This window comes from Pedobacter sp. 05T44 (assembly GCF_056395985.1).
The window spans coordinates 57,672-149,746 of sequence record NZ_JBFTKO010000014.1 but is presented as its reverse complement, the minus strand read 5'-3'; the positions used below and the strand labels follow the sequence as shown (position 1 = coordinate 149,746).

80 protein-coding genes (1 of these 80 only partly in view) are annotated in these 92,075 nt (G+C 38.8%); 64 read left to right on the top strand and 16 right to left on the bottom strand.

Annotated elements, in window-relative coordinates; translation table 11 throughout:
• From AC1DDK_RS19920 to AC1DDK_RS19900, 5 genes are all read left to right on the top strand, one after another.
• A partial coding sequence (locus tag AC1DDK_RS19920; protein ID WP_477634025.1) for a hypothetical protein occupies positions 1 to 387 on the top strand: 387 nt, incomplete at its 5' end.
• 6 nt (positions 388 to 393) lie between these two features.
• A complete protein-coding gene (locus AC1DDK_RS19915) occupies positions 394 to 3,144 on the top strand; it encodes a Z1 domain-containing protein (protein ID WP_337717699.1) in 2,751 nt (916 codons plus the stop codon).
• On the top strand, positions 3,137 to 4,138 hold the full coding sequence (locus tag AC1DDK_RS19910) for a PD-(D/E)XK motif protein (RefSeq protein ID WP_337717697.1): 1,002 nt from the start codon (positions 3,137 to 3,139) through the stop codon (positions 4,136 to 4,138). Before AC1DDK_RS19915 ends, AC1DDK_RS19910 begins: the two co-directional genes overlap by 8 nt.
• 3 nt (positions 4,139 to 4,141) lie before the next feature.
• Positions 4,142 to 6,163, top strand: a complete 2,022-nt coding sequence (locus AC1DDK_RS19905) for an AIPR family protein (RefSeq protein WP_477634024.1) — start codon at positions 4,142 to 4,144, stop codon at positions 6,161 to 6,163.
• A 396-nt stretch (positions 6,164 to 6,559) separates the two neighbouring features.
• A complete protein-coding gene (locus AC1DDK_RS19900; protein ID WP_337717693.1) occupies positions 6,560 to 6,991 on the top strand; it encodes a secondary thiamine-phosphate synthase enzyme YjbQ in 432 nt (143 codons plus the stop codon).
• Here AC1DDK_RS19900 and AC1DDK_RS19895 read toward each other — a convergent pair.
• The gene (locus AC1DDK_RS19895) at positions 6,984 to 7,337 is read right to left on the bottom strand and encodes a hypothetical protein (protein WP_337717691.1); all 354 of its coding nucleotides are present in this window, start codon (positions 7,335 to 7,337) and stop codon (positions 6,984 to 6,986) included. The genes AC1DDK_RS19900 and AC1DDK_RS19895 overlap by 8 nt on opposite strands.
• A gap of 581 nt (positions 7,338 to 7,918) precedes the next feature.
• Here AC1DDK_RS19895 and AC1DDK_RS19890 point away from each other — a divergent pair.
• The 5 genes from AC1DDK_RS19890 (at position 7,919) to AC1DDK_RS19870 (ending at position 10,729) form a co-directional block, all read left to right on the top strand.
• Entirely contained in the window at positions 7,919 to 8,677 is a 759-nt protein-coding gene (locus AC1DDK_RS19890; RefSeq protein WP_337717689.1) for a hypothetical protein, read from the top strand.
• A gap of 102 nt (positions 8,678 to 8,779) precedes the next feature.
• A complete protein-coding gene (locus tag AC1DDK_RS19885; RefSeq protein ID WP_337717687.1) occupies positions 8,780 to 8,941 on the top strand; it encodes a hypothetical protein in 162 nt (53 codons plus the stop codon).
• A gap of 119 nt (positions 8,942 to 9,060) precedes the next feature.
• Positions 9,061 to 9,438 carry a plasmid mobilization protein gene (locus AC1DDK_RS19880; protein ID WP_337717685.1) on the top strand — a complete coding sequence of 126 codons (378 nt, stop codon included), beginning with the start codon at positions 9,061 to 9,063 and terminating at the stop codon, positions 9,436 to 9,438.
• Complete coding sequence (locus tag AC1DDK_RS19875) at positions 9,435 to 10,289, top strand: relaxase/mobilization nuclease domain-containing protein (protein WP_337717683.1); 855 nt, start codon at positions 9,435 to 9,437, stop codon at positions 10,287 to 10,289. The genes AC1DDK_RS19880 and AC1DDK_RS19875 overlap by 4 nt, the downstream gene beginning before the upstream one ends.
• A gap of 11 nt (positions 10,290 to 10,300) precedes the next feature.
• A complete protein-coding gene (locus tag AC1DDK_RS19870) occupies positions 10,301 to 10,729 on the top strand; it encodes a hypothetical protein (protein ID WP_337717681.1) in 429 nt (142 codons plus the stop codon).
• Positions 10,730 to 10,888: 159 nt separating this feature from the next.
• Here the strand turns inward: AC1DDK_RS19870 and AC1DDK_RS19865 are convergent, their stop codons facing one another.
• On the bottom strand, positions 10,889 to 11,443 hold the full coding sequence (locus AC1DDK_RS19865) for a hypothetical protein (RefSeq protein WP_337717679.1): 555 nt from the start codon (positions 11,441 to 11,443) through the stop codon (positions 10,889 to 10,891).
• A gap of 85 nt (positions 11,444 to 11,528) precedes the next feature.
• Entirely contained in the window at positions 11,529 to 11,813 is a 285-nt protein-coding gene (locus AC1DDK_RS19860) for a hypothetical protein (RefSeq protein WP_288884161.1), read from the bottom strand.
• A gap of 468 nt (positions 11,814 to 12,281) precedes the next feature.
• On the opposite strand from AC1DDK_RS19860, the gene AC1DDK_RS19855 reads away from it, so the two are divergent.
• A complete protein-coding gene (locus AC1DDK_RS19855) occupies positions 12,282 to 12,962 on the top strand; it encodes a hypothetical protein (protein ID WP_337717677.1) in 681 nt (226 codons plus the stop codon).
• 1,564 nt (positions 12,963 to 14,526) lie between these two features.
• Here the strand turns inward: AC1DDK_RS19855 and AC1DDK_RS19850 are convergent.
• Together AC1DDK_RS19850 and AC1DDK_RS19845 are read right to left on the bottom strand one after the other, a co-directional pair.
• Positions 14,527 to 15,624, bottom strand: a complete 1,098-nt coding sequence (locus AC1DDK_RS19850) for a nuclease/transposase family protein (RefSeq protein ID WP_477634023.1) — start codon at positions 15,622 to 15,624, stop codon at positions 14,527 to 14,529.
• Positions 15,625 to 15,627: 3 nt separating this feature from the next.
• Positions 15,628 to 16,440 (bottom strand): sigma-70 family RNA polymerase sigma factor, encoded by an 813-nt coding sequence (locus AC1DDK_RS19845; protein ID WP_477621772.1) that lies wholly within the window; start codon positions 16,438 to 16,440, stop codon positions 15,628 to 15,630.
• A gap of 351 nt (positions 16,441 to 16,791) precedes the next feature.
• On the opposite strand from AC1DDK_RS19845, the gene AC1DDK_RS19840 reads away from it, so the two are divergent.
• The 14 genes from AC1DDK_RS19840 to AC1DDK_RS19775 all read left to right on the top strand — a co-directional run bounded on the left by AC1DDK_RS19840 (position 16,792) and on the right by AC1DDK_RS19775 (position 31,514).
• Positions 16,792 to 17,019 carry a helix-turn-helix domain-containing protein gene (locus AC1DDK_RS19840; RefSeq protein WP_172662091.1) on the top strand — a complete coding sequence of 76 codons (228 nt, stop codon included), beginning with the start codon at positions 16,792 to 16,794 and terminating at the stop codon, positions 17,017 to 17,019.
• Between the two features lie 175 nt (positions 17,020 to 17,194).
• A complete protein-coding gene (locus AC1DDK_RS19835) occupies positions 17,195 to 18,022 on the top strand; it encodes an ABC transporter ATP-binding protein (protein ID WP_288883111.1) in 828 nt (275 codons plus the stop codon).
• Positions 18,023 to 18,028: 6 nt separating this feature from the next.
• Positions 18,029 to 18,862, top strand: coding sequence for a hypothetical protein (locus tag AC1DDK_RS19830; protein ID WP_288883112.1), 834 nt, complete (start codon positions 18,029 to 18,031; stop codon positions 18,860 to 18,862).
• 17 nt (positions 18,863 to 18,879) lie between these two features.
• Positions 18,880 to 19,257 carry a GntR family transcriptional regulator gene (locus AC1DDK_RS19825; RefSeq protein WP_288883114.1) on the top strand — a complete coding sequence of 126 codons (378 nt, stop codon included), beginning with the start codon at positions 18,880 to 18,882 and terminating at the stop codon, positions 19,255 to 19,257.
• Between the two features lie 18 nt (positions 19,258 to 19,275).
• On the top strand, positions 19,276 to 20,124 hold the full coding sequence (locus AC1DDK_RS19820; protein ID WP_288883116.1) for a hypothetical protein: 849 nt from the start codon (positions 19,276 to 19,278) through the stop codon (positions 20,122 to 20,124).
• Between the two features lie 185 nt (positions 20,125 to 20,309).
• The gene (locus AC1DDK_RS19815) at positions 20,310 to 22,676 is read left to right on the top strand and encodes a PDZ domain-containing protein (protein ID WP_288883118.1); all 2,367 of its coding nucleotides are present in this window, start codon (positions 20,310 to 20,312) and stop codon (positions 22,674 to 22,676) included.
• A gap of 2 nt (positions 22,677 to 22,678) precedes the next feature.
• Positions 22,679 to 24,817: an alpha-L-fucosidase gene (locus AC1DDK_RS19810; RefSeq protein ID WP_288883119.1), complete on the top strand. Its 2,139-nt coding sequence runs from the start codon at positions 22,679 to 22,681 to the stop codon at positions 24,815 to 24,817.
• A 155-nt stretch (positions 24,818 to 24,972) separates the two neighbouring features.
• On the top strand, positions 24,973 to 26,223 hold the full coding sequence (fucP, locus tag AC1DDK_RS19805; RefSeq protein ID WP_172662085.1) for an L-fucose:H+ symporter permease: 1,251 nt from the start codon (positions 24,973 to 24,975) through the stop codon (positions 26,221 to 26,223).
• Positions 26,224 to 26,249: 26 nt separating this feature from the next.
• The gene (locus AC1DDK_RS19800; protein WP_048903458.1) at positions 26,250 to 26,585 is read left to right on the top strand and encodes an L-rhamnose mutarotase; all 336 of its coding nucleotides are present in this window, start codon (positions 26,250 to 26,252) and stop codon (positions 26,583 to 26,585) included.
• Complete coding sequence (locus AC1DDK_RS19795) at positions 26,585 to 28,243, top strand: UxaA family hydrolase (protein ID WP_337717989.1); 1,659 nt, start codon at positions 26,585 to 26,587, stop codon at positions 28,241 to 28,243. The genes AC1DDK_RS19800 and AC1DDK_RS19795 overlap by 1 nt, the downstream gene beginning before the upstream one ends.
• 10 nt (positions 28,244 to 28,253) lie before the next feature.
• Positions 28,254 to 29,018, top strand: a complete 765-nt coding sequence (locus tag AC1DDK_RS19790; protein ID WP_288883122.1) for an SDR family NAD(P)-dependent oxidoreductase — start codon at positions 28,254 to 28,256, stop codon at positions 29,016 to 29,018.
• 28 nt (positions 29,019 to 29,046) lie between these two features.
• Positions 29,047 to 29,904 (top strand): fumarylacetoacetate hydrolase family protein, encoded by an 858-nt coding sequence (locus AC1DDK_RS19785; protein WP_172662082.1) that lies wholly within the window; start codon positions 29,047 to 29,049, stop codon positions 29,902 to 29,904.
• Complete coding sequence (locus tag AC1DDK_RS19780; RefSeq protein ID WP_337717990.1) at positions 29,891 to 30,724, top strand: amidohydrolase family protein; 834 nt, start codon at positions 29,891 to 29,893, stop codon at positions 30,722 to 30,724. Before AC1DDK_RS19785 ends, AC1DDK_RS19780 begins: the two co-directional genes overlap by 14 nt.
• Before the next feature lie 7 nt (positions 30,725 to 30,731).
• Positions 30,732 to 31,514 (top strand): SDR family oxidoreductase, encoded by a 783-nt coding sequence (locus tag AC1DDK_RS19775; protein WP_337717992.1) that lies wholly within the window; start codon positions 30,732 to 30,734, stop codon positions 31,512 to 31,514.
• A gap of 80 nt (positions 31,515 to 31,594) precedes the next feature.
• On the opposite strand, the gene AC1DDK_RS19770 is transcribed toward AC1DDK_RS19775, so the two are convergent.
• Both AC1DDK_RS19770 and AC1DDK_RS19765 read right to left on the bottom strand, forming a co-directional pair.
• Positions 31,595 to 33,382 (bottom strand): aminopeptidase P family protein, encoded by a 1,788-nt coding sequence (locus AC1DDK_RS19770; protein WP_337717994.1) that lies wholly within the window; start codon positions 33,380 to 33,382, stop codon positions 31,595 to 31,597.
• 37 nt (positions 33,383 to 33,419) lie between these two features.
• Entirely contained in the window at positions 33,420 to 34,367 is a 948-nt protein-coding gene (locus AC1DDK_RS19765) for a helix-turn-helix transcriptional regulator (protein WP_288883128.1), read from the bottom strand.
• A 193-nt stretch (positions 34,368 to 34,560) separates the two neighbouring features.
• Between AC1DDK_RS19765 and AC1DDK_RS19760 the strand changes: the two genes are divergently transcribed.
• From AC1DDK_RS19760 to AC1DDK_RS19595, 34 genes are all read left to right on the top strand, one after another.
• Positions 34,561 to 36,828 carry an ATP-binding cassette domain-containing protein gene (locus AC1DDK_RS19760; RefSeq protein ID WP_172662077.1) on the top strand — a complete coding sequence of 756 codons (2,268 nt, stop codon included), beginning with the start codon at positions 34,561 to 34,563 and terminating at the stop codon, positions 36,826 to 36,828.
• Positions 36,829 to 36,841: 13 nt separating this feature from the next.
• Positions 36,842 to 38,188, top strand: coding sequence for a TolC family protein (locus AC1DDK_RS19755; RefSeq protein ID WP_172662076.1), 1,347 nt, complete (start codon positions 36,842 to 36,844; stop codon positions 38,186 to 38,188).
• A 17-nt stretch (positions 38,189 to 38,205) separates the two neighbouring features.
• Positions 38,206 to 39,306 carry an efflux RND transporter periplasmic adaptor subunit gene (locus tag AC1DDK_RS19750; protein ID WP_337717995.1) on the top strand — a complete coding sequence of 367 codons (1,101 nt, stop codon included), beginning with the start codon at positions 38,206 to 38,208 and terminating at the stop codon, positions 39,304 to 39,306.
• 29 nt (positions 39,307 to 39,335) lie between these two features.
• Positions 39,336 to 42,710 (top strand): efflux RND transporter permease subunit, encoded by a 3,375-nt coding sequence (locus AC1DDK_RS19745; protein WP_337717996.1) that lies wholly within the window; start codon positions 39,336 to 39,338, stop codon positions 42,708 to 42,710.
• 667 nt (positions 42,711 to 43,377) lie between these two features.
• Positions 43,378 to 43,725: a lipocalin family protein gene (locus tag AC1DDK_RS19740; protein ID WP_337717998.1), complete on the top strand. Its 348-nt coding sequence runs from the start codon at positions 43,378 to 43,380 to the stop codon at positions 43,723 to 43,725.
• A gap of 20 nt (positions 43,726 to 43,745) precedes the next feature.
• On the top strand, positions 43,746 to 44,363 hold the full coding sequence (locus AC1DDK_RS19735) for a hypothetical protein (RefSeq protein ID WP_337718000.1): 618 nt from the start codon (positions 43,746 to 43,748) through the stop codon (positions 44,361 to 44,363).
• Between the two features lie 407 nt (positions 44,364 to 44,770).
• Positions 44,771 to 45,694 carry a hypothetical protein gene (locus AC1DDK_RS19730; RefSeq protein ID WP_337718002.1) on the top strand — a complete coding sequence of 308 codons (924 nt, stop codon included), beginning with the start codon at positions 44,771 to 44,773 and terminating at the stop codon, positions 45,692 to 45,694.
• 449 nt (positions 45,695 to 46,143) lie between these two features.
• Entirely contained in the window at positions 46,144 to 46,971 is an 828-nt protein-coding gene (locus tag AC1DDK_RS19725) for a 2OG-Fe(II) oxygenase (protein WP_337718004.1), read from the top strand.
• A 6-nt stretch (positions 46,972 to 46,977) separates the two neighbouring features.
• Positions 46,978 to 47,670, top strand: a complete 693-nt coding sequence (locus tag AC1DDK_RS19720) for a hypothetical protein (RefSeq protein ID WP_337718006.1) — start codon at positions 46,978 to 46,980, stop codon at positions 47,668 to 47,670.
• A gap of 181 nt (positions 47,671 to 47,851) precedes the next feature.
• Positions 47,852 to 48,988, top strand: coding sequence for a GDP-mannose 4,6-dehydratase (gene gmd / locus AC1DDK_RS19715; RefSeq protein WP_337718007.1), 1,137 nt, complete (start codon positions 47,852 to 47,854; stop codon positions 48,986 to 48,988).
• A 26-nt stretch (positions 48,989 to 49,014) separates the two neighbouring features.
• A complete protein-coding gene (locus tag AC1DDK_RS19710; protein WP_337718009.1) occupies positions 49,015 to 51,582 on the top strand; it encodes an SLBB domain-containing protein in 2,568 nt (855 codons plus the stop codon).
• A gap of 17 nt (positions 51,583 to 51,599) precedes the next feature.
• Complete coding sequence (locus tag AC1DDK_RS19705) at positions 51,600 to 52,685, top strand: Wzz/FepE/Etk N-terminal domain-containing protein (RefSeq protein ID WP_337718010.1); 1,086 nt, start codon at positions 51,600 to 51,602, stop codon at positions 52,683 to 52,685.
• 5 nt (positions 52,686 to 52,690) lie between these two features.
• On the top strand, positions 52,691 to 53,008 hold the full coding sequence (locus tag AC1DDK_RS19700; protein WP_337718012.1) for a polysaccharide biosynthesis protein: 318 nt from the start codon (positions 52,691 to 52,693) through the stop codon (positions 53,006 to 53,008).
• A gap of 219 nt (positions 53,009 to 53,227) precedes the next feature.
• Entirely contained in the window at positions 53,228 to 54,511 is a 1,284-nt protein-coding gene (locus AC1DDK_RS19695; RefSeq protein ID WP_337718014.1) for an oligosaccharide flippase family protein, read from the top strand.
• Positions 54,492 to 55,028, top strand: a complete 537-nt coding sequence (locus AC1DDK_RS19690; protein WP_337718017.1) for an acyltransferase — start codon at positions 54,492 to 54,494, stop codon at positions 55,026 to 55,028. The genes AC1DDK_RS19695 and AC1DDK_RS19690 overlap by 20 nt, the downstream gene beginning before the upstream one ends.
• Positions 55,029 to 55,105: 77 nt before the next feature.
• Complete coding sequence (locus tag AC1DDK_RS19685; protein ID WP_337718019.1) at positions 55,106 to 56,284, top strand: polysialyltransferase family glycosyltransferase; 1,179 nt, start codon at positions 55,106 to 55,108, stop codon at positions 56,282 to 56,284.
• 10 nt (positions 56,285 to 56,294) lie between these two features.
• The gene (locus AC1DDK_RS19680; protein ID WP_337718021.1) at positions 56,295 to 56,984 is read left to right on the top strand and encodes an acyltransferase; all 690 of its coding nucleotides are present in this window, start codon (positions 56,295 to 56,297) and stop codon (positions 56,982 to 56,984) included.
• A gap of 92 nt (positions 56,985 to 57,076) precedes the next feature.
• Complete coding sequence (locus AC1DDK_RS19675) at positions 57,077 to 57,991, top strand: NAD-dependent epimerase/dehydratase family protein (RefSeq protein ID WP_337718023.1); 915 nt, start codon at positions 57,077 to 57,079, stop codon at positions 57,989 to 57,991.
• The gene (locus AC1DDK_RS19670) at positions 57,988 to 59,148 is read left to right on the top strand and encodes a glycosyltransferase (RefSeq protein ID WP_337718025.1); all 1,161 of its coding nucleotides are present in this window, start codon (positions 57,988 to 57,990) and stop codon (positions 59,146 to 59,148) included. The genes AC1DDK_RS19675 and AC1DDK_RS19670 overlap by 4 nt, the downstream gene beginning before the upstream one ends.
• A 122-nt stretch (positions 59,149 to 59,270) precedes the next feature.
• Entirely contained in the window at positions 59,271 to 60,347 is a 1,077-nt protein-coding gene (locus AC1DDK_RS19665; RefSeq protein ID WP_337718027.1) for a hypothetical protein, read from the top strand.
• The gene (locus AC1DDK_RS19660) at positions 60,326 to 61,219 is read left to right on the top strand and encodes a rhamnosyltransferase (protein ID WP_337718029.1); all 894 of its coding nucleotides are present in this window, start codon (positions 60,326 to 60,328) and stop codon (positions 61,217 to 61,219) included. The genes AC1DDK_RS19665 and AC1DDK_RS19660 overlap by 22 nt, the downstream gene beginning before the upstream one ends.
• 18 nt (positions 61,220 to 61,237) lie before the next feature.
• On the top strand, positions 61,238 to 61,981 hold the full coding sequence (locus AC1DDK_RS19655; RefSeq protein ID WP_337718030.1) for a glycosyltransferase: 744 nt from the start codon (positions 61,238 to 61,240) through the stop codon (positions 61,979 to 61,981).
• A 43-nt stretch (positions 61,982 to 62,024) separates the two neighbouring features.
• Entirely contained in the window at positions 62,025 to 63,167 is a 1,143-nt protein-coding gene (locus AC1DDK_RS19650; protein ID WP_337718032.1) for an N-acetyl sugar amidotransferase, read from the top strand.
• Positions 63,164 to 63,778 (top strand): imidazole glycerol phosphate synthase subunit HisH, encoded by a 615-nt coding sequence (gene hisH / locus AC1DDK_RS19645; protein ID WP_337718034.1) that lies wholly within the window; start codon positions 63,164 to 63,166, stop codon positions 63,776 to 63,778. Before AC1DDK_RS19650 ends, hisH begins: the two co-directional genes overlap by 4 nt.
• Positions 63,778 to 64,557 carry an AglZ/HisF2 family acetamidino modification protein gene (locus AC1DDK_RS19640; RefSeq protein WP_337718036.1) on the top strand — a complete coding sequence of 260 codons (780 nt, stop codon included), beginning with the start codon at positions 63,778 to 63,780 and terminating at the stop codon, positions 64,555 to 64,557. Before hisH ends, AC1DDK_RS19640 begins: the two co-directional genes overlap by 1 nt.
• 20 nt (positions 64,558 to 64,577) lie before the next feature.
• Positions 64,578 to 65,612: a polysaccharide biosynthesis protein gene (locus AC1DDK_RS19635; protein WP_337718039.1), complete on the top strand. Its 1,035-nt coding sequence runs from the start codon at positions 64,578 to 64,580 to the stop codon at positions 65,610 to 65,612.
• A 6-nt stretch (positions 65,613 to 65,618) separates the two neighbouring features.
• The gene (locus AC1DDK_RS19630; RefSeq protein ID WP_337718041.1) at positions 65,619 to 66,044 is read left to right on the top strand and encodes a WxcM-like domain-containing protein; all 426 of its coding nucleotides are present in this window, start codon (positions 65,619 to 65,621) and stop codon (positions 66,042 to 66,044) included.
• 9 nt (positions 66,045 to 66,053) lie between these two features.
• Entirely contained in the window at positions 66,054 to 67,178 is a 1,125-nt protein-coding gene (locus AC1DDK_RS19625) for a polysaccharide biosynthesis C-terminal domain-containing protein (RefSeq protein WP_337718042.1), read from the top strand.
• Between the two features lie 22 nt (positions 67,179 to 67,200).
• On the top strand, positions 67,201 to 68,337 hold the full coding sequence (gene wecB / locus AC1DDK_RS19620; protein ID WP_337718044.1) for a non-hydrolyzing UDP-N-acetylglucosamine 2-epimerase: 1,137 nt from the start codon (positions 67,201 to 67,203) through the stop codon (positions 68,335 to 68,337).
• Positions 68,334 to 69,611, top strand: a complete 1,278-nt coding sequence (locus AC1DDK_RS19615; RefSeq protein ID WP_337718046.1) for a glycosyltransferase family 4 protein — start codon at positions 68,334 to 68,336, stop codon at positions 69,609 to 69,611. Before wecB ends, AC1DDK_RS19615 begins: the two co-directional genes overlap by 4 nt.
• Before the next feature lie 138 nt (positions 69,612 to 69,749).
• Positions 69,750 to 70,895, top strand: a complete 1,146-nt coding sequence (locus tag AC1DDK_RS19610; RefSeq protein ID WP_337718048.1) for an MraY family glycosyltransferase — start codon at positions 69,750 to 69,752, stop codon at positions 70,893 to 70,895.
• A 126-nt stretch (positions 70,896 to 71,021) separates the two neighbouring features.
• On the top strand, positions 71,022 to 71,675 hold the full coding sequence (locus AC1DDK_RS19605; RefSeq protein WP_337718050.1) for a hypothetical protein: 654 nt from the start codon (positions 71,022 to 71,024) through the stop codon (positions 71,673 to 71,675).
• Positions 71,672 to 73,360, top strand: a complete 1,689-nt coding sequence (locus AC1DDK_RS19600; protein ID WP_337718052.1) for a capsule assembly Wzi family protein — start codon at positions 71,672 to 71,674, stop codon at positions 73,358 to 73,360. The genes AC1DDK_RS19605 and AC1DDK_RS19600 overlap by 4 nt, the downstream gene beginning before the upstream one ends.
• A 12-nt stretch (positions 73,361 to 73,372) precedes the next feature.
• Positions 73,373 to 75,079 carry a capsule assembly Wzi family protein gene (locus AC1DDK_RS19595; RefSeq protein WP_337718053.1) on the top strand — a complete coding sequence of 569 codons (1,707 nt, stop codon included), beginning with the start codon at positions 73,373 to 73,375 and terminating at the stop codon, positions 75,077 to 75,079.
• Here AC1DDK_RS19595 and AC1DDK_RS19590 read toward each other — a convergent pair.
• Genes AC1DDK_RS19590 through AC1DDK_RS19575 form a run of 4 tightly spaced genes read right to left on the bottom strand, consistent with a single transcriptional unit; the run spans position 75,039 to position 81,447 of the window.
• On the bottom strand, positions 75,039 to 76,124 hold the full coding sequence (locus AC1DDK_RS19590) for a hypothetical protein (protein ID WP_337718055.1): 1,086 nt from the start codon (positions 76,122 to 76,124) through the stop codon (positions 75,039 to 75,041). The two genes, AC1DDK_RS19595 and AC1DDK_RS19590, sit on opposite strands and share 41 nt — an antisense overlap.
• A 1-nt stretch (position 76,125) precedes the next feature.
• A complete protein-coding gene (locus AC1DDK_RS19585) occupies positions 76,126 to 78,462 on the bottom strand; it encodes an SLBB domain-containing protein (protein WP_337718057.1) in 2,337 nt (778 codons plus the stop codon).
• A 39-nt stretch (positions 78,463 to 78,501) separates the two neighbouring features.
• Positions 78,502 to 80,169: a capsule assembly Wzi family protein gene (locus AC1DDK_RS19580; protein ID WP_337718059.1), complete on the bottom strand. Its 1,668-nt coding sequence runs from the start codon at positions 80,167 to 80,169 to the stop codon at positions 78,502 to 78,504.
• A 42-nt stretch (positions 80,170 to 80,211) separates the two neighbouring features.
• Positions 80,212 to 81,447, bottom strand: coding sequence for a glycosyltransferase family 4 protein (locus tag AC1DDK_RS19575; protein ID WP_337718061.1), 1,236 nt, complete (start codon positions 81,445 to 81,447; stop codon positions 80,212 to 80,214).
• Between the two features lie 308 nt (positions 81,448 to 81,755).
• Between AC1DDK_RS19575 and AC1DDK_RS19570 the strand changes: the two genes are divergently transcribed.
• The 4 genes from AC1DDK_RS19570 (at position 81,756) to AC1DDK_RS19555 (ending at position 86,143) form a co-directional block, all read left to right on the top strand.
• Positions 81,756 to 82,694, top strand: a complete 939-nt coding sequence (locus AC1DDK_RS19570) for an SDR family oxidoreductase (RefSeq protein ID WP_172662037.1) — start codon at positions 81,756 to 81,758, stop codon at positions 82,692 to 82,694.
• Positions 82,695 to 82,696: 2 nt separating this feature from the next.
• A complete protein-coding gene (locus tag AC1DDK_RS19565; RefSeq protein WP_337718063.1) occupies positions 82,697 to 83,800 on the top strand; it encodes a glycosyltransferase in 1,104 nt (367 codons plus the stop codon).
• 128 nt (positions 83,801 to 83,928) lie between these two features.
• A complete protein-coding gene (locus tag AC1DDK_RS19560) occupies positions 83,929 to 85,191 on the top strand; it encodes an MBOAT family O-acyltransferase (RefSeq protein WP_337718145.1) in 1,263 nt (420 codons plus the stop codon).
• Positions 85,192 to 85,201: 10 nt separating this feature from the next.
• Complete coding sequence (locus tag AC1DDK_RS19555; RefSeq protein ID WP_337718065.1) at positions 85,202 to 86,143, top strand: hypothetical protein; 942 nt, start codon at positions 85,202 to 85,204, stop codon at positions 86,141 to 86,143.
• Here AC1DDK_RS19555 and AC1DDK_RS19550 read toward each other — a convergent pair.
• Genes AC1DDK_RS19550 through AC1DDK_RS19530 form a run of 5 tightly spaced genes read right to left on the bottom strand, consistent with a single transcriptional unit; the run spans position 86,108 to position 91,502 of the window.
• The gene (locus AC1DDK_RS19550) at positions 86,108 to 87,223 is read right to left on the bottom strand and encodes a glycosyltransferase family 4 protein (RefSeq protein WP_337718067.1); all 1,116 of its coding nucleotides are present in this window, start codon (positions 87,221 to 87,223) and stop codon (positions 86,108 to 86,110) included. The two genes, AC1DDK_RS19555 and AC1DDK_RS19550, sit on opposite strands and share 36 nt — an antisense overlap.
• Position 87,224: 1 nt before the next feature.
• On the bottom strand, positions 87,225 to 87,917 hold the full coding sequence (locus AC1DDK_RS19545; RefSeq protein WP_337718068.1) for an acyltransferase: 693 nt from the start codon (positions 87,915 to 87,917) through the stop codon (positions 87,225 to 87,227).
• On the bottom strand, positions 87,907 to 89,298 hold the full coding sequence (locus AC1DDK_RS19540; protein WP_477612231.1) for an O-antigen ligase family protein: 1,392 nt from the start codon (positions 89,296 to 89,298) through the stop codon (positions 87,907 to 87,909). The genes AC1DDK_RS19545 and AC1DDK_RS19540 overlap by 11 nt, the downstream gene beginning before the upstream one ends.
• Before the next feature lie 19 nt (positions 89,299 to 89,317).
• A complete protein-coding gene (locus AC1DDK_RS19535) occupies positions 89,318 to 90,247 on the bottom strand; it encodes a glycosyltransferase family 2 protein (protein ID WP_337718072.1) in 930 nt (309 codons plus the stop codon).
• Positions 90,240 to 91,502 carry an oligosaccharide flippase family protein gene (locus AC1DDK_RS19530; protein WP_337718074.1) on the bottom strand — a complete coding sequence of 421 codons (1,263 nt, stop codon included), beginning with the start codon at positions 91,500 to 91,502 and terminating at the stop codon, positions 90,240 to 90,242. Before AC1DDK_RS19530 ends, AC1DDK_RS19535 begins: the two co-directional genes overlap by 8 nt.
• Positions 91,503 to 91,576: 74 nt before the next feature.
• Here AC1DDK_RS19530 and AC1DDK_RS19525 point away from each other — a divergent pair, with 74 nt between their 5' ends.
• Positions 91,577 to 92,075 carry the beginning of an undecaprenyl-phosphate glucose phosphotransferase gene (locus tag AC1DDK_RS19525; protein WP_337718077.1) on the top strand. 896 nt of this gene lie beyond the right edge of the window, so the window shows 499 of its 1,395 coding nt (coding positions 1–499); it begins with the start codon at positions 91,577 to 91,579; its stop codon lies off the right edge, out of view.

Here is a 92,075-nt window from a genome sequence, read left to right as displayed (position 1 = left end):
TATACACACAGAGGTGCCTACATAAGAAGACCGGGGGAAAAAAGAGAAACTACTTTTTTGTGGGTCGCAAAGCAAAAACAAGGCTTAAAAACATACACTATCAATGAAAAGCATCCTTTATACGAGTTGCTGATTAACTACCTCGGTACACAGTCTCTTGTCTTAAAAGACTATGCAAAGCTGCTTGCTGAAACGATTCCGGTTAATCTCATAGTAAATGATTTTGCTGATCCGACTGTAATAATAGGTACGCCTTTACAGCATAAGGTGTCTGAACTTGAAGAAATATATGAAACCGCACTCCGGGTATTAATTGAATCCGGGGTTCCTGAAAAGAATGCAATAGCGCAACTGAATGCAATGGATGTATTTCAGAGATTAAAATAATAAATTATGATACATTTTAACGAACTGAAAGCAAATATAAGAGGTCTGTTTGAGACGTTTAAAAAGGCGATGGATTATGATAAAGCAATGTCTCAGGCTATTGATATGGTATGTTCTCCTTTCTCCTTTGAACAGGTCATTCTTCCCGGAAAAGCTTTTGCTTCAATAAATGAGCTAAAAGACTACATTCGTAAAGAGTTGGATGAAGAAGTTAACCTGATTGTAGATGATGGAACGCATTATTCATTAACAGATAATGAAGGACATATAGATTGGTACCGGCCTAAGAAGGCAAATGATGAAATCAAGTTTCGCTTCTGGAACAGATACCGGAAATACCTCACACACATTAAAGGATGGGCTGAATCGTCTGTAGATAAAATTGATACTATATCTGACGAAATTCTGGAAAACATTGAGGATCCTACTATTCCAAACCGGTCATTTGATCGTAGGGGGCTGGTTGTTGGATATGTGCAATCCGGTAAAACCGCTAACTTTATGGGGATTGTTAATAAAGCAATAGACTCTGGTTACAGAATCGTCATAATTCTTGCCGGAACACAGGAAAGCTTACGACAACAGACCCAGGAAAGAATTGACGAAGAGGTGCTGGGTATTGATACTAATCCAGAAGAGAAACAGAAAAGAATAGGGGTTTCTACACTTCCGGGAGAAACTTATATTCCGATTGATTATTTTACTGAATCGAATTTGAAGCCAAATAAATCAGGGGATTTTAACATCAGAAAGTCCAGAGGCACTCCACCCAGTAGTGAAAGACCTATCTTATTTGTAATAAAAAAGAATAAATCTATTCTTACCAATCTTAGAAAATACCTTCAGCATTGGATAGATATATTTGATGATGATCTTACCTATAAAAAGGATAATGTTAGTCAGTTTAATAATCTTCCATTGTTGATTATTGATGACGAAGCTGATCAGGCATCCATTAATACCAAAAAGACGGTTAGCTCAGATGGTGACGAGCTTGATCCGACAGCAATAAATTACTGTATAAGGGAAATTCTGAATCTATTCAGACAAAAGGTTTATATCGGGTTTACCGCCACACCGTTTGCCAATATTTTTATCCGACATAATATAGATCACAGGGTACTCGGCAAAGATCTTTTTCCTTCTGCTTTTATTAAAACTCTGGGGGCGCCTTCCAATTATCTTGGTCCAAAAGAAGTATTTGGCTTAAATAATGATGCAGATACCGGCTTGCCTATTTATAGAGGTGTTGCTGATTCAGGAGGTCAAAATAGCATCTTACCCGTTCGACACAAAGCTGATTATACGCTTACAGCATTGCCGGAAACATTAAAGCAAGCATTAAAAGCATTTATAATTTCATCTGCCATTCGTTGGTACAGAGGTCAAGATACAAAACACAATACCATGCTGATTCATTGTACCAGGTATAATGCCATTCAAGCCACTTTAGCAGAACTAGTTAATGATGAAGTGAGTATTATAAAATTGGCTGTTTTATCCGATGATATAGACATACTTACAGATATGCAGGAGCTTTATCAGAAAGATTTTGTGCTTACTTCAATAGAAATGGATAAGATCATACCCGAATGGGCCGATATTATCCCTTTTATAAAAAAGACAGTAAAGAAGTTGGAGCAACAATGTCGCATAATAAACGGAACGGTGGGTGATATACTTGATTATAAAACGAAAGCCAGAACAGGTTTGTGGAGTATAGCAATAGGTGGTGATAAACTGTCCAGAGGACTAACACTTGAAGGATTAACTATAAGCTACTTTACCAGAAGTACTTCATTATATGATACCTTGATGCAGATGGGGAGATGGTTTGGATATAGAAATGGTTTCGAAGACCTTTGCAGAATCTATACTACTCCTGATCTGTTTAAATGGTATCGGCACATATCAACTGCGTTCGAATCATTGAGGGAAGAGTTTATTGAAATGTCCCGTTTGAAACTTACGCCCATAGATTTCGGTCTGCGTGTTGAGGATCACCCGGATATGATGGTAACAAGTGTAATGAAAATGCGGGCAGCAGATAATATGCGCTTGAATTATCAGGGAACGCTTATAGAGACCTCAACACTCCCTGCTTCTGAAACAATACTCAAATCTAATTTTGAAGTAGCTCAAAACTTTATTTTGTCCCTGGGCAAGCCTGATGCTGATTTCGAGCCAAGGAATGTCTGGTTTAATATTCCGGTTTTACTTATACAAGATTTTTTAAAAGAATATCAGACATACAAGGGTCTGCCTACAGTCAATTCAGTGCGTATAAATCAGTATATTGATTTACAAAGGACAAAGGTATTCCCGGAATTTCTCGAATGGAATGTAGCTTTGATTTCACTGACTAAAAGCAGTGACCTTGAAACAGTACCTTTTGCGGGTTTTAAAATTTATCCTTATTCACGATCTATTAAAGATGAAAGAGCAAATAGTTTGTTCATAAAAAGAATGATTGATCCAAAGGATGAAATAGAGGATTTTAATACTATTGAAAGAAAAAACATCGAAAACAATAGCCTATCCAATATAGAAATAAGAGGTCTAGCCCCCAGAAAACATAGACCATTACTGATGATCTATGTCTTGAATATTACGGACAAAGCGAAGACGGAAAACATGTGGTTTGAAAAACAACCCGTGGGATTTGCGATAAGCTGGCCGGCGTCCGAAACGGCCGTTCCAATAAATTATGTAATTAATTCGGTTTATGCAGAACTTGAATTGAGCGAGGATGATTAATTATCGGGAAATATGGAAATCAATCAATGAAGAATCAGCTGGTTACCCGGATAGGGGATTGATTGCCAGAAAGATTCCTTCAAGCGGTGCCTTTTCTGTTTTTCTGGCGACTGATTTTAGAAGAAAGATACGGCTACTATATGTCAAGCTGGAGAGAGATGTGTTGGTTAAAACAAATGATCTTCCGCGGTTCAGAGGTTTTGAAATTTCATGCGTTATCTCCTCAATTGGATCTTTTAAAAATTCAGAATTTCTGAAATTAACACAGTCAATTCCTGAAACTGAAGGTGTTTTTGAATTAGTGATTTCTGATTTGTGTGATCATATTACCAGAATTAAGGATAGACTACATCTTAATCCCTTGCTGATTAAAGTTTTAGCTGAGTGGAAATTATTTTTTGAACGTTCAGAAGATAAAATGTTAACCCTTGCCGAGCAGAAAGGACTTTTTGGCGAATTAACATTTCTAAAAAACTATCTTTTAAAAATTTATCCTCCTGACCAGGCTTTGATCTTCTGGACAGGTGGGAATCGGACAAACCATGATTTTCAAATTGATGAGAAGGCCGTTGAAATAAAAGCCACTTCGGGAAAAATGCCCTGGAAATTTACCGTTTCATCAGAAAAACAATTGGATAATACAGGATTAAAACACTTATATCTGGTGTTATTTATAATTAATGTTCATGACAATAGAACTTCTGATAACCTTTCAGCCTTTGTGAATGAGGTTTTCGATATGATCCGGAATGATTTATCTGCCCTATCACAATTCGAAATTAAGCTCGCCAAATACGGTTACTATATGTCACACTCAGAGAAGTATACGACTGGATTTTCATTAATCCAGGTAAATGCTTTTGAAGTCAGAAATGATTTTCCTCGTTTGATAAACACTAAAATTCCATTAGGGATAGGTGATATTAAGTACACAGTTATGGTATCGGCTTGCACAGAATTCGAAATTAAAACAGATATAATAAACCTAATATAAATTATGACCCTTTCAGATTTTGCCATTGATTTTCTTGAGTATGCGCTAATGGCCGTAGAGGATGAGAAAATTTCTCAGGAAGACGCAGTTACACAGGATATATTGGAATACACTATTGATTCAGGTGATGTTGTTGCTGCAGAATTATGTCATTACAAAGTTCGTGGAATTAAGATAAACGCCTGGAACTATGATGAAGAAAATGAAGTTGTTGATTTATTTGTAACAATTTTTAAATCAGAAGCAAAACTTCAAAGGGTCTCCGATAAGGATGTTGAAGATGCCTTTAAAAAAGCCGAGAATTTTTTCTGGGCAGCAAGAGAAGGTAAGCTTTTGGGAAAAGTGGAAGAGTCGGAAACCATAGTTTTTGATCTCGTTCAAATAATTGAGCAGACAAAAGAGACTGTAAAAAATGTCCGCATATTTGTCTTTACAAATGGACAGGCATCGACTGAGACCATTCCAAAAGCAGGGGAAGAGAGAAATATATATTTTGATTTTCAATTATGGGATATAGAAAGACTATATCAACAATACCTGATCAGAAGCGATAAACAGCCTATTGAAATTGATTTTATTTCCGACTACAATTATAAACTTAAATGTCTGTCCATGGATAGCGTGAGTGATAACGTAGACTGTTATCTTGCAATTTTGCCTGCCAATATCCTGGCAAAGATATATGGAAAATACCGTCAGGGAATTCTGGAAAAAAATGTAAGAAATTTTTTACAATTTAAGACTAAAGTTAATCGTGGGATTCGTAAAACTATTATTAGTTCTTCAGATATGTTTCTTTCTTACAATAATGGAATATCTACGACAGCTGAAAACGTATATATTCAGTATGAAGCCAACATTCCTTATATAACAAAAATTGAAAACTGGCAAATAGTTAATGGAGGACAAACAACAGCTTCTATTTTTGCTACCTCGTTAGAAAAGGGAATTGATTTGTCGAAAGTATTTGTGCAGCTGAAAATTTACAAAATCAAAAATGTTAAAGAAATGGATATGATTGTTGGATATATTTCACAATACGCAAACAGTCAGACAGGAATCAAAGATTCAGACTTTGAAGTAAATTCAGAGTTTTTCGTAAATATCCAACAATTTTCAAGGTCAGAATGGATACCTTCTATAACAGGTGGAAGAGCGACATCAAAATGGTATTTTGAGCGGACAAGAGGTCAGTATCTTGAAGATAAGGCAAAACTCACAACTTCAGAGTCCAAAAAGTTTGATAAAGAATATCCGAAAAACCGAAAATTCACCACACCGGATATAGGTAAATATGAAATGAGTTGGCAACAGAAACCATATGATGTATCAAAAGGTGCTGAAAACAATTTTAAAATATTTATCGACGAGATAAAAAATGAAAAGCCGGTTATTGACAAGGATTATTATCACTACCTAATAGCGAAAGCTATTCTTTTCAAAGATATTGACGCTATTGTCGCAAGGGAGAAGCTTGGAGGTTATAAGGCTAATATGGTCTCTTATCTGATTGCCTGGATATCTTATAAAACCAATAAAAGACTGTCACTTGATTATATCTGGGAAAATCAAAGAATATCTGAGGGATTAACTCTTGCGTTGACCAGGATGATGCCAATTGTCTGGGATCATATAAATTCACCAATCAAAGCAGGAACAAACATTGGAGAATGGTGTAAAAAGCCCGAGTGTTGGGTTTCGTTAAAAGATAAGGTTGTTGATATTGAGGAATTGTCAGCCGAGGTAATTGAAACTAATGCACAAAATGTCGATGGAGATATCTCTGAACAATATGTTTCAGAATTCGATATTAGAGTATTAGAGGAAGCATCTTCAATTGATGCAGAAATTTGGTTTGGCATTTCAAAATGGGCTAAAGAGAACAGTAAATTTACGCCTTTTGATCGTAAGCTTCTCTTTAATCTGGGAGTTCTCGCAAATAGAAAAGCCATTTTAAATATCAAACAGGCAAAGAATGCTCTCCGGTTAATCAAGGCCTCAAAAGAGCAGGGATTTGTTGTTTAAAGGTGAATTCTGAAATCCTATTATTTCGTACCAGGTATGCCTATCCACGAATTTGCTGAGACGACGATTAATCGTTCAATTAAGATTTTATCAGCGCTGGAAGCATTCACCTCATCAATGGCTTGCGTAAATTCGTTTTTGACAGATTGAAGCGTATCATTTGGCTTCCACATGGAGTGTTTGGGTAAATGATATAACTTCTTAATTGATTTCCAGCTACTTTAATAACCTTTAATTTCAACTCGTCTAATCTAGCTGATATATCAAAAATTATTACAACATTCATTTTCTTGCTATTTTAAAACTACTCTTAAAGCAGGAATTACTTCTAAAGTTGTTCCTCTGATATTCTCAGATGTAAATAGCTACTTTAGTGCTAACATGAAATCATTATTTATGGAAATCTTCCAAATAATATTAACGCTTCGAGCAAGAAAAAGAGGGTTTCACCTGATTACTGATGAAGTAGAAGCGGCCTTCCCAGAAATTAAATTATTAAAAACCGGGATTTGCCAGGTATTTATTCAACATACTTCTGCTTCCCTTACTATTAATGAAAATGCGGATCCGACAGTCCGGAAAGATTTTGAAACTTTCTTTAATAAGACGGTTCAGGAAGATGATCCTGATTACGAGCATGACTATGAAGGTTCTGACGATATGCCTGCTCATTTAAAATCGTCAATTTTGGGTAGCTCAGTAACTATACCCATTCGTAACGCAAGGTTTGCACTGGGTATTTGGCAGGGTATATATCTTTGCGAGCATCGTAATTATGGAGGTGAAAGAACCTTGGTTATAACCGCTTTGGGCGAAAAGTTTATTTAACGATGTCCTTAGGCGCCAAAAACAAAAATGGCATGGCTATGATCTGTAGAACACAAGCAATAACACTTAGTATACCATATACTGGATAAGTATCAAATTCCTTTAAAATTGGCTGTAATGCAAACACACTAATTACAGTGATAAAAGTAAGAACCCACTTTAGCCAATCCTTGCCTAACGTTGCAAAATAGCCCAAAACAGCAATTAAGAGTGTTGTTTCGAGTGCCAGAGTACCCGTGGTAATATTATCAGCATAATGAAGAAAATGATTTATTAATGTAACTGCTGATGCTGTAAAGATTAGGTAAGCGGCAATCTTGTAATTTTTATGAATAGTTTGTTGCATCGAAAAGTTCCTTCTTTTTTGAGAGCGGAGATTACAAACATAAGATAAATACATCATCTCCCTGCAGCAGATATTGTTTTTTGAACTTGGCATGGCTTTCCAGTATGGTAAGCTCCTTGTCGTTAATAGTTGTTTGATATGCCTTAAAAAATTCGAACACTAGATGATATTTTTTGCGCTAAGTTAAGGTAATTTTGCTGTTCACAGTTCTTTTCGGAGCACCAGTAACAGACAATGTAAAGTTATATTTTTAATAATTATTATAATATTTTAATTTTTTGGAATGTTTTAGTGGAGGATAAGTGTATTAAGATGAAATGTATTTATCATAGAGAAAGTTTTGAATTTGTAGGTGTTCAAACAAATCCTGCTAATGATCAAAATTCAAGCTTGGGATTCGTAATGATAGATACAGCTCTTATGTCTTGTGCTGTTTTAACAACAGGTTATCGCAAGAACAACTAACCAATTAATCTTATCTGACTAGATCTTGAACCAGGAAAGCGTTAAGCCGGTACTGATATGATGAATCGTGATTTTTTTTAAAAAATCTTATTTTAGCTTTATTCAGAATGTTGCCAATGAAAACAAGTTACTTCAAGCCCAGAAAATCTTTTTCCTTTTCTGCTCATCCCTACGATCTGGGAACCTTCATGGGGCTAAGGTATAGCTATGATGATAACCACTTTCTGCTTAAGATTTACAGAATTGAAGAAGAGGAATTTCCTCGTTATTATAACTATCATTTAAACTATGCCCTCGAAGGCAATCTCACAGGTAAAGAGGATTTCTTTCGTCATGTTTGGCAGATCGTACAAAATAGGATCAGGCACTTCGAGATGCAGGATCCCTTTTCAAGCAATCATGCTATGCACAAGCTGAGTATTGAAAAACTTCAACAGTTTCAAGAGTACCTGAAGCGTATAGACGAGTGGAATGCAAGGCCATCCCATATTGTCATTGAAGAGAAAGAAAATATCATACAAAAACAGAAGGAATTGATTGAAGAATTTCAGGCTCGCCTGGATGAATTAAGGGTATTTGAAGTCAGCCAAAAGATTAGGGTCGAGGAAGGCTATGTCGCTACTTTCATTGATCTGTTCAAACAGATCGAAAAACTGGAATTGCCCTCGGGGAGAAAGTTGATATTGAGCGACCATCAGATCGTTTATCCAAGAATGATCAGCAAGTATTTCTCCGATGGTGGCGATGATATACCTGTTGAAACACTTCGGAATTATTATGTGGGCAAGAAAGATGATGTTACCTCTAAAGGAACCGAAATTAAGCCCGAACAGAAATTTTTCAAAATCGTACCTATAACTCCAAACAAAAAATAGCTAAGGTTCGTCTGTCGCATATGACCACACTAAACCGGTGGTCATCGGTTCTGCTGTTCTGTTATTCAAATTTGCCCTATAAATTTAAAAGCAGAGACAATTATGCAGATCAAAATCTTAACCGAACCGGAGCTCCTGACGTTCAAGTCTGAATTTATAGAGGAGATCAAAAAGACCATCAAATCAAATGATTTAACCATCACGCAATGGCTTCGCAGTTCAGCAATCATAAAACTGCTGAAGATTTCAGCAGGTACGCTATAGGACCTGCGTATTAAAGGTGTGCTTCCCCAAGAAAAGATAGCAGGAATATGCTATGGGCAAACCTCGCCATTTATTAAATGAGTGAATTCATAAATCCTTGAACAATTATAGCATCTGTCATGATCAATCAGCGTGATAATAGGAAGAAAAGAGGACGCCCCAAAGTATCCCAAAAAAAGAATATTAATGTAACAGTGAGGTGTAATACCATTGAAAAGAAACTGATTCAGGATAGCGCCAGAAAATTGAACACGAGCGTTTCCGTTTACCTCCGGGAGCTTGGTCTAAAGGGGGCGGCGAAGATAAAATTGAAAACCCTTCCCAAAGAGGTACTTCAATTTACAGGTACACTCCATCACATCACTGCCACCCTCAACCTGATTGCCCGCAAACGTAATTCAGCTGAGGACCTGAACGCGATGGACAGGGCCCTGATCAATCAGCAAATGAGGACAGTGCAACGAATTGTAGAAGAAATAAAGACTTATTTAAAATGATCGGGAAAATAACCACGGGTAGAAACTTTCGGGGTTGCCTTCGCTACCTGCATGAGGGCCGATTACAGGAAAGCGAAGAACTTCAGCTGGAAGAAATGGTCAAAAAACAGGCTGAAGTGATTTATTATAACAACTGCTTTGGCACCATGGATCAGGTGATCACACAACTGGTAGAAGTAAGGAAACTTAATCCAAAGCTGTTAAAGCCAGTCCTTCATGCTTCATTTAGCTTTGCCTATGCCGATGCCGCCTTGCTGACCAAACAACAAAAGGCAGACATCGTCGTAGCAATGTCCGAAGAGTTTGGATTTGACCAAAATCAGTTTATCGTCATTACCCATTCAGACACCCTTCACGAGCACATCCACATTGTGGCTAACCGGGTCGGTTATGATGGTAAGACGGTCAGCGATCACAACAGCTATAAACGAATGGCGCAATTTTGCCGGGAAATGGAAAAAAGGTATAAACTAACCCCTGTTTTAAATCCCAACCGGTTTTTGACACCCACGGAGCGGATGGTCATAGGTAAAAGGGTAGATAACAGAAAGGAACTGCTCAGAGAAAAGCTGGAAGCTGCGATTAGCAAATCAGATACCATTGAGGCGCTAAAGATCAGAATGGAAAAGCAGGGTTACCAAGTTGAACTTGGGAGGGGCATTGCCTTCATCGACAAAAAGCTGGTCAGGTTCAAGGGAAGCCAGCTCGGGCATAGCCTGGCAAATATCACTGCTCAGCTTATCCAGCAGCGCGGGATTGCTGAGCAGCAAAAACATGCGCAAATGAGATGGCAACAGCCGGGGATAACGGAAAAATTAGCACGTAAAAAAACTAAAGGAAGATCAATTTAAAATCAATTCTTATGGACTTAGATGAAACCTCATTCACGGAAATTTTGAAAGAGTTAGCGGAGCAGGGCAAGAAAACGCAAAAAGTAATAGCAGATCTGGAAGAGAAATTAGCGGACAAAGACAATCAACTCAATATCCTGATCGAGGAAAGTAAGGCGTTAATCGCAACCTTTGAGCGTAAGTATGATACTATAGAAGTCAAAGCGCCACGGCCCGACCTCTCTGAGGTCAATCTGGCCATTCTCAAAGGATTTGTTGGGATTAATCAGGCAATAGAAAAAGGACCAAAGCCAATCATCAGGCAGATCAGGTTTACTTTATTCCCCGAACAGGTACGAGCGCCTGAATACTATCATGCGATGATGCGGGGGCTGGTTTGGATAATATTGGGATCACTGTTCATGGTGCTCACTTACCTACTCATCAATAGATGCCTTTAAGAGAGTGGGCAACTATGAATATTGTAATAGGATGGAAGTTCCGAGTCTACTCAGCGCCAGAATCACCTCAATGATTCTTTGCATCGACAAAAGAAACTTTGGTGTGTTGGTGTCCTATAGCTCATGAGCATGCAAAATAGCTGTCCCCAGTAAAGAGAATTAATTTTCGCTCTTATGAAATATGTTAATATATGGTCTTAATAAAATAATTTGCTTTTTTTGATCTTTCACATCGAGATTTGGCCATAGGCCTTCAAAATCATTTAAAAAGTGCTCTCCATAATTTAGCGTGGCGTCATATCCCCATTTAAAAAGTATTGGATAAACGACTATTTTACCATTGAAATCTGGAAAGGGCAAAATTTTCTTCAGTTTGGCAACCAACTCTGCGTTAGGTTTCAGTATTTTTTTTAACTGCGGTGACATTTTTTCTGCAAAATATACAGTATCAATTCCTCCTTTCATGTTAAAAACTAAGCTGATAGAGGTAATGTAACCATCACCTTTTGGTGTTTTAAACAGTAAATCCGAATCCAGGTGTTTTCCAATTGTTTTTATAACGGCAATTTGCAATATCCGCCGCTCCGGCGTTTGCTGTTTAATTTTTTTAATTTCTATCGTTTCAGAAGGTAAAATTAGCTCGCCTTTGCTTTGAGTATACCCATAGAAGAAACTCAATATTAGAATCAGGGAGAAGAAAGTAGTTTTTTTCATAATTTTAAAGATCACAATGTGCGCATTTCTTTCGCTTCAGGCTCAATTGCGGGAGATCGACGCTTCGCTGTCCTGCAATCTAAGGTTATTCATTTATCCCTAACATCTCCAAAACCTCATTAAGATCTTTCCAAATAACTTCTCCCTTATCAAGAAATTGCTGGTAATTAAGCATCACTACGATCCTATAATCGGCATGCTCGAACAATTTGTGCGGGACATTGTTAAAGACAGTAAGGAACATTTGTTCAACAGTCATTTCTGAATCAACGGGAACTGGCATAATTGCCGCGATAGTATCTTTACCAATAGTTTTTCCTACTAAATAATTGTATTTCTTTAGCTTTTCATCTGCTTCTATTGGCGTCATGTATCAATGTGCTTTTAGTGGGATTAAAATAAACAAAAATTAGGTGATTTGTTATATCAAACACGGTCTTTTGAATCACTATATTAATAATCGAATACTAATATTCAATATGGAATTAACAAGAAGTATGTACTGATGTTTCTTCTAGTTAGCTCAATTTAAGGGAATTCCGTAGAGTGTCCACTTAGTAATTTATCCCACTATTTGAATAAAGATTTGGTTTAATTTAAATTTTATCAGTCAATAATTCCTTGCGCGCATTTTCGGCCTGCAAAACCGGAAGTTTTGCTTTGGTGTTTACGGAAAGGTGTTGCTGTTTATTTCTACTTTCGATTTAGGTGGCTATGCAACCATCCGATGTAGTTAAATATATGAAAAGGAGAGCGGATCAGAGTGTCATTACTTTCAATTCTAATATTATGGAATTGGTTGGTAAACTTCATCATCTGATAAACCAACAAACACGACATGGAAGACAAGATCAACGATGCCAAACTAAGCTTTATTTGTAATCAGGATTGGAATAATATGGAGCCTGACGCGGAAGGGCGATTCTGTAACAGCTGTCAAAAAAAGGTATATGACCTTACCAACAAAAATGTAGCATACTTCATCAATATTATGCAGGAAAACAAGGAGGGTTTTTGCGGTCGCTTCTCCAGCGATCAGTTAATGGCGCCATTGCCAGTTGATGAGTCTCGCTGGAAAAGATGGTTGGTTACTGCAATGGTTTTTGTAGGGATTGGCGCGATTGGGCAAAAAGCTAATGCACAATCAACCCTTTTGGGTAAGCCGCAGGCAGCAACAGTATCCTCAGACTGTGATAGCAGGGCTATTTTGGGAGAAGTTGTGATTACCAGCCGTATAACTGTGGAAGATAAAAATAAGTTGCAAAAATATATGCTCAGTAACTGTAAACTCGATAAATCAGTCAGTGGACGGTTTGATATGTCTTTTAATTTGAATAGGGAGGGTGAGGTGACTATTGTTCTAGGTGCCAGTAAATTGCCAAAACAAGCGAGGCTTGAAATCACCAGGGTATTGAAGAACGGTGTGAAGCTGATCAGGAGTAATCTGAATACCGATTTTCCTTATCAGATTAGTATTACCTTTATTAAGGGTAGGGTACAATCATTGGTAAATTTTTAACCCGAGTATATTGCCTATGGACTAAAAAAACGGACATAGGCAAGCCCGTCTCTTGCGGCCTGCAAAAAACCGCGGGGTTTTTGCTCTGGTGCTTACGGACTGGTGTGGCTGTTTGTTCGTACTGTCGATTTAGGAGTGTTATGGAGTCGGTTGAAATGACTCTAATTCTCATTGAGACCCCTGCCGGTTCTATATACTCATGAAACCAATTTTAGTTTTCATACCCGTCAATCTACGAACATTTATTGAGTACATTTCTATCTCACTTTAGGGCTGTAGAAGTAGTCTCGATTACTTTGTTTATAATGCATAATAATATTAAACATAAGTTCGAGAGGATATCGTTTGTTGGATTTGCGTGCATATTTTGGCTCACCCCATGGTCGTGCAAGCAGCCTCTTGTCCCGTTTAACTGAAAAACAACTAGCTGCCTCCGTTGGCAATCTCTTAAAAGAAACTTGTTCTGTTTCCAATAATACGAGCGCCCCCATCGATTGTATATTTATCAAATTTAGTGAGTGCATATTTTGCCTCATTCTGCGGCTTTATAAGCAGCCTCTTATGCTAATTTTTTCTGATCAATATATCCAAAGCGATTTGAAATAAGCTACCCCGGCATGGTATGTTCACGATGGAGCAGGCAAATAGTACTGCCAAATACTACCAGGAACTTAGTGAGTAAGATTCTAGTCTCACCCAATGGCTGTACAAGAAGCCTCTTATTTCTATACAAACAGCCCGTTATTTCGTGGTATTGGAAAATGATAAGCCATCCTAATGGCATACTTATCAATCCAAACCTACCATTCTAGCCCTGATAATACAAGAGGACCCACCGGTTGTATTTATAATTAAATTTAGCGATTGCATAATTTGCCTCGCCCTACGGCTGTACAAGCAGCCTCAAAAGTTTTTATTGAAACAATCATTCTAATTTGAAATGATATTAAACTGAATCTGGCACCGCGGCAGTCTAACTTTCAAGAATACAATAGAGCCCATGGTGGTTGTATTATCTTTTAGACTTAGTGAGTACATCTTGTCTCACCCTATGGCTGTACAAGCAACCTCTGATGCTAATTTTTTCCTGATCTAATCTATTCAAGGGGATTTTAATAAGCTACCCCGGCATGGTATGTTCGCGATGGAGCAGGCAATGGTACTGCCAACTACTGTCAGGAACTTAGTGAGCACAGTTTTAGTCTCACCCTATGGCTGTACAAGCAGCCTCTTATTTCTATACAAACAGCCTGGTATCCGTGGCATTCGAAAAGAGATAAAATTTTCCCGGATGGCATATCTATCAATCCGGGATCTAATCAATTACCAGGATCTACATTTTGTCATGCCTAGAGCATATGTGTTTCTGAAACGGACTTACAATAGAGCATTGCGCATTGCTTTCAAAATAGGAGATGTCAACTCATAGACATTTCTACCTAAGCAATTCGGTGAGTGTTAAAGTAACCTCACCCTATGGCTGTGCAAACAGCCTCCATACTAAATAGCTTCCTCTCAAAGAACTAAACTTATCACCATCAGGACTGGCCTGAGCCTGATACTTCTATTCAACTACTAGCTGAATGCCCGCTCTGTCCGCTTTATAGGCAATTTTTTCTTTCAGGCTGTAATAACTCCAGTTCTGCAATAAGAATGGATCTTCCTTCGCTATTTCTTCCTTTAGTTCCTGATTGACGAGAATAAGGGTTGCCGCCTCATGCTTTACACAGAGGTCTATCAGCATGCGGCTATACACATGGAGTTTATAGTCAATATATTTTCTTTCCTGATGCTGGTAGTCTTCCAGGCTTTTCCTTTTTCGCTTTCGTCCATGGCCACCCCGGTTAAAAGTAACCGCTTTCTTTACCCGGCAGATCGCTGCTTGTATGGCCAATCTCCGGTGTAGGAACTCTTCCTTGTTCCCAATAGTATGTTCCTGGCTGCCGATTTTAACGGTAACGGGATGTTCAATAGATAAGGATGCTTCAGCAATGACGGAGGTATCCAAATGATGTTGTTCCTTTTCGATCTGAATGGCCGCCAACAGATAGATTTTGCCTTGATCCAGTTGGATATGGCTGGCACAAAGTTTTAGGGTGCCATTGAGTACCCTGTTCAGCATAATCTTTTTATCTGATCTGTCTTTACCCAAATAGGTCCTGAATGGAATCTGAAACAGCTTAAAGTAAAAATTTCGTCCATCGGGCGTATGGCTCAGCTTTGAAATCACTTCCGCCCCGAAAGGCAAGGGAATATTCTTTTTATAATTCCTCAGCGACTTTTCACCTTTCCAATAGGCCACCTTTTCCTTGTTAAAAGAGGATATCAGGGTGTTGTTTAGGTAGCTTAGAATATTTGTAGGAATCTGTCCTTTAAAATGATTGGAGAGCAGCCGATAGGTGGTGTTTTGACGGGAGGATTTTAAAATTCCGTTTTCCTCTTTCTTTTCATCAGCGATTTTAAGCTTGATTTCTTCTGTTAAATAAAAAAAATCTTTGACCTGTTCCTGCACAAAATGATGGCTCATGATCATGTTGGCGGCACGGAAACAAATCCGCTGCCAGCTGTACAATTGATCCTTTGCGGCCTTAATCTCTTCTTTGTCCTCGGAATCAATCAGCAGCTGGATCTTACGGGTTAGGATCATGGTATCTTTTTCCATAGCTTATTTTTTAATTCTTTTGATTTTGGTGCAAGCCTGCGCAAAGGTTCGTTGAATGTGCGGCTGACTTAAATTCATTTGCCTGGCAATCTCTTCAAAGCTGTACTGGAGTTCATAGCGCATGTGCAGAATTCTGGATTGCTCTTCGCAGAGGTCACCTTCGAATTTGAATTTGGTGGTCTTTCCTGTAGCCTCCAGTTTTTGTGAGCTGGTCAGAATGGACTTTAAGGTTTCGAGTGTTTTTTCAACCGTGCTGGCGACCTGATAATCAGAGATGCCACCAATATGCCAGGCAATACGCTCATAGTTGAATGCATATTTCAGGCAGAGCTTGATAAACAATTGCTGATTCTCAGTCAGATTGGGGATGACCGCCTCAACTTGCTGCCACTGCAGTTTTAAGCGTTCATCAAGTTCTTCCTGATAGAAAATGTCATCGGGATCCAATTCCTCTTCAGGATCATGGCCTCCCATGAATTCCTGGTAGTTTTCGATCTCATCTAGCCGAAGCATATTCCGCTGGAAATTGTGACTGGAAGTTCTGTAATAGGATTTGCAGGCTTCGATGGTGGTGTCACTCAAGAAGGTTTCAATGTGGTTGGGGTCTGTGATGCTGTTCCGAATTAGCCAGAGACGCAGAAAGGCTTCGCTGACGATGCTGGCGGCATTGGTATCATCTTTAATGTACCGACTTCTCTTATAGAATAAAGAAGGGTAGAGGCGGTTGTAGAAGTACTCCAGGCCCTTTTCATCACCCTGACTGAATTTGAGGAAATTACGGTGTTCGTCTTTGATCTTACAACTGGTAAAGTTCATATTAATAATAGTTAGTTAACAATTAATATGAGTCATAAAGGGAGATAACGCAAAATGACGTGAAGCTCAATTTATCGATCTGGAGGTACTGGTATACCCTTGACCACGATAAAAAGAGCCCACGCCATTTAGCGTGAGCATCTTCACCGTCGTCTTGGGTCTATTAAATTACCAGTTTTCCAGATCAAGACTCTAGTGTAATGCTTCCAGTTTTTTAAGAAGAATTACAAAAATAGCATTACATATTTTAATTCATGTGACTAAGATAATCAAAAATTTTCTAAATGCGGTCATTTAAGTCCGCAATATTTTTATTTTATATAGGGATTTTACTTGCTTGATAAAAAGCACATGCCCAAAAAAAACTATTCTGACTTACAAGTAAGTTTCGGCGCGCATTTACAGAAAATTCGTTTGAGTAAGGGACTTAGTTTGCGGGCTTTAGCTACTCGTTGTGATCTTGATGATAGCAAAATATCCAAAATAGAGAATGGGAAACTAAATGTTCAACTCTCTACCATCGTTGAGCTGGCAAAAGGCTTAGATATAAACCCAAAAGATCTTCTGGATTTTGGTTAATAATAAAATGCGGTATTGTTGACGACTGCAACTGGTGTAGCTGTATAGTTTATTGCTGCTTTCTCAGATTCGTCTTTTAAGCTTTAAATTTTAATCCTGAATTTATTTTCCTAATTATTAGGATATCATAAAATTACATTATACATTAGTGTATTATTTAACTAATACAGTAGTAATGATAACAATTAACAATCTTAATTTTGGTTACAGTAAGCATAATTTGCTTTTTAAAGACATGAGTATGCAGCTCAGTGCTGGTCATATCTACGGCTTACTAGGAAAAAACGGTGCAGGGAAATCCAGTCTATTAAAAAATATAGCAGGTTTGGTATATGCACAAAGTGGATCTTTAAAAGTGATGGGATTTGATCCCGCGAAAAGAGAACCTGAACTATTAGCTGACATTTGTTTTATTCCTGAGGAGTTTTACCTCCCATCAATCAAAATTGATGCTTATATAAAGGCAAATGCTCCCTTTTATAAGAAATTTGACTATGCTTATTTGAATGTGTTATTAGAGGAATTTAACATTCCGATTAGCAATAAGCTGGTAAATATGTCCTATGGACAAAAAAAGAAATTTATTATTGCCTTTGGCCTGGCCACCCAGGCTAAACTGGTGATCATGGATGAGCCAACAAATGGCTTGGACATCCCTTCAAAGGCGCAATTCCGTAAGGTGATGGCCTCTGCTTTAACTGACGATCGTTGCATTGTGATATCAACCCATCAGGTACGTGATCTTGATAATTTAATTGATACGGTGATCATGTTGGATGAGAGTACAATCTCATTAAAGGCATCTATTGAAGAAATTACCCAAAAACTCACTTTTAAAAAGATGAAGGAGTTGGATGAAACTGTGATCTATGCTGAGCCGGCATTATCGGGATATAACGCAGTAGTTCCGAACTTTCATCAGGAAGATAGCAAGATGGATATTGAGCTGCTATTCAATGCAGTGATTGCAGAAAAGAAAAAACTAAAACCCATTTTTAATTAACGCGCTATGAACAACTCATTTAATTTCAATCGTTTTGGGTTATTGGTAAAAAGACAATGGCTTGAGTTTGGCAAAATATACCTGATCAGCCTATTGGTGGTTGTGGGCGTGCTTATCCTTTTTTACGCCTGGAATTTGCCAGACCCTGAAGCGGAGAAAGGGTACAGATATAATTCAGAGGGGTTTTTATACTTGTCTTTTAGAATTCCATTGTTCCTGACGTTGGGATTCATTTTTATTAGTGTTATAGCTAGTGGTTATTTTTCCTTATTAGGGCAAAAACCGAAAGCCATTATCGAATTGATGACTCCTGCCTCTATATTAGAAAAATGGCTTTGCAGCATCTTTTATACTGGCATCTTCAGTGTGTTTAGCTTTTTACTTGTCTTTTATATAACAGATTTGGCGTTTGTAAAATATATTGATAAGACGATTGGTACAATTACTTTTAGTTGGACTTCCGGAGTTCATCCAACACCCAAAACAGGTATTGTGAGTGCAAGGTCTTTTTTTAACGATTTTTTTGAGCATGATGAGATAAAATCCATGGTTGTTGTGCCGTTCATGATCACCAGTATTTTTCTGTTGGGTTCGGTTTATTTTAATCGGTTTCATTACATCAAAACTGCTGTTGTGGTAATGCTCTTTTTAACGGCGCTTATTTATACCTTGATCCAAACAGCAAACTGGATGACAAGAGACAAGATGCAGGATTCGGCAAATTTCGGATTTAGTTCAGCCCATAGTGAATTTTTCATATACGCCATGGTAGGTATAACAGCCGTAACGGTCTTTCTCTGGTGCGTTACCTTTTTCAGGGTAAAAGAAAAAGAAGTTTAATTTTTAACAACACAAACATGGAATTTAGAGAGAATAAGGCGATATACCTTCAAATAGGGGATTACGTTTGTGAACATATTTTGCTTGGAAAATGGAAAAGCGAAGATAAAGTGCCCTCTGTGAGAGAACTGGCAGTATCGCTTGAAGTCAATCCAAATACGGTAATGAGAACTTATGAGCTCTTACAGAATAAGAATATTCTAAGCAATAAGCGGGGAATTGGTTTTTTTATTGCTGAAGATGCCATTAAGCAGATAAAAATTTACAGTAAAATCCAGTTTATGGACGAAGAGCTTCCTGTATTTTTCAGAAATCTTTACCTTCTTGATATTGGCTTCGATGAACTGGAAGTGCGCTACCAGAAATTTGTAAAAGAAACATTTACTAATCCTTAAAAACCAAAATTTATTCAAATGAAAACAAGTAATAAGTTACTCATTATATTTGTATTGTTAATGTTTATCATACCATTAACAATAATGGCGTATACCATAAATAAAGACTATAAGTTCCCGGAACAAATTAAAGCGCAAGAAACGGCCAATGCAAACTTTAACACCCCTTCGGATGGATTTGTTACTCTCAAGAGCAAAGCCTTTAAATCAATAAGCGTGAGAGGGCGAGCAAATAAATCATGGTACTTGAATCTGGTGAATGATGCAGCCCATGGTGCAAAGGTCTCTGAAGTATATAAAGATTTTGTTTCAATGAGTGTCGATGAAAATGAGCAACTTCACATTATCATAAAGGGGGACCATCAAGAAATAAAATATCCAATTGCTATCTACGTTTATGCGCCAAAAATCGAGGAATTAAATCTATCGGACTTGGATGCAATTACGGTGAATTTTAAAAACAGTGAAGCGCCGCTACGATTAAATGCCAAGAATGTGTTTTTACTGAATTTAGATAAAGATTTTAATGTCAGTCACTTGGACCTTTTTGAAGAAAAAGTTAATGATTTAGTACTGATTGGAGAAGGAGTAAAAACCCTGAACCTGGATTTAAAATCTTCACGCTTTAAATCTGAAATGAAATCTTTCGATTCCCTAAATGTAAAGGCATCAGGTAGATCAGAATTAAACATCTTCGGTGATGAACAAGGTAAGACCCAGTTTGGTATAAAACAATTGACATTAAACACTTCTGGTAAAGTAGATGTGAATTTAACAGACATGAAATTGAACAACGTTTCTGGAAACCTATCTGATGAGACCATGATTAAAATACCAATGGCCTATTTGAAAAAAATGATAAAATAGCAGCAGTCTTAAACGCGCACTTTAGCCATAATCTAAAACCAGCCGCATTTTGCGGCTGGCTTTATTATTATTACTTCATTTTGGCTTATAACTGGGGTGTTATGCCAAAATCGCTTAATATTTAGACAATTTCGGAAAACTTTGTAGATTGTAATTCGCTTTCTTTGAGAAACCAAATGAACCTAATGAGAAAGCTGATGAAATCTTTGTCCACATTCCTGTTTGCCTTATTGCTGATTGCTGGTCATGCCTTCGGCAAGGATATTTATGTTTCTCCAAAAGGCAGCGATAAGAATTCAGGATCTATAGAAAAGCCTTTTGCCAGTATCAAAAAGGCTCAGCTAACTGCACGAAACATACCCGGTAAAGTTATCATCTACCTTAGAAGCGGAACATACTATCTATCGGAAACCGTTGTATTCAGCCTCGAGGATTCAAGAAAAGCAAATGCCGGTCTAACCATAAAGCCGTATGCTAATGAAAAAGTAACCATTAGTGGCGGCACTCCTTTAACCTTAAAATGGGAGTCTTACAAGGGAAACATAATGAAAGCCAAAGTCAGTGAAGAACATGTTTTCGACCAGCTTTTCATTAACCGCCATCAGCAGCGCATGGCAAGATACCCGAACTATAATCCAGCTGTAAGGTTTTATGGCGGATCTTCGGCCGATGCCTTAAGTCCTCAGCGCATTGCAAGCTGGAAAAATCCAGCAGGGGGATTCATTCATGCTTTGCATAAAGCTGAGTGGGGCGGGTACCAATATCAAATCACTGGAAAAGATGTAGATGGTAAATTGAAAATGGAGGGCGGTTATCAGAATAACAGACAAATGGGTATGCACGATAAATATCGGTTTGTAGAAAATATATTTGAGGAACTGGATACCGTAGGAGAATGGTACTACAATAAAGATGAAAAGCTGCTTTATTATTATCCCGAATCGAGCGCGAACCTTACCACGGCCAAAGTAGAAATCCCACGCCTAAAACATCTTTTTGAATTCAAAGGATCGGAAGAAATTCCAGTTACCAATATAAGCATCGAAGGTCTTGAGCTTACACATACGCTTAGAACGTTTATGGAAACCAAAGAGCCGTTATTGCGCAGCGACTGGACAATATACAGAGGAGGAGCAGTTTTAATGGAAGGTGCGAAGTCTTGCCAGATCAGATCTTGTTTCTTTAACCATGTTGGCGGCAACGCAGTATTTTTAAGTAACTATAATAGAGATAATAAAATCTCCGGTTGCCACATAGCCTACGCAGGCGCAAGTGGGGTTTGTTTTGTTGGCGATCCCAAAGCAGTCCGGTCTCCAAGTTTTGAATACGCTCAGTTTGTTCCGGTAAATGAAATTGATACCGTTCGCGGACCAAAAACAAATAACTATCCCGCAAATTGCACTGTCGAAAATACATTGATGTACGGATTGGGACAAGTTGAAAAACAGGTCGCCGGCGTACAGATCTCCATGTCTATGAGTATTACTGCTACCCACAATACCATTTATGATGTTCCAAGAGCAGGTATAAACATTAGTGAGGGAACATGGGGTGGTCATGAAATTTCTTTTAACGACGTCTTTAATACTGTTTTGGAATCTGGTGATCACGGGGCGTTTAATTCATGGGGCAGAGATAGATATTGGAATGCTAATGTTCCGGTAATGAATAAGATCGCTAAAGACAATCCTGCATTAATTACTGCCGATGTTATTAATACCATTACATTACATGATAACAGGTTTCATTGTGAACATGGATGGGATATTGATCTGGACGATGGATCAAGCAATTACCACATCTACAATAATGTTTGCTTAAACGGGGGTTTAAAACTTCGCGAAGGCTTTTATAGAACAGTAGAGAATAACATTGTTTTAAACAACTCCTTCCACCCGCATGTATGGTTTGAAAATAGTGGTGATGTATTTAAGCATAACATCATCACCAGGAACTATTACCCAATCGGAATTAATTTTTGGGGCAAGGAAATCGACTATAATTTCTTTGCAGATAAAGCCTCATTAGAGAAATCGCAAAAGGCTGGTACCGATCAGCATTCTACCTTTGGTAACCCCGAATTTTTAAACCCGGCTATTGGCGATTACAGCGTTAAAAGCACTTCTAAAGCACTTACTGTAGGCTTTAAAAGCTTTCCTACAGATCAATTCGGGGTAACCTCTCCTGCTTTACGTAAGCTAGCGAAAAAAGCCCCGATTCCGGTACTTAAAGGAATCGAAGGGGTAACTACGAGTGAATCAACCGAATGGTTCGGCTTACAGATTAAAAATCTCGAAACATTAGGAGAACGTTCTGCAACAGGAATGCCCGAAGAAATAGGAGTTCTGGTGCTTAGCGTTCACGCCAACAGCCCCTTTGCCGGAGTGTTAAAAGCCAATGATGTCATACTTTCCTTTAAGCAAAAGACCACATATAAAGTAGCAGATCTGGTTGCCCTGCAGCAGCAAAATAAGTCAGATAAAACTGTCGAAATATCTATTTTTAGAAGTCAGAATACACAAAAGATCACCCTGGATAAACCACTTAAATAAACATGAAACACAAAACAATCATTTTATTTGCATTATTACTTTTCTGCAAAACCCTTGTTTTTGGACAGCACGATCCTAAAGCATTAAGGGAATGGCAGGATCAAAAATATTCCATGTTCATTCACTACGGAATCTACTCTGTATTGGGTGGCGTATGGGAAGGTAAGCCGGTAACCAAAGGATTAAGTGAACAGATTCAGGCGCACGCGGGTATTTATAGTGATACTTACGCAGATGTTGCTAAAAGGTTTAATCCCCAAAACTGGAATGCCGATTCTATTGTTGCCCTGGCAAAAAAAGCCGGCATGCGCTCTCTGGTAATCACTTCAAAGCATCACGATGGGTTTTGTATGTTTAAAACAAATACTACAGATTTTAACGTGGTTGATGCCACCCCGTTCAAAAGGGATATTGTAAAAGAGCTTTCCGACGCCTGTAAGCGTGGTGGGTTAAGATTTGGTTTATATTTCTCGCTAATCGACTGGCATTTCCCTCAGGCTTCTCCAATCTCGAGCAGCAATTCAGATTATATTACCCCCGAACATGTGGAATACAATAAAAAGCAGATTACAGAATTGCTAAGTAATTATGGCCCCGTTTCTGAACTGTGGTTTGATATGGGCTCCCAAAATGCTAATGAAAGCAAAGACCTTAGAGACCTGGTTCATAAGCTTCAGCCAAATTGTATGATCGGAAGCAGAATCGGGAATGATATGGGCGACTTTAACGTAATGGGCGACAACCAGGAGCCAGATTATGCTATCGGAGTGCCCTGGCAATCTCCTGCGTCTTTCTTCGACGAAACATGGAGCTATCGTTCATGGCAGGTGAGAGGGAGCGAAGAAGAAAAAATGCGCGAGAAACTCACCAGTTTAATCAGAGTTGCAAGTCGTGGCGGAAACTTCCTTCTAAACATCGGCCCAAAGGGCGATGGTTCTGTAGTTGATTTCGAAAAGGATGTTTTATTAAGCATCGGTAAATGGCTCGATAAAAATAAAGAAGCCATTTATGGAACAGATCCAGACCCTTTTCACATTTCATTCAAATGGGGAAGCCTAACGAGCAGACCTGATAAAATTTATCTGCACCTGCTTTCAGCTCCTGAAAACGGAGTGATTACACTTCCAGGCCTTACCGGGAAAATTAAAGATGCATACGTTCTTGGAGAGGATAAAAAAGCGAAATTCTCCCAAAATGCTTCAGGTGTAAAAATTAATGTGCCAGAAGGTTTAGACATCAGCAAAGAGTTTAAAGTAATTGCAATAGAATTTGTTAATGGTTATTCAGTACCTCCTGCAAATATCATCGCTTTCACTAAAGCACCTTTAATTCTTGACTCGCACAATGCCTTTAAGCATTACAGCAGCTCAGGTATTGATTACAATAACCGCTATCAGAGCACAGTAAAGGAATCATGGACAATTAGTCCTTCAAAAACCGGAAACCTTGTTCCTGCAATCTATTATACGGATGAAGAAAAAGGAAAGGTTATAGATGTAGAGCTGAATGGTAAAGCCACCGCAATAACCTTAAATGGAACTGGCGCAGAAAAGTTGAAGAACGATCCTTCCACCATTAAATGGGGTGATATTTACCAAACAGGGCCGCTTTATTCTGGGGTAGGTGGTGTACATGGCAATCTGACTAATGTAGATGTAAGCAAGCCATGGCCAGATTCAAATGGTGGAACATGGGAGAAAAAGGGAGAACTGAAAAATAATGTGACCTACGAAATAGAAGCCGACAGAAACTCGGCAACCTACCTTTTGCAAGAAATAACTTCAGCTAAAGATCAACCTTATCTGGTTGGCATAACCAGTGGGGACGGAGTAACAGTAACACTGAACGGGAAAGTGCTGGCAGAACATAATAATCCTTTTAAAGATAAACAGTTGAAAGATGTGATTTTATTGCCGCTTAAAAAGGGAGCAAACCAGCTTATTGTTAAGTATTACAATGGATTTAAAAAGGTGAATGTAATGAGCTTAGATAACAATGTAAGTCAAACCATTTACCGTCAGGAACTGAAGCCTGTAGCTGTTCAAAAGGGCAAGTATTATCCCCTTAGCTGGCAATTGCATAAACCGCTTTCTCCACACACTACTATCGGACTATTCAACGCACGAATCGAAATCAGATAATAAATCAAAATCTTCATTATGGCATTTTGCAAATTGAGCTGCATAACAAGGGTAATAGACACTTTATTTGCCAAAATAGTTTAATAATAAGATAAAATGATAAAATAAATCACTTCAAAAAACGCGTTCTTTGATTAACCAAAAAATTAAACCAGATGACTAAAAACAAATATCTTTTTCCGTTTATTATGATTACCTCCCTGTTTTTTATGTGGGGTTTTGTACATAACCTAGATCCAATACTTATTCCCCATTTAAAAAGGTCTTTTAGTTTAAGTACTTTAGAGGCATCTCTGGTTGATTCTGCAGTGTTCATCGCTTATTTTGTAATGGCACTCCCAGCGGGATTCATTATGAAAAAGTATGGTTATAAAACGGGGATAATTCTGGGGCTTGCATTGTTTGCCATAGGATCGTTTTTATTCATACCGGCTGCAAATACGCAAGCTTATGTATTCTTTTTGGGGGCACTATTTATCATAGCATGCGGACTAACCATCCTGGAAACAGCGGCCAATCCTTATGCATCCTTGCTTGGCCCTCCTGAAACGGCAACTTTTCGACTGAATTTTGCGCAATCATTTAATGGACTTGCAGCAACGGCTGCTCCTATAATCGGTGCTAAAATTATTTTAATAGAAGGGATATCTGATGAGAAGTTAAGTAAAATGACTGCCTCTGCAAGGGAATTTGCTTTGGCATCAGAAGCTTCATCAGTAAAAACACCATACCTGGTGCTGGGGAGCATTATTCTGGTCATAGCAATCATCTTTGTCTTTCTGAAATTACCGGAAATTGTGGAGACAGAAGAACCGGGCGACAAAGCAACTGACCATACCTTATTGGATGCGCTTAAGCATAAACACCTAAGATGGGCTGTTCTTGCACAGTTCTTTTACGTAGGTGCTCAGGTGTGTGTGTTTAGCTTTTTTATTCTGTATGCTACCAAAGCTGCCGAAATAGATCAGCAAAAGGCAGCTGGTTATGCAGGTATAGGCATGGGCCTAGCCTTCCTGATTGGGAGGGTACTTGGTACTTTCCTTATGAAATTTATTAAAGCAGAGCGGTTATTGGCTATTTATGCTGTAGCCAGCATGGTACTTTGCGTTCTCGCAATAGTAACTCATGGCACCATATCATTATTTGTTGTTATCGGAATTGCATTCTTCATGTCCATCATGTTCCCAACTATCTTCTCTCTGGGTATAAAGGATCTTGGAAAAGACACAAAATTTGGAAGCAGTCTGATCATCATGTCCATCGTTGGTGGCGCAATATTGCCTCCGGCAATGGGTTACGTTGCTGATATAGCCGATATTCAGATAGGTTATATCGTGCCATTAATATGCTTCGCCGTTGTATTTCTATTTGGTGTAACCGGGCATAAGGTTGTTAAAAGAACATAGTATTAAAACCTTAGAAAATATATAAAATGAAAAGATATTGTTTAGCGCTTGATCTGGTAAATGATCCTGATCTGATCAAAGAATACGAAGTAATGCATCAGCAGGTATGGCCCGAAATTCAGGAGAGCATCACCTCTGCCGGAATCGATACAATGGAAATTTACAGATATGGCAATAGGCTGTTTATGATTATGGAAGTAAATGGTAAATTTAGCTTTGAAAAGAAGGGAGCCATGGATGCCTCAAATGAAAAGGTACAGGAGTGGGAGAAATTAATGTGGAAATATCAACAGGCAATCCCGGGTGCTAAACCTGGTGAGAAATGGGTGATGATGGATAAAATATTTGAATTAAAAGCATAATGTCAATAATAACTAATAAAAGTTTCCTGCAAATACATCCAGATGATAATGTTCTGGTAGCCTTGCAGGATCTATCAAAAGGACAAAAAATTGAATGGAATAACTTAACATTCGATTTAAAGGATGATGTACACGCCAAGCATAAGTTTTTCATAACGGATAGGGCAATTGGCGAGGATGTTTTAATGTATGGCGTATTGGTTGGCAAAGCAACTGCTTTTATTCCTCAGGGAGGGTTAATGACTACCGAAAATGTTCATCATGCCTCTCAGGATTATGCATACAGAAATGTAAATTACCAATGGCAGGCTCCTGACGTATCAAAGTTTCAAAACAGAACATTCAACGGATATCACCGTCAGGATGGTAAAGTCGGAACAGCAAATTACTGGTTGTTTATTCCTACAGTTTTCTGCGAAAACAGGAATATGGATGTGATAAAAGAATCATTATACAATACCCTGGGTTATAATGTAACCGATAAGTACAAACAGTTTACAGATCAGTTGCTTACTGCTTATCAGGACGGCGAATCAATAGATTCCTTTAATGTAGATAGTCTAGCATCTGCTCAGGCAACTAAAAAAAGAGTATTCAAAAATGTTGATGGTATAAAATTCCTTAATCATCAGGGTGGTTGCGGGGGCACGCGCCAGGATGCAGATCTGTTAAGTAATCTGTTAGCTGCTTACGCGGATCATCCAAACGTAGCAGGGATAACTGTGCTTAGTCTTGGTTGTCAGCACCTGCAAACACAAAGTTTGCTAGACGATATCAAAGAACGCAACCCTACATTCAATAAAAAGGTTTTGATTTTTGAACAGCAGCAAAGCCAGAGCGAAGAGCAATTGATAAAGGATGCCATTCTTAAAACGTTTGAAGGTTTAACTGAAATCAATAAAATAGAAAGAAGCCCTGCGCCGCTTAGTAAGCTGTGTGTTGGGGTTAAATGTGGTGGTAGCGATGGGTTCAGTGGTATTTCTGCTAACCCTTCAGTGGGCTATACCTCTGATCTTTTGGTTGCACTTGGAGCCAAGGTACTGTTGGCAGAATTTCCGGAACTATGCGGTGCAGAACAAAATATAATCGACAGGTGTGTAGATAAACCAACGGCCGAAAAATTTATCAGGTTAATGCAGGAGTATGATGCCCAGGCCCATGCAGTAGGTTCCGGATTTCATATGAACCCATCACCCGGGAATATTAAGGATGGTTTAATTACCGATGCCATCAAAAGTACCGGAGCGGCTAAAAAAGCAGGTACTTCTCCTGTAGTTGACGTTTTGGATTATACTGAGCCGGTAACCAAACCAGGATTAAGCCTGGTATGTACTCCTGGAAATGATGTCGAGGCGACAACGGGAAAAGCGGCTAGTGGTGCTACATTGATCTTGTTTACCACAGGTTTAGGTACGCCAACAGGAAATCCTGTTTGTCCGGTAATTAAAATAGCAACAAACACAGCCCTGACCAGCAGAATGGGCGACATCATTGATATAGACACTGGCGCAATCATTCGTGGCGAAAAAACCATTGAGGAAATGGGCGAAGAGATTCTTGAATATTGCATCAAAGCTGCAAGTGGCGAAATCACACCTAAAGCAGTATTGTTAAATCAGGATGACTTCATCCCATGGAAAAGAGGCGTTTCATTATAATAAGGTAAGCATGTTCAGTTTAAAAGGAAAATCAGCAATTATTACAGGCGGAGGAAGCGGAATCGGCAGGGCAATATCTGTTCTTTTTGCAAAACAAGGGGCTTTGGTTCATATCATAGAACTCAACTCAGAAGCGGCCTCAAATACAATAGATGAGATCACTAAAGCAGGCGGAAACGCAATAGGCTACAGCTGTGATGTAAGTAACCAGGCTCAGGTAATCGATATCTTTAACAAAATTGGAAATATAGATATCCTGATCAATAACGCTGGTATTGCCCATGTAGGAAAACTGGAGACCACCAGTGAAGATGATTTCACTAAGATCTTTAATGTAAATGTTAAAGGGGCTTATAATTGCTTATATGCGGCAATCCCGGCATTGAAAAAAAGCAGTTCAGCAGTAATCCTTAATATGGCTTCTATCGCTGCGTTGGTTGGCATTACCGACAGGTTTGCTTATTCTATGAGTAAAGGCGCAATTTATGCCATGACGCTCTCTGTCGCGCGCGATTATATGGCCGATGGCATCAGATGTAACAGCATTTCACCTGCACGGGTACATACGCCTTTTGTGGATGGCTTTATTGCCAAAAACTATGCAGGTCAAGAAGAAGCAGTTTTTGAAAAGCTATCTAAAAGTCAGCCAATAGGCCGCATGGGTAAACCAGAGGAAGTAGCTTCTCTGGCATTATACTTATGCTCAGACGAAGCTGGTTTTGTAACTGGAAACGACTATCCTTTAGATGGAGGATTTGTTAAATTAAATAACTAATTTGAGTTTTTAAAATAAATAGATATCAATGAAATTAATCAGATGGGGAGCAGCCGATCAGGAAAAAACCGGCGTTATTATAAACGATATTTGGTATGATACCTCGGCCTTTGGCGAGGACTATAATGAAAAATTTTTTAATGATAACGGATTAGCCAGACTGGATGCATTTGTTAAAGCAAATGAGGGTAAATTGGCCACAATTCCGGCAGGCACACGTTTAGGTTCACCAGTAGCGCGTCCTTCAAAAATAGTTTGTATAGGATTAAACTATGCCGACCATGCAAAGGAAACCAACGCACCAATACCACCTGAACCTGTTATTTTTATGAAGTCATCTACTGCTATGGTAGGGCCTTTTGATGATATTGTGATCCCTAAAAATTCTGTAAAAACAGATTGGGAAGTTGAGCTGGCAGTGGTAATCGGAAAAAAAGCATCTTACGTTGATGAGGCTGATGCCCTTGATTATGTTGCAGGTTACGTTTTACATAACGATGTATCAGAGCGTGAGTTCCAGATCGAAAGAAACGGAACCTGGGACAAAGGAAAAGGTTGCGATACTTTTGCACCTTTAGGTCCATTCCTTGCCACACAGGATGAAATTGCTGACGTCGATAACCTTAGACTTTGGCTTAGCGTAAACGGTAAAATAATGCAGGATGGAAATACTTCCAACTTTATATTTAACGTGCCTTTTGTAATTTCATATGTTAGTCAGTTCATGACTTTGTTACCTGGTGATGTAATTTCTACCGGAACACCGGCAGGTGTTGGATTAGGGTTTAATCCTCCTGTTTATCTTAAAGAAGGTGATGTTGTAGAACTTGGCATAGATGGCCTTGGCAGCTCAAAACAACAGGTTAAAAATTATGTTAAGAATTGATTCTCATCAGCATTTCTGGAAATATAATGCAGTAAGGGATAGCTGGATAACAGATGATATGGCGGTGCTGCAGGATGATTTTCTTCCAATGCATCTACAACCCGTTCTTGAGCACTTTAATTTCGATGGCTGCGTGGTGGTCCAGGCAGATCAGTCTGCTGCAGAGAATGCCTTTCAACTGCAAAATGCCAAAGATCACTCTTTTATTAAGGGCGTAGTCGGCTGGGTCGATCTGAGGGCTGCAAACATCAGTGAGCAGCTTGCCGATTTAAGCGAGCACCCTCAAATGAAGGGATTCAGGCATATTTTGCAAGGCGAAACAGACCGTGCCCTAATGCTAAAACCTGATTTTGTTAACGGAATAAGCAAGTTAAAAGATTACGGATTTACGTATGATATATTGGTTTTTCCGGATCAGTTAAAGTATGCAGCCGAACTGGTAGCTAAATTTCCGGATCAGCCTTTTGTACTGGATCATATTGCTAAACCGGATGTTAAAAATAAAAACATCGATGATTGGGCGCTTGACATACAAAAGCTGGCAGCTCATGAAAATGTATACTGTAAAGTATCCGGTCTGGTAACTGAGGCAGATTGGAAATACTGGAAAAAAGAAGACTTTACCCCATATCTTGATGTGGTTTTTGAAGCCTTTGGAACAAACAGGTTGATGTACGGGTCCGACTGGCCGGTGAGCCTGGTTGCAGCGGCTTACGGGCAGGTAGTAGATCTGGCTAAAGGCTATGTTTCCAAACTCTCAGAAAACGAACAAGCATTATTTTGGGGAGGTAATGCAACTAAATTTTACAATTTGAAATAAGCAATCTATGGATCTGCAATTAAAAGATAAAGTAATTATCGTAACAGGTGGTGCTAAAGGCATTGGCGAGGGCATTGTAAGGGTATTGGCCAAAGAAGGAGCCATTCCTGTTATCATTGGAAGAAACGAAGCCGATAATTTGAAAGTGGCCGATGATATAGCCGCAAACGGGGATAAAGTATTTCAGGTCGTTGCTGAACTAACTAATCCGGAAGATAATGCGAAGGCTATAGCCCAGGTGTTGGAAAAGTTCGGTAGAATAGATGGATTGGTGAACAATGCGGGCGTAAATGATGGGGTTAGCTTAACCAGCGGCAGCTACGAAAAGTTTATAGAGAGCTTACATAAAAATATCGTGCATTATTATTTAATGGCACATCATGCCTTACCATCACTCATCAAATCAAAAGGTGCTATTGTTAACATAGGCTCAAAAGTTGCTGATACTGGCCAGGGTGGTACATCCGCCTATGCTGCAGCCAATGGGGGCAGAAATGCGCTTACAAGAGAGTGGGCGGTTGAATTATTGCCGCATGGCATCCGTGTAAATTCTGTGATCGTATCAGAGTGTTATACGCCTTTGTATCAAACATGGATCAGCTCAATCCCTAATTCTGAAGAAAAACTGGCTTCTATTAAAGCTAAAATCCCATTGGGAAACAGAATGACAACTGCCGAAGAAATAGCCAACGCTACCGTGTTTTTGCTGTCAGAAGCCTCGAGCCATACTACAGGGCAACTGGTATATGTTGACGGCGGATATGTTCATTTAGACCGTTCCGTTAGCTAAAGAGAAAAAGAGAATGTGTTTCTCCTCCTGGAACACATTCTCTTTTTTTACCTCTCCTCTCCAATATTTTTTCCTGAAATTTAGCTGAGAATACTAAATTCCCTTGTCTCTTCCTTCAGCCAGGCCACCTCATCTTCATTCAAAAACGGACTAAGTTTCTCAAAAACCAGCGCATTATAACCATTAAGCCAGTCAATCTGATTTTGTTCCAGTAAATCCTTTTTAACAATCTTAGTGCTTATCGGCGCAATAGTTAAACACTCAAAAGCATAAAATTCATTAAACTCATTGCTTACATCCTTAATGGTGTTTACCAGGTTTTCAATTCTGATACCATGTTTCCCCGGACGGTAAATCCCAGGCTCAACAGAAGTGATCATTCCAAGTTCAATAGCAACGGGCGTTGCAGTTGGGTTAAATACCTGGGGGCCTTCATGTACATTTAAAAAATAACCAACACCATGTCCGGTTCCATGCCCATAGTTAAGCGCATAATCCCATAATGGTTTGCGCGTTATTGCATCAATCTGATAGCCACAAGTACCTTTTGGAAAGCGCGATTTACATCCGTCAATCATTCCTTTTAATACCAGCGTATAATCCATTTGTTCTTCTTCCGTATTGTTTCCCATTGGGATGGTACGGGTAATATCCGTTGTTCCATAAAAATACTGGCCACCAGAATCTACCAGGAACAACCCTTCGGCCTTTACTTCCGAATTGCTCTGCTCAGATGCTCCATAATGAGGCAGGGCTCCATGTGCTTTATAAGCACTAATCGTATTAAAACTATCCCCAACAAATCCTTCCTGGGCTGCTCTGAACTTACGCAATTCAGCAGCTGCAGAAAGTTCAGTAATTAAAGTCTTTCCAATGTTTTCCGAAAGCCATTTCAGGAAACGGGTAATCGCAACACCATCTTTAACCATTGCATTACGCGTATTGGCCAGTTCTGTTTCGTTTTTAATGGCTTTAAGCTGGGTAGATGGGTTGGTGTCTTTTATAACCCTAACCGTTTTTGGAATCAACTTTGAATACGCAAAACAGTTGCGTTTCGGATCAATGAATATGGAGCTGTTCTCCGGAATCCTTTTTAACGCATCCTCTATTTCTTCGTAATCAAATACCTCTACACCCTCTTTTAACAACTGAGCCTTATCATCAGCAGTTAATTTATCAGGGTTGATGAATATTTTAGCATGATCCTGGTTAATTAATGCAAAACTTAAAACCACGGGGTTGTAGCTCACATCGTTGCCGCGGATATTAAACAACCAGGCCATATCATCTAACGACGAAATTAAATGATAAGCCGCACCTTGTTTACTTAGTGCCGAACGAACTTCCGCAAGCTTACTGCTTACCGATTGTCCGATATGCTTTTCCGCTATCAAAAATGCGCTTTGATTTGGCAGCTCAGGTCTGTTTTCCCAAATAGCGCTTAAATAATCTTTATTGGCCAAACTGATGTTCTTAACCGAAAACTGTTGTGTAAACAGGTCTCCTAAAAGCAGCGATAGCAATTTCTCATTGCTGGCAACTACAGCGCCATTGTCCAGCTTTTCAATAAGCCATTGAATGTATTCAGGAGCATGTTGAACTTTTTGTTTCACCAGCTCAAAACCACTGTTTTCCAATTGTTCAGCAGCCTGCTCAAAATAACGGAAGTCGGCCCATAAACCAGCAAAATCTGCTGTTATTACCAATGTGCCCGCCGATCCGGTAAAACCGGAAGTAAAAGGAATGCATTTATAATGGTCTGGCAGGTATTCGCTAATGTGTGGATCTGCAGATGGAATAATATAAGCCTGTACATTGTCGGCTTGCATTTGTTTACGTATCGCGCTCAGTTTTTCCGGATAAGTCATATCTAGCTTTTTTATGTTATCCGACAAATCTATGGAATTATCTTTTTAACTCACCGGGTGAATATCCAAAATGCTTTTTAAAAGCTTTAGAGAAGTTATAAGGTTCATTATACCCTATGGTATAAGCAGCTTCATATACGGTACAGTTCGAATCTAACAGCATCTGCCGGGCGTAATTCATTTTCAGTTCATTTAAATACCCGAATACAGTTAATCCGAACAGCTCTTTAAAGCCTTTCTTAAGCATAAACTCATTTAGTCCCGCCTCACGTGCAATTCCGTTTAAGGTTAATGGATCAAACATCCTTTGCTGTACAAACTGTTTTGCAGCATGCAGCTTATCTACATTATGGCGTTCTATTTTAATGGGTTTCTGCCCATCTAAACTGTCAGCCTGTTCGGCCTGGAGCAGAAAAAGCTCAATAATTTTAGATTCAAAAAACAGCTGTTTCATATGTCCTGAATAAACACATTGCTGCATTTCATTAATCAGCAGTTGCTGTTTAGAGGTTACCGGCAGGGCATGTTTCGAGATTTCCGCCATTTTCCCGGCATCCACCTTGTCCCAGAACCGCTTTAAACAATCCATATCGGTTGCAAACAGCCTGCGAAAGAAAGGCTCATACAGCGAAATACCAAAGCTCTTGATCTCCGGACTGCTCAATGCATAATACCCATCAAAACTTGGCATAAATGAAATCACATGCTCATTGTCATTCAGCACATACCTGTCTTTGCTTTGCGCCTCCCATGCCGCACTTTGCCCTTGTAACGAAAAATACATGTTTAGGGTAGGCGTTTCCGTTTGTTCGCGCATGGTAATTTCATGCTCCTGTTTGCAGCTCGCGGCAAAAATATCTGCGCCATCAATTTTTATTTCACTGATGTTCATATAGCCCGATGCACCTAATTCGTCAGTATAGTGCAACTCGCAGGTTTCTGAGAGATCTGAAAGAAGGGGTGCTTTTAATTCATTGTCGTTCATAGGGTTAGGAGATGATGTTAAAGGCGCTTCACTAGAACGAATTTAGTCAAATTTTACTTTTTAAAAGAAGGAGTCAGGAAATTATTCCTTTTCGCATGGTTTATTCTCCTTCCAGAAGGGGTAGGTAAACGCATTTCAGAGCAATTTTGATAAACCAAATAATTAACCCGTTTACCTATAATTCGAAATCCCGATGAAGCAAGAATTTATAGAGATCAAAGGTGCCCGCGAGAATAACCTCAAAAATATTTCGCTGCGGATTCCAAAAAGAAAAATTACGGTATTTACCGGAGTATCAGGCTCGGGCAAGTCCTCTATTGTTTTTGATACCATCGGGGCGGAGGCCCAAAGACAGCTCAACGAAACCTTCTCCACTTTTATACGAAACCGCTTACCAAAACATAGCCAGCCTGATGCCGACGCCATAAGTAACCTTTCTACCGCAATTGTGATCGATCAAAAACGTTTAGGAGGTAATTCCAGATCTACAGTAGGTACCATAACAGATATTTATTCCATACTGCGTCTCCTGTTTTCACGAGTGGGCAAGCCTTTTATCGGCTATTCCAACGCGTTTTCCTTTAACGATCCTGCCGGAATGTGCCCCGAATGCAATGGCCTAGGAGAAACGGTAAAACTGAACCTGGATAAATTGCTCGATAAATCTAAATCACTTAACGAGGGCGCAATCCTATTCCCTATGTTCTCGGTAGGCAGCTGGTATTTTAACACTTATGCCTATTCCGGATTTTTTGATAACGATAAGAAGCTTCAAGATTATACCCAGGAGGAGTGGCAAACCCTGCTACATGGGAAAAGCAAGAAATTTCAGGTTAAAAAAGACAATGTGCCACTCAATGTCAATTTTGAAGGACTGGTCGATAAGTTTAACCGCATGTACATCAAGCGCGATACCAGTATCCTGTCCGAATCCATGCGGAGCACCCTTGAACGGTTTATCCTTTTTGCACCTTGCCCCTTATGTAAAGGAACACGGTTAAGTCAGGCCGCATTAAGCTGCAGAATAAACGGATATAACATCGCTCAGCTCACCAATCTTGAGGTCGATGAGCTCATTAAGATCATTGCCAAAATAGATGATCCCATAGCTGAAACCATGACTTCCGCATTAATAATGCGTTTACAACATTTAATAGATATCGGTCTGGAGTACCTGAGCCTTGACCGCGAGACAGCCAGCCTTTCAGGCGGAGAATCTCAGCGCATTAAAATGGTGAGGCACCTTGGCAGCAGCCTTACCGATATGATCTATATTTTCGATGAGCCGAGTGTAGGACTGCATCAGCATGATGTGCACCGTTTAAATGAGCTCTTATTGCAGCTTCGCGATAAAGGCAATACCATTCTTGTGGTAGAGCATGACCCTGAAGTGATCCGGATTGCCGACCATGTGGTAGATGTCGGCCCTCATGCAGGAACCCATGGAGGCGAAATCGTGTACCATGGAACAGTAGAGGGGTTGTTGAAATCAGACACCTTAACGGGTAACTGCATGAACCGGCAGCACTATGCAAAATCCTCCTATCGCAGTGCCAAAGGAGCCCTTACCGTTCATAACGCAAAACTGCATAACCTTAAAAATTTAACTGTAGCCATCCCAACGGGGGTTTTTACGGTGGTAACCGGGGTAGCCGGATCTGGTAAAAGCTCACTCATTAACCATGAGTTTATAAAGCAATATCCCGAAGCAATCATTATTGATCAGACTGCTGTGAGTACCTCAATTCGATCTAATCCTGCTACTTATACTGGCATTATGGACGAGATCCGCAGGCTCTTTGCCCAGCAAAATGGAGTAAGCGCTTCCCTGTTTAGTTTCAACTCAAAAGGAGCCTGCCCCAATTGTCAGGGCCTGGGGTTTATCTATACAGACCTTGCTTTTCTGGAGCCGGTAAAAACCGAATGCGAAATATGCAATGGCAAGCGCTTTAAAGAAGAAGTACTGGCCTATAGATTAAATGGCAAATCGATTAGCGAGGTGCTGGCCATGACTGTACAGGAAGCGGTAGATTTTTTTGATAAGAAGGAACTGAAACGCAAAATAGAAGCCATACTGGATGTAGGGCTCGATTATTTAACCCTCGGGCAGCCACTTAGTACACTATCCGGTGGCGAGTGCCAGCGCATTAAACTAGCCAGTAACCTGCACAAAAGAGGAAGCATTTATGTACTGGATGAGCCAACCACCGGATTACACATGTCCGATGTAGAACATTTGCTGCAAATCATGAATCACCTGGTTGATATCGGGAATTCCGTAATCGTAATTGAACATAATCTGGACGTGATCAAAAATGCCGACTGGATCATTGATATGGGGCCGGAAGGTGGCAGAAAAGGAGGAGAGGTTATTTTTACAGGAACCCCTGCCGAATTAATGGAATACCCCGGCTCATTAACCGGGCATTACCTCAATAAAGAAAAGCAATTAATCCTATAAGCGATAAATACCTATGAAAACCAAAATCTATCTCATAATACTACTCCTCTTTTTTGCCGGCGGAATGGTTCAGGCTCAGGTAACTGATTCCCTGAATTATAAGTTCAGCCTAAAAGAGGCCATAGATTATGCGCTAAACCACCAATCGGCCGTGCTAAACGCACAGATTGATGAAGAAATAGCTAAAAATGATGTTAAAAAAACGGTGGGTACCGGCTTGCCGCAGGTCTCCACTACTTTTAACTTTCAGGATTACCTTAAAGTGCCAACAAGCTTGCTTCCGGGCGAGTTCTTTGGTCAGCCCGGCACACAAATTCCGGTTAAGTTCGGTGTAAAGTATAATTCTTCGGCAGGAATAGAGCTGAATCAGCTCCTTTTCGATGGAACTTATATTGTAGGCCTGCAGGCTTCAAAAACCTATAAGGAGCTGTCTGTCAGAACCAGCACAAGAACTAAAATTGAAACGGTAGTTGCCGTTACAAAAGCCTACTATTCGGTATTGGTCAATAAGGAACAGTTAACCCTTATCGATGCCAATTTGGTACAGCTCACCAAATCCTTTAACGATACCGAGGCGATGTTTAAAAACGGTTTTGCAGAAAAAATTGATGCCGACCGGCTGTTGGTGTTAAAGAATAACCTCGAAACGGAACGCGAAAATGCTACCCGCTCACTATCTATCAATATCGATCTGCTTAAGTTTCAGATGGGAATGCCGGTAACGGCTGCACTTGAGCCTGTCGACAAGATCAGTGACGTGCGCGCGCAACCCGTTTCGACTGCAGTGGCCGATACCTCTGCCTACAAGGCAAGAATTGAGTATTCCCTTTTAGAAACGCAGAAAAAGTTAAACCTGCTTGATGTGAAAAGGTACAAAAGTACTTTCCTGCCTACGCTAAAAGGTTTTGCAAGTGCTACCAAAAGTTTTCAGTCCGATAACTTCTCAAATCTGTACGACCAGAACTACCCTACATCGGTAATTGGTCTTACCCTTTCATGGAACCTGATCAACGGAGGTCAGCGGATTTATCAGTTGCGTAACGCCAAGCTTGTGGTAAAGCAAACCGAAAATCAGATGCAGGACCTCAAAAATGGAATCGTGAATGAAATCTCCACCACTCAAAAGCTGTACGCCAATAGCCAGCGCTCATTGGAAAATCAGGAAAGGAATTTAAAGCTTGCCGAAGAGATCCTCAGGGTTACCCGAATCAAATATGAACAGGGAATAGGTTCCAGCCTGGAAGTTACCACTGCCGAGACCTCTCAAAAGGAAGCGCAAAACAACTACATCACTGCTTTATATAACCTGCTCATCAATAAAGTGGATCTGGATAAAGCCACAGGAAAAATTAACTATTAAACAAGCAACATAAACTCATGAAAACAATATATAGCATCGCATTAGTTCTCTTTCTGGCTTCCTGCGGATCATCAGAAAAACCTAAGGACAAAAAAGCAGAGCTTGAACAACTCAAAAAAGACCGTACCTCTCTTAACGGAAAAATTGAACAGATCGAGAAAGAACTTGGTCAGAATAAAAGTCAGGCAGATACTAAAGATGTAACTGCTACTGAACTTAAGGAAACCGAATTCAGGAACTTCGTTGAGGTTCAGGGCAAGGTGGATGCGGAAGACAATGTGGAGGTCACTCCCGAATCCCCTGGTTCAGTAACTGCAATTTATGTTAAAGTCGGACAAAGCGTGAGCCGCGGTCAGGTACTCGCACAGATTGATGATAAAGTGCTACGCCAAAATATCGCACAATTACAAACACAGCTGGATCTGGCCACTACCGTTTTCAACCGTCAGAAAAACCTTTGGGATCAAAAAATTGGTACCGAGGTTCAATACCTTACCGAAAAAAGCAAGAAAGAGGGCCTCCAAAAACAATTGTCGGGCTTGCAATCTCAGGCCGCAATGAATAAGATCAAAAGTCCTGTTTCGGGTACTGTTGATGCCATGGAGCTTAAGTTAGGGCAATCCGTCGCGCCGGGAACACCTACAGGCATTCGGGTGGTTAATGCAAGCCGACTAAAAGTGAAAGCCCTTGTTTCAGAAAACTATGCCGCCAGGGTAAACCAGGGAGATGAGGTTGAGGTATCTTTGCCCGATGTGCCAGAGAACCTGCATACTAAAATCTCATTTGCCGCCAAAGTTATTGATCCGATATCAAGAGGCTTTAATGTAGAGGTTAAGCTGCCTTCCAGTAAAAAGTACCGTCCAAATATGCTGGCCATTCTTAAAATTATAGATTATAAAAATGATAGGGCACTAACGGTACCGGTCAATGCCATCCAAAAGTCCGAAGCTGGTGAATATGTTTTTGTAGCTATAAACGGCAAAGCCAAAAAAACAGATATCAAAACAGGAAAAATATCCAATAGCCAGGCAGAGGTCTTAACCGGATTAAAATCCGGCGATAAAGTGATTACCACAGGATTCCAGGATCTGAACGATGGCGATTCCGTAAAACTATAAATAAAGATTCATGATAATCTTACGATCATATGAAAGACGTCAATAAAGAATTCGGTCCATCCAGTTGGGCTATAGATAACCGCACAGCGATATATGTGTTTACATGTATCCTGATTCTGGCGGGGTATTTTTCCTACAACAGTTTGCCAAAAGAGAATTTTCCGGAAGTTGTAATTCCTAAAATATTCGTGCAAACCATATATCCGGGAACTTCACCTGCAAATATGGAGAACCTGATTACAAAGCAGCTCGAAAAGGAAATAAGGGGTACGCTTGGGTTAAAAAAGATCACCTCCAACTCCTTTCAGGATTTCTCATTTATTACCGCAGAATTTAATACCGGGGTCGATATCAAAGATGCAAAACAGCGGGTTAAGGATGCCGTTGATAAAGCAAAAACTGACCTGCCTTCAGATTTACCCGATGATCCGGTAATTATGGATATCAACCTCTCAGACCTCCCCATTATGTACATCAACATTTCCGGAGATTATGACCTGAAAAAACTAAAAGAGTATGCCGATGATATTGAAGATAGGGTAGAGGGACTGAAAGAAATCGCCGGGGTAGATATTGTGGGTGCCCTTGAGCCAGAGATCCAGATCAATGTAGATCTCCGTAAAATGGAGTCGGCGCAAATCTCATTTGACGATATCGGAAATTCAGTAAAGGCCGAAAACCTGACCATATCAGGAGGTTCAGTGAAAATGGATGGCATGCAGCGTACCTTAAATGTGAAAAAGGAGTTCGTAAATGCCGAGGAATTAGGCAATATGATTGTCAAGTCACAGGCAGGAGGCTCGGTTTACTTAAAGGATATTGCCGAAGTAAAAGATTCATTTAAAGAGCAAAACAGCTATGCACGCTTATACGGAAAAAATGTAATTACGCTAAATGTACGCAAGCGCAGTGGCGAAAACCTGATTGAGGCGTCTGACAAGATCAATGCCATGCTAAAGGAAATGAAGGGCACTTTACTGCCTTCTAAACTGGATATTACCATTACCGGTGATCAATCTGATCAGACCAGGATTACCCTGCATGACCTGATCAATACCATCATCATCGGTTTTATCTTAGTTACCCTGATCCTGATGTTCTTTATGGGCGTCACAAATGCGCTGTTTGTTGCCCTGTCCGTCCCGTTGTCCATGTTCATTGCCTTTCTCTCCATGCCCGTTCTCGGGGGGGTGTTCGATTTTAATTTCACCATGAACATGATGGTGCTGTTCTCCTTCCTGCTCGGACTGGGTATTGTGGTGGATGATGCCATTGTGGTGGTAGAGAATACACACCGGATTTTTGATAACGGAAGGGTTCCTATTGTGCAGGCTGCTAAAACGGCCACTGGCGAGGTTTTTATGCCCGTGTTATCCGGAACTTTAACTACCCTTGCACCGTTCTTCCCGTTGCTATTCTGGCCCGGAATCATTGGTGAGTTCATGTATTTCCTCCCGGTTACGCTTATTGTAACGCTTTCTGCCTCATTGGTGGTGGCATACATTATTAACCCGGTTTTTGCAGTCGACTTTATGAAACCGCATGATGATCATAAAGATCAGAAACCAAGGTTTGACAGAAAAGTAAAACGGACACTGCTTGTATTTGCAGGCATGGCCTTATTGGGCTACCTCATCAATATCGGATTCGGTAACTTTATCATATTGCTTGCCTTGTTATACCTGCTAAACCACTTCTTCTTAACAGGGGTGATCAAGAAATTCCAGACGGTAGTGTGGCCAAAAGCAATAAATAAATATCATAGTTTACTTACCTGGGCACTTAAACGTCCGCGTACCATGATCTGGAGTACAGTGGGCTTGTTTTTCTTTACCATGATTCTGGTAAACATTGTGCCGCCAAGGGTAGTGTTTTTCCCTACTGCCGACCCGAACTTTGTGTATGTCTATATTGAATTGCCGGTGGGTACAGATCAGGCCTATACCAACAAAATAGTCGAAAAGGTTGAGCAGCGGGTAGAAAAGGTAGTTGGCCAAAAGAATCCCGATGTATCTTCAATAATCTCCAATGTCACTGTAGGGGTAACCGACCCGCAAGGCGAAGACCAGGGCGAGTATACCAACAAGGGGAAGGTTACAGTAGCCTTTGTGGCCTATGGCAAAAGAACAGGAGAGCGCACCGTAAATTACCTCGGCAAGATCCGTGAAGCGGTAAAAGGGATTCCTGGAGCACAAATTTCGGTAGCCCAGGAACAAGGGGGGCCACCAACGGCCAAACCAATCAGTATAGAAATTACGGGCGATAACCTGGATTCCATTGCGGTGACTTCCGATCGCTTAAAAAAATACCTGGATAGCAGGCAAATTGCCGGGGTAGAAGAGCTTAAATCTGATTTTCAAAATAACAAGCCCGAAATTATTTTTGATATCGATCGGGAACGGGCCAATCGCGAAGGGATCTCAACCGGTCAGGTTGGCATGGCATTGCGTACGGCACTTTATGGTAAGGAAGTTTCTAAATACAGGGACATTAATGAAGACTATGAGATCAATGTTCGGGCAAGAGAAGATCAAAGGAACAACCTGGAAGCCTTACGAAACATGAAAGTGACCTACCGTGATATGGCAATGAACGGTGTTATTAGGCAAGTGCCTATATCATCTTTCGCAAATATAGATTATATCAATACTTATGGTGGTATCAAACGCAAGCAGCAAAAAAGAATCATAATTCTTTCCTCAAATGTGCTTTCAGAATACAATGCGAACGAGGTTGTGGCAAATATTCAGCGGGAGATAAATGAATTTAAAGCACCTGCCGGAATTGAAATAAAAATGGCCGGTGAGCAGGAAGAGCAAATGGAAACAGCTGCGTTTTTAGGCACAGCCTTAGTCAGCGCTTTGTTTATTATCCTCATTATCCTGGTACTGCAGTTTAATTCCATTAGTAAGCCGGTTGTTATTTTAAGTGAGATCCTGTTTAGCATTATTGGGGTATTACTGGGCGTTACCATCTTCGGAATGGAGTTGTCTATTGTAATGACGGGACTGGGAATTGTCGCCCTGGCGGGAATTGTAGTCCGGAATGGGATCCTGCTGGTCGAATTTGCCGACCTGATGGTTAGTCAGGGCATGGAAGTAAGAGAGGCCGTTATCGAAGCAGGCCGTACCCGGATGACCCCGGTATTACTTACCGCTACCGCAACTATGCTTGGCCTCATTCCGCTGGCAGTAGGTTTGAACCTTGACTTCGTGACTTTATTTACTGAGTTTAACCCACACCTTTATTTTGGAGGTGATAACGTAGCGTTCTGGGGCCCACTATCATGGACCATTATCTTCGGTTTGAGTTTTGCCACTTTCTTAACCCTGGTATTGGTTCCATGTATGTACTTGGTCGCCGATAGAAATTCTAAGAAAATAAAGCAATGGTTTAAAAAGTAACATTCGTTCTTCTTAAAGCGGCCGCCATAAGGCGGTCGCTCTTTGCCGCAGTCTCCTGCTAAAGCAGATGCCATCATCTCCGACGATAGGAGAAATCCCGTGATTATCCTCTCTCCATTCTAAGTTCCCAAGAAAGATTATTAACCCAGTGTCCTGTGAACCCCATGCCTATTGTCCTAAAACGGGGAATAAAGGAGAAAAAGTTGCCTCAGTATTAACCTTGTTTTTCGTTAAATGATCAGAAATGAGGTCATATTTAACAATGGCCGATTTTTTGCCTTTTTATTTGTAATAAGTTTGTGAAGTAATTTTTAATAATCGATTTTACATACCTTTGCGGGATTTTATTAAAAAGCTAAATTAATTTCTCTAATACATGAGCTATCAGGATTATAAGTGCAGGAAGTGCAATACAGATTTTCATTATCAGGTTCCACGCGGATTTGTGTTAAAACATTTGCTGGGATTTCTTCCTATACGAATTTACTGGTGCCCAAAATGTACTACAAACCGATATGTGTGGGTAGGCGATAAAGTTGAGGCTAAATAGCAGCCACTTAAAAATACCTATTTATGGGTATTGCTTGCTTAAGCGTTTTCCTTTTCCTTTGAGTAAATCTTCTGAATTTTCGATTCAGTTAAGATACCTGGATTTAATTAGATTATTATGAGAAGTCAAGTTGTAGGCAAATGGGTTGTCGCAAATGCGGTCGAAATAGACTATGTTGATGGGGCAGAAGTATTCAGAGCAGATATGTTTGCGTTGTCTGGTGCTTATCTTGAATTTAAAGAAGGAGAAAAAGGAAGCATATATGATGGCGAGGGCGATGTTGATGCTTTTACTTATACCGCCACAAAAGAAAATCTGGTCTTAAATTATATCGAGGGCGATGATGTCACTGTTTATCATATAAAGGAATTAACCGGTTCCACGCTTTCCGTATATGAAGAGCATATTGAAACCCAGAAAGGGATCGTACATAAAGAAGTCGTCGAAATTAACCTAATGAAATAGTTTTCCTAAAATTAACGCTCATGAAAACACTCAGCAAATTAATACTACTTATTTTATTATCAGCAAGTTTTATGGCTTGTGAAAAAAGCAGCGATGGTCCCTCAAATGAGAACCCGGGTCCCGTTAAGGGTCCTGTAATCGGTAATGGAGAGGTAGTGGATAATACACTGTATATGGCCTTCAAAACACCTGATTGGGAACGAAAGATCGACTGTACCCATCTTGATCTGGATCCTATCGGCTTAAACGATTCCACATCATATGTATCGGCAACATCGGCCTCTACAAATGAAACATTTTACTTTTCATTTCCCCGTGATAGCTCGGTTATGGTAAGGTCTTCCAATATTAAAAAGTATGGGATCACAAGAGTTGGGGCCAATAAAAAGCCCTTTGAGTTTTCACAAACACTTCCAATAATTGCAAATTCAACCACAAAATTAGTAAGTCTGTCCGGTTCCAGCTCCGATTCTTATAACGAAGTTTTAGAGATCAAGTATATAGGTGTTAAAGGGAATTATGCTCAATTTCAGATAAAATGCCGTTACAGCATGAGTATGGGGGAAGTCCTTAACGAAAGTAACAAGAGGTTGGTAACGGGGACTTTCCATTTTAAAGTTAAAACAAAACGAATATAGCGCTCTGAGATTTAATAGTTAATAATCGTAAAGCAGCCCTGGCATACCGGGGCTGTTTTCGTTTGTCAATAATAAATTGAAACAACCGTCATCTCTAACATTGCCCGTCGTCTTGAACATAGTGAGAGATCTCTTGCCTGAACCTCCCCCCCCCCACCCAACAACCCAATAGAGTCTTATTCAACTAAATGATTTATCGATAATCCTCTTTCATTTATGTGAATAATTTATAGCAGATAATGGATTTAGGTTTATACCGCCAAAAATATTGTTGGAATTGATTTTATGTCTTCAGTTGGTATAGTTATAAATTATATTGTGCACGATCTTTAATTGCTAGGGGGTCGTTAATAAAGGTGTTGTTTGTCAGGTACTTAATATTATATTTGTAAGTCAAATGACTTCCAATGAAAAAGCTCTTATTAATTCCAGTATTAGTGTTATTTTTTATATCCTGCCGTAAAAAGGATGCAGGGAAAGAATCTCCTGAAGGGAAATTGTACTCTGTTGAATTTTCGACAAGTTCATTCAATGTTGATTATAGCCCAGTTAAAACGGCAATATCATCAAATAAGAAAGTATCTTCAGTGGAGCCCTCGGATTCGAACTCAGGGGTTAACCACATTTATTATCTAGTTTACAAAGGGGATATCTACGTTAAGATGATTCATCAGGTTAGGACTGATCCGAAATTCGGGAAAATAAAAGATGAGCTTGCGAAAGGGCGTTATAATGTTGCTTTTTTTGCCTCAGGAGAACCATTAAACATCACTGCTCGCGAAAACAAATTGAATTTTGGAAAGCCGGGAACCGTAGTCTACTATGAAAGGTTTTTACTAGACCTTGAAGGAGACGTGAGGAAAAATGTCGAACTTCGAAGAATTACAGCGTTGCTGCGCATAAATATCGAAGATAATGTACCTATAAGCGTGAAAAAAATTCATTATGTAGTAAAGTATGAACTGTCGGGAGAAAATATATCTACGGAAATGAGAATATCGAGTGGAGAATTAGATACCTTCGATACTTTTTTTTTCACCCAAACAATGGTGGAGTCAAATTACGGGAAACCTATATCTTTGGATATTTTTCTTCCATACAGAATTAACGATTCGCATCCTCAAGAGGGTTCTAATGTCACCGTAGATATTTTTGCTTATGATTCCACTGAACAGGTCATTGCATCTGACAAAATTCGGTTTGTGATGATTGGTTTAGATAAAAAAGCCACGCTTTCAGGAAAATTATTTGACACAAATGGTGGTAGAGAAGGTATTCAAATTCGTCTGCCCGACACAACTCTTGAAGAGTTGCCAGTGATAAATTTTTAAAGTTTGCAACTATTATTGGGGTTCCTTTGTTAAGTGTCAGATACTATCATGGTGAACAAAGACTCTTAATATTGTGGTTGTATGTCTTTGACGTTCATTTTTATGGCTTTTTTATCTTGTGGTTATTTATATTGATTAGATATTTTGAATAGTTAAAAAATATTGGCACATAAATTTGTTAATAGCAGGTTTTATGTGTTCAAATCAATAACTTGAATAGGACAAACTTTGTTACTCAAAATAAGGGGCGTATTGAGTATGATGAATTGACGATTTGTGACTTAAAAGAAGACAATCAGGTGATTTATGTCATATAATTTTATTTTAATCTAAATGATATTATTGTTTTACATTTGATAAGGGATAACCTTGTTATTAACTGTATATATGAAAAAACTTTTACTACTAGTTCTATTCTTGCTAGGTTATTATTCTATAAATTTACATACATGAATATTTTACATCCATCTATAACAGATATAAAACAACTAGGGAAAGATATGCATCAGAAATACATAAGCGCTGATCCTTTCCCCAGTATTGTATTAGATAATTTTTTTAACGAGGAGTTTTTAAGCAAAGTGGCCGATGAATTTCCTGACTTGTCTAAACAAAAGGATGTAAAGAAATATGATAACCATAATGAAAAGAAGCTGGAAGCTTTGGGCGAGAAACACTTCAGTGAATCAGCACGTTTGCTGGCTCATTTTTTAAATTCACAGCCAATATTGGAATTTTTGCAGGAGCTTACGGGGATTAAGGAAACTTTACTACCGGATCCTTATTTTTTGGGCGGCGGCTATCATGAAATAAAATCAGGTGGTTTGTTAAAAGTGCATGCTGATTTCAATAAGCATGAATTAGCATTGGTGGATCGTCGCATTAACTTGCTAGTTTATCTTAATAAGGACTGGGATGAAAGCTACGGCGGACATTTTGAACTGTGGGATCGTGACATGAAGGAGGCGCGCACAAAGGTATTGCCGATTTTTAATCGGATAGCTATATTTTCAACCACCGATTTTTCATACCATGGTCACCCTAATGCGCTAGCCTGCCCGCCAGACAGGAGTCGGAAATCTCTGGCATTATATTATTATAGTAATGGCCGACCAAAAAGCGAGGTAAATCACAAACCGCATGGAACGCTATTTGTAAACCGATCAGGAACGAAAAATGATGTTACCAAAGAACCTATCACCTTGCGCAGCGTATTATATGATTTAACACCACCAATATTAATCAGGCTGGCTAAGAAAGTCATTCGATCAAATTAAGTATATATGAAAAAACCTTTACTACTAGCTCTATTCTTGCTAACTAATGTTACTGCATTTTCACAAATGAATGGCGACTATAATTATAGTATTGCCATCAGAGGATATAGTATGGTTGAGATGCCTAAAGTATTTAATGAAACCAGCTCTGATAAGTTTACAGACGCTTATTTTAACGGAGTGATGGTTAAATTTAACGACAACCAGTTTAGCTATCGTTTAAACGGGACCTATTATAATAAATCCAAAAAGTTTTTCAATGAGTGTGAAACATGCCAGGAAGCTGATGGTAAGCTTCTAGACTACTCCTTTAAATTAGGATTTGAAAAGAACTTTAATTATTCACGGATTCAACCCTATGTCGGACTTGATTTGGGCTATCGTTACAACAGGTTTAAAGGTAGCCTGCAGAATAGAAACCAATTGAGAGACGTGAGTGCAGATGCCGTAGGCCAGGAGATTGAATCTACTAAGCATGGAATTATGGTATCCCCGGTTATAGGGTTTAAAATCAATCCAATACCTCAGATTTCTATTTTCGCCGAAGGCACTCTGGATCTTTTGTACTCTTTCGAGAAGCAGAAAACGATTTTGCAGGATATTAATAATACCCGAACAGTCAATAACGACCGGACAACCGAATTTCTTTTGAATCCTTTTTCAGTAGGGATTCAAATCCATTTAGGAAGCAATAAATAGCTTTCTACTTCATATGTGCCTTTATTCGAGGTTTATCTTTTGCTTTCAAAGTAAATAATTCCGTATGTTTGCGTGAATAAATTGAACACACTTATCAATGAAACTGCATGAGCTTACCGCTCAAATCTAACTTAAACAAGTCTCATGCAAACTTCATAACACCTAAAGCGTAAACACACAGATGAAAATTGCCTTAATTACGGGAGTAACGGGACAGGATGGAGCCTATTTAGCTGAATTTTTGTTAAAAAAGGGATACTTTGTACATGGATTGAAAAGAAGATCTTCATCGTTTAATACAGAGCGTATAGATCACCTTTATCAGGATCAACACGAAAATAATGTAAATTTCAAATTGCACTATGGCGATTTAACCGATTCAACCAATTTAATTCGTATCGTCCAGGAAACCCAACCCGATGAGATTTATAACCTAGCTGCAATGAGTCATGTTAAGGTGAGTTTTGAAACACCTGAATATACTGCAAATGCAGATGGAATTGGAACACTTAGATTATTAGAAGCTGTTCGGATATTGGGTCTTACCAAAAAAACTAAAGTTTATCAGGCTTCTACTTCCGAGTTATATGGATTGGTTCAGGCTGTCCCTCAAAGCGAAACAACCCCTTTCTATCCACGGTCACCCTATGCGGCAGCAAAAATGTATGCTTACTGGATTACGGTTAACTACAGAGAGGCTTATGATATGTTTGCCTGCAACGGCATTTTGTTTAATCACGAAAGTCCAGTTAGGGGCGAAACCTTTGTTACCCGTAAAATCACTCGTGCGGCATGTAAAATAGCGCTGGGCCTGCAGAGCTGTCTATACCTTGGCAATCTCTCGGCACAACGCGATTGGGGTCACGCAAAGGATTACATCGAAGCCATGTGGTTAATCCTGCAACAGGAAAAGCCAGAGGATTACGTAATCGCTACAGGCGTTACGACAACGGTTAGAGATTTTGTTAAAATGAGTTTTGCCGAATTGGGAATTGAAATTGAGTTCAGTGGAAAAGACCAATACGAGCGAGGTGTAATTATTGATGTTGATCAGGACCTGGTTGTTCAACTTGGGTTAAATGACGAGTATTTAAAACCAGGTACTATTGTGGTACAGGTTGATGAAAAGTACTTCAGGCCAACAGAGGTTGATCTGCTATTGGGCGATCCAACAAAAGCCAATACCAAACTGGGTTGGAAACCTAAATATGATCTTCCGCTATTAGTAAAAGACATGGTTCATTCCGATCTGCATTTGATGAAAAAGGATGAGTACTTAAAGCAAGGCGGCTTTAAAACATTAAATTATTTCGAATAAGCTATTTCATACACTATCAATTACCTATGAAGTTTAAAAATATACTTACCGCATTATTTTTCTTCTTTGCCATTATTCTTTCTCAATCGGCATTTTCGCAAACCAATTATGCGGATGTAAAAGTTGATGACTTAACTGATACACAAATCCGACAACTGATGCAGAGAGCGGAATCGGTAGGATATAATGATGCTCAGCTGGAGCAAATGGCTGCAGCTCAGGGCATGAATGCCACTGAAATTCAGAAACTCCGTTTAAGGGTTGAGAAGATCAGAAAACAGGAAGGTGGCCAAAGTAATGATAAATCAGATACCAATGGTTCTAACAAAAATCAGCAAAATGGAAATGAGCTGGACAGAACCAGAGGGTTTGATAAGCAAAATGTACGCGATACCACTAAGAATAATAATAAAACCGATTCCAGCGGTAATCTGAAAACTAAGAAGGCTTTGGAAGAGGAAAAGCTTGAAGAAATGAAAAAGCTTTTCGAAGGCCTTAAACCTAAAATATTTGGTGAAGATTTGTTTAAAAATGAGAACCTTACTTTTGAGCCAAACCTTCGTATGGCTACGCCGAAAAGCTATGTAGTTGGTCCTGATGATGAATTGCTGATCGATTTAAGTGGCGACAATGAAGTCAACTATAAACTTAAGGTAAGTCCTGATGGCACCATTCGTTTACAATACGTAGGATTGATATCAGTAGGTGGATTAACCATTGAACAGGCCACTTCAAAGATCCGGTCAAGCATGGCAAGTACCTACCCAAGTTTAAGATCAGGCAGAACGAGTGTTGCCATAACTTTGGGTAATATCAGAAGTATTAAGGTTACCGTAATAGGAGAGGTCGTTAAACCAGGATCATACACCGTTCCTTCGCTGTTTACGGTATTTAATGCCTTATATGAATCAGGAGGACCGAACAGGAACGGGTCTTTCCGTAAAATACAGGTGGTTAGGAACAACAAAGTTGTATCTACTATAGATGTTTATGATTTTCTGTTAAACGGAATCCAGCTAAACAATATCCGCTTGCAGGATCAGGATGTGATAAATGTACCTGTGTATCAAACACGGGTTGAAATGGCCGGAGAGGTTAAACGCCCGGCATTGTACGAGGCCTTAAATACGGAGACTTTAGAAGACATGGTTAGGTTTGCCGGTGGATTCTCTAACGATGCTTATACGGCGCAGATCAAGGTACTTCAAAAAACAAATAAGGAACGTAAAATCACCGATGTTCCGGCTGACGATTACAATAAATACAATCCATTAAATGGCGACAAATATGTGGTCGAGGGTATTCTGGATCGTTTCGAAAACAGGGTAGAGATTTCAGGGGCCGTTTTCCGTCCGGGTCAGTTTGAGCTTGACGAGAACTTAACCTTAAAACAATTGATCGGCAAGGCTGATGGCTTAAAGGAAGATGCATTTTTAAACAGAGGCTATATCTCAAGGTTAAATGCAGACAACAGCTTATCACTTTTATCATTCGATGTGGCCAAAGTATTGGCCGGAACTGAAGCAGATATTAAGCTGCAGAGAGAAGATAAGGTGACTATTTCTTCAATATTCGATTTAAGAGAAGAATATAAAGTAACCATCCAGGGAGAGGTTAGAGAGCCGGGTACTTTCGAATATGGAGATAATATGAATCTGGAATCCTTGATCCAAATGGCAGGTGGTTTTAAAGAAGGTGCTACGCCAAATCGTATTGAGATATCAAGAAGGATTAAAAATAGTGATGCAACTTCGGCATCTGCACAAACTGCAGAGGTATTTACCGTTAATGTAGACCAGAATCTAAAAATTCAGGAGAAAGACTTTACTTTAAAGCCGTTTGATATAGTTTCCATTCGTACCTCTGAGAGCTATCAGGTACAGAGACAAGTAAAAGTTGAAGGAGAAGTGCTATATCCCGGAACTTATACCATTACAAAAAAGGATGAGCGCATTTCAGATATCATGAAAAGAGCGGGCGGCCTAAGTCCTTTGGCTTATGTAGAGGGAGCTTCTTTAAAACGTACAGGTGGTGCAGAAGCAAGAGCCATAGATAGTCTGGAGAGAAGAAAAGAAGAGAAGGAAAAGCTGATGAACTTGCAACGCTTGAAGCAGTCTGGGGCTAAGGACACAACCACATTTGAAAAAGATATACAGGTTCTGCGTAGTGATCTGGTAGGTATTGATTTAGTGAGAATCCTAAAAAAACCACTATCTAGAAATGATTTGATTGTAGAGGATGGAGATGTAATACGTGTTCCTAAGGAACTGCAAACAGTAAGAGTAACTGGAGAGGTTTTAAAACCAAACAGTATAGTTTATATTAAAGGCAGAAGCTTTAAAGGATACGTTGATGGTGCTGGAGGTTTTAGTTATAACGCCTATAAAAAGGGTGCTTATATTGTATATTCTAATGGATCAGTGGCAGCAGCGAAGAAATTCTTGTTCTTTAATAATTACCCTCAGGTTAAGCCAGGTGCAGAGATTTTTGTGCCAAAACGTGCTGAGAGAGAAAAAATGAACGTTCAGGCTTGGATAGGAATTAGTACAGCTTTTGCATCATTAGCAGCAATAGTAGTTAGTTTGTTAAGGTAATTGATTGTCTGATCGATATGAGTCTAGGAAATATAAATAATCAATCAAATGTCTCTTCAGATGAGATTTCTTTAAAAGAGCTATTACTTAAAATAAGGGAATGGTGGCAATACCTTTTATCTAAATGGGCTATTATACTTGCTTTTGGCGTATTAGGTTCTTTATTGGGATTTACTTATGCTTATTTCAAAAAAGCTGTTTACACCGCTACGACAACCTTTGTTTTGGAGGATGGGGGATCAAATACAGCAGGAGCGTTAGGAAATCTAGGTGGATTGGCATCCATAGCTGGAATTGATATTGGTGGGAGCGGAGGTATCTTTCAGGGTGATAATATACTTGAGTTGTATAAGTCACGTAGTATGATTGAGAAAACATTACTAACTGAAGTTCAATATGAAAACCGAAAAGTACCATTGGTAGACCTTTATGTCGAATTTAATAAGCTCAAAGAGAGCTGGGATAAATCTACTAATCTAAAGAACATCTATTTTAAAAAGTCATTGAAATATAGTCGGTTACAGGATAGTGTTTTAGGAATTATTGTTCAGAGTATTAATGCAAATATTTTAAAGGTTTCAAAACCTGATAAGAAATTAAGTATAATTAAGGTAGAGGTTAAGTCTTCAAATGAATTTTTTTCCAAAGCTTTCAATGATGAGATTGTTAAAAATGTAAATGATTTTTATGTCCAGACTAAGACAAGAAAATCATTAGATAATATTTCTATTTTGCAACAAAAAACGGATTCCGTAAGGATGGTTATGAATGGGGCAATCTATAAAGCTGCTGAAGTAGCGGATGCAACTCCTAATTTGAATCCAACTCGCCAAACTCAAAGAATTGCACCTGTGCAGAAATCTCAGTTTAATGCTGAAACAAATAAAGCTATACTTGCTGAGTTAGTTAAGAATCTGGAATTATCTAAAATTTCTCTTCGTAAAGAAGCTCCTTTGATCCAGGTTGTTGATTACCCTGTCTTTCCTTTGGAGAAAGATAAGTTCGGAAAATTAAGAGGGATTATTGCGGGAGGGGGAATAGCAGGATTCCTGATATGTTTAGTTTTAATAGGCAGAAGGCTTCTGAAAAAAATTCTAGAATAAAAGATATGGATATTTTAAACTTAATTGGACGTAGGCAAGAATTATTCGAAAATGACATCAATATTTGTGAACAGGAGTTAAGCGATGTTGTAGGAATCTCTAAATTCTTAGTTATTGGAGGTGCCGGTTCTATCGGTCAAGCTGTTGCAAAAGAGATCTTCAAAAGAAATCCATTAAAACTTCATGTGGTTGATATTAGTGAAAATAAGATGGTAGAGCTGGTACGTGATATTAGAAGCTCTTTCGGATATATAGATGGTGATTTTCAGACGTTCGCGCTAGAGATGATCGGCAAAAAGGCCGCGCATCTGGCGAGAATGTAGTATACGTCCCAATAGAATATTCCGCCATACAAAATGTGATGGATAAACTGTTTTCAATTGATCTATGTATTAAATGAGCTAACGCTTATTAAAAAAAGCAATGTAAACGAATTTAAGAAAATTAAAAAGATAGTATTGCCGGAAGAAAGAAGTGTTGATATTGATACAATGGCAGGTTGAGTTCTAGCCGAGTATTATTAAGTATTTTTAACAAATAGAATGAAATTATTTAAGTCATTTTCCCTTTATACTATTGCCTCCTTTACAGAAGCAGCGATAGCCTTTCTTCTGCTACCGCTCTTCACATTCTATTTAACCACAAAAGATTTTGGGACTTTGTCTTTGCTTACCTCAATTTTTAGTTTTACTATGCCGTTAGTTGCCCTTGGGGCTCAAGGGGCAATATCGGTGGCTTATTTTAGAGAAGATAAAGCTAATTATCCCAGTTATTTTTCTTCTGCTATTTTTTCGCCATTTATCTCAACACTTATCATTTTCTCATTGGTTTTTGTATTTGGTTCTTTTATAGGGAATTATCTGAAGATATCAATATATTGGATCATGTGTGTGCCTATTTTTTGTTTTCTGTCTTTTTTTAATAATTTGGTTTTAGTAGATTTTCAAATTAAGAAGGAACCAATTAATTATGTTGTCTTTAGCCTTTCATCTTCTACCATAAATGTTTTGCTCTCTTTATTATTGGTTATTGTATTCAAATTTGGGTATGCTGGTAGGCTTCTTGGACAGTACTTTTCTATTTTTTTATTCTCTCTTATAGGAATATTCATCCTGTACAAGAAAAGAAAAATCCTGATCAAACAAATCAATTTCAAATACGTAAAGGATGCCTTATGGTTTGGTTTCCCGTTAATACCTCATGCTATAGGTGGGATGGTTATTAATATGTCTGATCGTTTGTTTATCGATCATTTTTATAGTAAAGAGCAGTTAGGGATTTATAACATTGGATATGTGATCGGATCTGCCATCTCTATTTTGAGTACCGGGTTTGCTCAGGTAATTGTGCCTTTTAGTTATGAGTTATTTGCTAAAAATACGGTGGCATCTAAAATAAAGGTTGTTAAAGTATATTGGTTATTTATAGCACTTCTAGCCTTTGTTGTTTTTTTTGTGTGGTTAGTTACCCCTTTAGTGTTTAAATGGTTTATCGATCCGAAGTTTATAGAAGGAAGTAAATACGTAATTTGGATAACTGTCGGATATTTTTTTCAGGGTCTATATTTATTATTTGCTAATATTATTTTCTATCTAAAGAAAACCAAAGTATTGTTTTATGTTTCATTCTTAAATGTTTTTGTTAACCTGAGTCTTAATTATTTTCTAATTCCCTGGTTAGGACCGATAGGTGCAGCTTATGCAACGTGCATAAGTTTCTTTGTGTTCTTTGTTACAGTTGGGGGCTTTTGTCATAGTGTTTATCCATTGCCTTGGTTAGGAGCTTTTACTAAAACAACAGTAGATTATGATGAAAATTATAAATAAAATTTTAGCGAAAGTGCATTCTATTCTAAAAGGGGCATATCACGCTAACTTATATGATAGTTATAGAACAAGCTATAATATCCATGAGTCTTTTTTCTTTAATGGAGAAGGGATATTATTTTATGGCGATGGAGAAATTAATATTGCTGAAAATAGTTATATAGGACGGTTCTCCATAATTCAGATTGGCAAAGGGGAAAAAGTAGAAATTGGTAAAAATTGTAGCATTGGACCATTTTTGAAAATCTGGACAAATACCGCTGAAGTAGATTCAGATTTTAATTTTCCGGATAAAAAACTAAGTAAGTTTGGGAGCGTGATAATCAAAGATGCTGTATGGATCGGTGCGAACGTCTTTATTTCGCCGGGTGTTACAATTGGATCAAATGCCGTTGTGGGTGCAAATGCAGTTGTAACTAAGGATGTTCCCGACTTTGCTATTGTTGGTGGCATTCCGGCTAAGGTGTTAAGATTCAAAAATATAAATAAATATGGAGATTTCGATAAAAGCACATAAGATGTATATGTTCTGTGTGTTTTATTTTCTGAAACTCAAAGAGTTTTGGTTAACCCTATCTCCTTTAATTTTAAAGCATGAAAAATAGCAAGAAGTCATTAATCGCAATTCAAGGGACAGCTCAGTTTCTCGCAGCGTATATTGCCCTTCGTTGGTATGAAGAGTCGATTCAAAAAGAGAGTAGTGATACCACCATCTTACTCTATGATACAAGCGTATCAAAGGATAATGAATCTTTATTTTTGAATTCTGTAAAAATGATGGCACAAGCTGTCTCTTTGAATAATGTAATTTTTATCAGCGAAACTGAGATGAGAGATCTCTCATTAAATTGGTATTCAAAATGCAAGAGAAAATTAAAATCAAAATTAGATAATATCGATTTTGACAGCGTATTGATTGCCCGGGACTATGGTAGTTTTGGAACTCAGTTAATCTTGAACGCTTATCCTAATGCTTTGAGCATTGAATATGGGGATTCATTTGGTCTTGTTGGAAACGAAAATGCATTAAAGACTTCATTTAGTGATTTTTTGAATCGGCCTTTAAATATACTTAAAGGGATTGTAAAAAAAGTCTTATATAATCATTACCCAAAGCGTATTAATTTTGATTTGACGATCTTAACTCTCCCTATGGATTGGAGCGGGAGATATTTAGCACATAAAAATCTAATTGTTCCTCCTAAAGCATTTGCGACAGATTTAATTATGAAGATGGTGAATCAATTACCTGATTTAATTAACTTCTGTAATGAAATACTAAATCATGTACCAAATAATAGTCATTTGTATTTAACAAGTAATTTGGCTAATTCAGGATTAACAAATTATGAGAATGAGTTGTCGCTGTACGAAGACGTGATTCGAGAAACTTCTGAGATTGGGAAATGTATTATTTTGAAGAATCATCCGAGGGCTTCTAATCTTATCCTAAAGGATTTGTATGAAAAATTAAAAGATCAGTATACAGTTATACTCATTGATAATAATGAGTATAGTCTTTATCCGATAGAACTATGGTTACTTTTTATTGAAAAATGTTGTATTTTGCCTGTTTTTTCTTCTAGTGTAGTGAGCTTAAAATACTTTTATAACAAAGATTCGATAATGCCTTTGAGTGAGAAAAAAATAGACAAATATTTATTTAGAGATTCAGTTCCGCACTTAGTTCGTGGGGAACTTTTTTGTAGAAATGCGACAAATGCTTTGGAAAGGTGGGACGGGAAGTCAGCATTATGGAAAACTCCTAACTAATTGTAGAACTATGTTGAATTATATAAAAGCCTTGATTTTAAATCGTAAAAGTAGATTTAAAAGACGTTTTTTATCAAATATCTCTTCCAAGGTTTTTTTTGGACCGAATGTACAAATATTGGGCATGGAGAATGTTTTAATAAAAGATAACTGCACAATTGGTGGAGATACTTTATTCACCATAAATAATAGGGATAATAAGGATATTCAGCTGGAGATTGGGCGTAATAGCTATATTGGAAGAGATAGTTTTTTTTCAGTCGGTAAGTCTATTGTCATAGGAGATTACTGTATATTTGGAAATAAATGCTCTTTCATTTGTAGTGATCATATTTTTGATAATCCTTTAGTTCCGTATGCCCTTTCAGGTAATAGTTATGAAAAAACGATTAGGATCGGTGTAAACTGTTGGCTTGGGCATGATGTTAGTGTAATTGGCAACATAAATATAGGTCACGGGTGTGTAATAGGGGCAAAGACCTTAATTACCAAAGATATTCCTCCTTTTAGTATGGTAGTAGGAAATCCAGCGAGGATAGTAAGGACTTTTAATTTTGATTCAGGATGCTGGGAAAAAGGAGAGCAGCAGCTAACATCCATTTATCATGATGAGAGGACATATTTGGGCAGTTTAATAAAGCATTCTAAAGATTTACCTCTTGGTTACCATTCAGCCTCGCATGAATATGGTGATCTTTAGAAGGGTATAAAAATAGACGCTAAAAAGTTTTAAAAGTAATACGATGGAAGATCCAGTCATATTTTTATGAGCTGACCATAAAATTGAAATAAATGAAAAATGTATTAATAACAGGCGCCTACGGATTTTTAGGACGTAATGTTGCCAAAGAATTTAAAGCAAATGGCGCTTATGTTGTTGGAATAGGTCATGGTAAATGGTATCAGGATGAGTACACCAAATGGGGGATTGACGAGTGGCACGAGACAACCATCACATTTGAAGCCTTATTGAATGTAAATCAGGAGTTCGATGTCATAGTTCATTGTGGAGGAAGTGGTTCTGTAGGTTTTTCTCATGAGAATCCTTATGAAGATTTCCAGAAAAGTGTTCAAAGTACTTTATCTTTATTGGAGTTTATCAGGCTTAGAAATCCTCAATGTAAGTTTATTTATCCTTCTAGTCCGGCAGTTCAGGGGAATTTAGGAAATATACCTATCAAGGAAAGTATGGAGTCTGTACCGGTATCCCCTTATGGATTTCATAAGAAAATTGCGGAGCAACTTTGTCTTTCTTACCATAACAATTTTAATATTCAAGTGGGCATAATACGTTATTTCTCCATATATGGGGCTGGATTAAAAAAGCAATTATTATGGGATGCCTGTAGAAAAATACAAGAATCCGATGTGGTTGTATTTTTCGGTACAGGAAAAGAAACTAGGGATTGGCTAAATATTAGTGATGCAGCGCGGCTCTTGCGAATGTTCTCAGAACATGTTAAGGGCTATGATGTGATCAATGGTGGATCTGGGCGAAGTATTGAGATTCAGAAAGTCATCAGTGATTTATGTAGTCATTTTAATAAACCGGTGTCAGTTAAGTTTAATGGAGCAACCAAAGAGGGGGATCCAATTTATTTTTGGGCGGATATTACAAAGGCATTGAGTCTTGGTTGGAAACCTGAAATAGATGTCGAAGACGGATTGGAAGGTTATGTTAAATATTATAAAGGATTAACATCATGATCAGAGTAGGATTTTTATTGGGCTTTCCAGTTGAATATAAGGGAGGGATCAACTATATTAAGAACTTGCTTTATGCAATACATAAATTTCATAGCAAAGAGATAGAGATTTATCTTTTCGTACCGAGTGATTTGGAGGAGGAATACATTACTTTGTTTAAGGATTATGCTAAAATAATACATACCAAAATCATACAGCGTAAAACGTTTCCCTGGTTAATTAGTAAGGTTAGTCAGAAGTTTTTTAATTTCGACCCGCTGACTTATCGTCTTTTAAAGAAATATAAAATAAACGTCATCTCTCATTCTAATTATGTTTTTCCTGGAGATTCTATAAAGACTATAAACTGGATACCTGATTTTCAGTATCTGCATTATCCAAAGTTGTGGACACATAAGCAATTGAAGCTTGAACATCGTTTGCATAAAGAATGGATTTTAAAGAGTGATAGAATTGTTGTCAGTAGTTTTGATGCGTTAAAGGATCTGGTTAGTGTTTATCCTAAAGATGAAAGCAAGGTTAGTGTGCTCCACTTCGTTTCCCAGCCCGATATACTTAAATATGATGAGCCTATAGATATTAGTCAATATGTAAAGGGCAAATATTTTTATCTTCCGAATCAATTTTGGGAGCATAAGAACCACTTGATTGTCTTCAAGGCAGTGAAGGAATTGAAGAAAAAAGGTTTGGATGTTAAAGTGCTGACCAGCGGTTTAATGAATGATTTTAGAAGTAAAAATCAGCATGTGGAAATGCTGAGGAAATATGTTGAAGATCATCAATTAACTGAGAACGTTTCTTTCTTAGGGCTGATTCCTTATAAGGATGTACTTCAGTTGATAAAAGAAGCTGTAGCGGTAATCAATCCTTCGTTTTTTGAAGGCTGGAGTTCTACTGTTGAAGAATCAAAAAGTATAGGTAAATCCATCATATTGTCAAATATAAATGTACATCAGGAGCAAGATCCTTCGAATGCTTTTTATTTTGACCCTACAGATAAAATTGAACTGGCTAGTATCATGGAGGACCTATGGTTAAATGCTGATCAGATGAATTTACAAAATAGAAAGGAGCAATTATTAATTAATCTTGATAACCGCACACGCGCTTTTGCTGATGATTATAAGGCAATAATAGATCAGCTCCTACCATCATAATGGCAGAAACAATGAGAACAAGTAAGGTGATTAATTCTTTGATGGTGATGTTTTTTATCTCCACATTGCTTGTTCCTGTTTTTATTTTAAATAAATTCTGTTTTTTATCCATAATTGGCATTATGCTGTTTAATCTAGATGCTAAAAACAGGATTTATACATCGGCACCAATAGTTGTATTTTGCATATTTTTATTTGGATTTTTATTGTCTTTTTTTGGGGTGGCAGACAGAGCATTAAGCAACCAGTTTATGGTTTCTGTCGCAGTTCTTTTCTTGATATATCCAATTCATCGGTATCAAATTGATATAGATAGGATTGTAAAACGATCAGGAATGTGGCTTTCCGTATTTACAGGGGTCTTCTTTTTAGCTGTAGTTACTTTTCCTGGTAATCCAATATCAAACGTTCTAACTTTTATTTTCGATAATTATAGTGCTGGTTCTTACGGTTTAAGAGATTTTTCTGAAGAAGCAACCTTAAGTTTTCATATAGGTACAGTACCTTTTCTATATCTTCCTTTTGCATTGTTTTTTCTAAGTTACTTAAAGGATAAAAAGCGTAAAAATATTCTTGGAATGCTGGTGATATTTCCCGCTATTGTCGCTAGCGCCTCGCGAGGTTTGTGGATGGTTTCCTTAATTAGTTTGATCGTAATTTATTTTCTTAATTTGAGGCTGTCGACCAAAATAATCTTTGTACTGATTAGTATTCCAATTGTTGTTTCTGTATTTGGCTACTTGATTGCCAATACCGTCCTGTTTAGTTCAGGTGAAGAGTCAAATAGTGTGAAAATAGGGCATATCACTTCATTCTTTGATCAACTGGACTGGACTAATTTTTTTATTGGTAATGGGCTAGCCTCTTTTTATTATTCATCTGGATCGGGTGTAATGAAGGCCCATACTGAAGTTACACCGCTAGATATGCTTCGATATTTTGGATTTATACTAACGCCAATTTTGTACACGGCAATATTCTTTCCAATAAAAAATCTTCGCGCTTATATTGGTGAAAATAGGTTTTATACACTAATTTTTGTGCTTTACTTAATCAACTCCTTTACCAATCCAATTATGTTTAATTCTTACGGCTTGTTAACTGTACTGTGGTATTGGTCGAAAATATTAAATAGTGAAAAACCCCTTCAACCAGGGAGTGATAGTAACATCGATGTATGGAAACCTGTCGTAATTTGAAGATGAAAGTTTTTGCTGTAATTGTAACTTACAATCCTGATTTTGATCATGTTGCCAATCTGTGCAAGGTGCTTATTCAAAGCAATTGTAATGTCGTTTTCGTAGATAACTCCGGAAATGGTGGTTTGGATAAGTTTTCGAAAGTAGCTGAAGTGTCTGTTCTGGACTTAGGAACTAATGAAGGTATTGCTCATGCGCAGAATGTTGGGATTGATTATGCGGTAAAGCAAGGTGCAGACACCATTGTGTTTTTTGATCAGGATTCGCAAATTGAGCTGAATTTCTTATCGGCGCTATTGGCACCGCTGGTTATTGGGACACCAAAGGTGGTAGCTTCGGTATTTTTTGATGCGAAGCAGGGTTATGAGTATCCTTCTTTTAGGTTTAGCCGGTTCGGGTTGCTAAAAAAAATATATAGTACAGGGAAACAGGCACCTTATCCTGTAGACGTGATTATATCATCTGGTTCGGCAGCTACTATAGCGGTTTTTGATATTGCTGGAGTGATGGATGAGGCTTTTTTTATAGATTTTGTAGATATTGAGTGGTCAATAAGGTGTCGTAGAAATAATATTCCAATTGAGATTGTTCCACAGGCAATTATGAGACATTCTATTGGAGAAACCTCTATTAATTTAGGCGTAATGAGAGGATTCATCCACAGTGCTCAAAGGAGCTATTATAAAGTGAGAAATCCTTTTTTGTTACTAAGGAAAGCAGATATACCCAAGGCTTTAGCAGTTAAAGAGATCGTAGCTGCTATGGTTCATCAGCTGTTATTTATTTTTGCGGTAAAGAAAAAACAGGACTATATAAAAAGCTATATGTATGGAATTTTAGATGGGATAAAAGGGATAACAGGTAAAAAATAAATTATAAAAACTACCATTTTGAGAATTAGTGTCTGTATTGCAACCTATAATGGGGAAAAATTTTTGCTGGAGCAGCTGGAGTCTATTTTATACCAATTGTCCGCGGATGATGAAGTTATTGTTGTGGATGATTGTTCTAAAGATAGAACAATCGAAGTATTAAAATCTATCAAGGATGACAGAATTAAAATTTTTATCAATGATACAAATAGAGGACATGTGTATTCCTTTGGGCGTTCCATCTCATTGGCAAACCATGATGTAATTTTCATGGCGGATCAAGATGACGTTTGGATAGCAGGAAGAGTCGAATTAATGAAAAAAGAACTCTTATCAGGTAAACGATTGTTGGTTTCTTCTAATTCTGGTTTCATGGATGTGAATGGGAATCCATTGGAATATTATTTAGATGGTGTCCATTCCGTGGATTCTGATAATTATTTAAAAAATATTTTGGCTATTTTTACTGGCAAAACAAACTATTATGGTTGTGCCATGGCTTTCTCTAAAAGACTTATTGAGGTTATTTTACCTATCCCAGAATATGTTGAATCACATGATCTTTGGATTGCAATGGCAGCGAATTTGTTAAAATCGAATGTACATCTTGATGAGGAGACATTTAATAGGAGAATTCATGGAAATAATGCCAGTATAGTGAATAGAAGTCTTTTCGCGAAATTAAGATCAAGATGGATTTTTGCCAAAAGTCTGTTTGAAATTTCAGTTAGAATAAGACGAAGTAAATTGTTTGTCGATTAAGAACCTTTTTTGGTAAAATATTTAATAATAGGAAGATAAAAATATGATTCAAAGAGCATACCAGATCTGTACAAAAACGATTATGGATACATCAGATCCAAAAATTGTCTTTGATAAAGATGGCATAAGTGATTATTACTACAATTTCCATGATGTCATCCTGCCGAACTGGAAGACTGACCACAATGGAGAGACTGAGTTGATGAGGATGGCTGAAAAGATAAAACAGCAAGGAGTAGGCAAACCTTTCGATTGTATTATTGGCATGAGTGGAGGCTTAGATAGTTCTTATTTGGCTTACATTGCTAAAGAGAAGATGGGGCTAAGACCTTTGATTTTCCACGTTGATGCTGGTTGGAATACACAACAAGCCGTTGGAAATATTGAAAAATTAGTGGATGGCTTGGGACTGGACTTATATACAGAAGTTATCAACTGGGAGGAAATGAAAGATTTACAGGTCGCATTTTTAAGGTCGCAAATACCCGATCAGGATTTGGTACAGGATTATGCCTTTTTTTCGGCACTTTACAAATTCGCGAAAAAAAATAAGATAAAATACGTCTTAACCGGATCAAATATATCTACTGAATGCTGCAGAGAACCTGAGGAATGGGGTGGCTATGCTGGTATTGATGAGACTTTAGTCAATGATATACACACGCGTTTTGGAAAAAGACCGTTAAAAACCTTCCCAATTGTAGATATTTTAAAGTATAAAATATATTATAAATATGTTTTAGGAATGCAGGTGTTTAAGCCATTGGATCTGGTTCCGTTTAACAAAAAGGAAGTTGAGCAATTGCTCCTGGATAAATTTGGATGGCAAAAATTCCAGCACAAACATCATGAATCCCGCTTTACTAGATTTTATGAAGACTATTGGTTACCTAGAAAATTTGGTTTCGAAAAAAGGCGCGCACACTTCTCTAGCTTGATTCTAACTGGTCAGATGACAAGAGAGGAAGCACTAACTAGAATCTCTAAACCAGAATTGGACGAGCAAATTTTAAAGCAGGAGTTTGAATACGTTGCAAACAAGCTGGACCTTACTGTAGCCGAGTTACAAGCCATTTTTGATGGTCAGAATAAAACTTACAGGGATTACAAAAACAAAAAAGGAATTATAACTCTGGGAACCAGAGTAATGAGGACATTGGGCTTAGAAAAAAGATTATTCAGGTGATTGCAATTATAGATTATGGTGTTGGGAATATTCGCGCATTTGCTAATATTTATAAAAAGTTAAATGTACCTTTCAAAATAGCTCAAAAGGCAGAAGATCTGGAGCATGTAGACAAACTGATTCTACCTGGTGTTGGCGCATTTGATCATGCTATGAGTCAGCTGGATGCATCTGGAATGAGACAAAGATTGGATGAGTTAGTGCTGGAAAAGAAGCTTCCTGTGGTTGGTATTTGTGTGGGCATGCAGATGCTGGCAAAATCAAGTGACGAAGGTCAGCTTCCCGGTCTTGGATGGATCAATTCCAGTGTTAAAAAGTTTGACGAAAGCAAAATAAAATTCAAAACACATTTACCTCATATGGGCTGGAATGACATTCATATCATTAAAGAAAATCCTCTAATGAGGGGATTGGAGCACAATGCTAAATTTTATTTTCTGCATTCTTATTATTTTGAATGTAATCAATCTGAGGATGCTATCTCGACAGCTGACTATGGCATAGAATTTACCTGTGCTGTTAATAAGAAAAATGTTTACGGTGTTCAGTTTCATCCTGAAAAAAGTCATGAATACGGAATCAAACTTTTAAAAAATTTCTCAGATTTGTAATGTTAAGACCTAGAATAATACCATGTCTATTGGTTCATGATAAGGGCCTCGTTAAAACAGTAAAATTTAAAGACCCAAAATATGTGGGCGACCCTATAAATGCGGTAAGGATTTTTAATGAGAAGCATGTTGATGAGCTTTCAGTTTTTGATATTGATGCATCTGTGCTTAATCGAGAGCCGGATTATAAGATGATTGAAAATCTAGCTGCAGAATGTAGAATGCCTTTATGTTATGGCGGCGGCGTTAAAACTGCTGAACAGGCTCAGCATATCTTCAGTTTGGGTGTGGAGAAAATTGCAATTAGTTCTGCAGCAGTAAATGATCCCATGTTAGTTAGTAGGATAGCCGAGCGTGTAGGAAATCAAAGTGTGGTAGTCGTTATTGACGTTAAAAAGAAATTGTTAGGAGGATACGAAGTATACATTAACAATGGAAAAAAAGGAACTGGTAAAAATCCATTTGAGCTAGCGAAGCAAGTACAAAAGTATGGAGCCGGTGAAGTCGTAATCAACTTTATTGACAATGATGGAATGATGAAAGGATATGATATGAACCTTGCTGAAAAGATGAGAGAGAGTATCACCCTGCCTTTAACCGTTCTGGGAGGTGCTGGTTCGCTTGATGATATTGGTCAGCTAATTAGTCAGTTTGGTATCATAGGTGCATCTGCAGGGAGTTTATTTGTTTTTAAAGGGGTATATAAAGCCGTGTTAATAAACTATCCTAGTCCTGAGGAAAAGGATGCACTTATAAAGAGTAATTTTAAATTTAATTAAGCTAGTATTAGAAAAAACAGATGTTAAAAAATAAAGCTTTATTGATTACAGGTGGCACTGGTTCATTTGGAAACGCAGTACTACAACGATTCTTGCATACTGATCATTTTAAAGAAATTCGTATTTTTAGTAGGGATGAGAAGAAACAAGATGATATGCGCAATCAGCTTAAAAATGATAAGTTGAAGTTTTATATTGGGGACGTAAGGGACTATGGGAGTATTGAACGAGCAATGCATGGTGTTGATTATGTCTTTCATGCTGCGGCCTTAAAACAGGTTCCTTCCTGTGAATTTTTCCCAATAGAAGCGACCAAAACAAATGTATTTGGTACTCAAAATGTAATTGATGCTGCAGTAGTTAATAAAGTGCAGAAAGTAATTTGTTTAAGTACTGATAAAGCTGCTTATCCTATTAACGCAATGGGAATTTCAAAGGCTTTAATGGAAAAAGTAGCTATTGCGGCCTCCCGAAATTCGGCTGAGACTACGGTTTGTTTAACAAGGTATGGTAATGTAATGGCTTCAAGAGGGTCAGTAATTCCCTTATTCTTAAAGCAGATTCAGGAAGGGCAGCCCATTACTATTACCGATCCAAATATGACACGATTTCTAATGTCATTGGAGGATGCGGTTGACCTGGTACTCTTTGCTTTTGAAAACGGTAATTCAGGGGATCTTTTTGTTAATAAAGCGCCGGCGGGAACTATAGGTGACTTGGCTGAGGCACTAAAACAGCTTTGCCATGCCGACAATGAAGTAAAGATTATAGGAACACGTCACGGTGAAAAGCTATATGAAACGCTATGTACTCGAGAAGAAATGGTCAAAGCTGAAGACTTGGGCGACTTTTATCGTATACCTGCAGATAATCGGGACTTAAATTATGCTCAATATTTCTCCGAGGGAGAAACAGACATTTCCAAAATAGAAGATTATCATTCCCACAATACTGAGCAGCTGGGGGTAGATGGTATGAAAAAATTATTATCTAATCTGCCTTTAATTAGGAAGGAAGTTTTTGAAGATATTAATGTCATTCAATACCCTGGATAAATAGATATGAAAGTACAAGTGTTAAATGGGGGAAAACATGTCGATAGCCGTGGTAGATTAGATCACGTTAATGATTTTGACATGTCTGAAGTAAAAAGAATGTATCTGATTACTCATATAGATCCTTCTGTTAAAAGAGGATGGAGGGCGCATAAATTAGAACAGCGTTGGTTCTATGTAGTTGAAGGTAGTTTTGAGGTCAGTTTAGTTAAAATAGATGATTGGGTAAACCCCAATCCTGATCTGCAATTGGAAGTTTATGTGTTATCTGCCGATAAACCCCAAGTACTTCATGTGCCTGTTGGTTATGCAACAGGATTCAAGGCTTTAGAACGTGATGCCAAGTTTATTGTATATGCTGATTTTGGCATTGAGAATGCGGTGAATGATAATTATCAATATCCCAGCGATTATTTTACGAATTGGAAGTGAACTTTATAAATGAATAAATTAAGAGTAGGAATAACAGGACAAGATGGGTTTGTAGGACAATACCTATATAATACTTTGGGTCTTTCTCCTGAGGAATTTGAACGAATAGATTTTAACAGGGATGACTTTGACAATCAAACGAAACTTAATGATTTTGTTGCTCAGTGTGATGTTATTGTTCATTTAGCTGCGATGAATAGACATCCGGATCCGGAAGTTATATATAATACTAATATTGATCTTGTTAAAAAAATTATTCTGGCACTAGAAACCTGTCAGAGTAAAGCTCATGTTTTGTTTTCATCTTCTTCACAAGAAGAAAATGAAAATTTATATGGTAAAAGTAAAAAAGAGGGTAGGGAGTTGTTAACGAAATGGGCAGATAAATCTGGGGGTAAATTTACCGGGATGGTTATTCCGAATGTCTTTGGGCCTTTCGGAAAACCTTATTATAATTCTTTTATCGCCACGTTTTCTCATCAGTTAAGTCACAATGAGCAACCTAAAATAGAAAAAGATACGGACGTCAAGCTTATTTATATTGGAGATTTAATAGATGTAATAATTTCTGAAATAGTGAAAGAGACTGGGGAGAATATACTTGTTGTTCCACATACAGATCAAAAGAAGGTTTCGGAGATATTGGCTCTTTTGGAAATTTTTAAATCCCAATATCTAGACGCAGGAATAATACCGGAGTTAAAGGACTTATTTGAACTAAACCTATTTAATACTTTCAGATGTTATATGGACATTCGAAATCACTATCCTGTAAAGTTTGTGAAACATGCAGATCCAAGGGGTATCTTTGTTGAAGTAATAAGGTTAAATGTTGGCGGACAAGTATCTTTTTCTACTACTGTTCCTGGGATTACCAGAGGCAATCACTTTCACACCCGTAAAATTGAACGTTTTGCTGTAATTAAAGGCAAAGCCTTGATACAGCTACGTAAAATTGGAACAGAGGATGTATTTGACTTCTATCTGGATGGGAATGAACCTGCTTATGTTGATATGCCAATATGGTATACCCATAATATAAAGAATATAGGAGATGAAGAACTATATACCAATTTTTGGATCAATGAATTTTTTAATCAGGATGACCCCGATACTTATTTCGAGACGGTTTAATAAAAAATAAACATCAAATTAAATGAGAGAAAAGCTTAAAGTGATGACAGTGGTTGGCACTAGGCCCGAAATTATCAGGCTTGCAAGAGTCATGGCCGCCCTTGATGCCTCTGAAGCAATTGAACATGTTATTGTGCACACTGGACAAAACTATGATTATGAATTAAATCACATCTTTTTTGATGATCTGGATATCCGTAAGCCGGATTTTTTTCTGAATGCAGCAGGAGCTACAGCTACAGAGACCGTTGGACAAATCTTAATTAAAATTGATCCTTTGCTCGAAAGTGAAAAACCAGATGCCTTTCTGGTCTTGGGAGATACAAACTCTTGTTTATGTGCTATTCCGGCAAAGAAACGTCACATACCTATATTTCATATGGAAGCAGGGAATCGCTGTTTTGATCAGCGTGTGCCTGAAGAAACCAACAGAAAAATCGTGGATCATGTATCAGATGTAAACCTTACCTATAGTGATATTGCCAGAGAATACCTTTTGCGTGAGGGATTGCCAGCCGATAGGATCATTAAAACAGGTTCTCCAATGTTTGAGGTACTAAATCACTACCTACCTAAAATTGAAAGTTCTGATGTTTTAAAGCGTCTAAATTTGGAGGAACAAAAATACTTTGTTGTATCTTCTCATCGGGAAGAAAATATTAGTAGTGAAAAGAACTTTGTAAACTTAATGCATAGTTTAAATCTTATCGCTGCTAAATATGGTTATCCTATTATTGTTAGTACCCATCCAAGAACAAGAAATATGATAGAAGCAAAGAGGATTGAAATGATGCCTGAAATCCAATTTCTTAAACCTATGGGTTTTAACGATTATAACGCGCTGCAAATGAATTCATATGCAGTTCTGTCCGATAGTGGTACAATTTCAGAAGAGTCATCGACACTTAATTTTCCTGCATTAAATCTTAGAGAAGCCCATGAACGCCCTGAAGCTATGGAAGAAGCTTCAGTGATGATGGTTGGTATGAATCCTGAACGCATTATGCAAGCATTGGTTCAATTACAGTACCAAAAGAGAGGAGAAGAAAGAAGTTTTAGAAAGGTAGCCGATTATTCTATGCCCAATGTTTCTGATAAAATGGTTAGAATAATTATAAGTTATGTTGATTACGTTAAAAGAGTTGTGTGGTCTGAATGAAAAAAAAGATTTTAATACATTCGCTAGTATTTAGTCCTGATGGGGTTTCCACAGCTTATTTATATAATGATATCGCTTTAAAATTCTTTGAAAGTGGATATGAAGTTGTGGTATTAACTACAACCCCTCATTATAATATTTTGGAAGAAGAATTATCCCAACAACCATTAAATCCAAAATTTTTTGGACTTTACTATGAAAGTAAATTTCATAATATCAGGGTAATTCACATTCCTCAAAAAAAATTTAAAAGTACGGTATTGCGGATGGTAGGTTTTTTGTACTGGCATTTTTTGGCACTAATTCTAGGATTAATGCAAAAGAATATTTCTTTGATATTATCTCCCTCTCCACCGCTTACAATAGGAATGATTAATATTCTTATTGCTAAATTAAAGGGGGCGAAAGTTATTTATAATGTTCAGGAAATTTACCCGGATCTTTTGATTAACCAGGGAAGCTTGAAGTCTAAACCTTTTTATAACTTACTTAGACTTTTGGAAAGATTTGTCTACAATAAATCGAGTGCAGTAACAACAATTGATTCTGTCTTTTATGAAACAATAAAACCCAGATTTAAAAATCCTTCCAAATTGCATGTTATCCCAAATTTTGTTGACACAGAATTGTTTAAGCCTATCCTACATGATAAGAGTTGCTTAGATGTTAATTTGTTTCCTGAAAAAAGAGGGATTTTAAAAGTGATGTATGCTGGTAATATTGGCTTGGCTCAAGATTGGGGACCACTATTAGAGATAGCCAAGAGATTGGTAGGTTTTAATGTGGAGTTTTGGGTCATTGGGGAGGGTGTTATGAAAGCTTATTTGGAAAATGAAATTAAAACTGAAAAGCTAACCAATATTCATTTAGTACCTTATCAACCGCGTTCGCAAATGCCAGGTTTAATTTCGTATGCAGACATTCATTTTATATTTATGTCCAGGGAGATGGAAGGTCAAGGTTTTCCATCCAAAGTCTACACTATATTGGCTTGTAGTAAACCATTACTGGTAATATCAGGAAAGCACACACCTATTCATAATTTTCTTGATGCGGCAAATTGTGCTTTTTTGGTAGATAGTGAGACTTTTCAAGAAAAATGTGAGGAGGTTGTGGAAATTTTGAAAAATGCTTCTCTGAATAAGTCTGATTTAGAAAGAATGGCAATAGAGGGGGCTAAGTTAATTGAAAAACAATATTCAAAGAACGCCGTAACACAGCAATATGTTGACTTAGCAGATCAAATATTACATCATAATCATAATGTAAATTAATTCAGTCTATATCGGTTAGAAAGAATCGGGCCATATTTCTGTTTGAAATTAAATAATATCACTAGTAGGTGATATCAGATAATTTTCTTTAATTTTGACACTATTACAGTTCTTTGCTCTCACATAAAACGCTTACCTATGCTTTTCACCCTAATCTACCTTACAAGTCTTCTGGTTGTAGCTTTTGCTATTCCACCTATAATAACTGTTTCACTGAGAAAACGGCTGTTTGATGATCCAAATGAGTCCAGAAAGATACATAAACGTATTATTCCAAACTTTGGTGGCGTAGCCATTTTTACGGGGTTTCTTTTTTCCTGCTCCATATTTATTCCGTCACAGATATTGCCAGAGGCTAATGTTTTAATGGGTGCAGGTTTGGTACTTTTTATGATCGGATTAAAGGATGATATCATTGGTTTGGGCCCGGGTATCAAATTTGTTGCACAGTTCGCAAGTGCTTTTATTGTGGCTATGGTTGCAAACATAAGAATAACAGACATGCATGGGGTGTTTGGAGTTTATGATCTGCCTTACTATGCAAGTATAACTTTAACTGTCTTTTTTATCGTCGGCATTGTTAATGCTTTTAATCTAATTGATGGGATCGATGGGCTTGCAGGATCAATTGGATTAATTCTTTGCGTAGCATTTGGGGTGCTTTTTTATAAATCAGGGGATTTGGGATGGGCTTATCTGGCAACTGCATTGGCTGGAGCACTTCTTGGGTTTTTATTTTTTAACGTAACTCCCGCAAGGATCTTTATGGGAGATTCAGGCTCACTACTGTTAGGGTTCATTGCTGCTGTGCTGAGTATTAAGTTTATGACCATAAGTCTTACTGAAAACGTAATGGCCGGGCCATTTGTAGTCACCTCAGGCATGGGGATGGTCTCTGCGATTTTAATTATACCCGTTTTTGATACCTTACGTGTTTTTACATTAAGAATCATGCGTGGCACCTCTCCATTTACTGCAGATAGCAATCATATCCATCATCGCTTGCTCTCACTGGGTTTAAGCCATGTGCAGGCAACATTAGTACTCGCCTCTGTAAATGTTGTTTTTATTATTACTGCACTGGCTTTACAAAATATAGGTGATGCACAGCTGATCTCATTGATCATGCTGTTGATGCTAAGCTTAAATGGTGTCTTAAGTCTGTCTATAAATATCATTAGAAAGAGGGCTCGTTTGTTAACTACTTCAACTCAAGTAGATAAAATGGCTGAAGCAGATAAAAGCTTTGCTGAACGGGTTCTTGAGAAAATCTCAGAAAATTAACCTCCTTCCCTTATTAAAACGGTAAGTTTGCGGTGCAAAACTGGGATCGTTGTGTTTTCCAAAATACGGCATTAAAGTTGTGTGCATAGAATCCGATGAATACCTGTATGAAGAAAAAGCTATTTAATGAATAAATGTCTATTATTTTTTTTGTGTCTGATCTTGTTTGGATCCTGCGCAAAGGACTATCGCAACCAAGCTGAAGTCTATAGTAATGATTTTGAACAAAGTAATCTGACCGGTATTTCCGGTGGAGAGATCGAAACGTTCAACAACTCTAAAGTACTGGGTAGATACAACAATAGCGGGTTTGAGCTATCGTTGAGCAAGCTACCGGAACATGATTTGGTCGAAATCTCTTTTGATCTCTATATCCATGATGCCTGGGATGGGAATAAGGAAGGTGAAGATGGCATAGTTGACGGCCCGGATTTTTGGGAGATGATGCTGGATGGAAAGAGTTACATCAGAACAACGTTCTCTAATGTGCCCTGCGGAACCGGTACTTTTTGTGAGCCTCAGTCTTATCCGCACAATTATCCAAATAACAACAACAATCCTAAAACCGGTGCTGCTAATAGAAATCTTCCGGGAGTTTGTAATATGGCAGGTGTAGTAGGAGGAACCTCTTTGTATAAAATTGTTAAACAAATCAAACATTCCGATCAAAAGCTAATCCTGAAATGTGTTGATCAGTTAAAGCAAAGCAATGCTCCTGATCCTAAATGCGACGAAAGTTGGTCGGTCGATAATATTAAAATTAAAGCAATCAGGTTATGAGATACTTAAAATTAACCACCCTGATTTTATTAGCGGGAAGCTTTAATTTCAAATCAACGGCTCAATCTTTACCCGTTGGAACGCCTGGTGCAGAAGATTATTACAGACGTAGCCAGCTCCTTGGGCAATTGGATTCCAGCGTTTCCTTTATGGTAAGGCCGGTGATGCCTAAATCAGCTTTTGGTAAAAAGGATGTGTTTTACCTGGAAGATGAAACACGGTATAACCTGCTCGATGCTGATCATAGCTGGGGTTTGGATTCTGGCAAGTTTAAAGCCATGCTTCTGCCCTTAGGCATTCAAAATCAAATAAACACACACCATCCATATGGATGGAACGACGGGGCGATGATTCCTGCAAAGGGCTTACAAACTGTTTTAAGTGCAGGGATTTATGCCGAGTACGGACCGTTTACCATTCAATTCAGACCTGAAGTGGTCTTGGCCGCAAATACTGGGTTTGATACCTTTGATAAGGATCATTATGACGTAATTGCCGCAAGGTATTACGACTTTTATAACAATATAGACCTTCCGGCCAGGTTCGGAAAAAGTGCCTACAATAAAGCTTATTGGGGCCAAAGTAGCATCAGGTTAAATTACAAAGCCCTATCATTCGGCCTTTCAACAGAGAATCTTTGGTGGGGACCCGGCATGCGTAGTTCTCTTCTGATGAGCAATACCGCCCCGGGCTTTAAACACTTAACCTTAAATACCAGGAAACCGATTTCCACACCAATTGGATCTTTTGAAGGCCAGTTAATTGCCGGAAGACTGGAGTCATCAGGTTTTGGAGCGCTTGAACCTGAACGTGAATATTTTTTTAATCCATTGTATGTTCCAAAAAGAAACGATTGGCGTTATTTATCGGGGCTTGTTGTTACCTACCGACCTAAGTGGATTCCGGGATTATTTCTGGGCATAACTAGAACTGCCCAAACCTATAGCGATGACCTGAACAGCTTTGGCGATTATCTTCCTTTCTTCTCCAGGGTAAAACGGGTAGTAGGAGATGAATCCCTTAACCAACGGGATGAGCACAGTTCCATATTTATGCGGTGGCTATGGCCTGAGGAACATGCCGAAATTTACTTCGAGTATGGACACAGCAATTCCACACAGGATTTGCGTGGCGCACTGCTTGAACCACAGCAATCCAGAGCCTATCTTTTTGGGCTTAGAAAAATTCTTCCCTTCAACAAATCAAGAGATGAGAACATCATGATCAATGTGGAAGTTACGCAAATGCAGGAAACCTCAGCAGATAAGATCAGAACGGTCAATAGCTGGTACCTGAGTAAAAGCATCCGACATGGTTATACCAATCGGGGAGAAGTGCTTGGCGCAGGCATTGGGCCGGGCGGAAACCTACAGTCATTAGACGTGAGTTGGTTTAAGGGACTAAAGAGAATAGGATTGCAATTAGAACGCTACGTTCACAATAACGATTTTTACTTTTATGCCTATGAGGATAGTGTTGACCCCAGAAGGCATTGGACTGACCTGAGCCTCGCGGCAAATGGGGAATGGAATTATAAGAATTTCATTTTCAATGCGAAATTGCAAGGGATAAAGTCCTTAAATTATCAATGGTATTTGTTTCAGGGGCCTAATGATCCGATTTGGGTAAATGGAAGAGGTGCTTTTAATTTACAGGTTCAGGCAGGTGTTACCTATCGTTTTTAATCAGGCATTACAATGAAGAAGATATATTACTCAATCCTTACTGTTGTTATTTGCAGTGGTTTAAACTTAACCCAGACACAGGCGCAGTCACTTCCTGTTGGAACACCGGTCTTGGAAGACTATTATCGCAGAAAACAGCTACTAGGAGAGCTCGACTCGACAGTATCCTTTACAAGCAGGCCATTATTTCCTACCGAAGCATTTAAAGTGCACAATGTATTTGATCCGGATAGCTCATTGCGGGAAGATGGCTGGTTGAAGTTTGACGGCCCGCTTTCTTTTGCAAATGGAAAGGGAAAGTTCCAGATTTTACCCTTTAGCTGGCAGCAGCAATTCAACTCCCATCATCCTTATGGTTGGAACGACGGTGCGATGATCCCGGCTCGTGGGTATCAATCTTTGATCACAGGAGGCTTCTTCGCAAAAATTGGCCCTTTAAGCATTCAGCTACAACCTGAATTTGTATATGCTGCTAATAAAAGCTTTGATGGTTTTGCTCTCGATCGTTCAGATGTTGAACTTCGAAGGTATTATGCAAGATATACCGCTACTGATCTTCCTGAACGTTTTGGTGCTGGTGCTTATAATAAGGTCTTATGGGGGCAAAGCAGTATCCGCTTAACAATTGGTCCTGCGTCAATTGGCGTCTCCAATGAAAATTTATGGTGGGGGCCTGGTATGCGCAACTCTTTATTGATGAGTAATAGTGCTGCTGGGTTTAAGCATATCACTTTGAATACCGTACGTCCAATTCATACTTATATAGGATCTTTTGAAGCGCAGATTATAGCGGGTCGATTGAATGCTTCAGGTTTGCCGCCATTAGAGGTGCAGAATGCTGCCAACGGTGAGAATTTATTAAGAGAAAGGAAGGATGATTGGCGATATCTTTCTGCCTTGAATGTCAGTTTTCAACCTAAATGGGTACCTGGATTGTTTCTTGGTTTTACCAGAGCTTTTCATGCTTACCATTCTGATCTAAGTGGCTTTAAAGACTATTTCCCTTTCTTTACCCCTTTTCAAAAGGTTAAAACTGATGATGGGGATCCTTTTGATCGTGACCAATTGACTTCTTTATATGCACGCTGGATATTTACTAAGGCAAAGGCAGAGGTTTATTTCGAATATGGAATTAACGACAATTCCTATAATTTTAGGGATTTTATCGGCTCTCCGGATCATTCCAGGGCATATCTATTTGGGGTAAGGAAATTAGTGCCGTTGAAGGCACGTAAGGACGAATTTATTTCCTTTAATGCGGAAATTACCCAAATGTCTCAATCACCCGATCGCTTGGTAAGAGAAGCAGGAAGCTGGTATACCCATAGTGGTGTATTGGATGGCTATACTAACGAAGGACAGGTATTGGGTGCTGGTGTTGGCCCTGGAGGCAATCTTCAGTCACTAGATGTGAGCTGGGTTAAAGGTTTAAAGAAATTAGGTCTTTCATTTGAACGTTATGAGCATAATATGGACTTTTATTACGGTTCTATTAACGACTTGGATGGCCAAAGTAGAAGATGGGTAGATTTCGCACTAGCCGCTCAAGGCGAATGGAATTACGGAAATCTCCTATTCAATGCAAAATTGCAAGGAATCAGATCCATGAATTACCAATGGAGGTTAAAAGATTACGATCCAACTTCCGACAGGTATTACATCCCGCACAACGGCGTATTTAACTTTCATGGGGAACTGGGTGTTTCTTATCGCTTCTAAATAGAAGAATATAGAAACCACAGGCAATTCCTCCTATAAGCATACCGGTTAATATACCCATTGAGTATTTTAACCGGTTTTTCTTTAATGGTAGTTCAGGTTCATCTACAATCTGTACCGTTGGGGTTTCCTGAGCCAACATGGTTTTACTTACCTCCAGGTTCTTAACCGTTTCAGTAAAAATAGTACTTAAAACAATCTTATCACGTTCCTTTACTTCCGCAGTAGCATTAGCTGACGCATAAGCCGGATTCAGGTCTAACAAAGCCTGACTAGCAGAGGAAGCCGCATACGTCTTACGATTTAAGATCAGTCCAATGCTGTCTGCCCGGTGCTGTAAACGATTTACATTACTTCTTAACCTGCTGGTTTTGGTACGGATATAGAAATCCGTCGCTTGTTTAATGATGCGGGTACAGAATAGTTGTGCCAGCCTCTCATCTTTCATGGTGGTATTTACCTCAAAAAAGCCAAGCTTTTTATCGGTTTTTGCAATGCCAAACTCACCACCAAGGATCTGTTCGGTCATTACATGTAAAAGACTGTCCTGAATTCGGGTATATTGCTTACCATTAACCGGAAAAGTGATGATCTTTCCATCCTTACTGTATTTAAGCCATTTTTTGTTTAGCTTATTTACTTCGGCATAACGATCGGCCAGGGATCTGGTTTGTGTGGTATCATAACTGGAAAGCAAGGTGGCCTTAATTAATTTCTGGCTCTTTACCAGCTCTTGTACATTATCACCGGCCAGCACGCCACTACCACCACCAATTCCGTCCATACTAAAGCCAAACTGCCCTGCTAAGGCCGCAAGTCCACCAGCTCCTGATGATTTGGCGTCATCAATCACAAAAGTTAACCTTGCCGTATAAGAAGGTGTCCATACCCAGGCGCTTAAAGCACCAAGCAGTGCTCCCGTAATAATTGCAGCGGCCAACAGTTTTTTAAAACTGAAAACGTATTTAAGGTCATTTATGCGGTTTCCGATTACTTTGCTTAAAGAGAACTCGGGCTCGTATGGATATGGATTTTCCTGGGCCATGTTATTTGTTTAAAATAGCGATTAAACTGATCAATGCAGTCAGCGCCGATGTAATCCCGGTGATTTCAGCAAAGCCAAGCTTAAACCTGTTGTTTGGATCTTTTTCCGGTACTATAATCTTACTTCCCGGCTTCACAGATGGGTAATTACGGAAAAACAAGAAACGCCTTACAGGTTTGTTTAATCCGTCAGGATACTTTACATAAGCACCTTTCAATCGTGCATTTTCTTTTGTTCCGGCAGCCGCATTGATATAATACTTAAAGCTCCGGCCATTATAATCTACAAACTGAGGGTTATTTACTGCCCCTGCAACTTCTACAAAAGAGATCTGGCGAGGTATATAGATACTGTCGCCCGGTAAAAGGATCATGCTGGTCTTTACTTTTGGATCCTGGCTTTTATTGGTCAGATCCAGGTTCACGCGTACGCCTTTTCTAAATACCTGGGCATTCTCTAGAGCGCCATAAGGACTCAACCCACCGGCTCTTTGTAAAAGATCCAATGCCGTTTCATCCCTTCTTTGCACGGCGTAATCACCAGGGAACAATACCTCACCCTTCACACTGATGTTGCCAAGCGCGCGGTAGTTTACCAGTCTTGGAACATAAATATAATCCATCGGCTCCAGCTCCAGTTCCTGCGCTTCACCTGAGGTTTGATTCATATTTATGGTAAAGGTCTTCACCAATTGGTTGGCAACGCTATCTGAACTGTTTTTAATGATTCTCGAGATCTCTACATGATGCTCAGCAGCTTCATCCTGAAAACCGCCCGCCATCGCAATTACATCTGCCAGTTTCATGCCTTTTCTATACGTAAATGCGGCAGGAAGCTTAACAAACCCCGCAACGGTTACATTCTGGGCAGAAGTGAAAACAGCCCTGTCCTGAACCATAATAGAATCTTCTCTCATCAATGGAATATCATTTTTTCCATTCACCACATCTGCCGGATTAAAAGAGATCAGCTCTTTCTCCAGGGTGGTCAATGTTCTTTTGATGTGTCCACGCTCCATATAAGCTTCGGGTTTTAATCCCTGAGCTGTTTTTAGCAACTCAGCAAGGCTTAAGCCTGCTGTAAGCTCATAAGTGCCCGGTCTGTATACCGCGCCTTCTAGAACAACTCTATTGGTGTATCTTTCGGTAATCGCACCAATTTGTACCAGGTCACCATTGTTAGGTGTAAAATTCTTGTACAAAGAAGAAGGCACATCTTTTACCTCTCTTTGTAGCTCATTTACCTGATCTACTTTAGCGATGCCACGATAAGCCACATCTGTAAATCCGCCTGCATATTTAATTAGGTCTTCCAGTTGTTCGTTTTCTTTAAGCTCATAAATGGCGGGTCTTTTAACTTCACCTTTAATCCCAACTCTCTTTTTGTAAACCGGGATACGGATCACATCCTGATCTTCCAACCTGGTGTTTCCGTCCATTAAGCCGTTTTGCAAAAAGTTGTAAAAATCGACTGTTTTATAGACTTTATTATTTCTTAGTAATTCAATATTTCTTAAGGAACCATTGTTATTTGGACCGCCTGAATTGTATAGCGCATTAAACAAGGTCGATAAAGATGATAAAGTGTAGGAACCCGGAGTTTTTACTTCTCCAACCAGCGTAACCTTAATGCTGCGGGTACTGCCCAGGTTTACGGCCAGCTGCGTTTGTCCATTTCGCAATGCAGGATATACCTTGGTCATTTTATTACGGATCAGACTTGTTGCCTGCTCTATCGTAAAACCATTCAGGTAAACAATACCTGCATATGGGATTTGTACATTTCCCTCAGGAGTGATCCTGGTACGTACACTGCTTTCGTTTAATCCAGTAACCAGCACAATCAGCTCATCACCTGGCCCCAATACATAGCTCTTAGGCGTAGCCATACTGAAATTCGGTTCAAATTTTATGGCGGTCTGGTTAAAGAACTCCATTCCATAAACATTTAGCGGCGCTTCAGGCACGGGAGCCGGTTTTGGAGCTACATAAGGTTTTATCACCGTTTGGGCCGTATCTCTTGTATAATCTACATTTGGTTTTTGGGGAGATGAGTTTAATTTCACCTGTTTTTTGTTCAAACCAAGTAAGGTCACCCTATTTTTAAATTCTTCTACTTCTGTGGCAGGCATTCCTTTTTGGATCATCAGCTTATAGGCTTCGCTTTCCGGAACCCCTGATTCCTGTAACTTTTTCCAGGCTTGTCCAATTTGCTCATCCGACAACTGGCTTACTTTTACATTCTGAATATCACTCATGGATATAGACTGCGCGTTACTTCGGAAAGAAGTAGCGAGGAAGAAAATGAAAAGAATATAAAAGGGTAATTTATTGTTCATGTAGATATTATGATAAATGACAAATATAAGTATTCAGGGTTAAAAGCCATAAGATACGCCGAACTTAAACTCGTTTGGAACAGCGGATGTTTGCAGAGCAGGTCTTATTACTCCATCCTGGTGCATGAAAGAAGTTTTAACATATAATTTATTCAGCAGTTGGTAATTTACCTCAAGTAAATATTGTTTTTGAGTTTCTACCGGCCCCTCACTTAAGAATTTTGGCTGTGGCTCTGCAAAATACTGATCATAAAGGTTTCCTTCCTGACCTTTTCTAATGGCTGTGAACTGGAAACTGGCAACCATACGGGGTATAGGTGTGTAGTTAACCCATGCAGTAACTCTGTCTGCATTTTGTCCAATCCAGTCGCCCATTAAATAACTCTGATTTGTATAGGTTTGTGCGGGGATCAGATTGTTGTAGGCATAAGGGTTTATGCGACTGTATTCTCCTCCCAATGTTAAATACGGCACCAGTACGTCTGTAACAGAGGCACCAACACTGTACCCAATCTGATTTCTGCTTTTTGAGGCGTTAAAAATTGCCCCTGTTCTAATCTCGTCAATAAAAAGGGATCCGTATAAATGTGTTTTGGGTAAATGATTTCTGGAACTTACAGAAAAGAAGAACTGGCTGTTTGCTCCGGTTGAAAGCTTATAGCGACTTTGGTATTGATCATATGCTTTAAAGAACATTACCGGGATCAGGTATCCTACATCCAGATTATCACTATAAACTACCGATTCACCCACACTAAGGTCCAGGCCTTTAACTGGGATAAAACTTAGGGTATGTGAAGCCAGGAATTTAGGAATGTAGATTTCCCTGTTATTGCCAAAATGCGGATTGCCCTTATCATAAGATCTTGCCGAATCAACTAATGCAGAATTTAACCAGGCATGAATGTAATTAAAGCGAAGCCATTTAAGTGGTTGATAATCAATTCTGATGTTCGGGTAAGCAGGTGATTTGTCAGATAAGACCAATCGTCCACCTTGTCCATAGCCCCACAGCATTTGGTCTTTTCCAAAGCTGATCGCCCCATTTTCCCAGGCGTAAGTAATGTTTCCCCTGAAATCGCTGTAATTTACAGTCTTTGCATTTGGGTTTATGTTTGCCGTTCTGATGATCCCGGTTTCAGGTGTAAATATTCGGGTGCTGTCAATTCCTTTACCGCGATCAGTAATATCCTGAAAATAAAACTGAAAGCTAATGTGCTTTCCGGCATGACCCCAAAAAGTTAAGCCGGTTCCCACGCGGGCCATGCTTTTGTTTTTTCCCTGAAAGGTTTCAAAAGTCAGGGCAGGGTCTCCCCTTAATAGAAAATCGTCTTTGGTAACGGATAGAAATCTCCATCTACCTGCTGGATCTTTCTTGAAAAAAGTAGTAGTGTCTTTTACGTTGGTGCTAAATTCACTGAACTCCTGTAAATAAAAAGCAAGTTCTTTTTGTTCGGTTGTGCTCAGTTTAGCCGATGAATCCTGTAAACTGGTCAATAATGAAGCAATTTGTTTCCTGCTCACCGGTTGGATCAGGTCATTAAACTCGATGTTTCCTTTTTGGGCCTGACGCGAGAGGTATTTATAAACAGGGTTTGTTGGGTTTTCGTATACAACCTGAGCATTACTCTTCAAAGCGATAAAGGAAAATCCAATAATAAGGACAGAAAAGAGGGGTATGGTTTTCTTGATATGTAAGCTATTCATTTTTAGATGATAGTTTTATGAAAAATATAATTGTAAATATGATTATAGAGAAGGAATAAGCGTTTGTAATCCTGAAAAATGTTTTTCGGTGTTGATAAGACCGCGAATATGTTTTTCTGCATTTGCTCCCATTTGCAATAACAGGTTCTTATTGTTGTAAAGCTCATTTATCTTTTCAGAAAGTTGCGAATAATTACCCGGTTCAAATAAGAATCCGGTATGCCCATCAATCACCATTTCGGGGATCGCACCAATTTTCGAGCCAATTACAGGTTTGCCCATGGCCATGGCTTCCACAACGGTAAAGCCAAGCACTTCATACCATTCAGAAGGGCAGATCAAAAAGTCGGCGCTTCCAATCAGCTCCAGGGTTTCTTTTTTGTTTTTTTTACCCATAAATTCTACGTTGTTCAGGTTGTTCTTCGCAACAAAGTCGATGAGCTCGGCCTGCTGTGTCCCTGTTCCAATAACCTTTAACCGGATCTCCGGATGATCTTTCATGGCCGCCAATATCGTATGTACTCCTTTTATCTTTTCCAGTCGGCCTACGAACACAATATAGCGTTCATTTGAAGCTACAGCAATCTGTGCTTTTGCCGCTTCAATCTCTTCGTAATCATAACCATGGTAAAGCTGCACCAGCTTCTCTTCAAAGAAATTAAAGGATTTGAATTTCTCATACAGAAAAACAGAGGGGCACACATAGTGATCTACATAAGCATAGTAATTCAGGTATTTATGAACATAGTTCTCAAGTGCCGCCACTACACTTGCCGGATAAGAACCTTTTTTGCACTTATTGGTTACGCAATGGTGAAAGGCACCACCAAAGCATTTTTCGCAGATCTTTCCGTGACTGATAAAGGTACTTTCAGGACAAATCGGTGTGTATTCATGAAGCGTCCAGATGATGGGGATTCCCCGGTCTTTAAGTGTTTTTAAAATCGCAGGAGTGATGTAGTGATGGATCACATTGATGTGTGCGAAATCGATCTTAACCGTATCCAGTAACTTTTCCAGCTGCTGCTGTGCTTCGGTCGAGAAAATGCTTTTCTTTACTACCTTCAGTCCATCACTCAGGCTCTTTTTGTTTACTTTTTTATAATCTATGTGTTCAATAAAATATTCAGTGTAGTCAGAAGGAAAGTTTCTTGGATCCTTCATAGAAAAGGGAATTACCTGGTGTCCTTTTTCCCGATAAAGCTTGGTGACGTTTTCAACATAGGTCCAATCTCCACCACTCGGATACCAGGTCCAGTTTGCAACAAGAATATTCATTTGTTTCTTCTAAATTAACACTTATAATAAACTGGCATAATTTTTATACACCATACGTTGTTAAACGTAATTTGCGCTCAAAGATGCTTGTATTAAATGAAATTTTACCAAAATGAACTCATTTTTGGTCATTTTTCAGTTTTTTTAATGCAAAGTGCTGCTCTGCCAGGCAAGTTAAATTTGGACAGAATTAAAAAAGGTTGTACTGGTAATAAAAAAAAGTTAATTTTGGCGTCAACATCAAACCATTTAATCTCTTGCCATACAACTCTTTTAAAAGATTGAAAAATATGGCGTTAAAGTCTCTAATGAAGAAGAAAATTTATATTGCCGGTGCTGGCGGAATGCTTGGTGAAGCCTTTCACTCTGTTTTTAAAGAAGAATACGAACTTAAATGTACTGATAAGGACGTCAATGAAAATTGGCTTAGTTTTCTTGATTTCCGTGAGTTCGAACAATATAAAAAGGACGTAACCGACTTTAATCCCGACTATCTTTTTCACCTTGGTGCCTATACCGATCTGGAGTATTGTGAACTGAATCAGGACGATACCTATCTGACCAACACTACTTCGGTAGAAAATGCAGTGTATATCGCAAATCAATTGAATATCCCTTTGTTGTACATCAGCACCGCAGGTATTTTTGATGGAAAGAAAGAATTCTATGATGATTGGGACGAACCAAATCCACTTGGTCATTATGCCCGCTCAAAATACATGGGCGAGCGTTATGTAAGGGAAAATGCCAAACGTTACATCATTTGCCGTGCAGGCTGGATGATGGGCGGCGGTCCAAAGAAAGATAAAAAGTTCATCAATAAACTCATCAAGCAGCTGGTTAAAGGTACCAGAGAACTTCATGTGGTAAATGATAAAGATGGAACACCAACATTCACAGTTGATTTTGCAAAAAATGTAAAGCTGTTATTTGAAAAAGAATATTGGGGCCTATATAATTTAGTGTGTAACGGTGAGACCAGCAGACGTGAAGTTGCTGAGGAGCTGGTAAATATTCTGGGTTTATCAGAAGAAGTAACCTTTAAAGAAGTCTCGTCAGATTACTTTAAAGACACTTATTTTGCGCCGAGACCTACCTCAGAGCGCTTGATCAATAAAAAACTGACTTTAAGGGATTTGAACATCATGCGTGATTGGAAGGTTGCTTTAAGAGAGTATATCGATAACTATTACGCTGAATTCCTGGAAGAGAACCTTCCTGCTACAAAAGAAACCATCAGTCTTTAATTATGCGTATTGCGGCTTTTGGCTTCAGGTCGATGCCTCCCGCAAAAGGAGCGGCTGGTGCAGATAAATTTGCAATGGAGCTGTTTCCAAGGCTTGTTAAGCGTGGACACAGCGTTGTAGCTTATAACAGACAATACCCTGATGTTTTTGTAGATGTTAAAGAATACGAGGGTGTAAAAATAAAAACCTTCAAAACAACTGCAAGAACAGGGTTTGATACTTTACTGCATTCCTTTAAATGTACCTGGGATATTATTGTAAACAATACTGCAGATATCGTTCACATCCAAAACGGGGGGAACAGTATCTGGGCATTGCCATTACGTATTTTTGGGAAAAAGGTATTTATCAGTCAGGATGGGGTAGACTGGAAGCGTGACAAATGGCCCTGGTATGGCAAGCTGTACCTTAAGCTTTCGGCATACTTAACCGCTCACCTGCCTAATGAGGTGATCTTCGACAATGTGATTGCCAAAAAACTATTTGAAGAGAGGTTTAAAAAGGAATACACTTTCATCCCTTTTGGGAGCGAAGTGGCGCCATGGGTAGATGTGCCTGAAATATTAACAAAGAATAACCTCGAAAAACAGGAGTATTATCTTTTTATAGGTCGGTTTATTCCTGACAAAGGCCTGCATTATTTAATTCCGGCATTTAAAAATTCTAATTCTAAGAAGAAACTGGTCCTTATCGGTGGATCGCCAAATCCTTCTCCTTATGAACAGCAAATCATGGATATGGGAAATGAAAAAGTCTTGTTCCCCGGGTTTGTATATGGCGACGAGGTAAATACGCTCATCAGAAATGCCTATTGCTATATCCAGCCTTCAGATGTAGAGGGCTTATCCCCCGTTGTGCTGAGCGTAATGGGTTTAAATGTCCCGATGATTGTAAGCGATATTGAAGAAAATGAATACGCCGTACAGGATACCGTAAGGATGTTTAAAAAAGGAAATATCCTGTCTTTAACGGAACAAATCAATTATTGCGAAGATAATTATTCCGAAATGCTGACATTAGCTAAAAGAGCTCAGGAGCGTGCATTAAGTGTTTTTAATTGGGAGAATGTAGCCGACGAGCATGTAGAAGTGTTTTTAAATAAATAGCAGAAAAGCCTATGTTATTTAATTCTGTCCAGTTCATATTCTTCTTTATAACTGTAACCACGTTATTTTACTTACTGCCCCATAAATTCCGCTGGATGCTGCTTTTGCTATCCAGCTGTTATTTTTATATGGCCTTTGTGCCGATATATATATTGATACTCGGCTTCACAATCGTAATCGATTATTTTGCAGGAATATACATCGAAAATAGCTCAGGGCACAGAAGAAAAGTATTCCTGATCGTCAGCCTGATCGCCAATATCAGTGTATTGTGTGTGTTTAAGTATTACAATTTTATAAATGAGAACATTGGTTCGGTATTCCCTTATTTAGCCATTTTATTACCCATCGGCCTTTCCTTTCATACCTTTCAGGCAATGAGCTATACCATCGAGGTTTACCGCGGCAATCAGAAAGCCGAAAGAAACTTTGGGATCTATGCCTTGTTTGTCATGTTTTACCCTCAATTGGTGGCAGGGCCGATAGAAAGGCCACAGAATCTGCTGCACCAGTTTCATGAAAAGCATGAATTTAGTTTAGAAAGAGTGAGCTCAGGATTAAAGCAAATGCTGATCGGGTTCTTAAAAAAGCTGGTCATTGCCGATAGAATTGGGATTTATGTAGATACCATTTATAACAACTCGGCTACCCAATCGGGCCAGTCGCTGGCATGTGCTACCGTTTTTTTTGCCTTTCAGATCTATTGTGATTTTTCCGCCTACTCCGATATCGCTATTGGCGCGGCGCGGGTGATGGGTTTTGATCTAATGAAGAATTTCAACAGGCCCTATTTGGCTACCTCTGTTTCACAATTCTGGCGCAGGTGGCACATCTCCTTATCCACCTGGTTTAAAGACTATGTGTATATCCCATTGGGCGGGAGCAAGGTTAAAAGTAAGGTTTTGGTATACCGCAACCTGTTAATCGTATTTTTAATAAGCGGGCTATGGCATGGTGCCAACTGGACCTATGTGGTATGGGGTGCATTGAATGGGGTATTGCTGATTATCGAATCCATGATCCCTAAATCATCAAAAAGAGATAACCTGATCAAAACAGCACTCAAAACCATATTTACCTTCTCTTTGATTTGTATTACCTGGGTATTCTTCCGTGCATCCAATATCACCGATGCCGTTTCAATATTGGGTAAGATCATCAGATTTGAAGGGCCATTCTATCCCGGCAACCCTAAAGATCATTTCTATTATGCCTGTGTGGCCATCATGGCATTAATGTTTTTCGAATTTATAACAGAATACAAGCCCCATTTATATAAATTACTGCCAAATACTTTGGTGGCCAGGTATTGTTATTATACCCTTGTCGCTATGATCATTATGCTGTTTGGTGTATTTAGTGAGGGGCAGTTTATCTATTTCCAGTTCTAAATAAAGGGAGATGAGCAAAAAAGTAAAAACACTTTTAGTTAAGTTATTGGTTTTAGCCCTTGCTTTAATAGTTGCTGATTTAGCGGGAGGACTGGTGCTAAAGTATTTGTTCAATAAACAACGCAGCGGGAAATATTTTACCACTTCACATGCCATAAAGGACGGTAAAGAGCAGGTTCTTATTTTTGGCAACTCTCATGCCGCACAGCATTTTGATGCACCATTAATGGCAAAAACATTGTCGAAATCTGTTTTTAATTTTGGGAACCAGGGGCAAAGCCTTTTGTATACCTATCCATTAGTGAAGAGCGTTTTATCCCGATATCAACCTGAACTCATTATCCTGAATTTAGATTACAATGAATTGCGTTATGATCCTACGGATTATGAAAGGCTGGCGATCTTGTTGCCTTATTATCATGTTAATCCCGTAATTGATTCTACCATTTCCTTAATTCCGGATAGAGCAGCATTAAAAGCCAAATCCCATTTGTACAGGTACAATTCCACTCTGGGTTATATCTTATTAAATACCTATGGTCATTCCTTTGGTAAAAGCATGGAGAGCCTGGGTTATGATCCGGTAGAAGGAGACATGTGTGCAGGAACTGTCAACCGTGAAGAAGCAGATAGGGGGAAAATTGCTTTTGATAAAAATAAGATCGATTACCTGATAAAACTGATCAGTTTTATCCAGTCAAAACAAGTGAAGCTATTGATTACCACTACGCCCCTAATGGAGTATGATAGCAATAAGAAAGAGGTGTATAGAGAAAAGCTCCTCCAGTTGCTGACGAAAATGAATGTTAATTATCTTGATTATGGAAGCAGTGCAGAATTTAGGGGTAAATGCGAGCTTTTTCACGACACTTCACATTTAAATGCTATGGGTGCTGCATTGTGGACAAAAACTTTGTTAAACGACCTTCCTAAATACTTCGATCAATTCTAAAGCTGCCTTTTCCCAGGAGAAGCCGGCCAAACGCTGCCGTCCTTTGTCCGCCATTTGCTTGCGGAGATGCTCATCATCTAATACAGATTTTATCTTCAACGACATATCGGCGATATCAAAGGGATTAAATTGAAGCACCGCATCGCCACCCACCTCGGGAAGGCTGGTGTTGTTGGCTACAAGCACGGGTAAATTATATTTAAAAGCCTCCAGTATCGGAATCCCAAAGCCTTCATTTGTGGAAGGGAAAACATACATTAAAGCATTTTTATAAAGCAAGGCCAATTCCCCGTCCGACAAATAGCCCGTAAGCACCACCTGGTCCCTGAGTCCGGAATTTTCAATGGTATCTATAATTAAACTGTGATCACTTTCCTGACTATTTGCCGGAAAGGAACCAGCCAGTACTAGCTTCAGCTTCGGATAGCCCGATGCTTTGATCTGTTTAAAGGCATTGATCAGGGCAGGAATGTTTTTTCTTTTAAATAGGGTGCCCACATGCAGCAGATAAGAGGAGTCAAGAGGAATACTATTGGTGTTTGATCTGGAGCCATGATCTTCAAGAAACTTTGGCCCCTCGTAAATTACGACCAGTTTTTTTTCCGCAATGCCGGTATAACGAGCGATCTGATCTTTGGCGTATTTTGTTGGTGTAACTATAAAAGGAGAACGTTTAGCAGCAGGAATGGCTGTTCTTTTATAGAGCCAAAGCCAGAGGCGTCCGTAATTCTCAGGGTTTTCAAAAAAGAAAGCATCATGAAAAACAGGTATGGTCTTGTAACCCAAATGGATCAGCGGCACAAAGTTGTCGGTGCAGAAGATAACATTGCAGTTTTTTGAAAACGCTTTTATGGGTAAGATCAATTGCTTCCAGAGCTGATACCGGGCATGTTCAATAAGTTTGAATATCTTTTTATTCCCAGTATAAACCGGAAAATCAGTGTCCAGAAAATGAAACTGAACCCCATTGCCATTCATTTTTTTAAACTCCTTAACCAATTCTTCCAGATAGGTACGGGTACCTGTTCTGGCTAATCTTAAGTCGCGGACATCTACTCCTATAATCAATGGTTTCGGCATGTTACACTCTGCTTTTAATAACCTTAGCCGGTACGCCTGCCACAATGGAATTTGCCGCTACAGATTTGGTAACCACACTCCCTGCCGCTATTACACAACCATCGCCAATATGTACACCGGCCAGAATGGTGGCCCCACCACCTATCCAGCAATTGTTTCCAATCACTACCGGATCTTTAATTACACCTTGTTCCTTTATCGTCAGGTTAGGGTCGGCAAAAGCATGGTTTTCAGAAAAAACCTGCACATTTGGTCCCATGATCACATCATTGCCAATGGTAATGCCTCCCTGCCCGGCAAAATAAGCACGGGCACTTATGCCGGTTCTATCGCCAATCGTAATACCGGTGCCTTTTTGGGCAATAATTCCGGTGCAAAACAAAATGGAATTGCGTGCAATAGAAACATGATCGCCCAGTGTAATGCCCTGTTCAGATAAGGCATTAATACTCACCCCATCCTCAAGAATCAGGTTTTTTCCAGCGGTAAGCTGATAAGCGTGGCGTACTTTTACGTTACTGCCAATAAAGATCAGGCCCGACGATTTCCTTAGAAAAGGTTTAAGGAATAACCCTCTAACTACCTGTACAAATCTGTGAAAACTCACATTGAATAAGTCTCTCGTAGAATAAGGGCTTTCCCATTTATAGTTAGCGTCTCCTTTTAATGTTCTTATTAACTTCTCAATGATCATCAGTAGGTTGAGTTTGGGTTATCATTGGTTTCATAATCATATTGATCAGTAAACCGGTTAAGAACCAGTTAATGTAAGAAATGTATGCAGAACCTTCAAATTCCGAGGTCAGTGATGGAATGATGAAACCGATTTTGATCAGCAACACGGTTAAGCACACCTGTCTTTCTTTACCTTTCAGTTTAGGCAACCATTTTATACCCGTTCTGATCACCATCACATATATGCACAGGTATAACAATAAAGCAATAATGCCGGCCTGTACGCCAATAATGATGTATTGATTTTCGCCACCTACGTTTTCCCCCAAGGTTCCCGCCACCCTTCCGGATGATCCTAAACCAAGCCCCATTGGGTTGTTGATTATTGCCAATACACCTTCTACCCATTGCTGAAGGTGTCCGATACTGGAAGGGTCACTAAAATCAATGGTGTTAACCAGAATTTGAATGATACCCTCATGATTTTGTTCAAATTGCCAGAATAAATAAGCCACATAAATTGCCACTGCACAAAAGCCAAGGTGAATAATGTGGGTTATTGCTTTTCTTTTGGTGAGCAATGCGTATACATAAGTTACCACGAAATAACTGGCCAATGGTGCCCTTGATAAGGCGAAAAGTATGGCTAAAAAGGAAGCGCCTAATCCCAGCATTCCTACGGTATTGATTCTAAATTTATTGTTGTCAGTAGTGTATAGGCCAGCTATAACAGCCAACGAAATTATGGAAGCCGCCGCAAGCTCAAGCGGGTTGGTGAAAAAGCTGGCGAAACGCCTGTAGCCACTGTCAGAATCAAAAGTTGTACTGATTCCGTACTGTCCGCTAGGCTCAGCGTTAAAAAAATAATAATTGTATTCGGCATAGCCGGTGCGCAATTGTAACTGCTGGTACATCAGGAGCTCTACTACCAGCACAGCTCCGGCTGCGATGGTGAGCAGCACCAGGTAATTAAAATATTTATTGATGTAGACCTCTTTTGCATCGATGGTACGCCCAACAAAGTATACCATAATATAAAAGGCCGTACTTTTAAGCGCAATCAGTCGGTCGAACAGCCCCTGTTCACCTATCGGCAGCAATGCATACAGGATCAGGTACAGCAAGAAGGCCATTATGGTATAATCGATCAGGTGAAACCGGGGTCGATATTTTAAGTTAGCCAGATTTAAAAGGAGCACACCAAATATCAAGGCCTCTTTAAAAAATTGCATGGTTGGAATGATGCTTTTTAGTCCCAGCATAAACGTAACCGACATGGTGGTGGTGTAGATCGAGAGCCCGAAGATCATGAACAGCAGCAAGCCGCTGGCATTTCCCCTTAAGATCTCTCTTACTGCCATTATAAAAGAACAAATAAAGATCAGGGGAAAAATAAACATAGTTAGCTCTTTGTTGAATTTATGGTTTCGATGGCCAAATTAAGTTTTTCGGAGTGAAAAATCCATCTTTCAATCCTTTAAATAAATATTCCGCTTTTTTATTTCTTCCCTTTAGCTTAAAATAAGAATATAAGGCAAGGTAGTAGGGGGCATTGTACAAAAATACCAGGGGATAGAATAATGGCTTGCCATATCCACGCAAAAACCAGATCTTGTTTCTATTTACATAGTAGTGAATAACAGGACTTAAAGTGCCCTCATTGGTTTCCTTCTCTTTTCCGGAAGCGCCGGCCTCATGGTACATTTTGCAGGAAGGAAGGTAATGCAGTTCATACCCTTGTGCGCGGAGCCGGAAAGAGAGTTCCACATCTTCATAATATAAAAAGAACTCCTTGTTAAAGCCTCCGGTTTGCTTTAATACCTCGTTTCTTATCAGGCAACAACAGCCCGTAACCCATTCTACCTTTTTATAATCCTGTTCATCTGATGATTCAGAAGTATTCTTTTTGTTATAGGTAAACCCAAGTACAAAGTTTACATACGAATCCCCGTTCCAGATCTTGTTTCTGTCGTGCATCCAATAAATGGCAGGCTGAACCGCAGCAGCTTGGGGATGGTTTTGCATGTGCTGCAGCATTTTGCTGATGATGTCGCTATCAACCAGCGTATCCGTATTCATGATCAATGAGTAGGTATAGCCCTTACTGATGCTGTAATCAATTGCACGGTTGTTTCCTTCTGCAAAACCCAGATTTTCTTTATTGTCGAGATAAACGAGCTCGGGAAATTGACTTTGCAAAAGTTCCAGAGAACCATCTGTAGATCCGTTATCAGTTACAATGATGTCAAAATGATCAGGGTTGCAATATTCAAGTACAGATTTTATGCAATCAGTGGTGTACTCCGGAGTATTCCAGTTGAGCAGGATCAGGGCTACAGGTTTAGACATTTTGGATGGCGGGTTTCTTTACCACATATTGATACATAAATAAGGCGCAAAGTTCAATAATTACTGTAAATGAACCAAACCATTTATAATTGGCATAATGTAAGAACAGGAATGCAAGAGCCACAGAAAATGCAAACATGATCATTGCGATCCTGAAAATGTAAACACTATTATTTTTGAGCAGTTGATCTAGTACATTTAATACGTTTAAAGCAGAAATAGCAGGGAATAATGCCATTGTCCTTAAATAGATAATGGATGTTTCATTTTCCTCTCCTGAAAGAACCCGAACAGCAAAACCCGCAAAGAAAAAGAGAAGAACAGACCCGACAAAGAAAATCCCTGCGAGAATGAATTGCATCCGTTGTCGGTATACTTTCCATAATCTGGTACTTTCCTTATATAGCTGGGCAGATTTTGGATAAACGGCATTAGATACGGTAATGAGCAGAATCCTGGAAGAGCCGACTACTTTATCGCAAAGTGTATATGCTCCAAGCCAGGAGGCATTGCCCCATTTAGCAAGGGCAAAAATGATAATGGATTGTTGCAGGTTGGTAGAGATGTTATTTATTGTCAGGTAAAAGTTGTCTCGGGTAATTCTCCAGATATCAGCCTTTACCGGAAGTTGAAAGGAGAGCCTAAACTTCGGGATTGCATTGAGCAGGAGGTATGAAAAAGTAACCACCGTGGCCATTCCCATAATAAAATTTACCCATTCCGCATCCCGGGCATCTTTTATAAAGAAGATGAGCAAAATAATAGACAATACTTTTGAAGCTAGATTTGAAATGTTGTAAAACTTTAATTTTTCAATTCCTATGAAGAAAAAGAGAGGATTCAGTACCTCTGAGAGTACCAATGGAATGGCGTAAAGTATAAATAAATAATACTTAATGTTGAACCATTGCATTACATAAACAACCAGGATATATGCAATAAAGAATAATAATCTTATCCATAAGGTATTGTAGAATACCGCTCTTAGTTTTTCAGGGTCTTTAAGATTTCCTGCGATGTCCCTTATTCCTGTTTGATTTGTGCCATAATTGACAATGATTCCGGCTAATGAAGAAAATGAATTGGCAAGCATTACAAAACCAAAGGCCTCGATACCAATTTTATGGGTAATGATCGGAAAGATAATAATTAACAACAGTATATTCGAAAGCTGAATGCTACTCAGATTCGCAAAATTCGATAAGATATTGGTGTCTTTTATACGGTTGTATGAACCTGTTAAAAATTGTTTCAAGTCTGATAGATGAATCGTCAAATTTAGCATATTTAAATCATAATCTAAATTTATGACTAAGTTTGCACTTATATATGAATGAACAGTACCGGACTTATTATAAAGTAATAAGTATATTGATTGATTTGTTTCTGATCAACCTGGCGGGTTATATTGGTTATGTGATGACCTATCAAAGCGTTAGCTTTACAGATCTTCAGCATATCAATTTACTGAATGTCCTCCTCATCAATTTTGTATGGTTTAATGTAACACAGCTCACCCGCTTGTATAGCGATATTTTTGTTAAGGATGCCATTCCAACCATTAAGCAGGCTTTAGGGTCCTTGCTTTTGTTTGCAGCCTTCATGGGCATTCTGATCTATACCATAAAAGACCTAAACCAATCTTATCAATTACTGTCGTTTACTTTTGTGGTGTTTTCGGGCCTATTCCTTGTCGGAAAGATTGTGTTTTTGCTGTTTCGTCGTTCCAGGAGAGAAAGTTTAATCAATTACAAGAAGGTGGTTATTGTAGGAGCAGGCCCATTGGGTTTGGCGCTTAAAAAACATATGGAGTTTGATACGCATCTGG

Excerpts from the sequence above, each read along its gene's own strand:
- AC1DDK_RS19915 (WP_337717699.1), top strand. The coding sequence starts at position 394 with ATGATACATTTTAACGAACTGAAAGCAAATATAAGAGGTCTGTTTGAG.
- AC1DDK_RS19910 (WP_337717697.1), top strand. The coding sequence starts at position 3,137 with ATGATTAATTATCGGGAAATATGGAAATCAATCAATGAAGAATCAGCT.
- AC1DDK_RS19905 (WP_477634024.1), top strand. The coding sequence starts at position 4,142 with ATGACCCTTTCAGATTTTGCCATTGATTTTCTTGAGTATGCGCTAATG.
- AC1DDK_RS19900 (WP_337717693.1), top strand. The coding sequence starts at position 6,560 with ATGGAAATCTTCCAAATAATATTAACGCTTCGAGCAAGAAAAAGAGGG.
- AC1DDK_RS19895 (WP_337717691.1), bottom strand. The coding sequence starts at position 7,337 with ATGCAACAAACTATTCATAAAAATTACAAGATTGCCGCTTACCTAATC.
- AC1DDK_RS19890 (WP_337717689.1), top strand. The coding sequence starts at position 7,919 with ATGAAAACAAGTTACTTCAAGCCCAGAAAATCTTTTTCCTTTTCTGCT.
- AC1DDK_RS19885 (WP_337717687.1), top strand. The coding sequence starts at position 8,780 with ATGCAGATCAAAATCTTAACCGAACCGGAGCTCCTGACGTTCAAGTCT.
- AC1DDK_RS19880 (WP_337717685.1), top strand. The coding sequence starts at position 9,061 with ATGATCAATCAGCGTGATAATAGGAAGAAAAGAGGACGCCCCAAAGTA.
- AC1DDK_RS19875 (WP_337717683.1), top strand. The coding sequence starts at position 9,435 with ATGATCGGGAAAATAACCACGGGTAGAAACTTTCGGGGTTGCCTTCGC.
- AC1DDK_RS19870 (WP_337717681.1), top strand. The coding sequence starts at position 10,301 with ATGGACTTAGATGAAACCTCATTCACGGAAATTTTGAAAGAGTTAGCG.
- AC1DDK_RS19865 (WP_337717679.1), bottom strand. The coding sequence starts at position 11,443 with ATGAAAAAAACTACTTTCTTCTCCCTGATTCTAATATTGAGTTTCTTC.
- AC1DDK_RS19860 (WP_288884161.1), bottom strand. The coding sequence starts at position 11,813 with ATGACGCCAATAGAAGCAGATGAAAAGCTAAAGAAATACAATTATTTA.
- AC1DDK_RS19855 (WP_337717677.1), top strand. The coding sequence starts at position 12,282 with ATGGAAGACAAGATCAACGATGCCAAACTAAGCTTTATTTGTAATCAG.
- AC1DDK_RS19850 (WP_477634023.1), bottom strand. The coding sequence starts at position 15,624 with ATGGAAAAAGATACCATGATCCTAACCCGTAAGATCCAGCTGCTGATT.
- AC1DDK_RS19845 (WP_477621772.1), bottom strand. The coding sequence starts at position 16,440 with ATGAACTTTACCAGTTGTAAGATCAAAGACGAACACCGTAATTTCCTC.
- AC1DDK_RS19840 (WP_172662091.1), top strand. The coding sequence starts at position 16,792 with ATGCCCAAAAAAAACTATTCTGACTTACAAGTAAGTTTCGGCGCGCAT.
- AC1DDK_RS19835 (WP_288883111.1), top strand. The coding sequence starts at position 17,195 with ATGATAACAATTAACAATCTTAATTTTGGTTACAGTAAGCATAATTTG.
- AC1DDK_RS19830 (WP_288883112.1), top strand. The coding sequence starts at position 18,029 with ATGAACAACTCATTTAATTTCAATCGTTTTGGGTTATTGGTAAAAAGA.
- AC1DDK_RS19825 (WP_288883114.1), top strand. The coding sequence starts at position 18,880 with ATGGAATTTAGAGAGAATAAGGCGATATACCTTCAAATAGGGGATTAC.
- AC1DDK_RS19820 (WP_288883116.1), top strand. The coding sequence starts at position 19,276 with ATGAAAACAAGTAATAAGTTACTCATTATATTTGTATTGTTAATGTTT.
- AC1DDK_RS19815 (WP_288883118.1), top strand. The coding sequence starts at position 20,310 with ATGAGAAAGCTGATGAAATCTTTGTCCACATTCCTGTTTGCCTTATTG.
- AC1DDK_RS19810 (WP_288883119.1), top strand. The coding sequence starts at position 22,679 with ATGAAACACAAAACAATCATTTTATTTGCATTATTACTTTTCTGCAAA.
- fucP (WP_172662085.1), top strand. The coding sequence starts at position 24,973 with ATGACTAAAAACAAATATCTTTTTCCGTTTATTATGATTACCTCCCTG.
- AC1DDK_RS19800 (WP_048903458.1), top strand. The coding sequence starts at position 26,250 with ATGAAAAGATATTGTTTAGCGCTTGATCTGGTAAATGATCCTGATCTG.
- AC1DDK_RS19795 (WP_337717989.1), top strand. The coding sequence starts at position 26,585 with ATGTCAATAATAACTAATAAAAGTTTCCTGCAAATACATCCAGATGAT.
- AC1DDK_RS19790 (WP_288883122.1), top strand. The coding sequence starts at position 28,254 with ATGTTCAGTTTAAAAGGAAAATCAGCAATTATTACAGGCGGAGGAAGC.
- AC1DDK_RS19785 (WP_172662082.1), top strand. The coding sequence starts at position 29,047 with ATGAAATTAATCAGATGGGGAGCAGCCGATCAGGAAAAAACCGGCGTT.
- AC1DDK_RS19780 (WP_337717990.1), top strand. The coding sequence starts at position 29,891 with ATGTTAAGAATTGATTCTCATCAGCATTTCTGGAAATATAATGCAGTA.
- AC1DDK_RS19775 (WP_337717992.1), top strand. The coding sequence starts at position 30,732 with ATGGATCTGCAATTAAAAGATAAAGTAATTATCGTAACAGGTGGTGCT.
- AC1DDK_RS19770 (WP_337717994.1), bottom strand. The coding sequence starts at position 33,382 with ATGACTTATCCGGAAAAACTGAGCGCGATACGTAAACAAATGCAAGCC.
- AC1DDK_RS19765 (WP_288883128.1), bottom strand. The coding sequence starts at position 34,367 with ATGAACGACAATGAATTAAAAGCACCCCTTCTTTCAGATCTCTCAGAA.
- AC1DDK_RS19760 (WP_172662077.1), top strand. The coding sequence starts at position 34,561 with ATGAAGCAAGAATTTATAGAGATCAAAGGTGCCCGCGAGAATAACCTC.
- AC1DDK_RS19755 (WP_172662076.1), top strand. The coding sequence starts at position 36,842 with ATGAAAACCAAAATCTATCTCATAATACTACTCCTCTTTTTTGCCGGC.
- AC1DDK_RS19750 (WP_337717995.1), top strand. The coding sequence starts at position 38,206 with ATGAAAACAATATATAGCATCGCATTAGTTCTCTTTCTGGCTTCCTGC.
- AC1DDK_RS19745 (WP_337717996.1), top strand. The coding sequence starts at position 39,336 with ATGAAAGACGTCAATAAAGAATTCGGTCCATCCAGTTGGGCTATAGAT.
- AC1DDK_RS19740 (WP_337717998.1), top strand. The coding sequence starts at position 43,378 with ATGAGAAGTCAAGTTGTAGGCAAATGGGTTGTCGCAAATGCGGTCGAA.
- AC1DDK_RS19735 (WP_337718000.1), top strand. The coding sequence starts at position 43,746 with ATGAAAACACTCAGCAAATTAATACTACTTATTTTATTATCAGCAAGT.
- AC1DDK_RS19730 (WP_337718002.1), top strand. The coding sequence starts at position 44,771 with ATGAAAAAGCTCTTATTAATTCCAGTATTAGTGTTATTTTTTATATCC.
- AC1DDK_RS19725 (WP_337718004.1), top strand. The coding sequence starts at position 46,144 with ATGAATATTTTACATCCATCTATAACAGATATAAAACAACTAGGGAAA.
- AC1DDK_RS19720 (WP_337718006.1), top strand. The coding sequence starts at position 46,978 with ATGAAAAAACCTTTACTACTAGCTCTATTCTTGCTAACTAATGTTACT.
- gmd (WP_337718007.1), top strand. The coding sequence starts at position 47,852 with ATGAAAATTGCCTTAATTACGGGAGTAACGGGACAGGATGGAGCCTAT.
- AC1DDK_RS19710 (WP_337718009.1), top strand. The coding sequence starts at position 49,015 with ATGAAGTTTAAAAATATACTTACCGCATTATTTTTCTTCTTTGCCATT.
- AC1DDK_RS19705 (WP_337718010.1), top strand. The coding sequence starts at position 51,600 with ATGAGTCTAGGAAATATAAATAATCAATCAAATGTCTCTTCAGATGAG.
- AC1DDK_RS19700 (WP_337718012.1), top strand. The coding sequence starts at position 52,691 with ATGGATATTTTAAACTTAATTGGACGTAGGCAAGAATTATTCGAAAAT.
- AC1DDK_RS19695 (WP_337718014.1), top strand. The coding sequence starts at position 53,228 with ATGAAATTATTTAAGTCATTTTCCCTTTATACTATTGCCTCCTTTACA.
- AC1DDK_RS19690 (WP_337718017.1), top strand. The coding sequence starts at position 54,492 with ATGATGAAAATTATAAATAAAATTTTAGCGAAAGTGCATTCTATTCTA.
- AC1DDK_RS19685 (WP_337718019.1), top strand. The coding sequence starts at position 55,106 with ATGAAAAATAGCAAGAAGTCATTAATCGCAATTCAAGGGACAGCTCAG.
- AC1DDK_RS19680 (WP_337718021.1), top strand. The coding sequence starts at position 56,295 with ATGTTGAATTATATAAAAGCCTTGATTTTAAATCGTAAAAGTAGATTT.
- AC1DDK_RS19675 (WP_337718023.1), top strand. The coding sequence starts at position 57,077 with ATGAAAAATGTATTAATAACAGGCGCCTACGGATTTTTAGGACGTAAT.
- AC1DDK_RS19670 (WP_337718025.1), top strand. The coding sequence starts at position 57,988 with ATGATCAGAGTAGGATTTTTATTGGGCTTTCCAGTTGAATATAAGGGA.
- AC1DDK_RS19665 (WP_337718027.1), top strand. The coding sequence starts at position 59,271 with ATGCTGTTTAATCTAGATGCTAAAAACAGGATTTATACATCGGCACCA.
- AC1DDK_RS19660 (WP_337718029.1), top strand. The coding sequence starts at position 60,326 with ATGGAAACCTGTCGTAATTTGAAGATGAAAGTTTTTGCTGTAATTGTA.
- AC1DDK_RS19650 (WP_337718032.1), top strand. The coding sequence starts at position 62,025 with ATGATTCAAAGAGCATACCAGATCTGTACAAAAACGATTATGGATACA.
- AC1DDK_RS19640 (WP_337718036.1), top strand. The coding sequence starts at position 63,778 with ATGTTAAGACCTAGAATAATACCATGTCTATTGGTTCATGATAAGGGC.
- AC1DDK_RS19635 (WP_337718039.1), top strand. The coding sequence starts at position 64,578 with ATGTTAAAAAATAAAGCTTTATTGATTACAGGTGGCACTGGTTCATTT.
- AC1DDK_RS19630 (WP_337718041.1), top strand. The coding sequence starts at position 65,619 with ATGAAAGTACAAGTGTTAAATGGGGGAAAACATGTCGATAGCCGTGGT.
- AC1DDK_RS19625 (WP_337718042.1), top strand. The coding sequence starts at position 66,054 with ATGAATAAATTAAGAGTAGGAATAACAGGACAAGATGGGTTTGTAGGA.
- wecB (WP_337718044.1), top strand. The coding sequence starts at position 67,201 with ATGAGAGAAAAGCTTAAAGTGATGACAGTGGTTGGCACTAGGCCCGAA.
- AC1DDK_RS19615 (WP_337718046.1), top strand. The coding sequence starts at position 68,334 with ATGAAAAAAAAGATTTTAATACATTCGCTAGTATTTAGTCCTGATGGG.
- AC1DDK_RS19610 (WP_337718048.1), top strand. The coding sequence starts at position 69,750 with ATGCTTTTCACCCTAATCTACCTTACAAGTCTTCTGGTTGTAGCTTTT.
- AC1DDK_RS19605 (WP_337718050.1), top strand. The coding sequence starts at position 71,022 with ATGAATAAATGTCTATTATTTTTTTTGTGTCTGATCTTGTTTGGATCC.
- AC1DDK_RS19600 (WP_337718052.1), top strand. The coding sequence starts at position 71,672 with ATGAGATACTTAAAATTAACCACCCTGATTTTATTAGCGGGAAGCTTT.
- AC1DDK_RS19595 (WP_337718053.1), top strand. The coding sequence starts at position 73,373 with ATGAAGAAGATATATTACTCAATCCTTACTGTTGTTATTTGCAGTGGT.
- AC1DDK_RS19590 (WP_337718055.1), bottom strand. The coding sequence starts at position 76,124 with ATGGCCCAGGAAAATCCATATCCATACGAGCCCGAGTTCTCTTTAAGC.
- AC1DDK_RS19585 (WP_337718057.1), bottom strand. The coding sequence starts at position 78,462 with ATGAACAATAAATTACCCTTTTATATTCTTTTCATTTTCTTCCTCGCT.
- AC1DDK_RS19580 (WP_337718059.1), bottom strand. The coding sequence starts at position 80,169 with ATGAATAGCTTACATATCAAGAAAACCATACCCCTCTTTTCTGTCCTT.
- AC1DDK_RS19575 (WP_337718061.1), bottom strand. The coding sequence starts at position 81,447 with ATGAATATTCTTGTTGCAAACTGGACCTGGTATCCGAGTGGTGGAGAT.
- AC1DDK_RS19570 (WP_172662037.1), top strand. The coding sequence starts at position 81,756 with ATGAAGAAGAAAATTTATATTGCCGGTGCTGGCGGAATGCTTGGTGAA.
- AC1DDK_RS19565 (WP_337718063.1), top strand. The coding sequence starts at position 82,697 with ATGCGTATTGCGGCTTTTGGCTTCAGGTCGATGCCTCCCGCAAAAGGA.
- AC1DDK_RS19560 (WP_337718145.1), top strand. The coding sequence starts at position 83,929 with ATGGCCTTTGTGCCGATATATATATTGATACTCGGCTTCACAATCGTA.
- AC1DDK_RS19555 (WP_337718065.1), top strand. The coding sequence starts at position 85,202 with ATGAGCAAAAAAGTAAAAACACTTTTAGTTAAGTTATTGGTTTTAGCC.
- AC1DDK_RS19550 (WP_337718067.1), bottom strand. The coding sequence starts at position 87,223 with ATGCCGAAACCATTGATTATAGGAGTAGATGTCCGCGACTTAAGATTA.
- AC1DDK_RS19545 (WP_337718068.1), bottom strand. The coding sequence starts at position 87,917 with ATGATCATTGAGAAGTTAATAAGAACATTAAAAGGAGACGCTAACTAT.
- AC1DDK_RS19540 (WP_477612231.1), bottom strand. The coding sequence starts at position 89,298 with ATGTTTATTTTTCCCCTGATCTTTATTTGTTCTTTTATAATGGCAGTA.
- AC1DDK_RS19535 (WP_337718072.1), bottom strand. The coding sequence starts at position 90,247 with ATGTCTAAACCTGTAGCCCTGATCCTGCTCAACTGGAATACTCCGGAG.